This is a genomic window from Kitasatospora sp. NPDC054768 (assembly GCF_053612025.1).
On the sequence record NZ_JBSHBN010000006.1, the window covers coordinates 16,785 to 105,476 of the forward strand.

At 74.2% G+C, this 88,692-nt stretch carries 66 protein-coding genes and 3 pseudogenes; 29 read left to right on the forward strand and 40 right to left on the reverse strand.

The window, feature by feature from the left end; translation table 11 throughout:
• The first annotated feature begins 281 nt into the window (after positions 1–281).
• On the forward strand, positions 282–1,040 hold the full coding sequence (locus ACWGKU_RS02850; protein WP_401046183.1) for a DeoR/GlpR family DNA-binding transcription regulator: 759 nt from the start codon (positions 282–284) through the stop codon (positions 1,038–1,040).
• Positions 1,041–1,731: 691 nt separating this feature from the next.
• On the opposite strand, the gene ACWGKU_RS02855 is transcribed toward ACWGKU_RS02850, so the two are convergent.
• Positions 1,732–2,904 carry a M20 family metallopeptidase gene (locus ACWGKU_RS02855; RefSeq protein WP_452177732.1) on the reverse strand — a complete coding sequence of 391 codons (1,173 nt, stop codon included), beginning with the start codon at positions 2,902–2,904 and terminating at the stop codon, positions 1,732–1,734.
• Between the two features lie 50 nt (positions 2,905–2,954).
• Positions 2,955–4,517, reverse strand: coding sequence for an AbgT family transporter (locus ACWGKU_RS02860; RefSeq protein ID WP_401046188.1), 1,563 nt, complete (start codon positions 4,515–4,517; stop codon positions 2,955–2,957).
• 116 nt (positions 4,518–4,633) lie between these two features.
• Here ACWGKU_RS02860 and ACWGKU_RS02865 point away from each other — a divergent pair, with 116 nt between their 5' ends.
• Positions 4,634–5,662, forward strand: a complete 1,029-nt coding sequence (locus ACWGKU_RS02865; protein WP_401046190.1) for an Lrp/AsnC ligand binding domain-containing protein — start codon at positions 4,634–4,636, stop codon at positions 5,660–5,662.
• A gap of 146 nt (positions 5,663–5,808) precedes the next feature.
• A pseudogene (locus ACWGKU_RS02870) lies at positions 5,809–6,294 on the forward strand (IclR family transcriptional regulator domain-containing protein); the annotation flags it as partial.
• A 518-nt stretch (positions 6,295–6,812) separates the two neighbouring features.
• Here the strand turns inward: ACWGKU_RS02870 and ACWGKU_RS02875 are convergent.
• From ACWGKU_RS02875 to ACWGKU_RS02890, 4 genes are all read right to left on the reverse strand, one after another.
• Entirely contained in the window at positions 6,813–9,122 is a 2,310-nt protein-coding gene (locus ACWGKU_RS02875) for a hypothetical protein (RefSeq protein WP_452177734.1), read from the reverse strand.
• Between the two features lie 212 nt (positions 9,123–9,334).
• Positions 9,335–10,375 carry an ABC transporter permease gene (locus ACWGKU_RS02880; protein ID WP_452177735.1) on the reverse strand — a complete coding sequence of 347 codons (1,041 nt, stop codon included), beginning with the start codon at positions 10,373–10,375 and terminating at the stop codon, positions 9,335–9,337.
• Positions 10,372–11,967 (reverse strand): sugar ABC transporter ATP-binding protein, encoded by a 1,596-nt coding sequence (locus tag ACWGKU_RS02885; protein WP_452177736.1) that lies wholly within the window; start codon positions 11,965–11,967, stop codon positions 10,372–10,374. Before ACWGKU_RS02885 ends, ACWGKU_RS02880 begins: the two co-directional genes overlap by 4 nt.
• A gap of 5 nt (positions 11,968–11,972) precedes the next feature.
• On the reverse strand, positions 11,973–13,022 hold the full coding sequence (locus ACWGKU_RS02890; RefSeq protein ID WP_401048109.1) for a substrate-binding domain-containing protein: 1,050 nt from the start codon (positions 13,020–13,022) through the stop codon (positions 11,973–11,975).
• A 186-nt stretch (positions 13,023–13,208) separates the two neighbouring features.
• Here ACWGKU_RS02890 and ACWGKU_RS02895 point away from each other — a divergent pair, with 186 nt between their 5' ends.
• The 7 genes from ACWGKU_RS02895 to ACWGKU_RS02925 are packed head-to-tail and all read left to right on the forward strand — an operon-like array spanning position 13,209 to position 19,289.
• The gene (locus ACWGKU_RS02895; RefSeq protein ID WP_452177737.1) at positions 13,209–13,976 is read left to right on the forward strand and encodes an SDR family NAD(P)-dependent oxidoreductase; all 768 of its coding nucleotides are present in this window, start codon (positions 13,209–13,211) and stop codon (positions 13,974–13,976) included.
• Positions 13,977–14,036: 60 nt separating this feature from the next.
• On the forward strand, positions 14,037–14,753 hold the full coding sequence (locus ACWGKU_RS02900) for a FadR/GntR family transcriptional regulator (protein ID WP_401048114.1): 717 nt from the start codon (positions 14,037–14,039) through the stop codon (positions 14,751–14,753).
• The gene (gene dgoD / locus ACWGKU_RS02905) at positions 14,750–15,895 is read left to right on the forward strand and encodes a galactonate dehydratase (RefSeq protein ID WP_401048117.1); all 1,146 of its coding nucleotides are present in this window, start codon (positions 14,750–14,752) and stop codon (positions 15,893–15,895) included. Before ACWGKU_RS02900 ends, dgoD begins: the two co-directional genes overlap by 4 nt.
• Positions 15,889–16,782, forward strand: coding sequence for a hypothetical protein (locus tag ACWGKU_RS02910; RefSeq protein ID WP_452177738.1), 894 nt, complete (start codon positions 15,889–15,891; stop codon positions 16,780–16,782). The genes dgoD and ACWGKU_RS02910 overlap by 7 nt, the downstream gene beginning before the upstream one ends.
• Positions 16,783–16,797: 15 nt before the next feature.
• Positions 16,798–17,424, forward strand: coding sequence for a bifunctional 4-hydroxy-2-oxoglutarate aldolase/2-dehydro-3-deoxy-phosphogluconate aldolase (locus ACWGKU_RS02915; RefSeq protein WP_452177739.1), 627 nt, complete (start codon positions 16,798–16,800; stop codon positions 17,422–17,424).
• Positions 17,421–18,386, forward strand: coding sequence for a sugar kinase (locus ACWGKU_RS02920; protein WP_401048123.1), 966 nt, complete (start codon positions 17,421–17,423; stop codon positions 18,384–18,386). The genes ACWGKU_RS02915 and ACWGKU_RS02920 overlap by 4 nt, the downstream gene beginning before the upstream one ends.
• 18 nt (positions 18,387–18,404) lie before the next feature.
• Positions 18,405–19,289, forward strand: coding sequence for an SMP-30/gluconolactonase/LRE family protein (locus ACWGKU_RS02925; protein WP_401048125.1), 885 nt, complete (start codon positions 18,405–18,407; stop codon positions 19,287–19,289).
• 1,066 nt (positions 19,290–20,355) lie between these two features.
• Here the strand turns inward: ACWGKU_RS02925 and ACWGKU_RS02930 are convergent.
• The 26 genes and pseudogenes from ACWGKU_RS02930 to ACWGKU_RS03055 all read right to left on the reverse strand — a co-directional run.
• Positions 20,356–20,501 (reverse strand): annotated as a pseudogene (locus ACWGKU_RS02930) (NAD(P)-dependent oxidoreductase); the annotation flags it as partial.
• Positions 20,502–20,608: 107 nt separating this feature from the next.
• Positions 20,609–22,024 carry a DUF6519 domain-containing protein gene (locus tag ACWGKU_RS02935; protein WP_452177740.1) on the reverse strand — a complete coding sequence of 472 codons (1,416 nt, stop codon included), beginning with the start codon at positions 22,022–22,024 and terminating at the stop codon, positions 20,609–20,611.
• A 29-nt stretch (positions 22,025–22,053) separates the two neighbouring features.
• Entirely contained in the window at positions 22,054–24,273 is a 2,220-nt protein-coding gene (locus tag ACWGKU_RS02940) for a hypothetical protein (RefSeq protein ID WP_452177741.1), read from the reverse strand.
• 64 nt (positions 24,274–24,337) lie between these two features.
• Positions 24,338–28,117 carry a putative baseplate assembly protein gene (locus ACWGKU_RS02945; protein WP_452177742.1) on the reverse strand — a complete coding sequence of 1,260 codons (3,780 nt, stop codon included), beginning with the start codon at positions 28,115–28,117 and terminating at the stop codon, positions 24,338–24,340.
• Positions 28,114–31,323: a putative baseplate assembly protein gene (locus ACWGKU_RS02950; protein WP_452177743.1), complete on the reverse strand. Its 3,210-nt coding sequence runs from the start codon at positions 31,321–31,323 to the stop codon at positions 28,114–28,116. Before ACWGKU_RS02950 ends, ACWGKU_RS02945 begins: the two co-directional genes overlap by 4 nt.
• A complete protein-coding gene (locus ACWGKU_RS02955) occupies positions 31,320–31,760 on the reverse strand; it encodes a GPW/gp25 family protein (protein ID WP_401051361.1) in 441 nt (146 codons plus the stop codon). The genes ACWGKU_RS02950 and ACWGKU_RS02955 overlap by 4 nt, the downstream gene beginning before the upstream one ends.
• Positions 31,757–32,089 carry a hypothetical protein gene (locus ACWGKU_RS02960; protein WP_359900772.1) on the reverse strand — a complete coding sequence of 111 codons (333 nt, stop codon included), beginning with the start codon at positions 32,087–32,089 and terminating at the stop codon, positions 31,757–31,759. The genes ACWGKU_RS02955 and ACWGKU_RS02960 overlap by 4 nt, the downstream gene beginning before the upstream one ends.
• A 14-nt stretch (positions 32,090–32,103) precedes the next feature.
• Complete coding sequence (locus tag ACWGKU_RS02965) at positions 32,104–32,613, reverse strand: phage baseplate assembly protein V (RefSeq protein WP_401051365.1); 510 nt, start codon at positions 32,611–32,613, stop codon at positions 32,104–32,106.
• Between the two features lie 22 nt (positions 32,614–32,635).
• Positions 32,636–33,793, reverse strand: a complete 1,158-nt coding sequence (locus ACWGKU_RS02970; RefSeq protein ID WP_452177744.1) for a hypothetical protein — start codon at positions 33,791–33,793, stop codon at positions 32,636–32,638.
• Positions 33,786–34,145, reverse strand: a complete 360-nt coding sequence (locus tag ACWGKU_RS02975) for a hypothetical protein (RefSeq protein WP_452177745.1) — start codon at positions 34,143–34,145, stop codon at positions 33,786–33,788. Before ACWGKU_RS02975 ends, ACWGKU_RS02970 begins: the two co-directional genes overlap by 8 nt.
• Positions 34,145–34,777: a hypothetical protein gene (locus tag ACWGKU_RS02980; protein ID WP_380541228.1), complete on the reverse strand. Its 633-nt coding sequence runs from the start codon at positions 34,775–34,777 to the stop codon at positions 34,145–34,147. The genes ACWGKU_RS02975 and ACWGKU_RS02980 overlap by 1 nt, the downstream gene beginning before the upstream one ends.
• A 5-nt stretch (positions 34,778–34,782) precedes the next feature.
• The gene (locus tag ACWGKU_RS02985) at positions 34,783–35,367 is read right to left on the reverse strand and encodes a hypothetical protein (protein WP_401051372.1); all 585 of its coding nucleotides are present in this window, start codon (positions 35,365–35,367) and stop codon (positions 34,783–34,785) included.
• A 20-nt stretch (positions 35,368–35,387) separates the two neighbouring features.
• Complete coding sequence (locus tag ACWGKU_RS02990; RefSeq protein ID WP_452191324.1) at positions 35,388–41,609, reverse strand: eCIS core domain-containing protein; 6,222 nt, start codon at positions 41,607–41,609, stop codon at positions 35,388–35,390.
• Positions 41,606–41,986 carry a hypothetical protein gene (locus ACWGKU_RS02995; RefSeq protein ID WP_401046451.1) on the reverse strand — a complete coding sequence of 127 codons (381 nt, stop codon included), beginning with the start codon at positions 41,984–41,986 and terminating at the stop codon, positions 41,606–41,608. Before ACWGKU_RS02995 ends, ACWGKU_RS02990 begins: the two co-directional genes overlap by 4 nt.
• Entirely contained in the window at positions 41,977–43,956 is a 1,980-nt protein-coding gene (locus ACWGKU_RS03000; RefSeq protein WP_452177747.1) for an ATP-binding protein, read from the reverse strand. The genes ACWGKU_RS02995 and ACWGKU_RS03000 overlap by 10 nt, the downstream gene beginning before the upstream one ends.
• A 20-nt stretch (positions 43,957–43,976) precedes the next feature.
• Complete coding sequence (locus ACWGKU_RS03005) at positions 43,977–45,245, reverse strand: DUF4255 domain-containing protein (protein ID WP_401046445.1); 1,269 nt, start codon at positions 45,243–45,245, stop codon at positions 43,977–43,979.
• 37 nt (positions 45,246–45,282) lie between these two features.
• Positions 45,283–45,981 carry a hypothetical protein gene (locus ACWGKU_RS03010; RefSeq protein ID WP_452177748.1) on the reverse strand — a complete coding sequence of 233 codons (699 nt, stop codon included), beginning with the start codon at positions 45,979–45,981 and terminating at the stop codon, positions 45,283–45,285.
• On the reverse strand, positions 45,974–46,705 hold the full coding sequence (locus tag ACWGKU_RS03015; protein WP_401046441.1) for a hypothetical protein: 732 nt from the start codon (positions 46,703–46,705) through the stop codon (positions 45,974–45,976). The genes ACWGKU_RS03010 and ACWGKU_RS03015 overlap by 8 nt, the downstream gene beginning before the upstream one ends.
• Positions 46,706–46,716: 11 nt before the next feature.
• Complete coding sequence (locus ACWGKU_RS03020; RefSeq protein ID WP_049649365.1) at positions 46,717–47,241, reverse strand: phage tail protein; 525 nt, start codon at positions 47,239–47,241, stop codon at positions 46,717–46,719.
• A gap of 7 nt (positions 47,242–47,248) precedes the next feature.
• Complete coding sequence (locus ACWGKU_RS03025) at positions 47,249–49,096, reverse strand: phage tail sheath family protein (protein WP_401046437.1); 1,848 nt, start codon at positions 49,094–49,096, stop codon at positions 47,249–47,251.
• A 186-nt stretch (positions 49,097–49,282) separates the two neighbouring features.
• Positions 49,283–49,723 carry a hypothetical protein gene (locus tag ACWGKU_RS03030; protein ID WP_452177749.1) on the reverse strand — a complete coding sequence of 147 codons (441 nt, stop codon included), beginning with the start codon at positions 49,721–49,723 and terminating at the stop codon, positions 49,283–49,285.
• A 19-nt stretch (positions 49,724–49,742) separates the two neighbouring features.
• Positions 49,743–51,488, reverse strand: a complete 1,746-nt coding sequence (locus ACWGKU_RS03035) for a peptidoglycan-binding protein (protein ID WP_452177750.1) — start codon at positions 51,486–51,488, stop codon at positions 49,743–49,745.
• A 617-nt stretch (positions 51,489–52,105) separates the two neighbouring features.
• On the reverse strand, positions 52,106–52,501 hold the full coding sequence (locus ACWGKU_RS03040) for a hypothetical protein (protein WP_401055986.1): 396 nt from the start codon (positions 52,499–52,501) through the stop codon (positions 52,106–52,108).
• A gap of 177 nt (positions 52,502–52,678) precedes the next feature.
• Positions 52,679–53,584, reverse strand: coding sequence for a ketopantoate reductase family protein (locus ACWGKU_RS03045; RefSeq protein WP_401055988.1), 906 nt, complete (start codon positions 53,582–53,584; stop codon positions 52,679–52,681).
• A 61-nt stretch (positions 53,585–53,645) separates the two neighbouring features.
• Positions 53,646–54,374 (reverse strand): hypothetical protein, encoded by a 729-nt coding sequence (locus tag ACWGKU_RS03050; RefSeq protein ID WP_452177751.1) that lies wholly within the window; start codon positions 54,372–54,374, stop codon positions 53,646–53,648.
• Positions 54,371–54,532 carry a hypothetical protein gene (locus tag ACWGKU_RS03055; RefSeq protein WP_452177752.1) on the reverse strand — a complete coding sequence of 54 codons (162 nt, stop codon included), beginning with the start codon at positions 54,530–54,532 and terminating at the stop codon, positions 54,371–54,373. Before ACWGKU_RS03055 ends, ACWGKU_RS03050 begins: the two co-directional genes overlap by 4 nt.
• A 345-nt stretch (positions 54,533–54,877) precedes the next feature.
• On the opposite strand from ACWGKU_RS03055, the gene ACWGKU_RS03060 reads away from it, so the two are divergent.
• From ACWGKU_RS03060 to ACWGKU_RS03070, 3 genes are all read left to right on the forward strand, one after another.
• Positions 54,878–55,654 carry an ABC transporter ATP-binding protein gene (locus ACWGKU_RS03060; RefSeq protein WP_452177767.1) on the forward strand — a complete coding sequence of 259 codons (777 nt, stop codon included), beginning with the start codon at positions 54,878–54,880 and terminating at the stop codon, positions 55,652–55,654.
• Between the two features lie 5 nt (positions 55,655–55,659).
• Positions 55,660–57,051: an FtsX-like permease family protein gene (locus ACWGKU_RS03065; protein WP_452177753.1), complete on the forward strand. Its 1,392-nt coding sequence runs from the start codon at positions 55,660–55,662 to the stop codon at positions 57,049–57,051.
• 160 nt (positions 57,052–57,211) lie between these two features.
• On the forward strand, positions 57,212–58,465 hold the full coding sequence (locus ACWGKU_RS03070; protein ID WP_401049608.1) for a sensor histidine kinase: 1,254 nt from the start codon (positions 57,212–57,214) through the stop codon (positions 58,463–58,465).
• Positions 58,466–58,577: 112 nt separating this feature from the next.
• On the opposite strand, the gene ACWGKU_RS03075 is transcribed toward ACWGKU_RS03070, so the two are convergent.
• Positions 58,578–59,246: a response regulator gene (locus ACWGKU_RS03075; RefSeq protein WP_452177754.1), complete on the reverse strand. Its 669-nt coding sequence runs from the start codon at positions 59,244–59,246 to the stop codon at positions 58,578–58,580.
• Positions 59,247–59,329: 83 nt separating this feature from the next.
• Between ACWGKU_RS03075 and ACWGKU_RS03080 the strand changes: the two genes are divergently transcribed.
• On the forward strand, positions 59,330–59,818 hold the full coding sequence (locus tag ACWGKU_RS03080) for a MarR family winged helix-turn-helix transcriptional regulator (RefSeq protein WP_380630730.1): 489 nt from the start codon (positions 59,330–59,332) through the stop codon (positions 59,816–59,818).
• Complete coding sequence (locus ACWGKU_RS03085) at positions 59,818–61,299, forward strand: MFS transporter (RefSeq protein ID WP_452177755.1); 1,482 nt, start codon at positions 59,818–59,820, stop codon at positions 61,297–61,299. The genes ACWGKU_RS03080 and ACWGKU_RS03085 overlap by 1 nt, the downstream gene beginning before the upstream one ends.
• 7 nt (positions 61,300–61,306) lie before the next feature.
• Here the strand turns inward: ACWGKU_RS03085 and ACWGKU_RS03090 are convergent, their stop codons facing one another.
• Complete coding sequence (locus ACWGKU_RS03090; protein ID WP_452177756.1) at positions 61,307–61,837, reverse strand: DUF5959 family protein; 531 nt, start codon at positions 61,835–61,837, stop codon at positions 61,307–61,309.
• 480 nt (positions 61,838–62,317) lie between these two features.
• Positions 62,318–63,316, reverse strand: coding sequence for a ScbA/BarX family gamma-butyrolactone biosynthesis protein (locus tag ACWGKU_RS03095; RefSeq protein WP_452177757.1), 999 nt, complete (start codon positions 63,314–63,316; stop codon positions 62,318–62,320).
• Positions 63,317–63,777: 461 nt separating this feature from the next.
• Here ACWGKU_RS03095 and ACWGKU_RS03100 point away from each other — a divergent pair, with 461 nt between their 5' ends.
• Positions 63,778–64,506 carry a ScbR family autoregulator-binding transcription factor gene (locus tag ACWGKU_RS03100; RefSeq protein WP_401051901.1) on the forward strand — a complete coding sequence of 243 codons (729 nt, stop codon included), beginning with the start codon at positions 63,778–63,780 and terminating at the stop codon, positions 64,504–64,506.
• Positions 64,507–64,787: 281 nt separating this feature from the next.
• Positions 64,788–65,642, forward strand: coding sequence for an AfsR/SARP family transcriptional regulator (locus ACWGKU_RS03105; RefSeq protein ID WP_452177768.1), 855 nt, complete (start codon positions 64,788–64,790; stop codon positions 65,640–65,642).
• 121 nt (positions 65,643–65,763) lie between these two features.
• Here ACWGKU_RS03105 and ACWGKU_RS03110 read toward each other — a convergent pair whose 3' ends face one another.
• Both ACWGKU_RS03110 and ACWGKU_RS03115 read right to left on the reverse strand, forming a co-directional pair.
• A complete protein-coding gene (locus ACWGKU_RS03110; protein WP_401051903.1) occupies positions 65,764–66,183 on the reverse strand; it encodes an SgcJ/EcaC family oxidoreductase in 420 nt (139 codons plus the stop codon).
• Between the two features lie 34 nt (positions 66,184–66,217).
• Positions 66,218–66,937: a MerR family transcriptional regulator gene (locus ACWGKU_RS03115; protein ID WP_452177758.1), complete on the reverse strand. Its 720-nt coding sequence runs from the start codon at positions 66,935–66,937 to the stop codon at positions 66,218–66,220.
• Positions 66,938–67,081: 144 nt separating this feature from the next.
• Here ACWGKU_RS03115 and ACWGKU_RS03120 point away from each other — a divergent pair, with 144 nt between their 5' ends.
• Complete coding sequence (locus ACWGKU_RS03120; RefSeq protein WP_452177759.1) at positions 67,082–68,236, forward strand: erythromycin esterase family protein; 1,155 nt, start codon at positions 67,082–67,084, stop codon at positions 68,234–68,236.
• Here the strand turns inward: ACWGKU_RS03120 and ACWGKU_RS03125 are convergent.
• Positions 68,149–69,342 (reverse strand): LysR family transcriptional regulator, encoded by a 1,194-nt coding sequence (locus ACWGKU_RS03125; protein WP_452177760.1) that lies wholly within the window; start codon positions 69,340–69,342, stop codon positions 68,149–68,151. The two genes, ACWGKU_RS03120 and ACWGKU_RS03125, sit on opposite strands and share 88 nt — an antisense overlap.
• A gap of 71 nt (positions 69,343–69,413) precedes the next feature.
• Between ACWGKU_RS03125 and ACWGKU_RS03130 the strand changes: the two genes are divergently transcribed.
• Positions 69,414–70,079 (forward strand): maleylpyruvate isomerase family mycothiol-dependent enzyme, encoded by a 666-nt coding sequence (locus tag ACWGKU_RS03130; protein WP_401055056.1) that lies wholly within the window; start codon positions 69,414–69,416, stop codon positions 70,077–70,079.
• Positions 70,080–70,117: 38 nt separating this feature from the next.
• Here the strand turns inward: ACWGKU_RS03130 and ACWGKU_RS03135 are convergent, their stop codons facing one another.
• A complete protein-coding gene (locus tag ACWGKU_RS03135; RefSeq protein ID WP_452177761.1) occupies positions 70,118–70,507 on the reverse strand; it encodes a hypothetical protein in 390 nt (129 codons plus the stop codon).
• Positions 70,508–70,647: 140 nt separating this feature from the next.
• On the opposite strand from ACWGKU_RS03135, the gene ACWGKU_RS03140 reads away from it, so the two are divergent.
• The 8 genes from ACWGKU_RS03140 (at position 70,648) to ACWGKU_RS03175 (ending at position 86,412) form a co-directional block, all read left to right on the forward strand.
• Positions 70,648–71,772 (forward strand): PP2C family protein-serine/threonine phosphatase, encoded by a 1,125-nt coding sequence (locus ACWGKU_RS03140; protein WP_452177762.1) that lies wholly within the window; start codon positions 70,648–70,650, stop codon positions 71,770–71,772.
• Positions 71,773–72,255: 483 nt separating this feature from the next.
• Entirely contained in the window at positions 72,256–73,581 is a 1,326-nt protein-coding gene (locus ACWGKU_RS03145) for an MFS transporter (RefSeq protein ID WP_401053623.1), read from the forward strand.
• A 192-nt stretch (positions 73,582–73,773) separates the two neighbouring features.
• On the forward strand, positions 73,774–75,096 hold the full coding sequence (locus tag ACWGKU_RS03150; protein WP_452177763.1) for a non-ribosomal peptide synthetase: 1,323 nt from the start codon (positions 73,774–73,776) through the stop codon (positions 75,094–75,096).
• 327 nt (positions 75,097–75,423) lie between these two features.
• Entirely contained in the window at positions 75,424–78,510 is a 3,087-nt protein-coding gene (locus ACWGKU_RS03155) for a non-ribosomal peptide synthetase (protein ID WP_452177764.1), read from the forward strand.
• Positions 78,507–79,682 carry an acyl-CoA dehydrogenase family protein gene (locus ACWGKU_RS03160; RefSeq protein WP_401047103.1) on the forward strand — a complete coding sequence of 392 codons (1,176 nt, stop codon included), beginning with the start codon at positions 78,507–78,509 and terminating at the stop codon, positions 79,680–79,682. The genes ACWGKU_RS03155 and ACWGKU_RS03160 overlap by 4 nt, the downstream gene beginning before the upstream one ends.
• Before the next feature lie 39 nt (positions 79,683–79,721).
• The gene (locus ACWGKU_RS03165) at positions 79,722–81,626 is read left to right on the forward strand and encodes an amino acid adenylation domain-containing protein (protein ID WP_359900875.1); all 1,905 of its coding nucleotides are present in this window, start codon (positions 79,722–79,724) and stop codon (positions 81,624–81,626) included.
• A gap of 68 nt (positions 81,627–81,694) precedes the next feature.
• Complete coding sequence (locus ACWGKU_RS03170) at positions 81,695–83,563, forward strand: non-ribosomal peptide synthetase (protein ID WP_401047109.1); 1,869 nt, start codon at positions 81,695–81,697, stop codon at positions 83,561–83,563.
• Positions 83,560–86,412: a condensation domain-containing protein gene (locus ACWGKU_RS03175; protein WP_452177765.1), complete on the forward strand. Its 2,853-nt coding sequence runs from the start codon at positions 83,560–83,562 to the stop codon at positions 86,410–86,412. The genes ACWGKU_RS03170 and ACWGKU_RS03175 overlap by 4 nt, the downstream gene beginning before the upstream one ends.
• A gap of 50 nt (positions 86,413–86,462) precedes the next feature.
• On the opposite strand, the gene ACWGKU_RS03180 is transcribed toward ACWGKU_RS03175, so the two are convergent.
• Positions 86,463–86,939, reverse strand: coding sequence for a hypothetical protein (locus ACWGKU_RS03180; protein ID WP_452177766.1), 477 nt, complete (start codon positions 86,937–86,939; stop codon positions 86,463–86,465).
• Positions 86,940–87,101: 162 nt separating this feature from the next.
• Between ACWGKU_RS03180 and ACWGKU_RS03185 the strand changes: the two genes are divergently transcribed.
• A complete protein-coding gene (locus ACWGKU_RS03185; protein WP_401055429.1) occupies positions 87,102–87,935 on the forward strand; it encodes an SDR family oxidoreductase in 834 nt (277 codons plus the stop codon).
• Between the two features lie 400 nt (positions 87,936–88,335).
• Positions 88,336–88,692: pseudogene (locus ACWGKU_RS03190) on the forward strand (NmrA family transcriptional regulator); the annotation flags it as partial.

The following is an 88,692-nucleotide window of genomic DNA, read 5'->3' on the forward strand; positions in this document are numbered from 1 at the left end:
ACCCGAGCCCCGCGCCCGACGCCCCCCCAGGCGGCCCGGGGGCCCACCCCCCCCCGGGCCCCCCCCCCCACGGCTGCCGTCCGGCGGTCCGGCGGCCCCTTCGGGCCCGCACGCTTTTCGGCTGCGGCCTCCCTCTCGCGGCTCCGCCCGTGCGCACAATTGATCAGTGCATGGCATGCCGAGCGGTTTCGCGCGCTCCGCCGCCACCTCGGCTGACGAGCGGCGATGCCGGAAACCGCGGAGTCCGGGCGGCAGGTTCAGGCCGGAGCTACACTCCGTTCATGCTCAAAGCTGATCGCGCCGCCCGGATCCTGTCCCATGTCGCCACGGCCGGGAGTGTCGATGTGCACGCACTGGCCGAACTGCTCGGAGTCTCGGGCGCGACCGTACGCCGAGACCTCCAGGAGCTGCACGACCAGGGACTGCTGCACCGCACCCGCGGCGGGGCGGTGACCGGGGCGGTCAACCTCGAACTCCCGCTCCGGCACCGCAGCGGAAAGCAGCAGGAGGAGAAGCGCAGGATCGCCCGCCTCGCGGCCGAACTCGTCCCGGAGGCCGCCGTGGTGGGCCTCACCGGCGGCACCACCACCACCGAACTCGCCCGCATCCTGGCAGAACGCGGTGGAATGACCGTGGTGACCAACGCCGTGAACATCGCGGCGGAGCTGATCGTGCGCCCCGAGGTCCGGCTGGTGGTGATCGGCGGCATCGCCCGCTCGGCCAGCTACGAACTGGTCGGGCCCGCGGCCGACCGGATGCTCTCCCAGTACCACGTCGACATCGCCTTCATCGGTGTCGACGGCCTGACCGCCCAGGAGGGCTGCACCACCCACGACGAGATGGAGGCGCAGACCGACCGCGCTTTCCTGCGTTGCAGCACCCGGTCGATCGTCCTCGCCGACAGCACCAAGATCGGCCGGGTCACCTTCGCCTCGATCTGCCCGCTCTCGGACGTGCACGAGCTGGTGACCGACGACGGCCTCACGGACGCCCAGGAGAAGGCCGTCGCGGACTGTGGCGTGAAGGTGCACCGGGCCTGACCCGGATCTCACGGAGCCCCACCGGACCGGGGCCACAGCGCCCGGGCACGCTGGCTCATGTGCTTCTGCTTCTTGAACGCGGTGACCCTGGCCCGAGGATTGCCGTTGGCCGGGCGTGGCGGCAGAGCGTGCGGGGCGGTGCGCGAGGCACGTCAGAACCAGCCGGCGAGGACACGCTCAAGACGACATACCATCCGCATCCAGTGGGGTAGTCGACCCTGATCCGCCCGAACCACCCCGTCTGGCCAGGGGCGATGCACGACGGGCCGCGACGGCCGGCCGGAAGGACCCTGCTGAAGGGTCGACAGATTACCGTTACTCGCGGTGACGCAGGCAGTGTCGGAGCCTGGGGACCATTAGGGGACCGGTTTGGGACCGCGCCTGGTGAGCGCCCATGAGCGCCCATGGGCGCTGGGGTCAAGGGGTCGCAGGTTCAAATCCTGTCGTCCCGACCAGCGTTTTCGCAGGTCGGAATGAGTCGCTGAGGACCGAAGGCGTCGAGGGCTGTGTCGGCGAAGGGGCGGAGGTCGTTGATGTGCCGGTGGCCGCGACCTGGTCGATCACGCCGGCCAAGCGGGGGTTACGGAACCTCGTGACGGCGGTTCGTGGAGCCGGACAACGCAGTCCACAGGGCTGCCCACCGCGCCGGACAGGGCGTCGGTGGACAGCCGGCGGACCGCAGGGCCGCTGTTCAGCGGTGCAGGGGTTCGGCCAGTCGTCCCAGCAGGCCCGCGATCAGGGCTGTCTGCGCGGGGACCGTGTCGGGGTAGATGAACTCGCCCTGGGCATGGGCGCCGTCGCCGACCGCACCCATGCCGCACAGTACCGGCAGGCCGAGGGCGGCGACGAAGTTGGCGTCGCTGGCGCCGCCGACGGCGGCGGCGGGCAGTCCGTCGCGGCCCTGCTCGCGGGCGACTTCGCGGGCGAGGCCGAGGAGCGGGGCGGAGGCGGCGTTGAGGGTCATCGGGGGCCGGTTCCAGGCGTGGTCGATGTCGATCCGGACGCGCGGGTCGCTGACCTTGATGGCCTCCAGCTCCGTGTCCACGCGCTCCCGTTCGGCCTCGCTGCTGACCCGGATGTCGACGCTCGCCGTGGCCTGCCCGGCGACGACGTTGGCGGCGGAGCCGCCCGTGATGAGCCCGGGGTTGATCGTCGTGCCCCTGTCGGGGGCGGCGACGGCGGCGGCGGCGACCACGAACTCGGACAGCGCGGTGATGGCGCTGGCCCCGTCCTCGGGCGCGAGCCCGGCGTGCGCCTCGACGCCGCTGGCGGTGACGCGGAAGGTCCCGTTGCCCTTGCGGGCGGTCTTGACCGCGCCGTGCGCGCTCGGCTCCAGCACCAGCGTCACGTCGGCGTGGTGCGCGACCTCCTCGATCACCGGGCGCGAGGACCGGGAGCCGACCTCCTCGTCGCCGTTGAAGACGAAGGTGACCGTGGGCACCGGGACGCCGTACTCCCGGGCGAGCTTGAGGGCCCAGATGCCCTGGGCCAGGCCGGTCTTCATGTCGAAGATGCCCGGCCCGCTGAGCCTCTCCCGGCCGTCCGACTCGGACGGCGCCCAGCCGGCGAGGGTGCCGGTGGGCCACACGGTGTCGTAGTGGCCGACCAGTGCGACGTGCCCGGGGCCGGTGCCGGGGTAGGTCAGGGTGAGGGTGTCTCCGCGCTCGCCACCGCGGTGGCGGTGCTCCTCGCCGGGCAGCCCGAGCCGGTGGACGGCCAGATCGTGCAGGAGGTCCCGACCGGCCGCCAGGCCGGCCAGGTCGTAGCTGCTGGTTTCCTGGCCGACGAGGGTCATGATGTCGGTGACGATCTCCGAGGAGACCTCGTGGGCGCGGTCGGTGAGGGCAACTGTGGCGGGGTTCATGATCGACTTTCTCGTGCGGACGGATCGGGTCGAAACGGTGGACGGGCGGCTCAGCCGATGCCGAAGGGGATGCCGAGCAGGTACCAGGCGAGGAAGAAGGCGACCCAGGCGACCCAGGCGACGGCGGCCACCGGGAGGGTGAAGGAGGCGAGGGTGCCGATGCCGGCGTCCTTGCGGTACTGCCGCAGGTAGGCGACGGCCATCATGAAGAACGGGCTCATCGGCGTGATGCACTTGGTGACCGAGTCGGCGACCCGGTACATGGCCTGGGTGGCCTCCGGGTGGACGCCGACGAGCATCAGCATCGGCACCAGGACCGGGGCGACCAGCGCCCACAGTGCGGAGCCGCTGGTGACCAGCAGGTTCATCACCGCGATCAGCACGGCCACACCGAGCAGCACGAGCCAGCCGCTGAGATGCAGGTCGCGCAGGGTCTCGGCGCCTTTGACGGCGAGGATGTCGCCCAGCTTCGTCCACTTGAAGTAGGCGAGGAACTGGGACATCGCGAAGAACAGGACGATGGTCGGTGCCATCGACTTGGTGCCGTCGGCCATCGCGGCCATCACGTCGGGGGTGCCGCGGAAGGTGCCGGCGAGTCGGCCGTAGATCCAGCCGATCACGGCGAAGAACACCCCGAGGACCATCGCCATGCCGCTGAACACCGGCGAGTCGAGGATGCCGCCGTGGTCGCCGCGCAGCGGCGAGTGGGTCGGGATCATCGCCGCGACCAGGAGCGCGGCGAGGCCCAGCGCGACCAGTCCGGCCCCGCGCAGCGCGCTGCGCTGCCGCGCGGTCGCCTCGATCTGCTGTGCCTCCGCCTTCTCGGCGATCGGCGCGGCGGCCACCGGCTCGTCGGGCTCCAGGTCCGAGCGCCGCACGAGGACCGTCTCGACGACGACCGTGATCACGAACGCCATGAGGGCGGACGACGCGAGCCCGAACCAGTAGTTCGACACCGGGGTCACCACCGCGTGCGGGTCGATGACGTGGGTGGCGGCCGTGGACATCGACGACAGCAGCACATCGGTCGTGGTGAGGACCGGGGAGGCGTTGAAGCCCGCGGAGACCGACACGTAGGCGACGACGCAGCCGAGGACCGGACTGCGGCCGGCGGCCCGGTACAGCGCCGCGCCGAGCGGGATCAGGGTCACGTACGCGGCGTCGCCGGCGACGTGGCTGACCATCGCGGTCAGCGCCAGCGCGAAGGTCAGGTAGCGGCCCGACGCCCGCGCGACCAGGCGCCGTAGAAGTGTCTCGAACAGCCCGCTCTTCTCGGCGACGACGATGCCGAACATCACGATGAGGACCGTCGACAGCGGCGGGAAGTTCGCGAAGTTCTCGACGGCGTGTCCGACGACGAGGTTGAACCCGTCCGCGCTGAGCAGGCTCTGCACCTCGATGGTCTTGTGCGTCCCCGGGAGCACGGCGCCGACGTGCTCGGCGGCCAGGACGGCGCTGAGTACGGCGACGACCGCCGCGAGGCCCCAGAACAGCCAGAACGGGTCGGGCAGCCGGTTGCCGGCCTTCTCGATCGCCGCCATCGCGCGGTTCATGGCGCGCATGGATGGCGAGCCGGGCTCGGTCTCCCGCGACTCGGTCGTGGTGGCACTCATGGCTACCCTTTCGGCACTGCTGAGGGACGTTTTCGCAAACAATGGCATCCAAGTGAGAGATTTGCTAGATCTTCTCTGTCACGATGGGATCAACTGGCAGTCTAAGGTACGGAAACATGACTGGGCCTCTCCTCGACGAGCTCGACCGGCGCCTGATCGGGGCGCTGCACGTAGCCCCCCGGGCCACCTGGGACGACATCGGCGCGATCCTGTCCGCCGACGCCGGCACCCTCAAACGCCGCTACGACCGGCTGCACAAGGCCCGCATGGTGCGCGTGGTCGGCCAGGCCGACTGGGGCCTGCACTCCACGGCGATGCCGGTCCACGTCTTCCTGGACACCACCGGCGAAACCCCGCTGGCGGTCCTGGAGCGGCTCCGTGACCTCCCCCACGTCCAGCGGCTGGCGCAGATCTCCGGCGACTACCCCCTCTACGCCGTGATTCACGCCCCGTCCGAGGCGGCCACCAGCGAGGCGATCGACCGGCTTTTCTCGATCCCCGGTGTCCGCCGCGTCAACGCCCTGCCCGCGCTCAGCACCCTGCGCCGGGGCGCCACCTGGGACCCGCAGTTCCTCACCGACGCCGAGCGCGCCGGCCTGCTGGAACTCGCCGGGGTCGGCCCGGAGGGCACCGCGACGGCCAACCCGCCCGCCAAGCCCCTCAGTGATGCCGAGCGCAGCGTCGTCACGCAACTGATCCAGGACGGCCGGGCCTCCGCCGCGAGCATCGCCCGCGCCGCCGCCCTGCCCACCTCCACCGCACACCGGGTGGTGCGCCGGGTCCTGGACGAGCGCTGGGTCAAACCGCGCCTGGAGATCGTGTCGGAATGGCTCGGCTTCCGGACCCCGTTCATGCTCCGCCTGCGGGTCGCCCCCGGCGGGACCCCCGAGGTCATGCGGCGCCTCGACCAGCTGCCCCAGACCCGCCTCGCCGTACACGTCGCCAGCGACCTGTCCGTCCTGTGCACCGGCCTGGTCACCGACCGCTCCGCCCTGGCGGCCTTCATCGACGAGGAGCTCGCCGAGATCCCGGGCATCCTGGCGGTCAGCGTCTACGTGACGCTCGCCGAACCGCGCCGCTACTGGCTGGACCGGGACCTCGCCTCCGGCGCCCTCGGCACCTTCCACGCGCCCACGCTGCTCTGAACGGGCCTTCGGGGGCGGGTCGTCCGGGGATTCCCGTATTTCCTTCCGTCGGCCTGATTCCCGCTGACCGTCGTCCCCTCCCGCCCGGAGCCTCCGCGAGCGCAACCCGCCTGTCGCTCGCGGGGCTTGAGACTGTAGTACCCATCATGAAAAGCACGAGCGGCGTCGGCGTGCTCGACAAGGCCACCTCGATCCTCGGCGCCTTGGAGGCCGGCCCCGCCGGCCTGGCCGGACTGGTCGCCGCCGCCGGCCCGGCCCTGACCCACCTGCGTGATGTCACCGGTGGGAGCGCTCAGCTCTCCCGCCGCCAGGGCGAGAATCGCATCTGCGCGGCCGCCGCCGAGCGGCTCTCCGGCCTTCGCGGCGCTGTCCCCGTCGGCACGACCCTGCCCATGAAAGCCGGCGCTGCCGCGCAGATCCTGCTCGCGTGGGAGGAGGCCGAGCGCCTCCACCGTGGCCTGCAGGGCGCCCGCTTCACCGGCACCGCGCTCAGCGGCGTGCGGCGCCGCGGCTGGGCCCGGTCCATCGGCGAACGCGAGAAGATCAATTGTCGGACAGGCCTTATGAGCCACCGGGCGGGTACGAGAGTCTCCGTACCGGCCCGGCGGGATGGAGGGCGGGTCGCTCAGGCGAGAGGTGCCAGGACTGGGAGTTCGCGCTGCTGGGCGCCTTGGCCGTCGCGGTCGCGCCGGTGGCGATCCCCGTGCTGTCGAGGGCCAGGCCGGTCTGAGGGGAGCTGCTCTGGATGTGCCGCGGTCTCCGGGGCGGCGGGCAGCGGTGGTGCACGACGACGCGCGATCGGTGTCAACCGCCGCTCGTGTCGTCGTCGTTCGCTGTCGATCGGCTCCGGTCGGCCCCATGCCCGATCGACCGGGCCTCCGCCCCCATCGACAGGCGCCGCTGGCGCTCATCCAGATGCGGCATGATCGCCTCGAACTTGGCCTGAAGCAAAGTCTGTTGCCCTCGCGATGTCCTCATGGCACACCAACGAGCCAGAACCCCGGAAGCTACAGGTTACTTCTCTGCAAGCCCTGAGCCAGGGTCCCCGGCCACAGGCCGCCTCCGTTCGAGCGCTGAGCCGGTGGCCCGTCGAGCTCCGAGGAGCGCGACGGGCCACCGAGCCGACCGTGCCAGGAGGTGACGGTCCTGCCTAGAGGTGGCCGGCCGCTGCGGGGCTACCGGTCAGCGCCAGGGTGCTGTCCAGTTGCTGCCAGGTTCCGGACGGTCCGGTGCCGATCCGGTACCACTGCCACAGGGTGTTGTCGGTGGCGCGGGCGTAGAGGTTGACCCGGGTGCCCACCTGTGTCGCGGTCGGGGCACCGACGACGGCGCGGCCGAGGTCGTACCAGGAGGGCGACCAGCCGCCTGCGGCGGTCCAGCTGAGCTGGCCGACACTGTTGTTGGGCGCCAGAGCGGCGAACACCTCGATCTGGCCGGGGCCGCCGCTGACCGCTGTCGGCGACGAGGAGAGCGTGCCGCCGTGGCTGGTCCAGCCCGTCCACTCACCGTTGACGTAGCTCTTCTGCCACAGCGCGTTGTCGGTGCCGCGGGCGAAGACGTCGATCCGGTTGAGCGAGGCCACCGCCGTGGGGGCGCCGACGATGGTGGTCGAGTCGGGTGCGTCCAGGTACGCCCAACTGCTGGTCCAGTTGACGCCGTAGTAGTAGGCCGGAAGGTCGTTCGCGCCGGGCGTCTGCTGGAAGGTCTTCTGGTACACCTTGCCGTCGGCGTCGCGGATGAACACGTCGATGCGGTCACGTCCGAGGCTCGCCGCGGTGGGGCTGGCGGTGAGGGTGCCGCCGAGGCTGGTCCAGCTGCCCCAGGCGCCGTTCTTGTAGGTGTTCTGCCACAGCGCGTTGTCCGCGCCCCGGACGAACACGTCGGTGCCGCCCGGGCTGGAGACGACGGCGGGCTCGCCCTTGATCGATCCGGGGCCGGTGGAGCCGGCGGTGCCCAGCGCCAGGGTCTGCCAGGCCGACCAGGTGCTGCCGTTCCAGGTCTTCTGGCTCACGCCCGACGCGGTCGGAACGAGGACCGTCTCCGGCTTCTGTTCGGTGGCGCCGGTGAGCTTGAGCATCACGGACTGGTGGGGGGCCAGGGTGAAGTTCTGCGAGCCGGTCGAGCTGACGGTGCCCAGGCTCGCGCCGGTGTAGAGGTTCTGCACCGAGGCGGTGCCGTTCAGGCCGAGGTTCTGCGTGGTGAACGAGTAGTGCTGAGAGGTGCTGCTGCGGTTCACCAGCAGGACGGCCCGGGTGCCGGAGGCCGCAAGCTGCTTGGACCAGACCTGGACGCTGCCGTTGTCCAGGACCTTCTGCCCCTGGTGGACGGCGCTGTCCTGGTCGACGGCGATCACGGACTCGTTGCCGACGATGGCCGCGGTCGCCGCGGTCAGGTTGGGGGTGTCGGTGGCCAGCACGAGCGGCGCGCCCTGGATGGCCCACATCCCGAAGTAGGACTGCTGCTCGTCCGGGGTGAGACCCCAGAGGGGGCCGGACGTGCCGTGGGTCTGCTGCTGCCCGGTGCTCGGGTTGTTGCCGAAGCCGGGCCCGATCAGCAGGTAGTCCGGGTCGTTGTACTGGCCGGCGGCTTCGCTGCTGGGGTGGTCGTTCAGGTTGAAACTCTCGGAGACCTGAGCCCAGTTGATCCACGTCGAGCCGCCGTTGGACGTCGTCCCGTAGCCGGCGTTGCCGGTGATGTCGCGCCCGTTGCGCCAGGTGCGGGCCGCCGAACCACCCCACATCCACGGGCCGTCCGGAGCGCCCGAGCCCCACTCGCAGATCTCCAGCGCCAGGGGGTGCGCCACCCCGGTGGAGGTCTTCGCGTTGGCCGTCAGGCCGCCCCAGGCCTTGTAGTCCGCCATGACCGTGCTGTAGCCGGACGGGATGCCGCCGCAGTGGTCGACCTTCACCCAGTCGAAGTCCCAGTCCGCGAACGTGGTCACGTCCTTGGCCTCGTTGCCGCCGCTGCCGTGCTGGCCACCGCAGCCGGCGGCACCGGTGTCGGTGTACATGCCCGCCTGCAGGCCGAGGGCGTGCACGTAGTCGGTGAGGTCCTTCATGGTGTTCAACGCGCGCGTGGGGACGGTGGTGCCGTTGGACAGCGTGACGGCCTTGGTCCGGGCGCCGGTCAGGAAGCCGGGCCTGGGGACCATGACGCCGTTGGCGTCGCGCCCGGTGCCGCTCTGGGTCCACCAGCCGCCGTCGAGGCTGACGCCACGGTAGCCGAGGTCGGCGAGGCTCTTGTGCAGGCCGGAGCCGTTGAGCCCGAGGTTCGCGTTGGGCGTCGCGAGTCCGGCCGCCTGGTCGGCGATGTCCTGTGCGGAGTAGTCGTTGTTGTAGAAGTACCAGGAGTTCCAGCCCATCGGCGGCGCCGTTGTGCCGTTCGCGCCGGGCGGGACCACCGCCTCGGCAGGGGTCGGGGTGCTGACGGCCGTCACCGTCAGTGTTCCGGTGACGATCATCGTGGCACTCAGCGCCGTGGCGAGGCGCCGCCGGCGCGGGCGGGCGGCGCGGACGGCTGCGCGGAACCGACCGCCGTCGGGTCCGGACGGCCCGACGGTGCGGAAGCGAGGGACATCGAGAGCTCCAAGGTGGGGAGATCGCGCGGGGTGGGGGAGGTGGGCGATGGTGCTGTGGGCCCGCCCTTCGGACGAAGGGCGGGCCGGTTCGGGGGCTACGCGGGCAGTCCGACCGCCCGCTCGCGGTTGCGGCGCTGCTGGATGACGACGGCGGCGACCAGCAGGGAGCCCTGGGCGACGTTCTGCCAGAAGGCGTTGATGCCCTGGACGGTGAGGCCGTTCTGCAGTGCGCCGAGCAGCGCGACGGCGAGCAGGGTGCCGCCGATGCCGCCCTTGCCGCCCTTGAGGGCGCAGCCGCCGAGGGCTGCCGCGGTGATCGACTGCAGTTCCAGGCCCTCGCTGCCGGAGACGGGCTGGCCGCTGCCGGTGCGGGCGGTGAGCAGCACGCCGGCGAGGGCCGCGACGGTGCCGGAGAGGGCGTAGGCGGCGATCAGGTACTTGTTGAGGTTGATGCCGGCCAGGCGGGCGGCGGTGTCGTTGCCGCCGATCGCGTAGATGTTGCGGCCGATGTCGGTGTACTTGAGCAGGACGTGAACGGCGGCCGCGACGAGCAGCAGCAGCCAGACCATGACCGGCAGGCCGGCGATCTTGCCCCGGCTCAGGAAGACGAACAGGCTGTCGTTGAGTACGTAGCCCTGCGCCGAGCCGTTGGAGATGAGCTGGGCGACGCCCTTGTAGGCGGCGAGGCCGGCGAGGGTGGCGATGGTCGGGTTGACCCGGCCGTAGATGATGACGACACCGTTGAAGATGCCGACCCCGGCGCCGATGGCGACGGCGGCGCCGATCCCGAGGAGGGAGTTGGAGCCGGTCGAGGTGAAGACCATGGCGCTGGTGACGGAGGCCAGGCCGGCCTGGGAGCCGACGGAGATGTCGAGGCCGCCGCAGATGATCACGACGGTCTGGACGACCGCGAGCAGTCCGGAGATGGTGGCGGCCTCGGCGATGACCTGGATGTTGTCCCAGCCGACGAAGTTGGGGTTGAGCGAGCCGAACAGGGCGACGACGGCGACGAGGGCGCCGATCAGGCCCAGGTTCTGGCCGCCCGCCCGGGCCAGCCAGCTGCGGGCGTCGGTTGCCGGTGTCGGCCCGTCGCCGCTCTGGTCGGGCTCTCGGTCGACGGAGAGGGCAGTCGTCATCGGGTCCCTCCGGGGGCCGGGTCGGTTCCGGTGCGAGGCGCCGTGGCGCTCTCGTGCGGAAGGTCGGGGGTGAGGTCGTCGGCCATGGCGAGGGCGAGGATGGCCTCTTCGGTGGCCTCGGTGTGGTCGAGCCGGCCGGTGATGCGGCCGTTCTGCATGACGAGGATGCGGTCGGCCAGGCCGAGGACTTCGGGGAGTTCGGAGGAGATGACCAGGATCGCGGTGCCCTTGCGGGCGAGGTCGGCGATGATCTGGTAGATCTCGGCCTTGGCGCCGATGTCGACGCCGCGGGTGGGTTCGTCGAGGATCAGCAGGGCGGGGTTGCGGGCGAGCCAGCGGGCGAGGACGACCTTCTGCTGGTTGCCGCCGGACAGGGTCCGGACCTCGGCCTCGATGGAGGGGGTACGCACCCGTAGGCGGTCCGCGTACTCCTGGGCGAGGGCCTTCTCCCGGGTCCGGTTGACGAACCGCCAGCGGCGCAGCCTGCCGAGGCTGACCAGCGAGGTGTTGTCGCGGATGGTGCGCTGCAGGAACAGCGCCTGGGCCTTGCGCTCCTCCGGAGCGAGGCCGATCCCGGCGCGGATCGCGTCGGCCGGGCCGCGCAGCTGGATGCGGTTGCCATCGACCCGGACGGTTCCGGATCGCAAGGGGGTGTCGCCGGCCAGGGCGAGGGCGAGTTCGGAGCGGCCGGCGCCGATGAGTCCGGCCAGGGCGACCACCTCGCCGGCTCGGACCTGGAGGCTGACGTCGTGCACATCGTCGGTGCTGAGTCCGTCGACCTCCAGCACCACGCGGTCACCGGCCACGTGCTGGCGCGCGAAGAGGCTGGACAGGTCACGGCCGACCATGAGGCGCACGAGTTCACCCTCGCTGGTGGTCGTGGCCTCGACGGTGCCTGCGACGGTGCCGTCGCGCAGCACGGCGATCCGGTCGGCGAGCCGGAAGATCTCCTTCATCCGGTGGGAGACGTAGATGACGGCGATGCCCTCGTCGCGCAGCCGGCCGATGAGGGCGAACAGGGCGTCGACCTCGTGGTCGGAGAGCGAGGAGGTGGGCTCGTCGAAGGCGATGGCCCGTGGCGCGGTGTCGCCGGTCAGGGCCCGCATGATCTCGACCAACTGCCGCTGGGCCGCGGTGAGTTCGGAGCCGAGCAGGTCGGGGTCGAGGACGTTGTCGAAGCCGAGGCGTTCGAGGTCGGCGGTGATCCGGCGGCGCAGTTCGGCCCGGTCGAGCCGTCGGCCCGCGCGTCGCGGCAGGGCGCCGGCGTAGACGTTCTCGGCGACGGAGACGTGCGGGATGATCTCCGGCTCCTGCGGGATGATCCGGATGCCGGCGCGCCGCGCGTCGGTCGGCGAGTTGAGGTCGAGGACCTGACCGTCCAGCCTGATCCGGCCCCCGGTGGGCTGGTGGTCACCGGTCAGGATGCGCAGGAGGGTGGACTTCCCGGCGCCGTTCTCGCCCATGAGGGCGGTCACCTGACCGGGTGGGAAGTGCAGGGTGACGTCTCGCAGAGCCTGGACGGGGCCGAACCGCTTGGTGATCGATTCGGCCGCCAGCCCGGGCCCGGCCGTTGCGGTGCTGGGGATGTTCATTCGGCTCAGCTGCACTTCACGCCGGCGGACTGCCAGGTGGAGGCGTCGACCATCGCGGTCGGGGCGAACGCCTCGGCGGGCATCGGCTTGCCGTTCTTGAGGTTGTCGTACATGGTCTGCACGGCGAGGGCGCCGATGTCGCTGCCGTTGATGAACAGCGAGGCCTTCATGCCCGACGGTGCGCCCGGGCCCCAGTCCTTGCAGGCGAGGTAGGCGCCGAGGCCGACGCCGATGATGTTGTCGGGGCCGACGCCCGCGTTCTGCAGGGCCGTCACGCCGCCCTGCACGTTCTCGTCGTTGCAGCCCCAGACCACCCAGTGCTTGACGCCCGGGTTGGCGGTGATGGTCGCCGCGACCTTGTCCTGCGCACCGGTCGGGGTGTTGTCGGTGGCCACGTCGATGGTCTGCACGCTCGCGCCGGCGCCGCTGTTGAAGGCCTCCTTGGCGGCCTTCACACGGTCGCCGCAGACGGTGACGTCCTGCTTCGAGGCGGAGATGACGCGGGTGTCGGCGGCGTTCCAGCCGGCCTTCTTGAAGTCCTCGGCGGCGCGCTTGCCGACCTCGGCGCCCATCTGCTGGCCGGAGAAGCCGATCCGCGGGACCAGGTTGGCCTTGTCGCAGTTGGCCGGGGTGGGGCTGTTGGTGCAGACCTGGTCGTCGGAGGTGAGCAGGGCCACCTTGGCGTCCCGCGCGGTCTGCACCACCTGCGGACCCACCGCGGGGTCGGGAACCACGACGATCAGGCCGTTGGTCTTCTGCGCGATCGCGGACTGGACCTCGCTGACCGTCTTGTTCGCGTCGCTGCCCAGGTTGACCACCTTCAGGTCGATGCCGAGTTCGGCGGCCTTGGCCTTGGCACCGTTGGCCTCGTCGATGAAGTACTGCTGGTCGCCCTGCTTCTGCAGGTAGGTGAGGGAGACCTTCCCGGTGACCGGAGCGACCGAGGCCGGGCCGGCGCCGCTCGACGAGGTCTGACCGGTCGAACAGGCCGTCAGACCAAGGACGACAGCCGCGCCCAGGACGGCGGCCGCACCACGGGTGCGCGCAGTGATCATTTCGAGCTCCTACCAGGGTGGGGGTGTTCAGGAAGCCGACTGGCCTTACGGGTGTGGTCCGGGAGCTGCGGCGGCTTCCGCCTCGCGCTGCCTGCTTGCCTGTCGTCCTGGGCTCGAATCCTGGGACCGGGCGACCAGGACTGTCAAGATATTTGCATAATTAATCAGAAGCGCTACGGTGGCGCCGTGACTGAGCAGACCTGTCGAAGATTCCAGGGCCGTGTCGCCCTGATCACCGGTGCCGCCAGCGGCATCGGTGCCGCGACCGCGCGGCGGCTGGCCGCCGAGGGTGCGGCCGTCATCGCCGTCGACATCGCCGATTCGGCCGGCCAGGCTGTGGTCGAGGCCATCACCGCCGAGGGCGGCCAGGCCGAGTACCGGCACGGCGACGTGACCCGCGCCGCGGTGTGGGACGAGCTGGCCGCGCACGTGCGCAGCCGCTACGGACGGCTGGACGTGCTGCACAGCAACGCCTACGCCGTGGTGGTCAAGCCCGCCCACGAGCTGACCGAAGTCGAGTGGGACACCCAGCTCTCGGTCACCCTCAAGGCGTCCTGGCTGGCGGTCCGCGCGTTCGCCGGGATCCTGCGGGACAGTGAGGGCTCGGTGGTGCTCACCTCCTCGGTGCACGCGCTGGTCGGCCTGCCGGGGCACCCCGCGTACGCCGCCGCCAAGGGGGCCCTGTGCGCGATGGGCCGTCAACTCGCCGTCGAGTACGGCCCGCAGGTGCGGGTCAACACCATCGTGCCCGGACCGATCATGACCGCGGCCTGGGACCGGGTGGACGAGGCCGGGCGGACCGACAGCGTTGCCGAGACGGTCGCCAAGCGCTTCGGCCGGCCCGAGGAGGTGGCGGCGGCCGTGGCCTTCCTCGCCTCCTCGGACGCCTCCTACGTCACCGGTGCGAACCTGGTGGTGGACGGCGGCTGGTCCGTCGTCAAAGCATCGTCGTGAACACTCGTCTTATCGGCGCGGGGGCCACCGGCCCGCGCGGAACAACGGAAGGGGGCCGCCGTGAACACCCCGGTACGAGGCCTGCACAGGCAAGCCGTCGAGGTCATCGGCGAGCAGATCGTCCGCGGCACGTACGCCCCGGGCGACTCGCTCCACCCCGACCGGATCGAGCAGGAACTCGGCGTCAGCAAGACCGTCGTGCGTGAGGCGCTACGGGTCCTGGCGTCCAAGGGACTGATCGACTCCCGACAGAAGCGCGGCACCTTCGTGCGACCGCGCTCCGACTGGAACCTGCTGGACAGCGACCTGCTGCGCTGGCAGGGCCGGGGCATCCCCGACGCGGCCTTCCTCGACAACCTCGGCGAGGTCCGCGGCATCGTCGAACCGGCCGGGGCACGGCTGGCCGCCGAACGCCGCGACGACGCCGACCTCGCCGCACTGGAGGACGCCCTCGACCGGATGGCCGCCGCGGGCAGCGACGCCCACGCCGCGGTCGAGGCCGACCTCGCCTTCCACCGCGCACTGCTGGCCGCCGCCCACAACGAACTCCTCACCCGCATGGAGGTCGTGATCGAGGCCGGTCTGCGGGTGCGCGACCACCTCGTGCACGGCGCCGACCACAGTGCCGACGCCGTCCCCGCCCACCGGGCCGTCCTGGACGCCGTCCGCGCCCGGGAGCCCGAGGCCGCCGCCCGCGCCGTCGAGGAACTGCTCGCCCAGGCAGCCGCCGACCTCCACCAGCTGACCGTCGACGCCGACCGGGGAGAGACCGGATGAAGATCACATCACTGGAGACATTCCTCGTCGCTCCGCGCTGGCTGTTCCTGCGCATCGCCACCGACGAGGGGATCACCGGCTGGGGCGAACCCGTCGTCGAAGGCCGCGCCGAGACCGTCCGGGCCGCCGTCCACGAACTCGCCGACTACCTGGTCGGCCAGGACCCGCTGCGCATCGAGCACCATTGGCAGACCCTCACCAAGGGCGGCTTCTACCGCGGCGGCCCGGTGCTCTCCAGCGCGGTCGCCGGCATCGACCAGGCCCTGTGGGACATCGCCGGCAAGACCCACGGCGTCCCCGTCCACCAACTGCTCGGCGGCCACGTCCGCGACCGGGTGCGGGTGTACGCCTGGATCGGCGGCGACAGCCCGGCCCATGTCGCCGAACTCGCCCAGGCCCAGGTCGACGCCGGCTTCACCGCCGTCAAGATGAACGGCTCCGCGCAGCTGCGCCCCATCGACACCCCCGCCCAGACCCGGGCCGTCATCGACCGGGTGGCCGCCGTGCGCGAGGTCCTCGGCGACGAGCGCGACGTGGCGATCGACTTCCACGGCCGGATGTCCACCGCCATGTCCCGGCGGGTGCTGCCCCTGCTGGAGCCCCTGCACCCACTGTTCGTCGAGGAGCCCGTCCTCCCCGAACACTCCCGCGACCTGCGCCGCCTGGTGGACTCGACGTCCGTTCCCCTGGCCGTGGGCGAACGGCTCTACTCCCGCTCGGACTTCCGCGACGTGCTCGCCACCGGCATCGCCGTCGCCCAGCCCGACCCGTCGCACGCCGGCGGCATCTCCGAGGTCCGGCGCATCGCGGCCCTGGCCGAGGTCCACGACGTCACGATGGCCCCGCACTGCCCGCTCGGCCCGATCGCCCTCGCCGCCAGTCTCCAACTCGCTTTCTCCATACCGAACTTCCTGATCCAGGAACAGAGCCTCGGGATCCACTACAACCAAGGCAACGACCTGCTGGACTACCTGCTGGACCCCGAGCCGTTCCGCTTCACCGACGGCCACGCCGCCCGGCCCACCGGCCCCGGTCTGGGCATCGAGATCGACGAGGCCGCCGTGCGCCGCGCCGCCGAGACCGGACACCGCTGGCGCAACCCCGTCTGGCACCACACGGACGGGTCCTTCGCGGAATGGTGACCGACCTGCCCGTCACCGTCCGCACCGACCTGCCCGTCACCGTCCGCACCGACCTGCCCGTCACCGTCCGCACCGACCTGGCCCACGGCGGCCGGTGGACCTCGCTGCGAGCCGGCGAACGCGAGTGGCTCTGGCACCGCCCCGACCCGGCCCGCGCCACCGTCCGCCCCGGGGACGCCTTCGTCGACGCCGGCGGCCTGGAGGAGTGCGTCCCGACCGTGCGCGGCACCCCCGACCACGGCGACGCCTGGTCCCGGCCCTGGCAACGCGACGGCGACGCGGACACCCTGCACTGCCCCGACTTCGTCCTGAGTCGACGCATCGACAGCGGACCGGTGGCGCTGCGCATCGACTACGAGCTGCACGCCGACCCGGGCTACCGGTTCCTGTGGGCAGCCCACGCCCTGCTCGACGTCACCCCGGACGCCCGGCTGGCCGCACCCGACGCCACGCCGACCCGGCTCTTCCCCGAGGCGGCCGAACTGCTGGCCCGGCCCTGGCCGGACGGCGCCCACCACCTCACCGGACCGTGGCCGGCGCCGCACGGCCTGCGCCTGGACCGGCTCGGCCCCGACGACGGCACCGCGGTCGGCGCGATCCTCACCGACTGCGCGAGCGTGACGGTCACCGACGGCCCCGACACGCTCACCTTCTCCCTGCACGCCGACGCCGACGCCGACGCCGAGGTCCCGGTCTCCGTCGCCCTCTGGCGCAACCTGCGCGGCTTCCCCGCGTCGGCCCCCTACCGCAGCATCGGGGTCGAGCCGATGCTCGGCTCCGTCTTCGACCTCGCCGAGGCCGGGCCGGGAGACGCCGCACAGGTACCGCCCAGCGGGGTACTGCGCTGGCACCTCGACATCACCGCGACCAGCACCCGCACCGACTGACCGACAAGGGTTGCCATGCACCTGACCGAACTGCCGTACCGGACCCTGGCCATCGTGCGCGGCACCGACCGCGACGCGGCACTGCGCACCGTGCTCGTCCTCGCCGAAGAAGGCATCACCGCCGCCGAGGTGTCGCTGACCACCCCCGACGCACTCTGGGTGATCGAGCAGGCCCGCCGCGAACTCGGCCCGCACGCCACACTCGGCGCCGGCACCGTGTTGACCGCTGCGGACGCCGCCCGCGCCGCCGACGCCGGCGCGAGCTTCCTCGTCACTCCCGGCCTCGGCGACGACCTGCGCCGCCACCCCGTCCCCGAACTCCCGCTACTGATAGGCGCACTGACACCCAGCGAGGTGATCGCCGCGAACGAGTACGGGGCCCTCGCCGTCAAGCTGTTCCCCGCCACCCTGGGCGGCCCCGGCTACCTGAAGGCCCTGCGCGCCCCCTTCCCCGGCGTGCCGTTCGTCCCCGTCGGCGGCATCGACGCCGCCTCGGCGCTCGCCTACCTCGCCGTCGGCGCGGTCGCCGTGGGCGTCGGATCACCGCTGATCGGCGACGCCGCCGGCGGCGGGGACCTGAACGCCCTCCGTGCGCGCGCCGCCGACTGGCGCACCGCCCTGACCGAGGAGATCGCGGCATGACCGGCTCGCCCCCGCTCGAAGTCGTCACCGTCGGCGAGACCATGGCCGCCCTACGGGCCACCGGCCCGGTCAGGCTCGGCGCGCCGATGCAGCTCTCCATCGCGGGCGCGGAGGCCAACGTCGCCATCGGCCTGGCCAGACTCGGACACCGCACCGGCTGGGTCGGCCGCGTCGGCGACGACGAGTTCGGCGCACTCGTCCTGCGCACGCTGCGCGCGGAACAGGTCGACCTCAGCCACGCCCGGCTTGACACCGACGGCCGCCCCACCGGCCTGCTGGCCCGCGAGGACCGCATCGCCGACCTGGTCAGCGTCACCTACTACCGTGCCGGCTCGGCCGGCTCTGCCCTCCGGACCGAGGACGTCCTGCCCGCCCTCAACCCGCAGGTCCGCATCCTCCACCTGACCGGGATCACCCCCGCCCTGAGCCCCGGGGCCGCCGAAGCCGTCCACGCGGCGGCCATCAGGGCCGGTGAACTCGGCATCACCGTCTGCCTCGACGTCAACTACCGGGCCCGCCTGTGGTCACCGACCGAGGCCCGCGGCGCCCTGCTGCCACTGGCCCGGCTCGCCGACGTGCTGGTCGCCTCCGCCGACGAACTGCACCTGGTCGGCGAAGACCCGTCCCTGCCCGAGGACGACGCGATCGCCGCACTGCTCGCCCAGGGCCGCGGCGAGGTGGTGGTCACCCGCGGCGGCGACGGCGCGAGCGCCACCACCGCCCAGGGCACCGTCAGCACGCCCGCGCGCCGGGTGCCCGTCGTCGACGTGGTCGGCGCCGGCGACGCCTTCGTCGCGGGCTACCTCTCCGGCCTGCTCGACGGACTCGACGTCGAAGGCCGTCTCCACCGGGCCACCACCACCGGCGCCTTCGCCGTCACCTCACGCGGCGACTGGGAGGGCCTGCCCACCCGACGCGACCTCCCGCTCCTCGACCAGCCCGCCGGCACCACCCTGCGCTAGCCCTCCCGGAGAGTTCCGATGTCCTTCTCAAGCCACCTGCCCGGCCAGGTCGACGTCTGGGCCGCCGGCGACCACGAACTCGCCGAAGGCGCCCGCTGGATCGACGGACGGCTCGTCTACGTCGACATCCTCGCCGGCCGCCTCCTCGAAGTCCCCGGCCTCACAGGGCCGCGAACCCCGCGCGAGATCGCCCGCCTCGACGTCCCGCTCGGCGCCGTCGCGCCGGTCGGCGGCCGCCCCGGACACTGGATCGCCGCCGCCGGCACGGGCATCGCCCTGCTCGGCCCCGACGGCAGTCCGGACTGGCTCGCCCGCCCCGAGGACGGCTCCCCCGTCCCCACCAGGATGAACGACGGCGTCTGCGACCCGCACGGCCGCTTCTGGGCCGGCAGCATGCCCTACGACGGCACCCCCGGCGCCGGATCGCTCTACCGCACCGACCACGACGGCTCCGTGCACCGCGTCCTCGACGGCATGACGATCGTCAACGGCCCCGCCTTCAACAGCACGGGCAACCTCCTCTACGTCGCCGACAGCGCGGCGGGCGTCATCCACCGCTACGCCCTCGACCCCGACGGCAACCCGACCGACCACGCGGAGTTCACCCGCACGGCGGACGGCGGCTCCCCCGACGGGATGACCGTGGACACCGACGGCTGCCTCTGGGTGGCGATCTGGGGACACGGCGCCGTCCACCGCTACCACCCCGACGGCACCCACCTGACGACCCTGCGCCTCCCCGCCCGCCAGCCCACCTCCGTCTGCCTCACCCCGACCGGCGGCCACCTGCTGATCACCACCGCCCGCCACGGCCTCGACCACCCGGCCGGCCCGGACGGATCCGTGCTCCGCGCACCGGTCGCCGCAGCCGCCCCGCCCGCCCGCGCCTACCGGCAGGAGTAGCCGCACCCGACCGGCAGGACGGGGCCCCTCGGCATCGGCGTCGCACCGCTCGACCTCGGACAGCGTCCGCACTGGCCCGACCTCGGTCGTTCATCGCCACGTTGAAGCGCGAACCGTTCTACGGCTCACGCCGGCTGATCAGGTTGCAAGCCCGCATGGCGGCCTTCGCCTGCATGGCCTGGTGCAACCGAGGGCGGCGTCACTCCGCCCTCGGCTACCGCAGCCCGGTCGACTATGAACGGCAACACGCCACGAGCGTCATTAACCTGGACTTGGTCGCATAACAAGCGAGTGTCTACAACATGGGGCAAAGCCCGTACCACGTCACGAAGGCCTGCGTCGCCCAGTGGGCCGCAGCCACGGCCCAGGGCGACCACGAAGCCGCAACCTGACGCCGGCGAATCAGCAGTGCTCGCGTACGCCCCTGGTACGCGCCCCGAACGTGCGGCTTAGTCGGGTAGCCGGGTCACGGCAACGTGGCCCGGCTACCCGACTAAGTATTCGGCGGCGAGGGCGGGGAACTGGAAGGCGAGTGAGTCGAGGGATCGTACGCCACTCGGGGCAGCGCAGGGGATCCGCGCACAGTTGGACCGTCTGTCAACGATCTCTGAATTTTCAGCGATCGGCGACACCATCACAGCGAGTTCGGTGAGTACGACCTGTGGATGGGTATTCCGAGTTCCACTGCTCTGTATGCGGTTGCCCACCAAGCGTGGCTGAGGGGCGCAGCGGAAGGGGTATCGGTGGGGACTTGTCGGGGACCACGCGTCGGTCACCACCTCCTCTGAGGAGCCCTTCGGTGAACGAACAGCGCGGGCTGTCTACCGTCTGACGTGCAGCGATGAGTCTCACCGAGCGACTGGGGGTCAAGTGGTTCTCGGAGAGAGGCAGGTTTCCGATCCGTTTCGGTGTTTCGGTCTTCGAGACCGGGGCCCTGTGGCCGGGGCCGGCCGGTCAGTCGTCCGAGTCCACGCTCCGAGGTCCGGGCCCTCGCGGGGTCAGGCCCTGGGGATGAGGGTGTTTTCGTTGGTGCGGCCGGTGGCGTCGATGATCCGGCTGACGGCGGTGCGGGTTCTTTGTAGACGTCGAGGCCGACGCCGGAAAGGCGTCCGGCGCGCAGGGTCTCGACCAGGGCGGTGCTGTCGACGAGGCCGCGCCGCGACTGGAGTTGATGAGGATGGTGCCGTCCTTCATTCGGGCCGGTGCGGCGGCGACAGGCCGGGGGCGGCGCCCCTACCCCTCCCGGCCGGTCCGTGTGCCGGGCCGGGAGCCGGGGAGCGGGCGACCGCCCCGCACCCGCTCCCACCGGGTTGCACGCCCTACTGCGGGGTGGGGGCGGTCAGCGGGGCGAAGGTCTGTCGGAGGTCGACGACCGTGGTCGGGCCCTTCACCCAGGCGAGAGGGGCATGGTGCACCCGGACCCCGGCCGGTTCCCGGAGCAGCGCCTCGCCGGCCGCGTTCTGCGGCCACTCCACCGAGCCGGTGGCGGTTCGCGCGGGGATGAGCCAGTAGTCCCCCCGGGTGTACTCGCCGCCCGGTCGGAAGTACACCTGGACGCCGTCCTCCAGGTCGAGCCAGGCGCCCTCCTGGAGCTGCCGGGCGCCGCCGGCCAGCGGCAGGGCGTCCCGGCCGCGGGGCGCCCGGTGGTCCCAGCGGCGCAGGAACGGGTGACGCCCGGCCGCCCGCCCGACCTCCGGCACCGGTTCGGCGGACAGTCGCACCCGGCGCCCCGGCAGGTCGGTCTCCTCCACCTGGAGCAGGTTCGCCGCCTCGCCCCGGCTGACGTACGCGCTGTCCGCGACCTCGACCCAGTCGCCGACCGAGAGGCTGAGTTTGTCGTCGTCGCCCAGCGTGGTGAGGTCGACCCAGACGCCCTCGATCGAGGCGATCGGCAGGACGACCGAGCCGTTCTCCCGGGACCACTTGAACGTGGCGCAGCCCTCCGCCGAGCCGCCGTGGTGGACCTCCACCCGGTACAGCTGGTTCTCCGGACCCCGGTAGCCGGCCTCGGGGTGGGCCAGGCACGGGTCCTCGCTCACCCGCTCCGGCCGCCGGGCGCGCGCGGCCAGCAGCCCGCCCGGCCGCTCGTGCGCGTCGGCCCACGTGTCGAAGGCCTCCCGCACCCGGGACGCCCCGCCGTCCGGAACGCTCAACTCCGAGGCGGGAAGGGCGAGTACCTGCCAGACGAGCTTGGCCCGGGCCGCCGTGTCGGGCATCGCCGCACCGAGCGCCACCTCGCGGATCTCCGGGTCCTCGACGGCGGTGACGCTGCGCTCCCAGACCTTCAGGTAGACCAGGAACGGGAACTCGCCGGGCAGCCGGTCGCCGTCGCGCTCCTGGTCCCGGTAGGCGTCCGGCTGGTCCCAGTACGTCCAGCCGGCGGGCGCCTCCCGGGCGTCGCCGCCGTTGCCCTGGCCGCCGTCGTCGGGCACCGCGATGCCGGGCTCGGGCCGGTCGGCCTCGCACAGGATGCCGTCCACGTAGTAGCGGCCGCCGCCGATGGTGAGGTCGTCCACGTCGTGGTTGCCCGGCACGTAGCCGATCGCGAATCCGGCCGCCCCGGCCGGTCCGCCGCGGCGGCCGATCAGGTCGGCGGCGAGCGTGCGCAGCTGGTACCGCTCGATCGCTGCCTGCTCGTTGGCGTCGGCGTCGAGCTGGACCCGGCCCTGCTGGGTCAGCACCGCGGAGTAGTGCTTGCCGGGCCGGAAGGTCAGGCGCGAGAAGTCTGCGTGCACGGTTTCCCTTTCGGAGTCATCAGGGCGGGTCAGGAGACGAAGAAGATCCCGGCGTCGGTGCCGGCCGGGGTGTACTCGGTCAGCCGCGCCCGCAGGTTGTCCTCGCGCTGGGGCTGGAACAGGTCGTGGAAGGCGCCGAGTTCGGAGCGGTCCTCGGCGCCGCGGGTGATCTCCGGGGCGCACCCGGCGGCCAACTGCCCGTAGCCGGGCGTGCCGTAGCGGAGGCTGGTGAACAGCGGGCGGACCCGCTCGGCCTCCAGCTCGCGCAGCCGGGCGGCCGGCGCCGGGTCCAGCTCGCCGCGCTCGACCAGCTCGGTCACCGCCGAGCGCACCAGGTCGGGTTGGCACTCGTACCGGCGCGGGGTGCGCGAGCCCGGTGGGACGTAGCAGAACCGCAGGCAGCCGAGCGAGCGGCGGGCCATCCGCAGCCGCCCGGTGAACACGCAGTCCTCGGCGATCGGCACCGCGTGGGTGTGCACCTCGCCGACCACCGTGGAGCGGTGGGCGTGCAGCAGCGCGTGGGCGTGCTCGCAGTCGGGCCCGGAGAGTGCCGGGTGCTCGGGTCCGGTGGCGTCCAGGATGCTGTCGGCGAGGTGGATCTCCAGCGGGTCGGTGTCCACCTCGTCGCCGACGACCTGGATCGTGCCCAGGATGCTGCGCTCGATCGTCACGCAGGCGGTGGTGTGGTCCAGCACGAGGCTGGGCTCCTGCGGCGAGTGCGGCTCGCAGTGCGGCTCCAGCGACCAGCCCGGCACCAGGGTGCAGTGCCGCAGGGTGACGGAGGCCAGCGGTCCGGTGACGTTGACCCCGCGACCGGTGATCAGCAGCCCGTCCAGGACCAGCCGCCCGCCCGGGCAAACGCCCCGCACGTTGAGCGCGTCCGGCCGGTTGCTGTACCAGTCGAGCAGCCGGATCACCGGCCGGGTGCCCTCGGCGGCGCGCAGTTCGAGGCGGTCGTCCTCCGCCAGGTCGAAGTCCAGCTGTTCCTGGTAGGCGCCGCTGTCGGTGATCTCGATGACGGCGGCACCGCCCGCGCTGCCGTCCTCCTGGTCGGCGCGCCACTGCTGGTAGGCGTCGTTGATCCGCTCGTACGGCCCGCCGGGGCCGACCCGGTAGAGCGCCCGGTGCCGGGCCTCCGGGCGGTCGCGCGGGTACTCCCCGCCGCCGGTGTCGTCGCCGAACGCGTGGTGGTAGTCGACCCAGACGCCGCGGCGCGGGGCGGAGCGGGCGCCGAAGGCGATCCGGCCGAGCAACGGGTCGACGGCGACCTGGCCGCGCTTGGGGCGGTACGTCCAGTCGCTCAGGTCGGCCACCGTGATCTCGGCGGGCGGGACCGGCTCCTGGGCGCCGTCGCGCCAGATGGCGAAGCTCTTGCCGGGTCCGTAGTAGTCGGCCAGGCGCTCGGCGAGCTGCCTGCGCCGGATCGGGGCCGGCACGTTGTCGAGCGCCGCGAGGTGGGTGGTCGACGGCTCCGGTTCGGGTTTGGTGACCAGCTGGGCGTCGTTGCCGAGGACCGAGAAGGTGAAGAGGTTCCTGGCCCGGTCGATGCAGTAGGCCGGCGCCCGGGTGACCGGGTACGGCTTCAGCCGCCAGACGTACAGGGCGACCCCGGCCGGCGTGCAGCCGCCCTGGCGGCGGGCGGAGGCGGCCCGGCGGACGTCGGCGGTGTGCGCCTGCCCGTCGAAGGGCCCGCCGAGCAGGTCGAGTTCGGCGCCGCGCCGCACGTCGACCAGCCGGCCCCGGCTCAGCCGCCGACGGTCGGCCGCCTCCTCGTCGGGGCGCAGCAGTCGCACCGGCTGGGTGCCGCCGAGCAGCCGGGAGAGCTCCACCGCCCGGGCCGGCCAGTCGGCGACAGAGGCGGACAGCTCCTCCAGCAGGGCGAGCGTGCCCTTGCGCCGGCGGTAGGCGACGGTGTTCGCGACGTCGTGCCGCGGCGCCAGCCGGGCGGCGAGCCGGTCGCGGGCCGCGACCCGTTCCGGGGAGGCCCCGCCGTGCAGGCCGGTGGCGAGCACCTCCTCGTAACCGGGCAGGATCCGGTAGCCGACCAGGTCGCCGAGGTAGGCGACGGCCCAGTCGGCGGCGGTCTCGACGAACCAGTCCTGGTAGCCCTGTTCGATGCCGCTGCGCACGACGTCGACCTGCTCGGCGACGACGGCCAGCAGGGCGCGCAGCGGCTCGCCCGCCTCGGCGTCGCGCAGCCGGTGCCACTGCGGCAGCAGCTCCAGCAGTCCGTCCGGGTCGCGGCTCATCGGACGCACCTCTCGACGATTCGCTCTCCCCCGGCCTCCGGCCGGGGGGACCCCCGTCGCTCACTCATGCGCGGATCTCCTTGAGGATCAACGTGTCGGGAAGATTCGGTGACAGCAGGGCGAGTTGGGCCGGACGGATGCCGCGGAACACCGTCACCACGCGGCCGGCCGGCAGCGGGCGGGTGTCGGTGACCGCCGGGTTGAGGCGCAGCAGCTCCGCGACGGAGATGCCGTTGCGGGCGGCGATGTCGGTGAGGGTCTCCCCGTCGGGGTCCCGCACCCGGTAGCGCTGCTCGTCGAAGCGGGCGAGCCGGGCCGGGACGGTCGGCTGCGGCTGCGCGAGTTGCTCGGACAGGTGCTCCAGGCCCTCCGGGGTGAGGCTGCCGGGCACACCGGTGAAGGCGTCGACGTCGACCCGGTCCACGCCGGGGACGGCCTGGGCGACGGCGAGCACCTCGGACAGGTGGGCGCTCTGGCCGAGTTGGCGCCCGGCGTAGCCGAGGCGGTCGAGCAGGGCGCGGCGCAGCGCCGGCTCGACCAGGTCCCAGGAGTGGTCCGGGTCGACCTTCACGTTCACGGCGACGACCAGCAGGACGAGTTCGCGCAGCGCGACCTCGACCGGCAGCTTCGGGTCCCCGTACGCGGTGAGCGAGGAGTGCAGGGCGCGGATCAGGTCGGAGTCGGCGGTGAGCGGGATGTCGTCCACCCCGGCCACCGTGACGTGGACGAGCTCCCGCCGGCCGTCCGAGAGCCGGGTGGCGCCGGCGCGCCCGATGCCGGCCCGGGAGCGGGTGAAGTCCTCGTAGTCGGGAACCGAGACCAGCCGGTCGAGTGCCGTGACGGCGAGCGGGATGTTGCGCCTGGCCGGACCCGGGCCGTCCGGGCCGGCGCCGCCGGTGGCGGGCAGCGGGTTGACGACGGCGGAGACGCCGAGCGGGCGGGTGGTGAGCTGGGTGATCCGTCCGGCGCCGACGTTGCCCGACTCGCCGATGCCGATCCGGTAGCGGGCGCGGACGTTCTCCCGGCCGGTGGGCAGGCGCGAACCGTGCACGCCGTCGCCGAAGGTGACGGTGGTGCGGCCGTCGGCCGCCGTCGAGGTGACGTAGACCCGTTCGTCGGCGCCGCGCCCGGCGAGGCTGTCGACCTCGTGCCAGCGCACCCCGTCGACCCGGATCTCCAGGGTGCTGCGCGCGCCCCTGGGGGTGTCGGCGGCCAGCCAGGTGAGCGGCGACTGCCAGAGCGTGAAGCGCTGGCCGGGGACCCCGGCGTCGCCGCTGCCGACGGCCTCGTCGCGGGTGGCCCCCTGGGTGGCGCGGACCACGTTGCCGAGGACCTGGACGGTGTCGCGCCGGTAGCGGTGGGCCAGCGGGGCACTGAGCGTGATCGCGGTGCGGACGGTGTCCCCGGGCAGGCGCGGGTCGACGCTCTGCCCGACACCGGCGATCATGGCGAGTTCGGTGCCCCGGACCCCGGTGGTGTTCGGGATGTCGGTCCGCTCGCCGCCGACCGCGATCCATCGGCCGGGGGTCAGCCCGTCGTAGAGCCGGGCGAGTTCGATCCGGTCGCCGTGGACCTCCTCGGTGACGGGCTCGTCGGCGAGCCGCAGCGACTCGCCGCGGGCGTAGACGGTGGTGTCCCGGATGTCCGAGAGCTGGGTGTCCTTCTCGTCCAACCACGGCTGCTGCAGCGACAGTTCGGTCACCTTTCCGGTGATGCCGAAGTCGGCGCGGGAGATCACGCGCACGTCGGTCACCCGGGTGATGACCTCGGCGAGGTCGCGGCTGCCCGGGATGCCGCCGTCGATCCCCTTGCGCGGGCGCTGGATGACCACCCAACTGCCGGGCGCGATCTGGTCGTAGACGGCGTCGAGGGTGAGGACCGTGCCGGAGACCGGCTGCAGCTTGGTGGTGAACACCACCTCGACCGCGGGCGGGGACTCGTCGGTGGCGGTGTAGCGGTGGACCCGGACGTTCAGCTCGCCGGACTCGCCGGTCTTCTCCTGGCCCGGTTCGAGCTGGTAGTCGAGCGCGGGGCCGGGCCCGCCGTCCACCGTCACGTGGATGCGCCCGTCGGCCTGCGGGCGGGACACGAAGACGGTGCGTTCGGGCAGTTTGGCCAGGAACCTGGCGCTGACCCCGGCCTCCTGGTCGGGAGCGGGCACCGCGGCGCGCACGGCGGCGGCGTGCGGGTTCGGCGTCGGTGCCGGCGGCTCGGTGGTGACCACCTTGACCTGTCCGGGGCCGAGGGTGAAGGTGTGGTCCCACGGCAGCGAGAAGCCATCGTGCGTCAGGCTGCCGGCCTCGACGTACGTGAAGTCGGCGGTCCTCGGGACGGTGCCGGCGGTGTCGAAGCCGATCCGGACTCCGATCAGCGTGCTGCCGGCGAGCGGCCAGTCCACGTAGCGGTCGATCCGGCCGTCGTTGCCGTAGACGGGCTTGAGCGGCGCGGTGGCGCCGAACGGGGTGGCGACCACCCGCATCGCCTGGATCTCGTGCACGGCGAGCGGCACCGTCAGGTCGACCCGCCGCCAGGCGGGGTAGAGGCCGTCGCGCAGCCGGGGGTCGAGCGCGGACAGCAGCTGCACGCCGAGGTCCGAGCCGGGCGCGAACAGGCGCTGCGGGTCGCGGGTGAGGTCCCGGGCGCTCAGCGGGGGCCGGGTGGGGGCGGTGCGCAGCGCCGCCAGCACCGAGCCGAGCCCGCGGACGGCCGGGTCGGCGGCTCCGGTGCCGGGAGGGTTCGGCCCGGGCTTGTCGGGGGCCTGCGGCGGCTCCAGCTGGTGGGCGCGGTCGCGCAGGCCGGACAGCTCCTCGCCGAGGCGTCCGAACCAGTCGGCCACCGGCTGCTGGGAGTGCGCCAGTTCGGCGGCCTCGGCCGCCCGGGCCATCACCGGGGTGAGCCGCTCGGCGAAGTCGGCCGGGGTGCTCAGCGGGCCGGACGGTCGGTCGAGGTCGGCGCGCAGCGGGGCCAGCACCTGGTCGTCGAAGTCCCGGATGATCCGGCTGTGCCCGGGCCTGGGATTCGGGGCGCCCTCGGAGACGGTGATCCGGTCCGCCAGTTCGGCGCGCAGGTCCTTGAGGGTGCGCAGGTCCCGGGGCAGCCCGATCACCGTGACGTCGTTCTCGCGGTCGAGCCGCACCTCGGGCACCAGCCGCATCACCCGGTGGACCGGGTCGGCGGCCTTGTCGGCGCTGAAGACGAACAGCAGCCGGTCGCCGGGCTTGATGTTGTTGGCGGTCCCGGCGGCGAACAGCTCGGCCCGCCCGCCGGGGTTCAGCTGTCCGGGTGTCAGCTGGTACGGGCGGCGGCGCAGCACGGCCAACTCGTTCCAGGCCGAGCGGGCGGCGAGGTCCTCGGCGGTCTCGAAGGACTGCGGGTCCTCGCCGGGGCCGGGGACGCTCTGGCTGCGGGCGCCGCGCGGGACGACCACGGTCGGGTCCTCGGCGGCCCGCGGGTCGTGGTCGAGGGTGTAGGCGAGGTAGGTGTCGGCGGCCACGCCGGGCCGGGGCCGGTGCCCGACGAGGCGGCCGAGCAGGGTGAGCGACTCCTCCTCGACGGCGGTGCGCAGGTAGCCCTCGTTGGCGATCCGCTCCGAGTAGAAGGTGAGCACGTCGGCGAGCACGGCCCAGGAGTCCAGCAGCGCGATCGCCGGGTCGTCCGGGGTGCGGACGGTCAGGTCGCGCAGCGCCGGGTAGGCGGGGCCGGACAGCCGAGCGAGCAGGCTGTCGAGGAACTCCCCGTAGCGGCCGACCCGGTAGCCGATGGCGTCCAGCCCGGGCGGGTTGAACAGCGGGGCCGGGGTCGCGGTGGCGGTGCCCGAGCAGCCGCAGGTGCACTGGCCGTTCATCGGCCGCCTCCGATCACGATCGAGAGCCGGCCGTTCTCCGGCCGGTCGGGGTCGTTGTCGCAGCCGGCGATCTCCAGCGCGCCGGGCCGCAGCAGCCCGTCGGCCAGCTCGCCGTCGTCCCGCCCGAACTGCCGCCGCAGCCGGGTGACCCGGGCGCTGACCACGCCCGGCACGGCGGCGGCGACGGCCACCAGCCGGGAGACCCGGACCGGCTCGCCGAAGCCCAGCGCGTCCGGGTGGAAGAAGCCGAGCCGGCCGTCCGGCAGGGCGCGGCTGCCCAGCACCCGGCGCAACTCGGCCAGCACGTGGCCGCGTTGGTAACCGGGGGCGGCGCAGACCTGCAGTTCGAGGTCGAGCGGCACCACCAGGGCGGGGCGGACGACCAGGTCGTGGCCGATCCGGCGGTACGCCTCCAGGCCGTCGCCGACCGCCGCCAGCAGGGCGGTGTCGGCGGTGGCCTGCCCGTACGGCTCGACGGCGACGTGGACCTCCTGGACGCTGCCGGTCCAGCGGAGTTCGGCGGCGGCCCGCCGGACGCCCGGCAGGGCTGCGGCCAGCTCCGCGTAGTCGGCGGCGGTGACGGCGCGCAGCCGGGTGCGGCTCAGCGCGAGCGGGGCCGACTGCCGTACCTGGTCGAGGGGTTCGGGATCGGTGCCGCCGCTCGCGGGCATCGGGTTGCGGACCCGGAGCAGCGCGTCCTGCGGCGGTACGACGGTACTGCGCCCCCTCGCGTGGGGCGGCTGGTCCCGGCAGACCACCAGGTGGTTGATGGCCTCCGCGCCGACGTTGCCGGCCGTGCCGTTGCCGATCCGGTAGGCGACCCGCAACTCCGCGCCGGGCCGGGGCGGCTGACCGTGCCGCCCGTCGCCGAAGCGCAGCGCGAGGCGGCCGTCGTCCTCCGGCTCGCCGACGAAGTGCCGGTCGCGCGGGCCGTCCGAGAGCAGGTCCCGGCGGGGCGTCCACTCCTGGCCCCCGGCGGTGGCCCGGACGGCCGGCACTGCGGCACGAGGGTCCTGGACGGCGATCCCGGACGCCGGGCCGGCCGACGCGGGGGAGTCGGGGTCGAGCCCGGAGGCGTAGCGGCCGCCCCAGCTCTGGATCACCTCCCAGACGCCGGGCCGCCGGAGCACCCCGCCGGCGCGGGCCCGGGCGGTGAGCACCTCGAGGCGGCGCAGCTTGGCGGCGAGCAGGCGGGTGCGGCGGGCCAGCAGTTCGCGCAGTCCGGCGGCGGGCCGCTCCGCGAGGCGCAGCTCCTGCACCAGCTGGGCCCCGAACAGCAGGGTCAGTTCGGCGAGTTCGGCACGGGAGAGGGGGTGGCCGCAGTCCGCCCGGTGCCACATCTCCTCCAGCCGCTGCCGGACCCGTTCGGGGATGCCGGCGAGCAGGACGGCCTGCCGGGCGCAGACGTGTGCCCGGTCCGGGTAGGCGGCCGCCTGGGTGACCGGCGCGTAGCGCAGCACCGGGCGGAAGGGCTGCGGCAGGACGGGGTAGCGGGTCTGGTCGAGCAGCGTCTCCAGCGTCGCCGCCTGGGCGTCGGCGGTGGGCGGCTCGACCGCGGCGCCCTGGCCGTCCTCGCCCTCCGCGCTCGCGCCCGGCGCGAGCTGGATGCTCAGCCCGGCCCGCCGGACCGCCGCCTCGCCGAGCAGCGCGTACAGCTCGCGGACCTGTCGCGGGCCGAGCTGGCGGCCGGTCCTGGTCCGGTCGACCAGTTCGTGGATCGCCTCCGCCGCGGGGCTGCCCCCGACGCGGTCCGCGCAGCCGGACCCACCCGGACCGCAGGACGCCACCCGGACCGGCTCCGGCGGCACCGTGAAGGTCTCCGGGGCTCCGCCGCAGAAGGTGAGCGAGCGGCCGTGGTCGACCAGCACGACGTTGCCGCGGGCGACGCTCACGTCGGGGATCGGGCCGCAGTCGCTCCCGCCGCGCGCGGACAGGCAGACCGGGAAGGTGAGCGCGTCCTCCGGCGCCCACTCGACCTCGACCACGGGCTGCTCGTACAGCTCGTCGACCAGGTGGGTGACCGAGGTGAGCCGGACGGCCTGGCGGTGCGCGGGGTCGGCGTCGGCGGCGGCGCCGGTGCGCGGGCCGAGCACCTCCTCGACGATCAGCAGGTCGCCGGGGCGCAGCGCCAGGTGCCGGGTGCGGTCCTCCGGCCGGTCGGCCTCGTGCCAGTCGTCGCGCAGGGTGGCGGAGGTCGCGCCCGTCGGCAGGACGCAGTCCTGGTCGCCCCAGGTCCAGAACCGGATGGTGTTGTGCGCGGGGTGCAGCACCAGGTCCGTTCCGCCGAGCGGCTCGAACACCTCGACCGCCGCGGTCCGGGTGAGCGCGTCCACCTGCTCGTCGGGGATCACCGTGGACAGTTCCGGGCGTTCCTGCGGGCCGAGCCGGCTGACGTCGACGGCGGCGAAGCGGAAGGTGCCGGGGTGGAGGGCGAGCGGGCGGTCCGTCGCCAGGGTGACGAACGCCCGGGCGTTGCAGCCGTCGTGCACGGCGTAGTCGATCAGCCGGACGTGCCGGCGCACCGACACCCGGCGCCGGGCCGTGTCGAGGTACGCCTCGGTGGCCACCGCGTCCTGCTGGTAGGAGAGCTGGTCGGCGGTGTAGGCGAGCAGCTCGACCAGGGTGACGCCGAGGTCGGGCAGGTGCCGCTCGGTCCAGCCGGGGGTGGTCAGGCTCATCCGGTCCAGCACGAGCCGCCGCAGGCTCTCGTAGTCGCGGGCGGTGTAGTCGATGACCGGGGCCGGTCGGACGGCGGGCGGGCAGTCCTCCTCGGTGCGGCAGTCGTAGGGGGAGGGGCACTCGGCGCCGAAGGAGAACCCGGTGCTCGCGTACCTCGGGTCGAAGCCCGGGTACGGGCGGGGGCCCGGCCGGCCGTAGGCGTCCGCCTCGACCACGGTCAGTCGGTAGCGGGAGGTGTCGCCGGTGCGGTCGAGGGTGACGTGCATCCGGTCGTCCAGCTCCGGGTCGTCCGCGCGCTCGATGTCGACCGCGACGACGCGCAGGCCGGTGATCCGCCGGCCGCCGTCGACGCGGATGTTCTCCGGGCCCAGCTCCTGCGGCGCCCGGCCGAGGAAGGTCACGCTCAGCGTGCGCCCGTCGTCCTCCAGCTCGGCGCCGTCCACGCCCAGCAGGTGCGCCGCGCGCACGTCGGCGCGCCGCAGTTCCGTCCCGCACCGTGCCGTCGGACGTTCGGATCGCCCGGTCATGCCGCCACCCCGCCCTCGAAGACGTCCTGCCGCTGGGTACCGGTCCGGCGCACGACGTACGCCAGCTCGACCCGCACCACGTTGTCCTCGCTCTCCACGTCGAGCGCGGCGACCTCGATGACGTCGCCGAGCCACCGCTGCAGCGCCGCCTGGACGGACAGTTGCAGGGTGGCCGCCAGCTCCGGGCTGTTCGGCGCGAAGACCAGGTCGAGCAGCCCGCAGCCGAAGTCCGGGTGCATGACCCGCTCGCCCGGGCTGGTGAACAGCAACTGCTCGATCAGGTCGCGCACGTGGTCGTCGTACGCCGCCTCGGCGGTGCGCCCGCGGCTGTCGATCCGGAACGGGAACGCGATGTCCGTCCGGGCCGGGCCGGGCAGCGGAGCCGTCGGCTGGGCGCCGGGCCCGTCGAACTGTGCGGTGCTCGTCGGGGTGCTCATACCCCCACCGCCCGCTGCTGGACGACGGTCACGACCGGCGGCCCCTGAGGGACCTGCTCGGCGCTCTGGCACAGCCCGACGGCGGACTGCGGCAGCGCGGGGGAGCCGTTCACCCGGATCCGGGCGGACGGCACCACCCAGCGGATCGTGACGCAGGGCTGGGGCTTGCCGGCCACGGTGAACGGGCAGCCGGTCACGGTGTACAGGTCGGCCGTGCTGGTGACGGCCTGGCCGGCGACCAGCACCCGGGCCTGGGCGGGCAGGGCCGTCGCCTGGGCGCCGTGCGGGCAGGTCACCGTCGCATTGACGTGCAGCAGATTTCCGGGCACGAGTCTCTCCCCCGTCAGGTCACGCTCAGGGCGTCCTGGTTGATGGAAACGGTGGCGCCGACGAGCGAGATCGAGGCGCCCTGGCCGTTGCTGATCCGGATGCCCGAGTCGTTGATCACGATCGAGGCCCCGCTCGGTGTGTGGAGGGTGATCCCCGTGGTCGGGTCGTCGGACAGCACGATCGCCCGCCGCCCGGTGGTCTCCAGCACCTGGTTCGGCACGCCCGGCGGGCCGGTCGTCGCCTCCACCGGCACCTCGGAGGCGGAGCCGTACCAGCAGCCCGTCCAGATCGGATAGCTCTGGTCGCCCTGCTCGAACTCCATCCACACGCCCGCCCCCACCGGCGGGACGGCGTAGTGCCCCATTCCCGGGCCGGCCACCGGGAAGCAGGGCATCGCCCAGGTCGACGCGACCTCGCCCAGCACGTCGGGCACCTGGGCCTGGATGCGGCCGATCCCGAGCGGGTCGACGTTGTTCACCACCGTCCCCCGGAACTTGCCGAGGTAGCGGGTCGGTTCGGCCATGTGGGCAACTCCTGCTGCAGCGTCAGGGGACGACGGTCGGCTGGAGGGCGATCAGGCCCTCGCGGGTCAGTGTGAAGTTCTGGGTGTACGAGCCGCGCTTGAGGTTGTGGGTGACGCTCTTGACGAAGTACAGGCCGTCGTAGGTGAGTCCGGCGCCGCGGACGCCGACCAGCTCGCGCGGCCGCAGCACGTGGCCGTACCGGACGACGTCGAGCTGGCCGGAGCCCGAGACGGCGTCCGCCGACTGCATCGCCTTGGCGATGGTCTCGGCGACGGCCTGGGAGCTGTCCTTCTTGGCGGTGTCGGCGATGACCTTCTTCTTCAGCGCCGGCGCGGGCCTGAGCGCGAGCGGCGGACGCAGGATGCTGACCTCCGGCACCGGCAGGACGGCGGACACCTTGGTCGCCGGGAACTGGACGCGGGCCTCCGGCTCCTCGCGGGCGGTCCCGTCGAAGGCGAAGGTGAGCTGGTCGACGTTCGACAGCGCGTCCATGTTCACGTTCAGCGCGTGCTGCGGCACACCGAGCCGGATCTCCGGGCCCCAGTAGCCGCGGCTCATCCCGGGGGCCGGGCCGGGGTCGAGGTAGAACACGTAACCGTTGGCCTTCGCCAGCTCGTTGACGTACCCGAGGTCGGTGCCCTTCTGGAAGTCGATCCGCCGGGTCGGCATCGGCGTCTGCGGCACCAGCTCGGGGATGACCAGCGGCACGATGCCGTACTGCCCGTACTTGGCGATGATCGCGGCCACCCGGGCCGCCGGGGACATCGCGGGGAACGGCACGCCGGCCTGCTCCTCCAGGTCCATCAGCACCGTCAGGTCCTCGCCGGTGACGGTGAGCGTGGACTGGCCGGGCTGGTTGCTGATGCCGACCTCCTGGCGGATGATCACACCGTCCATCAGCACGGTCGGGGTGCCCGTGACGGTCACCATCAGCACGACCCTGACCTTCGGGTCGAAGAAGCCGCCCGGCAGCAGCGCGGTGTTGATCAGACCGTGCTTCGACAGGTCGAAGGCCAGCTGGAACCCGCTGCGCTGCCCGGAGGCCACCGTGACCTGCGCCGACAGCAGCGCGTCGGTCACCGGCTGCGGCACCGGCACCGGGAGCTGCGGGCCCATCAGCAGGCTCAGGTGGATCGACCCGATCGGCCCGCCCCCCGTGACGGCCGAGGCGTCAGCCATTCCCCACCCCCGGCCCGGGCACCGCGCCGGGTAGCGCGATGGTGATCCGCCGGCCCGGGGTCGCGGTCAGCTCCCGCGGATCGAGGACCGGATTGGCGTCGGCGATCCGCCACCACCGGTCGGCGCTGCCGAGGTAGCGGTAGGCCAGCAGGTCGGGGCGGTCGCCGGCGCTGACGGTGTGCTCGGCGAGCGGGGTCAGGCCGTCCGCACTGGGCAACAACCGCCGCTTGAGGAAAGGGACGTGCCGCCCGTTCGGCTCGGTGTGCAAGACGACCGGGATGCCGTGGTACCGGCTGGTCAGCGGGTACGGCGAGGGCGCGGGCAGCGCGTTCGGCGGGTCGTTGACGGTCATCAGAACCCCCCTCCGAGGCCGAGCGCGCCCAGCCGGCCACCGGCCGCCGTGCCGACCAGCCGCTCCTTCTGCGCCAGGTGTGCGAGGTACAGCTCCGCCCCGCGGTGCCCGGTCGGCAGATCACTGACGGTCAGGACGCGCAGGCCGATCGCGACGGCGGCCCTGATCGGATTCAGCTCGATGTCGAACGCCTCCTCGGTGATGGTCAGTTCGGTCAGCCGCACCGGCAGGATCCGCTTCCCACCCCAGGTGAAGAGGGTCAGCGGGGCCTCGATCGGGGTGATCTCCAGCGTCCCGAGCGCGGCCAGCGCCTGATTGCTCCGCAGCTGCGCACTGGCCGGCTGCACCAGCAACTCCAAGGTGGCCAACTGCGGATGGATCCCGTTCGGCGCCGGCACCTCCAGCTGGTCGGTGGCGTCCAGCTCCGCCGTGAACTTCCACGTCTCCACGGCTGGACCCTTCAGCCGCAACGCCTCCGTCCGGTCCCCGCTCCCGTCGGCTCCTGCCACCTGCGGGGCGAGCGACCGCTCCAGGCTGTCGGGGTTGAACTGCAGCACGACGATCCGCTGCGGCGTCCCCCGCTGCGGATCGACGATGACCAGCCCGGCCCTGATGGGCTTGGGGGCGTCCATGTACGTCACGTCGCTGCCATCTCCTCAAGCACGGACCGGGCGATGTCGGCCACCTCCTCGTCCTGCTCTTCGTCCAGCAGTTCCTCCAACAGCGGCGCGTAGGCGGGCCACGGCTCGTACGTGATCGCCCACACCGCGTTCTTCCGGACCTCCGGCTGATCGCTCCGCAGAGCGCGGCGGACGCTCCGGAAGAATTCCTCGTCGAATTCCACCGGTGCTCCCAGCCCCAGACGCAGGACCTCCGCCGCGTAGGTGTCCGGATCCGCCTCGGGGTCGGCACTCCGGACGAGTTCGGGGAGCCGCCAGGTGTTCAGCGTGGACTCCGCGAGTTCCACCGTGCTCCGGATGACCTTCTCGTCCGAACCGGTGATCATCACATAGAAGAAACCGGAGAGGAGATCCTCGCAGTAGGTGAGGACGATGGCCGGGCCGACGTACCAGGAGATCTGGCGGGGCGTCCATTCCTCGGGGTCCGCGGGAATGTCGATGCGCCGCGGCCAGCCGATCAGCGCGGCCAGTTCCTCCACGGCAGATTCGTCGGCGTCGTCCCGCAGGACCAGCCGTCGGCTTCGGTCGAAAATCTCGGTCATCGGTCGATCACCTCGGGGAGCTACTTCAGTCCGTACAAGTGGAAAAGCTTTTCGCGGATCCGGCCCTTGAGTTGTTCAAGAGTGGTGATCTCGCTTCCTTTCTCGGTCTTGATGTCAAGGGACTTGATCCACATCTGGATCACCAGGATTTCACGGTTGGCCAGCCCCTGGATGTTCTTTCCGTTGAAGGCCTTCTCGCTCGTGTCCGCACCCGATTCACGCTCCTTCGCGCGCTGCCGGTCGAGCGTCCTGGCCTGCTCCATGGCACCTCCCCCCTCCATCGGGAGGTACTTCAGCGCCTCGGCGACGGGCATCGCCTCGCCCCGGTGGACCCGGAGGCCGGGGAGGCTGGTCTTCGGGTCGGCGGTCGGGGCGACCCCGGAGACCCGGCTGCCCTCGGCGGCCATCTGCAGCAGCATCCCCGAGTGGATGATCGACCGATCGTTCCGGTGGACCTCCTTGCCCATGATCAGGCTGCCGAGGAACGCGGCGTCGCGCCCCACCTGCCCGTCGACCCGGCCGCCGGCGGCCATCGTCCGGACCCCCTCGACCACCTCGCGGTTGTGGTCGGGGTCGTTGAGGATCCGTTCGGCGATGCCCTCCTTGAACGTGCCGGCACGGTTCTTGCGGCCCCGGTATCGCAGATGCTCCTCGGCCTGGCCGTTCTCGTGCTGCCGCTTGATCACGGCCCGCTGGAGGCGCTGGGCGCTCTCGACCGCCCGGAGGCTCTCCTGCTCCTCCTTGTCGGCACCGGCCGCTATCCGCTTCTGCTGGGCGTTCCGCATCTTGTTGGTCTCGCGCAGCACGGTGTGCGTGACGGCGGCCGGGGTCCGGTCGGGCCCGTCCTCGAACTCGAACACGTCGTGTGCGCTCTCGTTCGCGTGGTCGAAGCCCGCCATGCTCGGGCCCTGATGGTTCATGAACCGGGCCATCGAGGCGAAGCCGACTCCCTGGGGGACTCCGAACCGCCGTTGGTCCGCCGCGGAATCGTCGTCCTTCCGGTGGATCCGGTTCGCACCGCTGACGGTCCGGGAGTGGTTCAGGATCTCGGCGGACAGCTCGTCGAGCATCGCCAGCAGGTCCCGCTCGTCCAGGGTGAGCGCGTCGGTGAGCTTCACCTGCGGATTGAGGGTGGCCGTGACGGCGAAGTTCCTGTCGCCCTCGATGCCCAGGCTCGACAGCCGGTACCACATGCGCATCGCGGCGAGCAGCGCCCGCAGCACCGGGCCCCGGACGCCTCGGTGGAGCAGGCGCTGGATCCGTGGCCGGATGCGGGCGGCGATCAGGTCAAGGCGGTTCTGCTTCGCCTCCGGCGAGTTCTCGTGGGCGCGGCGCTGGGCGCGTTGCTGCTGGCGCTTCCGGTGCCAGGCACGCAGGCGGTCGCGCTGCTTGCGGTAGGCGTCGCGGAGCCTGTGCGCGCCGTTGGTGAGGGCGCGGCCCAACGTGCTGTCGAGGAGCTTGCGGCCGAGGGTGCGCGCGGCCGTCCGCACCCGGTTGAGGGCGGCCTTGACGGTCTGGCGGGAGGCGTTGAGGGCGCGTCCGACGGGGGAGGTGGGGTGGCGGCGGGAGGCGGGCTTCGGGCGGGTGACCTCGCGGCGGGGGAGTCCGGAGGTGGTCGACGGGTGGCGCTCCGCGTGGCGGACGGTCTGCCGGGCGGGGCCCGTTCGCGCGGAGCGGGTGCGGCCGGGGGAGGGCCGCTTGCGCAGGGACCGGGTGGCCCGGCGCAGGCCCGCCCGGGCCTTGTTGACGGCCCGGCCGGCCGCCTTGCGGGCGCCCCGGCCGGCCCTCGCCAGGCCCTTGAGGATCTTCTGCGCGATCCCCTTGAGTTTGGTCCCGACCGCCTTGCCGGCTCCCTTGAGCTTGCTGAGCAGGAAGTTGGAGATGAAGTCCAGCAGCGCGACCACGCCCGCCGCGACCGCGTCGGCGAACAGGCAGGCGGCCGAACCGGACTTGACCGCTTTGAGAAAGGTGACGAACTTCCCGATCGCGGCGACGATCTTGCTGATGGTGTTCCACGCCGCCACCAGCCCCTGGATGATCGCCATGATCGCGCCCGCCGCCGGCACGATCAGTGACACCAGCTTCTCGATCACGATCGAGACGATCATCCCGGGCAGCGAGGCGACGATCGCCTGCCAGGCCATCCGCCCGATCTGGGCCATCGAGATGCAGCCCTTGACCAGCACGTTGACGATGGTGGAGGTCAGGCCGACCACCGACTCGACCTTCTCGTTGAACCACTGCTTGACCGCGCTCTTGATCGCACCCCACAGGTAGTGCTGGATGCCGTCGATCGCGGCGCTGCCGAGCTTCTTCAGCCAGCCGCCCGGGTCGGAGGCGATGTCGCCGATCAGGACCGCGAACTCGCCGAAGACCGCGATCGCCTTCTGCACGAAGTCGATGGCGTCCATGACGGTCTTGCGGACCGCCTCGATCGCGGCCTTGAGTCCCGCCTCCAGCGCGTTGAGCAGCGCGTTCAGCCCGGCCGCCAGCAGGTCGAGCAGCTTGTTGACGGCGTTCTTGAGCCTGTCCGCCCACTCGTTGACCTTGGCGACGGCCTTGTCGCGCCACTCCTCGATCTTCTTGCGGAACCTGTCCCGCAGTTCGGGGAAGGCCGCCAGCAGCACGTCGCAGATCTTGATCAGCGCGTCCGCGAGCTTGTTGATCAGGTCGACGGCGAACTTCCGCGCCTGGTCGATCGCCCAGTTCGCGAACTTCCGGAAGCCGTCGATGATGTCGTTGATCAGGCCGCGGAAGAAGTCGAAGACCTTGGTGACCGCCTCGACCAGCGCGTCGAAGGCCGCCTTGACCTTGGACTTGACCCAGCCCCACCAGCCCTCGGACTCCTCCTTCTTGCGGTCCTTCTCCTTCTGGGCCTTCTCCTCGGCCTCCTTCCGCTTGTCCTGGATCTTCTGGTTGTCCTGCTGCTGACGGTCCTGGACGTCCTTGTCGGCCTCGGTGCGCTTCCTGCCGATCTGTTCGGTCTTGTCCTGGTGCTCCGCGGCGGAGTCCTGGTCCGCGGTGGAGACCTTCCGGTCCTGCTCGGTGCGCCACTGCTCGCGCTCGGCCCGGACCCTCTCCGCGGCCTCGCCCCGCTCGCCGGCCTGGGCCTCGGCGTTGTCGGCCACCGCCTGGTCGGTCTCGGCCTGGTTCTGCCGCCGTGCCTCGGCCTCGCCCTGCTTCTGCTCGGCCCGGGCGGAGCCCAGTTGACCCTGCCCCTGGCCGACCGCGGCCTGGATCTGCGGGCCGCGTTCCTGCTGGGTGACGATGCCGATGCCCGGCTTGGTGTCGGTCGCGCCGCGCGCACCGGCGCCCCCGCGCCTGTGGCCGCCCCCGGGGACGGAGGCGGTGAGGGTCTCCTTCGGCACGTCCGGGTAGATCCGGTCCTCGCCCATCGGCTTGGCGGCGTCCTCCCGGCCGACGCCGAGGATCCTGGTCGAGCTCTCCTTGAGCTTCGTGGTCTGCCGGTCGGTGCGCGCCGGGTCGCTCTCCCCGGTCAGCTCGACCTTGGGCGCCGGGCCGACGGTGGTGTTCAGCGCCGGGTCGGACGAGGGCACGCCGTCGACCGCGACCTGGGCCTGCTGGACCTCCTGCGGCGAGACCTGGTTGCCCGGGTCGTCGGCGACGTGCGGCGGGGCGACCCGGTCGCCGGGGTTGCGGCCCTCGACCTTCTTCTCCTCGGCCCGCTGCTGCTCGCCGTCCGCGCCCGGCGGGCCGACCCGCTCCAGCCGCTCCGTCACCGCCTCGGCGGGCGGCGCGGCCTCGGGCGTGCCGGACTGGGTCCGCGGGGCTCCGGACGGGCGCTGGACGGTCGGCGGGGCGGCCTGCAGCCGGGCCTGCTGCTCGCCGACCGTACGGTCCACCGAACCGTCCACGCCGTCCAGGGTGGTGGCCATCCGATCGGGCGGCAGGCTCGCGGCGGTGGCGAGCGCGCTCTGCGGGTCCTGGCCGGAGACGTCGGGCGGGGCGGGCTTCTGCTCCTGCTGGGCCGGGGCGCCCGCCGCGCCGCCCCCCGCTGCGCAGCCACCGGCTCCGGCACCGTCCGGTTCCGCCTCGGTGGTGGGCTGCTGCGGGCCCGCGCAGGCGCCGCCGCCGGACTCCAGGGAGGCGTCCGGGGCGGGCTGGCCGGCGAGTCCGGCGGGCGCCTCGGCCTGCTCGGCCGCCGGACCGGGGGCGGTCTCGGCGGCGGTCCCGGGGGAGTCCGCGCCGGGTGCCGCTTCGGGCCCGCCGGTGTCCGGACCGGCGCCGTCACCGCCCGGGCCGTCCCCGCCGACCGGCCCTGCCGCGGTGGGCGCGGCCGTGCGCTCCGCGCCGCCCGGCTCGGGCGAGCCGGCCGGTTCGGGGGCCGGTTCGGCCTCGCGCGCCTCCTCGGCGGGGGTGTCGGGCTGGCGCGGTTCCACCGGGGCGGGCTCGGCGGCGGCCGGCGCCGGGGCGGCCGGGTTCGCGGTGGGTTCGGGGCCGATCTCCTGCTCGACCGGCTGTTCCGGCTGGAGGTCGCGGGCGCTGCGGTCCTCGGCCTCGGGGGCGGGGGCCGGTTCGGGGGCGGCCGGCGGTGCCGCCCCGGGCTGCGCCTGTTCCGGGGGTGCCGCCGCCGGCTCCGCGTCCTCCTCCGGCCGGCCGTCCCGCTCGGCCTGCACCTGGTCGGCCTTGGTCGCGGGCGGCTCCGGGAACTCCGGGGCCTCGGCGTTCCCGGCCGGAGTGCCGTCCGGTGACAGGCTGATCCGATCGGCTGTCGGGACGGCCGACACGTCGAGGTCGGACGAGGGAAGGAAGTCCCCGGGCGAGATCTCCGGCCCGGCGTCGGCTGACGCCGGCTGCCGGTCCTGCTCCTTGCCCGGTCCGTCCTGGACCTCGGACTCCGCGTCGGGCTCCATGCCCAACGGCCGTTCCTGGTCCGGTGTTTCGGCTTTCTCGCGGTCTCCCGCCAGCAGCCCGTGCCGGGCCGGCGGACCGTCCTCGGCCCGGGCGACCGTGTCCACACGCTCGGGCTTGACCGGCGCGGGCTGCGGCAGCGGACGGGCGGCGGGGTCCTGCGGCTTCGTGCCGGCCGAGGGCTGGGCGGCGGGGTCCGGCTGCCCGGCTTCGGGAGAGTCCGGTACGACGGTGGCCACGGGCTGGGCGGCGGCCTCCTCGACCGGTGCGGGCGACTGCTCCGAGTCCGCGTCCGGGGCCGCCTCGACGGTCGACGGCTTCGCCTGCCCAGGAGGCTGGGCCTGATCGGCCCGCGGCTGCGCGGCCTCGGCCTCCGTGGGTGGCGCCTGCTGTTCGTCCTGCTGCTCGCCCCGCTCCTCTGGGCGTTCCGCGTCACCGTGACCCTTGCGGCGCCTGCGTCGCCCCTTCGGGTCGTCCGGCTGCCGTGCCTCCTCGTCGAGTTGCCGCTGCCGGTCCCGCTCGCCGCGGTCCCTCCGGTCGGTCCGCTCGCGGTCGTCGGTGGTCCGGTCAGCGGCATCGGTGACCGGTTCGGGCGTCTGCGCGCCGTCCGGGTCGGCCGGGCGGTGCTCGGCGGCCTCGACCAGCTCCAGCACCCGGGTGTAGTCCGAGGAGGGCAGCCGGATCTCCAGGCGCTCCAGCACGGAGGCCTGCAACTCGGGGGCGAAGCGCGCGAGTTGCCAGCGGACCCGGCCGGCGGAGTCGGTCGGGTCGCCACGCAGTGAGCGCAGGATGCCGGCCGCCAGCCGGTCGACCAGGGTGGCCGGGTCGAGCCGCTCGGCGCGGAACCGGTCGGCGTCGACGGTCGCGTAGCGCAGCCACCCCGGCGTGGCACCCGGCGTCGCCGCCGTCGGCCGGTCGTCGCGCGCGCCCTGCTCCGCCTCCCGCTCGATCGCGTCCTGCGGCAGGCTGACCGCGCCCAGGTCGCGGCCGACCCGTAGCGCGCCGAGCGGGTTCGGGACCTGGACGGTGTGCAGCAGCTCGTGGGTGAGCAGCCGCCGGCCGTCCTCGGCGGCGGGCCGGTACTTGCCCTCGCCGAAGAAGAGGTCCGGGCCGACGGCGACGGCGTCCGCGCCGATCAGCTCGGTCAGCGCGGCGGAGTCCCGGTCGGTGTGCACCCGGACCCGGCTGAGGTCGTGCCCGAGCCGCGCCTCCAGCTCCCGGCGCACGCCCGGGTCGAGCGGCTGGCCGGCGCCGGAGACGATCTCCTTGGGCTCGGGTGTACGGGCCTTCGGCGCCCGGGTCCTGCGCCGGGCCGAGCCCTGCTCGGTGTCCGGTGCGGAGTCCTTGGTCGCGAGGGCGGGTCGAGTCATGTCCGCCCCCGTCCCGGCGGCCGGCCACCGCCGGACAGCCCGGCGTGCACGGCGCGGGCGAGCGCCTCGCCGAGCCGCTGCGGTGAGGCGCCGGCCGGGAGCGGCGGCAGCCCGGAGAGCAGGTCCAGCGTGCGGTCGCCGCCGACCGCGAGCGGCACGCCGCGCGCCTCGACCAGGCGGGTCAGTTCGCTCCGGAACGCCGCCGTCAGCCGGTCGTGGTCGACGGGTGCGAAGCCGTCGAGGACCAGCTCGCCGATCTCGACCTCGATCCGCCCGGCGCCCCCGTGCCCGGGCTCGACCCGTTCGGCGCCACCGGGCTCGGCCTCGCTCCGCCCGGCGCCGTCCCTCCCCGTCGCAGCCCCGTCGGTCAGATCCATCCGCCGACCTCCGAGGGTGTCAGCGAGCGCTCCAGCTTCAGGTACTCGGTGCGCGCGGCGGCCAGCAGGTGCCGCATCTGCATCGGGCAGTCCTCGTCGGCGGCCAGGAAGGCGGCGGACAGCGCGATGTTGCGGATGGAGCCGCCGGCCACGGTGAGCTGGGCGAGCCGCTCCGGGGCGAGGCCCTGGCTGGGGGTCTCCTTGGGGATGACCCGGCGCCAGATCTCGGCGCGCTCCGGCACCCCGGGGAACGGGAAGTCGACCACGAACCTGATCCGCCGCATGAACGCCGGGTCCAGCGCCTTCTTCATGTTGGTGGTGAGCACGGCCAGGCCCCGGTAGGCCTCCATCCGCATCAGCAGGTAGCTGACCTCCAGGTTGGCGTAGCGGTCGTGGCTGTCCTTGATCTCGCTGCGCTTGCCGAACAGCGCGTCGGCCTCGTCGAACAGCAGCAGTGCGCCGCCGCGTTCGGCCGCGTCGAAGACCCGTCGGAGGTTCTTCTCGGTCTCGCCGATGTACTTGCTGACGACCTGGGAGAGGTCGACGACGAACAGGTCCACGCCGAGCTGCCCGGCGACGACCTCGGCCGCCAGCGTCTTCCCGGTGCCCGACCCGCCGGCGAACAGCGCGGTGACGCCGAGGCCGCGGCGCAGCACCGACTCGAAGCCCCACTCCTGGTAGACCGTGCCGCGCCGGCGGACGTGGGCGACGATCTCGCGCAGGATCGAGCGCTGGCGCTCCTCCAGCACCAGGTCCTCCCAGCCGGCCCGCGGCTCGACCCGCCGGCCCAGCTCCTCCAGGGACATCCGGGCCTCCGTCAGACCGGCGTGCCAGGCCAGCGGGCTGATGTCCCGGCCGTCCTCGGCCGCCCGCCGCGCCGTCGCCGCGGCCGCGCGGATCACATGGCCGGGCAGTGAGAACTGCGCGGCCAGCGCGCGGAGTTCGCCCTCGGTGACCCCCGGCGCACCGTCCAGTTCCGCGGCCCAGATCGCCAGCTGCTCCTCGGGGCCGAGCGCGGGTACGGTCAGCCTGGCCCGGTCCGAGGCCCCCTCCGCCGGGAGCTCGTCGCCGGAGACGACCAGCGGCACCGCCAGGCTCGTGAGGAAGGCCTCCGTGCCGTTCGGGGACCGCGGGTGCTCCCGGCCAGGCTCGCCGCCCTCCACCAGCAGCGCGGCCGGGATCAGGATCGCCTCCCGCTGCCACAGCCGGGCGAGCTGCTCGCGCTCGGTGGGCTCGGTGGGCAGGTCCTCGCGGTGCGCGGCGTAGAGGCCGAGCCCGGCGCGGTGGGCCGCCGCCGCCGCGATCTCCCAGCGGGTACGGCGGTCGGCGCCGGTCAGTTCGGTGTGCGGCGGGCCGGTCAGCCCGGCCGCGGTCCACCCCAGGGCCAGCTCGGCCGCGCACCGCTCGTGGGGCTCGGGCAGCTCGCCGGGCGGCCCGACCCGGGTGAGCAGGCCGTGCAGCCGCACGTCCAGGTACGGCACGCCGACCAGGAAGTGCAGCACCCGCTCGTCGATCCGCAGCCGGGAGGCGGTGAGTGCGGTCTCGTCGTCCAGCTCGACCAGCCGGAAGCGGCGCAGCGGGCCGACCGGGGTGAGGGCGCTCCAGTGCGGCTGGTCCAGGGCGGCGAGGGCGAGCGAGAAGGTCGGGTGAGCGCGCCCGGGGTCGCCGCCGGCCGCGGCGCACCGGGCGGCGGCGGTGGGGTCGATCACGGGAGCGGCGGCCAGCACGAGGACGTCGCGCTCGAACGGGGTGAGCCCGAAGGAGGCGCTGAGCGCGTCCAGGGCGGTGGTGGGCTGCCGCCGTCCGCCCCGGCGGCCGGCGGGCTTGTCGGACGACGTGGGGTCACCCGCGTCGCGGCCGGCCGCGTGCGCGTCGACGCGGTCGAGCACGGCGGCGACCGCGGCCGACAGCGCCTGCCGGTGCGGCTCGTCCGCCGGGCCGTCGCGGCCCTGCCTTCGACGCGTGCTCATCCGGATCCCCCGTCCTGCGGTCAGTGCGTCAGGTCCACGACGGGACCGTTGAACGTTCCGTCGCTCGACACCGTCAACTCGCTGGGCACCCCGTCCACCTGGACCCGGGCCAGGTACGCGGTCGGGCGTACGCCGACGACCGGCACCCGGACCTCGTACGGGTCGGTGCGCGGCTGCGGCGGCGCGGGCGCGCGGAACTGGTGGCTCGCCCCGCGCCGCCCGGCGGGCGGGTGCAACTCGTCCAGCAGCAGCAGGACCTGCTGGTCGTCCCGGAGCGGCAGGTCCAGCCGGACGTCCAGCCGGGCCGAGACCCCGGAGGGTCCGTCGCCGCGGTCCGCCGTGCCGATCGGCCCGACGATCCGCGGCTGCCGGGCGAAGGTCTGCGCGTTGGACTCCAGCGCGAGGTGGTCGGCGGCGGGCCTGCCGTCCAGCGCCAGTCCGTGCAGGACCTGCACCTGGTACACGCCGGGCGGCAGGTCCTCCGGGACGGCGACCACCAGCCGGTCGTCCCGGACGCCGCCCGGGTCGACCGGCACCCGCCGCTCGCCCAGCCGGGCCACGACCAGGTCGGCGCGCAGGCCGGTGCCCTCCAGCACCAGTTCCCGGTCCTTGGTCACCGGCCCTTCCCCGGGAGCACCGGGGGACCCGGCGGGCCGGGACAGCACTCGCTCCACGACCGGCCCACGGGACGGCACGGCCCGCACGGTACGGCGCAGCACCGGCTTGCCGGCCACCGGATCGACCCTGCCCTCCACGAGGACGGCGGCGGCCTGGTAGGTCACGGACAGCGCGTACGGCGTCTGGAGCAGCGTGCTCCACAGCTTGGACAGCTCCTCGACGTCCATCGTCGTGGGCGTGAAGCGCACCCGCTGCGGCGAGGCGGCCAGGTCCGTCCCCACCAGGTACGGCTGGGCGGCTGCCTCCTCGATCAACTGCCGGGACAGCACCGGCTGTTCGGTCAGTGCCCGGACCACGCAGCCGAGCAGCCGCTGGCCGACCAGCTGGGACTCCTCGCCGTAACAGCTGATCAGGTAGTGCAGGTCCAGGGCGGAGGCCGGCCGGGCCAGCACCGTGCCGTCCGTCGCGCGGGTGGGCGCGTCGCGGTTGCGCAGCGAGGCGTTGGCCGTGACCTGATAGAGGAAGACGGTGATGGTCGGGTCGGTGGGCGGCTCGGTCGGCGGCTTGCGGGCGCCGACCTCGACCGCGAACGGGATGTCGGGCGAGAGCGCTCGGGTGATGAGCAGCCGCAGCGCCTCGCTCACGGTGGCGATCGCGAGGTGGTTGCTCACGGGTTCGTCCCCTCGGTCATGTGCCCCACCCGCCCGCTCATGAGGTCTCCCGGTCGAGGTACTTGTCCAGGTCGAGGGCCGGGCCCGGGCGGGCGGCCGCCGGCTTGGGCGGTCCGGCCGGGGTGCGCTGGGCGGCCTTGACCTCGACCCGCCCGATCTGGACCCGCACCACCCGCTCGATCGGCCGCTGCCGGCGTCGGGCCCCGGTCCCGTGCGCCCGGCCCGGAGCAGCTGCCCCGGCGGCCCGCCGTACGGACGCCGGTGCGGCGGCCGGCCGGGCCGGTACGGGCGGTGCCGCGGTCGGCGGCTCGGGGGCGGCCGCCAGGTGTCGTGCGGTGACGGGCGTCGGTACGGCTGCCGGGCGGGCGGCCTCCCTCCGCACCGCCGGCTCGACGGCCGGTGCGGCACCGGGGGTGACCGGCGGCGCGATCAGCAGCGGCGTGCGCGGCAGCGGAAGGACGGGTGCGACAGCCGGCCTGTCCTCACCGACCACCGCCCGCAGCGCCCTTTCGACCGGCGCCGCGGGCGGCGTCGCCGGCGGCCGGGGGAGTGGCACGGGAACGGGTCGTCCGCCCGAGCGGCCCGGCCCGAACGACTCCTCGTCCACGACCGGCGGCGCCGGAGCGAGCGCGTCGAGCCGTTCGAACGGCCCCGGCAGGCGCGGGCGCACCCGTACCCCGGTCCGGTCCCTGCCCGGGCCGCCCTTCGCCACCAGGCGGTCGAAGTGGTCAGGCATCTGCACACAGCTCCAGGTAGTAGCGGCGCCGCAGTGGGCTGAGCGCCAGGATCTCCGCCTCGCTCCAGCCGTAGGCGGTGGCCAGGAGGTGGACATGGAGCAGGGTCGCCCGGGCCCAGTCGTCCAGCTCCTCCCAGAGGTAGGAGGCGATGTCCAGCTCGGCGAGGGCCTGCTCGCCGCACTCGGGGCAGCCGAGGTGCAGCCGGACGTCGGCGCAGGGGTCGGCTGCGGCGGCGGCCTCGGCCACGCGCCGCTGGACCGGTTCGGGGAGCTGCCGGGCGGCGACCGGCTCCCCGCCGTGCTCGGCGATCAGCACGCACCGCTCCAGCACCACGGCCCTGGCCTGGTCCGCGGGGGTCTGTTCGGCGGCGGCCAGATCGCCGGGGGTGGGCAGCCGGAAGCCGACCTGCCAGCCGTCCAGCTCCACCCGCAGCGGGCCGTCCGCCGGCCGCGCGGCACCGACCACCTCCCCGGAGTCGAAGGCGAACTCCATCTCCTCCGCGCAACTCGGGCAGCTGACCCGCACATTGAGCCGTTCGCCGAACAACTCGGCGCGCAGGCCGTACAGTTCGGCGTCCCGATGGCCGAGTGGAACGGCCAGCAGCTCCTCCGTCCCGGCGCCCGGACGGGCGACGGCGTGCAGCAGCAGGGCCCGCCCGGTGCGGCCGGCCGCCAGCCCGGCCTCCCAGGCGGCCAACAGGGCGGCCTCGCCGGCGAGTTCCATCGGTCGGCCGCTCAGGCCGGCTGCTGGAACGAGGGCTCTTCCGGTTCGGGCGTCTCCTCGTCCCGCTCCCAGCCCTCCACTTCCAGCTTGAGGCTCTGGATCGCCACCGCGTTGGCGTTGGCGTCCAGTTCGCCGAGCACCTGGTACTCACTCGGCCAGGCGCGGTACAGCTTGTGGGCGACCGCCACCTGACCGGCCTCGTTGAGCACCTGGATCACCAGGTCCTTGCGGAAGTCCCGCAATGAGACCTCCGCCCCGCGGCCCGCGCCGACCATCCAGACCTTGTTGGCCCAGCGGTCGAACTCCGGGTCGTGAGTGACCCCGCGCTCCAGGGTGACCGCCTCGAAGTCGGTGCGCCCCGGCGACTTGCGTGGCGCGCTCGGATCGCCCCCGCTGCGGTGCTTCACCACCTCGGTGGTGCGCTTGAGCGGGCTGATCTTGCTGATTCCGGCGACGACCCGACCGTCCCAGACGACCAGGAACTTGAAATTCTTGTACGGATCGAACCGGTGCGGATTGACGGTGAACTCGACCATGGAGATCCTAAACCTCGAACTGTCCGGCGAGCTGCTCGATCTTGACGATCACGAATTCCGCGGGCTTGAGTGGCGCGAATCCGACCACGACGTTCACCACACCGCGATTGATGTCGTCCTGGGTGGTGGTGTCCTTGTCGCACTTGACGAAATAGGCCGAGCGCGCCGACGTGCCCTGGAACGCGCCCTGCTGGAACAGCGAGTGCAGGAACGCGCCCACGTTCAGCCGGATCTGCGCCCACAGCCGCTCGTCGTTGGGCTCGAACACGACCCATTTGGTGCCGCGGTAGAGGCTCTCCTCCAGCATCAGCGCCAGGCGCCGCACCGGGACGTACTTCCACTGCGAGCTGAGCACGTCGGCGCCCGCCATGGTCCGCGCGCCCCAGGCCACCGGGCCCACCACCGGGAACGTCCGAAGGCAGTTCACCGCGAGCGGGTTCAGCAGGCCGTTCTCCCGGTCCGTCAGCGGGACGGTCAGCGCGCGCACCCCGGGCAGTCCGGCCTCGGTGCCCGCGGGTGCCTTCCACACGCCCCGCTGGCCGTCGGTGCGCGCCATCACGCCGGCGATGGTGCCCGACGGCGGGAAGCTGCGCAGCCGGCCGGTGAGCGGGTCGACCAGCTCCAGGTGCGGGAAGTACAGCGCGGCGTGGTCGCTGCGCACCGAGTCGAAGGCGGACAGGCCCGCCCGGGCGGCGTCCAGTGTCGTCCACGCCTGCGGCGAGTCGACGATCAGGAACATCCGCTGCTCCACGCAGAGTGCCTGGGCGGCCGAGACGACCGTGACGGCGTCGTCCAGGCTGGCGTAGCCGGCCAGTTCCGGCAGCACCAGCAGGTTGACGTCCGGCACGTCGCGCAGGGCCTGGATGCCGGTCTTGCCGGCCTCGCTGCCGATCAGGTCGGTCATGCCGGGGGCTGCGCCGTCCTGGCCGCCGGCGAGGGCGAGGACCGGCGGGTTGACCGAGCCCTCCAGCCCGAGGTTGTTGGCGGCCTCACCGAGGAAGCGCACCACGTCGGCCGGGTCGGTGGAGCCGGCGACGACCTGGAGCTGCCGCCCGAACACGCTCACCCGGGTGCCCGCGAAGGCCCGCTTGCCCGGGGAGTCGGGCAGGGCCCGCAGCTTGCGCTCCAGCAGCAGGGCGAGTTCGGGGACGGTGGTCGGCGCGGTGCCGTCTGCGGCCGGGTCGTAGATCTTGACGGTCCGCGAGATGTCGGCGATCTTCACCTGGATCTCGTGGGTGAGGTCCGGCAGCGTGGCCGCGAAGGGCTTGGAGACGGTGCCCACCGGGTCCGGTCGGCTCTCCGCCAGGACCTTCGCCCGGACGACGCCCGAGCCGCTGTTCACCACCGTCTCGGCGAACCGGGGGCTGGCGGCCCGGACCGACAGGTCCGCGAAGGACTCCCGGACGGCGCCGGAGGTGTCGAAGACCTGGAGGTTGAAGGTCTCGGCCGGGGTCGGCGTCCGGTAGTCCACGGCGACCCGCAGCCCCCCGCCCCAGAGTCCCGGCTCGACGGCCGTGACCTCCAGGGCCGGGGTGGCGGTGGAGGACTGCGTCGAGTTGAGCGTGACGCCCGCGGCGGCGCCGGTGCCGGCCGCCGCGACCCGGACCACGACCCCGACCGAGCCCCCGTTGAGGAAGAACTGCTGGACGGCGTAGCTGACCGGGCTCTGACCCGCGAGTCCGCCGAAACGGCGTTCGAAGTCCGCGAAGCTGGTGATGGTGACCGGCTGGTCGAGCGGGCCGCGCCGGGTGGCCCCGACGAAGGCGGTCACCGAGGTGCTCACCGCGGTGATGGTACGGACGCCGCTGGGAAGCTCTTCGATGTAGACGCCCGGGTAGGTCGGTGTCGTCGGCAATTCCCCCTCCGTTCACTTCGTGCATCAAGAGGCCGTTGAATGGGATCCGGATGCATTGGTGGCAGGCTCAGTCTCAGATTCAGGTGACAATTCGTCAAGGCCTGAACGTGAAAGGCTAATTGTATTACTGGGCCTGATTTCGGGGTTGCGGAATATGGTGGTCCGCAACCCTTGTGCGGGTGCCCGTCAGCCGCCTTCGGGCAGGTTCCGGTAGTCGGGTCGGGCCGGCGTGGGGTCCGGCGGCGTCGTTGCGGGCGCGGGCGCGGGCGCGGGCTCCGGCTCCGGCGCCGGTGCCGGCGTGGGTGCGGGTGCGGACGGCGCAGGCGTAGGTGCGGCGGGCGCAGGTGCGGGTGCGGCAGGTGCGGGTGCGGGTGCGGGTGTGGGCGCGGGGACCGGCGGCTGGTAGGACGGCGGCCGGGCGGCCCCCAGGAACCAGCCCCAGCTCGCGCCGAACCGGTGCTCCAGGAACCGGAACGCGGCGTAGTAGACCGTACCGAAGCCGGTGACCAGGGCGGAGGTGACGGAGGCGTTGTCCAGGTGGATGCCGAGCCGCGCGGCCTGCACCACGAGGAACGCGACGATGTAGGGCACGCACGTGCGCCACAGCGACAGGGCGAGTTGGTACATCTGTCCTCCTCGGCCGGTGTCAGCCGACGACGGTGAAGCCGTGCGCCTGGCCGAGCCGGGTCAGCGAGTTGATGCCGGGTATGCCGTCCGCCTGCTGCCCGCCGTACCCGTACCGGCGCTGCAACTCGGCGTAGGCGTCGACGGTCTTCGTGCCGAACGAGCCGTCGGCCCACTGCCGGTCGAGCAGCCCCTCGGCGACGAGCGCCCGCTCCACCGTGTACACGTCGTCCGGGTACGTGGTGGCGCCCTGGGCCGCGTCCGGGTCCTGGCGAGCCGCCGCGACCACCCTCGACTTCGACACCTCGGCGAGCGGGACGGCCCCGCCGAGCAGCCGGCGCAGCGAGGCCTCGCCGGGCACGCCGTCCGCGTCCCCGCCGGAGTAGCCCAGACCGCGCTGGAAGTCGGCGTAGTTGAGGGTGTCGGCGTCGGTCCAGGCCGGGCCGGGGCCCTGGCTGTAGTGCGAGCCGAAGTCCGCCGCCACCAGCGCCTCGCCGACGAGGGTGACCTGCGGACCGTGCGCGCCGTAGCCGTACGGCAGGCCGCCGACGCTGTTCTGGTACCGGGCCGGGGTCGGCTCCGGGGTCGGGTCCGGCTGGGGCGCGGGCTGTTGGGGCGGGGTGACCACCGTGCCGGAGGGGCGCGGCGCACCCGACGTCACCCAGGCGTACAGCGCCGGGCCGGGACAGTCGGTCGAGTAGCCGTCCTGGTGCCCCTTGATCTCCGGGCCCGCCGGGCCCTGCTGCTCGCAGTACTCGATCGCGTCCCGCAGCCCGTTGAGCTGGTCCGGGGTGGGCACGGTCGAGCCGGAGGCGCCGACCAGCCCGCACACCGCGTAGTGCGCCTCGTTGAGCGGGACATCGCCGTTGGCGCTGTTGCGCCGGTTCAGCCCGCGGCCCTCGAACACGTGGCCGTGCTCGCAGACCACGAAGCTGTAGCCGATGTCCGACCAGCCGTCGTCGTCCATGTGCGAGGCCTGGAGGCGCCGTACGTAGGCCGGGCAGGTGTCGTGGCTGTCGAAGGTGTACGCCGTGCCGAGATAGTGCACCTTCACTCCGGCGCGCGGACCGGCGTACGGGATCGAACCGTTGGGCTCGCGCCAGGGCCGCGCGCCCCACTGGTCCCGGGGCACCAGCTGGAGCCCCGGCCAGTCGGGCGGCTGCGGCCCCGGGGTCGGGGTCGGCGCGGGAGGCTCGGGGTCCGGGGTCCGGCCGGCGCCGGCCCACGCCCGCAACTCGTCCAGCGAGCCGTTGAACACGTCCGCGTCGAGCGGGTCGTCGCTGTACTGGTGGAAGCGCCAGGACGCCTGGATCCGCGGCGAACCCGCGGGCACGTAGTCCGCTATCCACAGGAAGTCACCGGCGTTGTCGTCCGTCCGGAACCAGTAGTCCCGGTTGGTGTAGAGCCCGACCAGGCGGTCCGGGTAACGCTGCTTGACCGCCGCCAGCCACCGGTTCTTCGCCTCGGTCGCGTCGCCGTCGCCGACCGACTGTCCGTACGGCTCGAAGTCCAGCACCAGCAGCTCGCCCGCGGGCACTTGCCCCACGACCCGGCAGAAGTGCTCCACCTCACCGTCGACCGGGTTCTCCGCGTGCAGGAAGTGGTAGTGCCCGACCACCAGCCCGCGCCCCCGGGCGTCCGCGAGCTTGTCGGTGTACCCCGACTGGCCGGTGTGGCCGCCTTCGGTGGCCTTGATGAAGACGAATTCCGCGTCCCCCGGGATGCCCGACTGGAAGTCGGAGACGTCATAACCCTTCGCGTATGCCATCAGGATGCTCCCCCTTTGCGCCGATGGCAGCCACGGCCGACCGGCCCCATCCCCCGGGGCGCCGACGCCGGCCAGAGCGTCATGTTCACTCCACATGACAACTGACTGAGCGTCAACTCCCTTGATTTGAAGGTGTTCTGTTGATTCTGCGGGCCTCCTGCGAGTGGCCCGTTCAGCAGACCTGTGCCACGGGCACATTTGCCGGACGACACGCCGACGCGAGGGTGTTCGGAGGGGCCCGTCCGGTGGTCGGGGGGGCGTGGTCGGGCCGGCCGAGGCGGCGCCCCGAACGGGTACCGCCGAGCGGATGTGCTCCGGCGCCGGGGCGTCGGTCGGCGCGGCCGGGGTCGCGGCGGGCGGCCTGCCGCGGGTCGAGGACGTGGTCGGGCGGGCCGGGGTGGGAGCGGGTGCAGGGCGGCCCTGGCTGCCCTGTCCCGTCAACGGGTGAGCCCTGCGCGTGCCGTGGCAGCGGCGCGGGTGACCGGCGCTCGTGAACGATGCGGCAGGGTCCGCGACGGCCTGCAGGCCCATCGCGCTCCCGGCCGGGCTGTGTGCCGGGCCGGGAGCCGGTGGAGCGGGCGGCGGGCGGTGCGGGAACCGGGAAGCGCGCCGGCGCGTCAGGAGTCGGCGCAGGCCTTCCCGATGTCGCCGGCGGCGTCGGTGATCGGCTTGAAGTCGGGCTGTTTGCCCTTGGAGACCCGGTCGATCGCGTCGTTGACGGCCTTGGCCAGCCGGTCGGCCGCGGGGTCGATCTTGTCCCCGCCGTCCTGGCGGATCCTCTTGGCGTCGTCGGCGACCTTCCGCAAGGCCTCGACGGTGTGGTTGCGGCGGTTCTCGTCGGTGATCTGCCCCACGTTGATCGCCGAATCGGCGAGGTCCTGGACGTCGCCGGTGAGGCTGATCGCCCGCTTTCCGCAGTCCAGGGCCTTGTCGGCGTCGCAGGCGGTGAACAGTGGGGCCGCGAGGAGCAGCGCGAGCGTGGTGGCGGCCAATCGGTACGGCTTCCTTGTCATGTCTCTATCCCTCCCGCCGTATCAACGCCGTTCCGCCGTGCGGAGGTTCCGGAAGACCGGGTGAACCGTTGGGAAAGTCTTTGCCCGCCCCGGAAGATGATGTTCCATCATGTGAGCGAAGACGTGCGGGCGTTCACCCCACGGGCGCCGTGCGTGGAGTGAACGCCTGTCCCGGCCCTAGCGGTTGGCGGACCCGGACAGTTCGCGCACCAGGCGGGCGATGGTCGGGGCGGCCACGGCGTGGGCGTCGGCCGCCCGCAGCACGGCGCCGCCGATGGCGTCCAGCTCGGTCGCCCGGCCGGCCTCCACGTCGCGCTGCATCGAGGACTTCATCGCCGCGGGGAGGCGGTCGAAGGAGGTGAGCAGCGCCTGCGCGTCCGCCGGCGCGCCGACCGCCCGGGTGACGGCGGTGATCTCGTCCAGCACCGCGAGGAGTTCGGCCCGGTGCTCGGTGCGCACGGCGCCGATCCCGCTCGCGTGGCGGGTGGTGAGCAGGGCGAACGGGGCGAGGAAGGAGAGCTTGCCCCACAGCATCGCCGTCTCGTCCTCGCGCAGCGTGACGTCCAGCCCGGTGTGGCGCAGCCGTTCGGCGAACCCGGCCACGGGGGAGGCCGGTTCGGCGGTCGCGCCGAGCTCGACGGCGGCGAACGGACTGGTGTGCTCGATCCTCCCGGGCGCCGTCCGGGTGGCCTCGACCCGGATCGTGCCGGCCACCACGCGCCCGGCCGGGTAGCGTTCGCGCAGCAGCGCCATGTGGTCCAGGCCGTTCAGCAGCGGCACCACGATCCCGGTGCCGAGCACCTCCGGGGGCATCCGGTCGAGGGCGGCGGCCAGCGCCGTCTCCTTGACCGTCACGAAGACCGCGTCGACCGGCTCGCGCAGCTCGGTCGCGGCCTCGACCCGGGCGGTGAACTCGCCGAACCGGCCGCTGCGGACGTGCAGTCCGTCCCGCCGGACGGCGGCCGCGGTCTCCTCGCCGGCCAGGCAGACGACCCGGTGGCCGTCGCGGGCGAGCAGCCCGGCGATCAGTCCGCCGACGCCGCCCGGCCCGAGGACGGCGACGGTCAGAGGGGTGGTGGTCATGGTGACTCCCGTGGGTGGGGGTGGGTGGGTGAGGGAGGGCGACGCGGAGGGGCGGGCCCGGCTACGACCCCTCCCAGCAGAACCGGCCCTCCAGGCCGTCCGGGCTGAGGAAGCCGAAGCCGTTGCCGTAACCGAAGTCGAGGAAGTACGGATCGCCCTCGTCCGGGGCGTCCGCGAGGGCGAAGAGGTACTGCCAGGGCGCCGGGACCCGGGCCCGGCCGTTCGCGTAGGACGGGTCTCCGCCGAGATGGTCGTACACGTGGTCGCCGTCCGGGAAGGGCACCTCGGGGCCTTCGTCGCGCAGGTGCCGCTGGAAGGCGGCCCGCTGGTCCATCGCCCGGTCGACGTCGTCCGACAGCGGCACCACGTCCAGGTGGTACTCGACCGGGGTCCGCTCGCCGTCGGCTTCGCAGCGCCAGAGCGTACGGCCCCGGGTGCCGGGCGGGCCGATCACGGCGAACGGCGGGATGCGCCCGCCCGGCTGGACGAGCAGCAGGCCGTCGCCCCGCTCCGGGTCGAGGCCGCCCATGATCTCGTCCTCCTCCTCCAGGAAGAGGTACGCCAGCCGGCCCGGCTCGCCCGGGACGGGGAACTGCCCGATGAACACCAGCGGTTCGCCGGTGGTGGGGGCGAGCGGCCAGGTGGGCTCGGCCAGCCAGCACGGCTCGCCGCCGAGCTTGGGGACCGGTGCGGTGATCGGTCGCTCGGTCGGGCGCGGGGACAGCCGGCGGCGGGGCAGGTAGGCGGCGTCGTGCGGACCGGTGGCGGTGCCGGTCGGGAGGGGGATCATGCGGCGGCCTCGGTGGGTGCGTCGTGCTCGGTCGGTGCGTCGTGCTCTGCGGGGGCGGAGCGGGGGAGGGAGCCGGAGGAGAACGGCTCCTTCCGGTGCGGCTCGCGGCCCGGGGCGGGCAGCCGGACGCCGCGGCCGGTCAGCAGGTCGATGGTCACCGGATCATGATTCCCCGTCGGGCGGAGTCGACGGGAGGCGGGGTGGGGACAGGTGGGCGGGGGAGGGTGCGCCAGGCCGTGGCGGGGCCCGCCGGGGCCTCCGTCCCCGCCCCGCGGGACCGCCCGCGGGCGGCGGTCGCGGGCGAACCGTTCGGGCCGCCGACCGCGCCGCAGCACGGGGACGGCCACCGGGCGGGAGCGCTCCGGAGCCGGCCACGGCAGTGCCGCGACCGGCCCGAGGGGCGTAGCACCACCTGCGGGGTTCGGTTTTCCGAACCCCGGATTCGGGTGCCAGCACAATCGATCTCCCGGCCCCGGACGCCCACGATGGAGGGCATGAACGGGATGACGACAGCCGCCACCACGGCGGCGAACGACGGGATGACGGGCGCGGCCCTGAGCGCGGTCGGGCTGCACCGGGAGTACGGGCGCGGCGCGGCGGCCGTGCGGGCGCTGCGCGGGGTGTCGGTGGGCTTCGCGCCGGGGACGTTCACGGCGGTGATGGGGCCGTCGGGATCCGGCAAGACCACCCTGCTGCACTGCCTGGCCGGGATGGACCGCCCGACCAGGGGCACCGTGCGGTGGGGCGACACCGAGGTGTCCGGGCTGCCCGAACGGCGGCTCGCGGAGCTGCGCCGCACCCGGGTGGGGTTCGTGTTCCAGGCCTTCAACCTGATGCCCGCGATGACGGTCGCGCAGAACGTCGAGCTGCCCGGGCGGCTGGCCGGGCGGCTGGCCGGGCGGCCGCCGGAGCGGGGCGCGGTGCGGGAGGCGCTGGCCCGGGTCGGGCTGGCCGGGCGCGAGCGGCACCGGCCAGGGCAGCTGTCGGGCGGTCAGCAGCAGCGGGTGGCGATAGCCCGGGCCCTGGTCTCCCGGCCGGAGGTGCTGTTCGCCGACGAGCCGACCGGCGCACTGGACCGCGCCACCGGGCAGGAGGTCCTCGGCCTGCTGCGCGCGGGCGTCGACGTCGACGGACAGACCTGTGTGATGGTCACCCACGACCCGGTCGCCGCCGGGTACGCGGACCGGGTGCTGCTGCTCGCCGACGGCCTGCTGGTGGACGAGCTGATCAGGCCGACGGCCGCGCAGGTCGGCGAGCGGCTGAGCCGGTTGGGCGGGTGAGCGCCGTGAGCAGTCCCGTGCTGAGCCTCTCGGCGGGGCAGATCCGCCGCCGCCCGGCCTCCTTCGCCGGGCTGGGAACGGCGCTGTTCCTGGCGGTGGCGGCGGTGACGTTGTTCGGGTCGCTGGTCGCCGCGCAGGTCACGGCACCGGCCGCGGTGTCCCGGACGACGGTGTCCGGGCCGGGCCTGGTGCTGATCGCCGGCGCGTTCGGCGAGATCGCCGTCCTGGTCGCGCTGTTCGTCGTGGTCAACGCGCTCGGCTTCACGCTGCGCCAGCAGCACCGGGAGCTGGCGCTGCTGCGCACCGTCGCGGCGACGCCCCGTCAGGTCCGCCGGGTGGTGCGCGCGCAGGTGGTGGCGACGGCCCTGCTGGTGGCCGTGCCGGGCGGCCTGGCGGGCTTCCTCGCGGCCCGGGCCTTCCTCGCCGCGCTCCAGCGGCGCGACATGGCGGCACCCGGGCTCCGCATACCCGGGGCGCCGGTACCGGCGCTGGTCGGGCTCGGGGTGGCCCTGCTGGTCGGCCTGGCGGCCACCGCGGTCACGGCCCGCCGGATCACCCGGCCCGCCCCGGCCGTCGCGCTGACCGAGGGCGCGGGCGGGCCACGGCGGACGGGCGCGCTGCGGGTGCTCGCCGGGGTGGCCGTGCTCGCCGGCGGCGGGTTGCTGCTGCGACTGGCCGCGAGCCGGCCGGCCGGAGAGCTGGACAAGGCGGGGCAGGCCGCGCTGCTCGGCTCGCTGGTGTTGCTGATCGCGGTCGGACTGCTGGGGCCGGTGGCGGCGAAGGGCCTGGCGGTCGTGCTCGGCGCCCCGGCGCGGGCGCTCGTGCCCAGGGCCGGCTGGCTGGCGGACGCCAACCTCCGCGGCTACGCGGCCCGGCTCTCCTCGGCCGTGGTGCCGGTCGCGCTGCTGGTCGGGCTCTGTGGCACCATGCTGACCCTGACCAGCACCGCGGAGCACGTGGCCCGGGCGACGGGTGCCGCGACCAGCGTCACCAAGGAGAGCGACATCTGGCTGCGCGAGATGGAGCTCGGACTGCTGGTCTGCTTCGCGGCGGTCTCCACGGTCAACACCCTGGTGGCGCTGACCGCCGAGCGGCGCCGGGAGTTCGCGCTGCTGCGCCTGGTCGGGGCGACGCGGCGGCAGCTGTTGCGGATGCTCTCCGTGGAGGCGGCCCTGACCACGGCGATCGGGGTGCTGCTCGGTGCGGCGGTGGCGGCCGCGGCCTCGGGGGCGTTCAGCCTGGCGGTGACGGGCTCGGTGGTCCCGGTGGTGCCGGGCGCGGCCTGCGCCCGGGTGGTGCTGGGAGCAGCGGTGCTCACGGTACCCGGGATCGTGGGCACGGGGCTGTGGGTGGTCGGCGGCCCGGCGGTGGCGTCGACGGGCGGGGAACGGCGGTGAGACGAGGGAGGCCCAGGCGGGCGTCGACGGTGGGCGGGCCGCCGGGTCGGTGCCGTGGTGGTTCGCGGGGCCGCCCGGACGGAGGGGCAGGTGGGTGCGGTGGCTCCGGATACCTGGTGGATGCTGGAGGCCGGTCGGAGGGTGAACGGTGAGGTGGACGGTGGCTGAGCGGCGGCGGTACCGGTCGGTGAGCGGCGGCGAACTGGCCTTCGCGGTGCTCGGGTTGCCGCTCGGGGTGCTCGGCGGGGTGTACGCCGTCGCGATCCTCTATGCCGGGGCGCTGCTCTCGCTCACCGTGCTGGGCCTGCCGTTCGTGGCCGCGGCGCTGCTCGGGGCGAGACGGCTCGGCGGGCTGCACCGGTGGCTGGTCGGGCGGCTGCTCCGGGAGGAGGTGCCCGCGCCGCCGCCGTTGCCGCGCCCGTCCGGGGTGTTCGCCCGGGGCCGGGCGATGCTGACCGACCCGGTGGCCTGGCGGACGCTGCTCTACCTCCTGCTGCGGCTGCCGCTGGGCGTGCTCGGGTTCCTCGCCGTGGTCGTGCTGCCGCTCGGCGGCGTCTGGCTGGTGGGCTTCCCGCTCTGGGTGCGGATGATGGAGCCGGGCCCGCGGTCGATCGGCCTGCTGGACCTGGGAGCGGTCCCGATCGGCCTCGCGGTGCTGGCCGTCGTCCCCGCCGCGGTGCGCGCCCTCGGCGGAGCGGACCGCACGCTCGCCCGCGCCCTGCTCGGGCCGGTGCGCTCGCAGCAGCGGGTGCGTCAGCTGGAGAACGCCCGGGCCACCCTGCTGGCCGAGAACACCGACCGGCTGCGGCGCCTGGAACGCGACCTGCACGACGGCACCCAGGCACAACTGGTCGCGCTCGCCATCACCCTGTCACTCGCCGACGACGTCATGACGGAGGGCGTTCCCTCCGGGGGCGGACCGGCCGGTTCGGGCGGGCCCGACCTCGGGCGGCTGCGCACCCTGGTCGACCGGGCCCGTGGGCAGACCGACGACACCATCGCCGGCCTGCGCCGGCTGACCCGGGGCATCCACCCGGTGGCACTGGACGGCGGGTTGGCCCAGGCGCTGCCGGGGCTGACCGCCACCTCTCCGGTGCCGGTCGACGTCCGGCTGGACCTGCGGGAGCGTCCGGAGGAGGTGATCGAGCGGGCCGTCTACTTCTGCGCGGCCGAGCTGTTGACCAACGTGGCCAAGCACAGCGACGCGCGGTCGGCGGAGCTGACCGTGACCGCGGCCGACGGGAGGGTCCGGCTGACCGTCCGCGACGACGGGCGCGGCGGCGCCGCGATCGGCGCGGGCACCGGCCTGGCCGGCCTGGCCGAACGGCTCGCGGCGGTGGACGGGACGCTGCGGGTGGACAGCCCGCCCGGTGGGCCGACGGTGGTCGGTGCCGAGTTGCCCGGCCGGCTCTGACGGGGGCACGGTCATTGCCTTCGGGGCCGTCGCCCTCCGGGTCCGTCGTTCTCCGGGGCCGCCGGTCTCGGGGTCGCCGGCCTTGGGGTGTCGCCGTTCCGGGTCCGTCGACTCAGGAGGCGCCGCTCTCCGCGAGGTAGGCGAGCACGGCCTTGACCCGCCGGTTGTCGGCGTCGGTCGCGGGCAGGTCGAACTTGCCGAACACCGCGGCCACGTGCTTCTCCACCGCCCGCTCCGAGACCGTCAGCACCGTGGCGATCGAGCGGTTGGAGTGCCCCTGCGCCATCAGCTCCAGCACCTCCCGCTCGCGCGGGGTGAGCGCGTCCACCCGGCTGCGCCGCCCGCCGTGCATCAGGCCGTTGACGATCTCCGGGTCGAGGGCCGTGCCGCCCGCGGCGACCCGGTGCAGGGCGTCCACGAACTCGGAGGTCCGGGCCACCCGCTCCTTGAGCAGGTAGCCGATGCCCGCTGCGCCGGCCGCCAGCAGCCGGGCCGCCCAGACGGTCTCGACGTGCTGGGAGAAGACCAGGATGCCGACCTGGGGCAGGGTGGCCCGGATCTCCACCGCGGCCCGGATGCCCTCGTCGGTGTGGGTGGGCGGCATCCGGATGTCCACCACGGCCACGTCGGGCCGGTGCTCGGTGACGGCGGCCACCAGCTCGGGCGCCGTACCGGCGGTGGCGACCACCGCGCACCCACGGGCGGTGAGGAGTTCGACCATGCCGTCCCGGAGGATCACCGAATCCTCGGCGAGGACGACGCGGAGCTGATTGTCGATCATGCCGTCATTATCCGGCCCGCCGTTCCCGGGAAATCCTTCAGTCCAGACTGGACAGTCCAGGCTGATGAAATTACCGTGGAGCCATGACCGAGAAGCGAACCGGCCCCCAAGCCGCCGCGGCCCGTAAAGCCCCCGCCGAGGCCGTGGCGCCCGACACCGCGGCACTGGCCGCCCGCGAGCTGCGGGCCGTCTTCAGCCGACTGCGCCGCACGCTGCGGGAGGCGAGCGGGACCAGCGACCTGACCCCCTCCCAGACCGCCGTGCTCAGTCGGCTGATCAACGACGGTCCGGCCTCCGCGAGCGCGCTGGCCGCCGCCGAGCGGGTCCGTCCCCAGTCGATGGCCGCCACTCTCGCCGTGCTCGAACAGCACGGACTGGTCGGTCGCCGTCCCGACCCCGAGGACGGTCGCCGCCAGGTGGTCAGCCTCACCGAGGCGGGCCTGGCCCACGTCGCGGACAGCCGCCAGGCCCGTCAGGAGTGGCTGACCCGGGCCATGGCGGAGCACTACACCGAGGCCGAGCGCGCCACCGTACTGGAGGCACTGGCCCTGATGGACCGGCTGAACCGGTGATGGCCGGTCCGTCCGCCCTGCTGGCCCGGCTCCGGTCCCGCCGCCGGCTGCCCGCTCCGGAGGACGGGTTCAACCGTCGGCTGATCGCACCGATGGTGCTCGGCTCGGCACTCAACCCGATCAACTCGTCGATGATCGCGGTGGCCCTGGTGCCCGTGGGCGCCGCCTTCGGCGCGCCGCCCGCCGAGACGGCCTGGCTGGTCACCGCGCTCTACCTGGCCACCGCCGTCGGCCAGCCGGTGATCGGGAGGCTCGTGGACGCCCACGGGCCGCGCCGGCTCTACCTCGCCGGGACGGCCCTGGTCGGCCTCGCCGGACTGCTCGGCGCGCTCGCCCCGACGCTCGGACTGCTGATCGCCGCCCGGGTGCTGCTCGGCCTGGGCACCTCCGCGGCCTATCCGGCCGCGATGCACCTGACCCGTGCCGAGGCCGAGCGGACCGGGCAGTCCAGTCCCACCGGGGTGCTGACGCTGCTGGCCGTCGCCAACCAGACCGTCGCGGTGGTCGGCCCCACCCTGGGCGGTCTGCTGATCGGCGCGGGCGGCTGGCGGACGGTCTTCGCCGTCAACGTCCCGCTGTCACTGGCCTGTCTGGCGCTCGGCGCGGCCCGGCTGCCCGTCACCGACCGCCGCTCCGGCCGTCCGGACGGCAGAGACGGGACCGACGGCAGACGCGGGTCCGGCCGCGGCGACCACCTCGACCGTCCGGAGCGCCTCGACCACGCCGGGATCGCGCTGTTCGCGGTCCTGCTGCTCGCCCTGATGCTGTTCCTGATGCGGCCCGACCCGGCGCGCTGGTACCTGCCGGTGCTCGCCGTCCTGGCGGCCGTCGCCTTCGCCGTCCGCGAGCGGCGGGCCCGCGCCCCCTTCATCGACCTGCGGTCGCTCGCCGGCAACCGCCCGCTGATCGCCACCTACCTGCGCCAGGTCCTCGGTTACACCTCCGTCTACGCCTTCCTCTACGGCTACACCCAGTGGCTGGAGGAGGGGCGCGGCCTGTCGGCGGCCTCCGCCGGACTGGTGCTGCTGCCGCTGTCGCTGACCGCGCTCACGGCCGCCGGGATCACCGGCCGCAGTCCGGGTGTGCGCGGCAAGCTGCTGGTCGGCTCCGCCTGCCAGATCGCGGCCTGTGCCGCCCTGCTGTCGGTGCGCGCGAGCAGTCCGGGTGCTCTGCTGATCGCGGTGGGTGTGCTGGCGGGCGTCTCGCAGGGGCTGATCGGGCTCGGCACCCAGACCGCCCTCTACCACCAGGCGGACCCGGCCGCCATCGCCTCGGCGGCCGGGCTGCTGCGCACCTTCATGTACCTCGGCGCGATGGCGGCCTCGGCCGCGAACGCCGCCTTCTTCCCGCACGGTGCCACCACGGGCGGGCTGCACCGCCTCGCGCTGTTCATGCTCGGCGGCGCGGCCCTGCTCTTCCTCCTCACCGTGCCCGACCGTTCGCTCGGCCGGTTGGGACGTCCTGTGCGGACTCGGGGATGACGGATGATCAGCTCTCCTCCATCGGGGTTCCGCGCCAGGCGTGGAGGCCCGGGGCGAGCTCGACCGCCTCGGCCGGATAGGCCTCCCGGACGAGCTTGAGCAGCGCGCGCTGCTCGTCCAGCCAGTCCGGTGCGGGGGAGAGGACGACCCGGAGCGTGACGCCCGATTCCTCCGAGTCCGAGACGGTCACCCAGAGCCCGCCCGGCCGCGCGGGCTCGATCCGCAGTTCCGGGCCGTGCTCCTCGTCCAGCCAACGGACCGCGGCGCCGCGCCCGAGCCGCTCCAAAGCCGTTTCCCACTGGGTGAGATGGCGGTCGGTCACCAGTGTGACGAACTGCCCGCGCACCGAGTCGGCGGTGACGGTGATCTCGCAGTCCAGCCAGTCGTGTCCGAGCAGGGAGCCCGGTGCGTGTCGTCCGAGCACCCGTACCCGGACGTTCCGGCCGCCGGTCCGCCCGTCGCGGCCGGGGGCGTCGTCGGTTCCGGGGCGGTCGGTCAGTCTTATCAACTCGTTCTGCTGCGAAGCGACTTCGCTCACGGCGTGCTCCTGTTGGCAGCGGATCAGGGGCTGACATCCTTGCGCAGGTGTTCGCCCCGGTGCCAGCCCGGAATCGGGATGTTCCGGTCGTCGCCGACCGGCGGGAAACGCCCGGTGTCAGGGGGCGCCGCCCCGGCAAGCGTCGTCGGCACGCGGACGGCCTCCTGGACGCGTACTGCCTGCCGCCGGCGAACGGTCCGCGTGCGGACGAACGGCCCACCCGGACGCGGACTGCCCACCCGGACGCGGGGGGGCCCCCCGGCTCGGAGTCGGGGGGGGGGGGTTCCGCGGTGGCGGGGGGGGGGGGGGAGGGGGGGTGGGGGGGGCGCGCCCGGCGGGGGGTGGTGGGCCGCGTGGGGGCGGGGCGGTCGGGCGGGCCGTCCGCGGGGCGGGGCGGGGGGTGCGTCCGGTGGTGCGGCGGGTGTGGACCGCTGCTCGGGCCGTACCGGCTGCCCGGTCGGCGCGGCGGCGGCCGTCGGGTCAGCGGTGGTCCGGGTGGCCGGTGAGCACGGTGGTGAAGATCGGTTCGCCGTGCTGGTGGCCGGTCACGGTGGTGGTGAGGCTGTCCGGCTCCTCGCCGGGGGTGTGCCGGGCGGTGATCGTGGTGGGCGCGTCGTGCTCGGCGTACCGGTGGAAGGTGGTGGCCGCGGCGGCCGGGGTGACGGTGACCGGGCTGCTCAGGGCGTTGGCCGCCTGCCGGGCCGCCTCCAGCAGCACCATGCCGGGGATGTGGTCGTTGGCGTGGTCGAAGAGGATCGGGTGCCGGAAGTCGGGAGTGAGGTGCCAGCTGCCGGGGGCGTCGGCCGGGGTCAGGACGACGTCGCTCGGGCGGAGTCGGCCGACCCGGGCCGGCGGGAGCGGCTCGGCGGTCACGGTCGGCGCCGAGGGGTGCTCGGCGCCCTGGCGCCCCCGGCGCAGCCGCTGGTAGGTGGAGTCCGGGACGGTGGTGAACCGGGCGTACCCGGTGGCGGCGAGCTGGGCGCCCCGTCGGACGACGGTTTCCAGCGTGAAGTCGACCGTGGTGCCGGAGCGGCGCGGCTGGGCGAGGAGCTGGACCTCCAGGGTGAGGTCGGTCGGTGCCGCTCCGATCGGCAACTGCCGCGGCCGAGTGGTGTAGTCGAGGTTCCACATCATGAACTTGTGGTCGAGCGGTACACCGAACCGGGTGTGGGCAAGGTAGAGGCCGGCCTGGCGGATCGTTTCAGCTGCTTGCATCGGGTCGTGCCGGGTGCCGTCCGGCGTGCAGAAGAAGGTGTGCGCCCGCGGCCACTGCGCGGTGACGGCGAAGGCGGTGTCGGTCAGCTGTTCGCTGCCGGTGATGAAGACCTCGGCGTGGCAGGCCCGGTGCACGTACTCCTTGGCGACGGTGCTGGTCAGGCGAGGCGCCGGGGCCGCTGCTGCGGCGGGGCCGGGGATCGTCCGGGAGTCCGGGCCGGCGGCGAGGGCGGAGGCGGGCGTGCGGAAGGCAAGCAGAGTCATGGGGAGCGCTCCGAAAGGCCGTGATGGGCGGGGTGGGCTGCTCAGGGCTCGTAAGATACGTACCTACCGGTTTGGTTTTCAAGGAGCCAGAACAAAGGTTCGTCGGCGGCCGAGCGTGTTCGGCCGGGCACGGTGGGTGTGTGCCGGTCGCTGCCCCGAGATCAGGTTCACCGAATGGGCCTGCTTGACCTGTGGGAATGTCGATGGCCAAAGTTGTCAGGTCCATTGCTATGACTGGATCGTTCGTCGTCCCCCCGGGCACAAGTGGGAGCTGTTGCTCCGGATAGGGGGGCTGGCGGCGAGATGTCGGCCATCTGTTCGTCCCATACCGTCCACGCGGTTTTAGTCCACTTGAGGACGGCCCTATGTGACCTGGGATGCAGGGACCCCCGTCGACTGCGGCGGGTAAGATACGGGGTGTTTGGTTTTGTTTGCCGAGCGTTTCGGGTGGGGTGGTTGCGGTGGTGCGACAGGAGCGGGCGGTCCGGACGCGTCGGCTGATCCTGGAGGCGGCGGCGTCGGTCTTCGACGAGTACGGGTACGAGGGGGCGACGATCGGCGAGGTCGTGGCCCGCGCCGGGGTGACCCGCGGCGCGGTGTACTTCCACTTCGCCTCCAAGCGGGAGCTCGCCCAGGGGGTCGTGGAGGAGCAGTTCGGCCGGGACGAGATTCCCGAACGGCAATGCAAGCTCCAGGAGTTCGTGGACCTCGGGATGGTGGTCGCCCATCTCATGCCGCGCGACCCGGTCCTGAGCGCGGGTGCGCGGCTCTCCCTCGGCCAGGACGTGTTCGGAGACTTCAGCGGCGGTGCGGCGCCCGGCTGGATCCAGCGGGCCGAGAGCGTGCTGGAGACGGCGGGCCGGCGCGGTGAGCTGCTGCCCCAGGTGGTGCCCGCCGAGACGGCGTGGCTGGTCACCGGGGCCTGGACGGGGGTGCAGATCCAGTCCCAGAAGATGTCCGGCCGGGCGGATCTGGAGCGCCGGATCTCCGCGCTGTACCAGCATGTGATGCCCAGTATCGCGGTGCCCGGGGTGCTGGCCACGCTCGACCTCGCGGTGGACCGGGGCGCCCGGGTGGTCGCGGAGCTCGCGGCGGCCCGGGTGGCGGAGACCGGCTCGGACGGGGCGGGCGGGGCGGGCGGGGCGGATGGTCCGGACGGGGCGGGTGCGGCCGGCGTCGGACCGGCCTGAGTCGGGGCGCTCGGGGCGGCCCGGGTGGTCCGTGCGGGCCCCGTCCGAAGCGGTTCGAGGTCGGACGGGCGGTCCGGCGTCCGGTTCCAGTGGGGATTGCTCCGCCCAAAAACAAACAGCGCGTTCGGTTTTGTATTGACAAACCGTCTGTCCTGTTTTTGGATGGGCGTCGGGTGCTCGACCGACCTTCCAGCGGACCTGCGTGGACGGTGAGCAGCGGAGCACCCGCCCGGCCGGCGGCCGTCGGGGCCGCCGATCCGTCTGGATATGGGGTGGTCGTCGTGGAGATCCGGGTGCTGGGGTCTTTGGGGGTCCGACTGTGCGGGGCGTCGGTGGTGCCGTCGGCGCCGAAGCCGCGGCAGGTGCTCGCCCTGCTGGCGTTACGGGCCGATCAGGTCGTGCCGGCGGGAGTCCTCGCCGAGGAGCTGTGGTCCGGCCGCCCGCCGCGCAGTGCCCGCACCACCGTGCAGACCTATGTGCTCCAACTGCGCGACCTCATCGACCGGGCGCTCGCCCAGGGCGACGGCGGCCCGGGGGCCTCCTGCGCGAAGGACGTCCTGGTCACCTCGGCCGGCGGCTACATGCTGAACAGTGGCGGCGGACTGGTCGACCTCCAGGAGTTCGACCGCCTCGCCGGGCACGGCTACCGCGCCATGGACGGGGGCGACTTTCCGCTCGCCGCCCGCCAGTTGGCCGACGCGCTCGCGCTGTGGCGCGGACCGGCCTTCGCCGACGTCCCGGTCGGCGGCCAACTCGCCGTCGAGACCAGACGGTTGGAGGAGATCAAGCTCTGCGCACTGGACCAGCGGATCGAGGCCGACCTGCGACTCGGCCGGCACCGGGTGCTGCTCGCCGAACTCACCGTCCTGATCGACCGCTACCGCACCCATGAGAGCCTGTACGGCCAGTACATGATCGCGTTGCACCGCTCCGGCCGGCGGGGCGAGGCGCTGGAGGCCTACCAGCGTCTGCGGAACACTCTGGTAAGGGAGTTGGGCATGGAGCCGTCCGCGGCGCTGCGGCGGCTCCAGCGCTCCATCCTGCTCGCCGGCCCCGAACGCGCGGACCAGGAGCAGCCGGGCGCGCTCGCGGACGGCGCCGGCGCCCGCACCGCCCGGCTCACCCGGGTCGGCTGAGCCGGGCCGGTCGGGCCGGGTCGGCCGACCCGGGGCGCGGCGCCGGTGTCCGGCGGGGACGGGCAGGGGCGGGCAGGGGCGGGCAGGAGCGGGCAGGAGCGGACGGCGACGGACCCGGTGGCTATTCGGCGAGCACGCCGGTGTTCTGGCAGGCGTGCAGCAGCCACCGACCGTCATCCTGCCTGGTCATGACGTACAGTGGTGCGCCCTCCGAGTCCCCCTCCGGCGACCGGTAGACCTGGCGGACCTTGACGGCGGCCACGTCGGGGCGAAGGAACTGGATGTGCGCCGGCTCGTACGTGACGTCGCCGTCCCAGGTCGCGGCGGGCAGCACGGCACGGGTGAACTCGGCGATCGCGTCCAGGCCGAGGAGGACCTTGCCGTGCGCGGTGGTCCAGATCGCTTCGGGGTGGAACAGGGCGAGGAACGCGTCCGGGTCCTTGGTGCGCTGGGCGCGTTCGACGGCGGCCACGACCCGTTCGATGACCTGGATGTCCGCCTCGGGGGCGGCCTGCGCGTTGGCTGCTGCTTCGGTGTTCATGTGGATCACTCTGGTACCTCAAGTGGCCTTGAGGTCAAGCCGGTCGGGGCGTTCCGGTGCGCAGCCCCAGGTAGTCGTCGAGGCGGGCGGAGGCGGTGAGCATCGCCAGGCCCCGGGTGGTGAGGCGCTGCTGCCAGCCGTCCAGGGCGGCGGCGAGCTCGCCGGTGCCGCCCGCGGTACGGATCTGCCGCAGCACGGTGGCGATGTGGTCCAGCAGGTAGCCGCCCCGGCGGAGCAGGTGGGCGAGTTCGGCGTCCCGGACGTCGGCGGGGAGGTAGCGGCGGTGGCCGGTGGCGCGGTCCCGGGCCGGGGTGAGAATGCCGGCGGCCTCCCAGGCCCGCAGCGTCGCGGGGGTGACGCCGAGCCGGTGTGCGACCTCGCCGACGGAGCGGGGGCCGGGCGCTGCGGGGAGCCCGGTTCCGGCGGCGGCGCCGCCGGTCAGGTGGCCGACGGCCTCGCGGACGGCGGCGAGGGTCTCCCGGTCGCGCAGCAACTGGGCGTGGCCCCGGTCGAGTTCGGTGAGGGCTTCGCCGATCCGGTCGGCGTGGACGGCGGTCATGACCGAGCCCGCGGTCGGGTACCCGTACGCCGGGACGAGGGCGAGGTAGGTGCGCAGGGCGGCGGCGTGCAGCTCGGTGTAGATCCGGTATCCGGTGGGCGTGCGTTCGGCGGGCGGGAGGCAGCCGTCGCGCTCGTAGTTGCGGATCGCCTGGGTCGAGATGCCGTGCTCGCGCGCGAGGTCGGAGGGTCGCATGGTCGTCCGGTCGTCTCCCGTTCCGGGTCGGGTGGGGCGTGCGAAGCCGATCGATCGTTCGGGCTGTTTGAGGCTTTCGTCGGCGGCTGGGGGACAGAAGCGGGAAAAGTCTCAACCGTTCCTTCAAGGATACGCTTGAGGTCCATGAACCAGGACGTGTATGACTTCATCACCCCCGCGTGCGAGCTTCTGGGGCTGGGCGAGCCGACGCATCAGGAGCCGGCGTTCGGGCTGGTCCGCAACGAGCTGTTCGCCAGGCTGGTCGACCGGGGCTTCCGGTCGATCGCCCTGGAGACCGACCGGGTGGCCGCCCTCGCCGTGGACGCCTACGTCCGGGAGGGTGTCGGCACTCTCGAATCGGCGATGCGGAAGGGCTTCACGCACGGCTTCGGGGAACTCGCCCCCAACCGCCGACTCGTCGCCTGGATGCGGGAGTTCAACCGGCAGCGGCCGTCCGGGGAGCGGCTGGCCCTCCACGGCTTCGACATCCCGACCGAGAACACCAGCGCCCCCAGCCCGCGCCGCTACCTCGAACACGCCCGCGACTACCTGGGGCTCGACCTCGATGTCGCCGGTGTGGCGGGCGAGGACGAGCGCTGGAGCCGTACGGAGGCGGTGATGGACCCGGCCCAGTCGCCGGGCGACACCGCCGACGCCGCCCGGCTGCGCTGCCTCGCCGACGACCTTCTCCTCCAACTCCACATGCGGGCACCGGAATTGATCGGATCGACCTCGCCGGCCGAGTGGTACGAGGCCCGCGCCCGGCTGGCCGCCGGTATCGGACTGCTGCGCTACCACGCCCAGTCGGCGGTCCGGGGCCGCACCCCGAGCGCCCGGATCAGCGCCCTGCTCGGCGTGCGGGACGCGCTGATGGCGCAGAACCTCCTCGACATCCGCGAGATCGAGGCCCGGCGCGGACCGACCCTGCTCTTCGCCCACAACCGGCACGTGCAGCGGAACCCGAGCGCCTGGGCGCTGGGCGAGCTGGACTGCCGGTGGACCGGCGCGGGCCACACCGTCGGCGCGCTGCTGGGCGAGCGCTACGCCTTCGTCGCCGGGAGCCTGGGGCGCAGCGAGGCGCTCGGACTGGCCGAGCCGGCGCCGGGGACGTACGAGGCCCACCTGCGGGGACGCGGTGCGGCCTGGGAGTTGACGGACACCGCACTGCCGGCCGACGCCCGTACCCGCACCGACACCGTCCCGCGGCAGGGCTACTTCCCGCTCGACCGGGAGGTGCTCGACGGCGCGGTCGCGCTGCTGCACATCGCCGACGGCGCGGCGGTGACGGCCGGAGCCTGAGCGGCCGCCGGTCCGGGGTAGGCCTGACGCAGGTGAGCCACCAGGGCGGCGGTCGGCGGCGAGGAGGGCTGTCCGGTCGGCCAGGCGAGCGCGATCCGGACCCGGGGGACGGGGTCGGTCAGCGGACGTACGCGCAGACCGGGCAGCGGGCCCGGGTCCGGCAGCACGGCCACGCCCAGGCCGTGCGCGGCGAGTTCGGCCAACTGCGGTGGCGCGGCCGCCTCGACGCCGACCGTCGCCTCGACGCCGGCCTCGGCCAGGGCACGCTCCAGCGCCGTGCGCAGGCCGGTGCCGCGCGGGGTGCTCACCAGGGCGTGTCCGGCGAGGGCCGCGACCGGCAGCGCGTCCCGGTCGGGGGCGGCAACACCGGCCCCGCTTCCCGAGCCCCCGGCGGAGCCCGCGCCCGCGCCCGTGCCCGCGCCCGTGCCCGGGACCGTGCCCGGGACCGCGCCCGAGCCGTGGACGGAGCCCGTGCCCGATCCCGCGCCCGAGGCGGGTCCCGCGCCCGAGGCGTCCGCGAGCGGATGGTCCACCGGGCAGGCCGCGACCAGCGGGACCTCCAGCACCGTGTGCAGCGCCAGCCCGCTCAGCGACGACCCGCCGTCGTCGCCCTCCGGCCCGTTCCCCGGGGTGGGCAGGCCGACGACGGCGAGGTCCAGCCGGCCGTCGCGCAGCGCGGAGAGCATCCGCGTGGTGGTGTCCTCGGTGAGTGAGAAGTCGATGCCGGGGTGTTCCTGGCGGAACGCCGCGAGCGTGGTGGCGAGCCCGGGGAAGGTCCCCAGCTCGGACGGCGGGGTCAGGGCCGCCCCGGCGACCATGCCCAGGCGCACGTGTCCGCGCCGCAGCCCGCCGAATTCCTGGGCCGCGCGGCGGGCCGCGGCCGCGGAGGCGAGCGCGGCCCGGGCGTGCGGCAGCACCGCCTCGCCGACCGGGGTGAGCCGTACGGTGCGGCCCGAGCGGTCCAGCAGCGGGTGGCCCAGCTCCCGTTCCAGCTGCCGGATCTGGGAGCTCACCCCGGGCTGGGTGAGGTGCAGCAGCCGCGCGGCCCGGGTGAAGCTGCCGTGCTGGGCGACGGTGACGAAGTACTGGAGCTGCCGCAGTTCCATAACTCCCGATCATAAGTGCCAGAACTTCCCGGTCTTGGACGGGTGTACGGTTCCGGCCGCAGGCTGGGCGCATGGAAACCGTGCCGCAGAACCAGGACACCGGGCAGATCCACTGGATCCGCGAGCAGATCGCGGCCGAGCGCCGCGAGCTCGCCCGGGTGTTCGCCGACCTCGCCCCGGAGCAGTGGAACTCGCCCTCGCTGTGCGGTGGGTGGCGGATCCGCGAGGTGGCCGCGCACATGAGCACCGGCTTCCGGCACTCGACGGCGCGCACGCTCCTCGAACTCGCCCGCTCCGGCGGCAACGTCCACCGGATGGCCGACCGGATCGCCCGCCGCGACGCGGCCGCCATGACCGAGCGCGAACTCGCCGCCGCCATGGCCGACCACGCCGACCACCCCTGGCGCCCACCGGTCGGCGGCCCGATCGCGGCCCTCGCCCACGACGTCGTCCACGGCCTCGACATCACGGTGGCGCTCGGCCTGCCCGCCCGGCTGCCGGTGGCGCGGACGAAGGCCCTGCTGGCCGGTGTCTCACCCCGCACCCTGCGGTTCTTCGGGGCCCGGCTGGACGGCGTCCGGCTGGTGGCGACGGACACCGCCTGGGCGTACGGCGACGGGTCGCTCACCGTGACGGGGCGGGCGGAGCACCTGCTGCTGCTCGCGTACGGGCGCCGGGTGCCGGAAGGCCTGCTGGCGGGGCCCGGCGCGGGACGCTTCACGGCGGACGCCACGTAGCGGCGGATCGGTGTACGGGCGTACGGGCGAACGGCGCGCTACCGGCGGTCGGTGTTCAGCCACTCGGTGAGGGTGGCGTGCAACAGCTCGACCTGGGCGCGGTCCAGGATCACCGTTGCCCGGGAGCCGGTGCCGTCCGCGCCGTCCGCGCCGCCGGTGCCGTCCGCGTCCTCCGGGTCGTCCGGGGCGGGCCCGCCGAGGCCCAGCCGGAGGTACTCCACCGGGAGAGGCCAGCCGCCCTCAGGTTCGGGAGCGTCGCCGAACCGGACGTCCGGGTGGCAGTGGTTGGGGATCACGCCGAGTTCCAGCCGGCCCCCGCGGCGGTCGTCCTCGGCGGGGCTGACGTGCGAGCCCTGGGAGATCCTCGGGGCGGGCGCGTTGCCGTGACCGTCGTCGGCGAAGTACAGCCAGGAAGCGAAGATGGACATCCGGTTCTCCTCGGGTCTCGGACCTTGCGGGGCCGGAGCCCAGCGAGCGCCCGGGCGGCCGTCGTGCGGGTTCCGGGGGCCCGTGACTACGATCGGAAGAAGTCCTTCCGGATGGTGGTGAGACGGAAGCCAGGTCGCCGATGGCCCCGAGGTCCGTGCAGTGGCCCCCGTACGTGCGGGTCGCGCCGTGGTTGCTGACCGCCGGCGGGCTGGTGTGGAACGCGCTGGACCCGACCGACTACTGGGGCGATCCGCTGCTGGCGGCGGCCGCCGTGCTGGCGGGCGCGCTGCTGGCGCTGCGGGATACCGTCGCGGTGGGGGCGGCCAATGTCCTCGGCATCCTGCTGCTGTCCACCCAGGACGGGTCGATCGGGACCGGGGCCGGCTTCCTGGAGCTGGCGAACACGGCGTTCGCGGCGCTGCTCGGGATCGGGGTGAACCGGGTGGTGGCCCGGCACGGGCGGCGGCTGGCACGGGTGCGGTCGGTGGCCGAGGCGGCGCAGCGGGCGGTGCTGCCGGAGCCCCCCGCGGCGGTGGGGCGGCTGTCGGTCGCGGCCTGCTACCGGGCCGCCCAGGACGAGGCGCTGATCGGGGGCGACGCGTACGCGCTGCAGGTCACCCCGTACGGCGTGCGCGGGCTGATCGCCGACGTGCGGGGCAAGGGGTTGCACGCGGTCGGGGCGGTCTCGGTGCTGCTGGGCGCCTTCCGCGAGGACTCCCACCGGCTGCCGGACCTGGCCGCGCTCGCGGACGCGCTGGAGGACTCGCTGCTGCGGGAGAGCGAGCGGATGAGCGAGGAACTGCGGCTGGAGGGGTTCATCACCGCGCTGCTGGTGGAGTTCCCGCCGGGGGAGGAGAGCGTGCGCACGCTCGACTGCGGGCACCCCGGCCCGTACCTGCTGAACCCGTACCCGCGGGGCGGGGGCGAGCCCCCGGTGCGCCGGTTGGACGCGGCGGATCCGGGGCTGCCGCTGGGGATGGGCGGACTGGGCGTGGCGCGCCCGGCGCCGGAGAGCCGGCCGTTCCCGGCCGGGTGGACGCTGCTGCTGGTGACCGACGGGGTCACCGAGGCCCGGGACACGGCGGGGGAGTTCTACGACCCGGTGCTCGGGCTGGCCCCGCTGGGGCCGTTCGCCGGGCCCGGCGAGGTGCTGGACGCGCTGGTGGCGGACGTCGAGCGGTGGACCGGTGGGCCCAGGGACGACGACATGGCGGTGCTGGCGATCACCCGCCGGGCGGAGGCGGAGGCGGAGTCGGGCGGCTGAGGGCGGCTGGCGGGCGGCGGAGCAGTCGGTGGAACGGGCGGCGGAACAGGGGCGGCGAACCGGTCGGCGGAACAGGGGCGGCGAACCGGTCGGCGGAACAGGGGCGGGCTCGGGTGGTCCGTGACCGTCCGGTCACCTTGTCTACGGCTCGCTACGGTCACGCCGATATCACGATGAGGTGACGGCCTGGCCCTACTCCATGGAATCCGGCCAAGTTGAGCCTCTCCGTCCGGTGGCTGGAAAGGTGGCGTCCGAATACCGGACAAGGAAATGGACGGACGGGCCCGGAGCCGGTCGGAGTGCCCGTCGGCCGGTGCCGCCTAGGCCGACGGACGCCGCGGGCGGCGTGACGGCAGGAGAAGCGGTCATAAGGAGCGCGCAAAGGCGGGCCGGGGGAGTGGCGGGATTCGGCCGACCTGCGTTCCGTCCGGAAACGGACCTGGTGCTTGCCCCGTATCGAAGGGGTGACCGAGAGTCGCACCGATGAACGAGAAGCCCAGCCCCCGCCAGGCCCGTCTGCTCGGCCACCGCGACTTCCGGCTCCTGCTGACCGGAGCCGCGGCGGCCCAGACGGGCAGTCAGGTCACCCTGGTCGCCCTTCCCTTGGTGGCCGTGATGGTGCTCGACGCCACGCCGTTCGAGGTCGGTCTGCTGACCGCCGCCGAGACCGCCGCCTTCCTGCTCGTCGGCCTGCCCGCGGGCGCCTGGCTGGACCGGATGCGCAAGCTTCCGGTGCTGATCCGGGCCGACGTGGTGCGCTGCCTGGCCGTCGGGTCGATCCCGCCGGCTGCCGCCTTCGGGGTGCTGACCATGCCGCAGCTCTACCTGGTGGCGCTGGTCACCGGGGTGGCGACGGTCTTCTTCGACGTCGCCCATCAGTCCTTCCTGCCCGCCGTCCTGCCGCGCGAGCAACTGGTCGGCGGCAACGGCGCCCTGGAGACGGTCCGTTCCTCGGCGCAGATCGCCGGGCCGGGCCTCGGCGGCGGGCTGGTCCAGCTGCTCGGGGCGCCGCTCGCCATCGTGGCCGACGCCTGCGGCTACCTCGCCTCCGCCCTGCTGCTCGTCCGGATCAAGGTCGAGGAGCCGCGGCCGGAGCCCGAGCCGGGGCGCTCGCTGCGCGCCGAGGTCGGGGAGGGCGTGCGGTTCGTGCTCGGCCACCCGCTTTTGCGGGCGATCGCAACCGCCACCGCCACGTCCAACCTGTTCTCCGCCGTGCTGACCGCCGTACAGACGGTGTTCTGGGTACGGGTGCTCGACCTGTCGCCGGGAGCCATCGGCGTGCTGCTGTCGGTCTCCGCCGTCGGCGGACTGGCCGGCGCGCTGTGCGCCGGGCAGCTCGCCCGGTGGATCGGACAGGCCCGGCTGATCTGGCTGTCCACGGTGGTGACGGCGCCGTTCGCGCTGCTGTGGCCGCTGTCCGGAGGCGGTGCGGGCGTGGTGCTGTTCGGACTGGCCTCCGGGGTGGTGCTGTTCGGCGCGGTGGCCTACAACGTCGCCCAGGTGAGCTTCCGGCAGAGCATCTGCCCGCCGGAGCTGCTCGGCCGGATGAACGCCACCATGCGGTTCCTGGTGTGGGGCACCCTGCCGATCGGCGCCCTGATCGGCGGCGTGGTCGCCGAGGCGGCCGGGCCGCGCACCGCGCTCTGGCTCTGCGCCGCCGGCTTCCTGCTGGTGCCGCTGCCGCTGCTGCTCTCCCCGCTGCGGCGGATGCGCGAGCTGCCGGGCCCCGACCGTACGGCCGGGCAGGACGCGGACGCAGAGGCGGACGCCACCGACCAGGAGAGCGCGGTGAGCCCCGGCACGTCCTGACCGGCCGCCCCACCCGCGCCTTCCGCACCTGAACCCTTCCTGCCGACCGCACCTGAACCCTTCTGCCGACCGAACCCGATCCCGCACGTCCCGGACCCGAGCAGGGCACCGGCCGATCCCCCTGACCGATCCCTGACCGATCCCCGACCGATCCCCGACCCGAGCCGCGACCGGAAACCGGAGACCGTTCCCGTGCACGCCAGCATCACCGCCGCCTACCTCGCCCGGTACCGCTCCGCCGCCGCCGAATCCCCGGTGGAGCTGCTCCCGCTGACCGGCGCCCAGCGGCGCTTCCTGATCACCCGCCGACTCGCTCCGCAGAGCCGCACCGACGTCGTCCCGCTGTTCTTCGCCTACCCGCGCGGCACCCTCGACCTGGGCCGACTGGCCCGCGCCGCGGCCGCCGTGGCCGCCCACCACCCGGCGCTGTGCGGCGGATTCGCGACCGTGCGCGGCACACCCGTGCTGCGCACCGGCGGCCCCTCGGCCGAGGCCGCCCGGATCGCCGTCGCCCCCGGCGGCACCGCCCGTGCGGCGCTGCGCGAGGCCCTGTCGAACTGGCCCGGCGACGGACCCGCGCTGCGCCTGCTGGTGGCCGCGGACCCGGACGGGGACGAGGAACTGCTCGCCCTCGCACTGGACCACGCCGCCTGCGACGAGCAGTCGCTCGGCCTGCTCACCGCCGAACTCGGTACCGCGTACGAGCGGGACGAGCCACCGGCGGACCGGCCCGACCCCCGGGCGCTGGCCGACTACCGGCAGGCCGTCGAACTGCAGCTCGCCGCCGAGGACGCCGCAGGCGGCCCCGCCGCCCAGGCCCACTGGGGCCGCCGGCTGGGCGGCCTGACCGGGGCGGGCGGCGGCGCGGCGACGTCCACCGGCATGCTCACCGAGCGGCTGCCCACCGCCGGGGGCGCCACCCGCGGCGCCGTCTTCCCGGCCCTGCTGGACGCGGTCGGCTCGGCCCTGCACCGGCTGCACGGGGCGGACGGGGTGGACGGGGCGGCCCGGCCGGAGACCGGGGGAGGGCCGCTCGCGCTCGGCTACCCGTGGGGCGGACGACCGGCGGGCGCACCCGCCGCGCTCGGCTGCTTCCTCAACACCCTGGTGCACCCGGCGACTTCGGGTCCGGTCGCGGACCTGGACGCCCTCGCGGACGCCTGGTGGGACGACCTCGACCAGGCCGGAACCCCCTTCGACGAGGTGGTCCGCGCCGCCCGCACCGCCGGGGCCCCGTGGTCGGGCGCCCTGGACGGCCTGCTCACCATGGAGGACCTGCACCGCCGTCCACCGCTGGTGCTCGGCGGCACCCCCGGCCGGGAGACCCACCTGGACGGGCGCCCGCTCGCCGCACCGCTGGCCGTCTCCGCCTCGCACGGCGACGACCTGCTGATCCGGCTGGCCTGGGACCGCGACCGCTTCCCCGAGGCCGACGCCCGGGCCGCCTTCGGCGAACTGCTCGCCGTGCTGCGGCACCACCTGCACACCCGGCCGGTCCCGGTCCCGCAGGCCTGACGCGCCCGGCCGGCCACGTCGGCCGCCCGACCGCGTCGTCCACCCGCCCGCACGGGCCTGACCGCAGGCGTCCGACCGCACGCCCCACCCCGCGGGCCCCGAACTCCCGCGACGGACCCACGACGGATCCACCACGGAGCCACGACGGATCCGCCACGACCCACCACGCCCGTTCGCGCGCGTCCGACACGCCGCCGGACGGGACCCCGGGCCCAGGGCCGCACCTCACCCCGGTACGCCCCTGGGCCGCCGGCCGGCACGGGAACACCCCACGTCCGCGTCCGGCCACCGCAGTGCCGACAAGCCCACCACACAAGGGAATCGACCATGTTCGCACTCTCTCCCTCGCAGGAGATCGTCTGGCTGCACGAGCAGATGCTGCCGGGCAGTCGCGCCTACAACTTCACCGCCGTCCTCGACCTGTGGGGCACCCTCGACCGGGACGCGCTGCGCACCGGCCTGGCCGCCGTGCTGGCCCACCACCCCGGTCTGCGGCTGGAGTTGGTGCCCAGGCCGGAGGGGCTGCCCGGCCAGCGGGTCGCCGACGTCTGCGAACCGGAGCTGCGCCACAGCGACTTCGCAGCCGAGCAGGACCCGGAGGCCACCTTCCGCCGGCTGCTCGCCGCCGAGGCCGAGGAGCCGCTGGACACCGAGCGGGCGCCGGTGCTGCGCTGGCACCTGGTCCGGCTCGGCGACGACCACCACCGGCTGATCCACGTCGAACACCACCTCGTCCACGACGGCCACTCCTTCGCGATCCTGCTGCGCGACCTGTTCACCGTCTACCGCGCCACCGTCCTCGGCGAGCCGTACGAGCTGCCCACCGCGCCCTCCTACGAGGACCACGCCCGCGCCGCCGCCGACCTCCCCCGGGACCGCGGACTCGACTTCTGGACCAAGGAGCTGACCGACGCCCCGCGCGAGGTCACCCTCCCCGGGCTGGCCCGGCCGGGTGCCGAACGGCGCCACCGCGGCGGCCAGCTGCGCCAGTCGATCGGGGCCGACCTGGCCGAGCGGCTGCGTGAGCGCAGCAAGGCCGACGGCCACACCCCGTTCAGCACCCTGCTCGCCCTGTTCGCCGAGCTGCTGCGCCGGCACAGCGGCCACCGCGAGGTGGTGATCGGCACCGCCGTCGGCAACCGCCCGGAGGGCTTCGAGGGCACCGTCGGCATGTTCGTCAACACCGTCCCGCTGCGCCTGCGGCTCGACCCGGCGGTCCCCGGCACCGACGCCGTGGACGAGGTGACCGACGTCCTGCTGCGTGCCCTGCCGTACCAGGACCTGCCGGTCCAGGAGCTGACCCGCCGGCTCGGGCTGCACACCACCGGCGCCGACAACCCGCTGTTCAACGTGATGTTCAGCGCGCACGACGCGGCACTGCCCGACGTCCAGGCGCCCGGGCTGGAGGTCTCGCTGTACGAGGGCTTCAACACCGGCACCACCCGCTTCGACCTCGACCTGGTGCTGCTGCCCGACGACCGCCGGGTGGTCGGAGAGAAGCACGGCGCCGCCGGGATGACCCTGGTCTGGGACTACGACGCCGACCTGTTCCGCGAGTCCGAGGCGGTGCTGCTGTCGGAGCGGCTGCTGGAGCTGCTGCGCTGCTACCTGGACCGCCCGCAGGCGCCGATCGCCGGGCTGGCCCCCGCGCCCGAGGCCGAACCGGCCGCCCCGGTCACCCCGGCCGCACTCGACCCGGCCGCCGCCCACGACCCGACCTCGCTCGCCCTGCTGGCCGGCACCGAGCGGATCAGCTACGGCGAACTCGACCGCAGGGTCACCGAGTTGGTCGAGCGGCTGCGCGCCGCCGGAGTCACCCCCGGCCAGCCGGTGGCCACCGTGCTGCCGCGCGGCTCCGACAGCGTGGTCGCCCTGCTCGCCTGCCTGCGGTACGGCGCCGTGTACGCGCCGCTGTCCACCGAGGACCCGGCCGCCCGGCTCGGGCTGCTGCTGGAGCGGCTCGGCCCGGCGCTCGTCCTCGCCACCCGGCAGAGCGCGCTGGCACTGCCCGCCGAGGGCGTCACCCCGGCCCTGCTGGACGGCCCCGCCTTCCCGAAGGCCGAGCCCGCCGCCGCGCTGGACGGCGCCGCCTATGTGATCCACACCTCCGGCTCCACCGGCGTGCCCAAGCCCGTCCTGGTCGGCCGCGAGGCCCTCGCCGGGTACGTCGCCGCGATCGCCGACCGCTACCGGCTCACCTCCGCCGACCGGGTGCTGCTGTTCGCCCGGCCGTCCTTCGACGTGGCCCTGGAGGAGGTGCTGCCCGCCCTCACGGCCGGCGCCGCCCTCGTCGTGCCGCAGCGCGAGGTGCCCACCGGGCCCGAGCTGGTGGCCGTGCTGGCCGCCCGCGGCGTCACGGTCGCCAACCTGCCCACCAGCTACCTGCTCGCCGTCCGCGAGGACCTGCGCGAGGCGCTGCGCGACGGCCGCTGGGCGCCCCGCCTGCTGGTGCTCGGCGGCGAGCGGCTGCCCGCCCGGGCGCTGGCCGGCCTGACCGGGGCCACCACCGTGCTGAACGCCTACGGCGTCACCGAGGCCACCGTCACCTCCACCGTGTACGAGGTCACCGACGCCGACGTCGCCGAGGACGGCGAGATCCCGCTCGGCGCCGAACTCGACGGTGTGCGCATCCACGTCCTGGACGACACGCTGCGCCCGCTCGCCCCCGGCTGCGTCGGCGAACTCGTCGTCGGCGGACCCCTGTTGGCCGAGGGCTACCTGGGGCTGCCGGAGCCCACCGCGGCCCGCTTCACGACCGTCCCCGCGCTCGACGACGCCCGCGTCTACCGCACCGGTGACCGCGGCTACCGCGACCTGGACGGGCGGCTGCGCTTCCTCGGCCGCGCCGACAACCAGGTCAAGCTGCGCGGCCACCGGATCGAGCTGGAGGAGATCGAGGCCGCGGCCTCCGCCGAACTCGGCGGCCGCTCCTGCGCGGTGCTGCTGCACACCGACCCGCAGACCGGCCCCCGCCTGGTCGGCTTCCTGGAGGGCGCCGACCGCCCCGACCAGGCCGCCCTGCACGAGGCGCTCGCCCGCCGGCTGCCCGGCGGACTCGTCCCGGCGAGCTGGACGGCCGTCGCCGCGATGCCGACCCTGCCCGGCGGCAAGCCCGACCGCGCCGCCCTCGCCCGCCTGGCGGACGAGGCCCCGGAGGCGGAGGAGGTCGAGCCGAGCGAGTTCACCGACCCCGGCCAGCAGCTGATCGCCGCCGCCTGGCGCGAGGTGCTCGGCCACGACCGCTTCGCCGCGGACTCGCACTTCTTCGAGGTCGGCGGCCACTCGCTGCTCGCCGCCCAGCTCGCCGCGTACCTGGAGCCGCACCTCGGCAGCCGGCCGCCGCTGCGCACCCTCTTCCGACACGCCGTACTGGCCGACCAGGCCAAGGCCCTCACCACCGGTGGTGCCAAGTGACTTCGCCCTCCGCCGTCCTGGAAGCCGGCCACCGCGAGCTCGTCGAGGCCTTCGAGAGCTTCGTGCGCCGCGAACTCGTGCCGCTGGCAGCCGAGCTGCCCGAGACCGCCGACCAGGTCCCGGCCGACCTGCGGACCTACGTCCGCAAGCGCTCCGCCGCCCTCGGCTTCTACGCGGGCGACTACCCCGAGGAGCTCGGCGGCGCCGACATGCCGTTCACCGCCGTCGTCCTGCTGCACCACGCCGCCGGGCGCAGCGGCTGCGTGCTCGCCCCGTACGCGCTGGCCGGCTCCGACGGGCCCAGCCCGCTGCTGCGGCACGGCACCCCCGAGCAGGTCGAGCGCCACCTGGTCCCGCTGGTGCGCGGCGAGCAGACCCGCTGCCTCGCCCTCACCGAGCCGCACGCCGGCTCCGACGCGTTCCACCTCACCACCACCGCCGTGCGCGCCGGCGAGGGCTGGGTGCTGAACGGCCGCAAGACCTTCGTCAGCAACGCCGAGCACGCCGGGATCGCGCTGGTCGTCGCCGCCACCGACCTCGGCGACGGGGCCGGCCCCACGGCCGGCGCCACCGCCTTCGTGCTGCCGATGGACCAGCCCGGGCTGCGGATCGGCCAGCGCTACGAGGGGATGTCCGGCGAGCCGCTGTTCGAGCTGCTGCTGGACGGGGTCACCGCCGGCCCGGAGGCCGTGATCGGCGGCGAGGAGGGCGTCGGCGCGGCCACCGCCCTCGCCATCGACAGCCTCTCGCGCGGCCGCCTGGTGGTCGCCGCGATGTGCAACGGCATCGCCGAGCACGCGCTGCGGATCGGCGTCGAGTACGCCAAGGACCGGCGGGCCTTCGGCCGGGTGATCGGCGAGTACCAGCACATCCAGGAGCACCTGGTCGCCACCCGGGCCGAGGTCGAGGCGTCCAAGCTGCTCACCCTCGCCTGCGCCCGGCTGGTCGACGAGGGCACCGAGTCCCCCGAGAACGCGGCGCTCGCCAAGCTCACCGCCTCCGAGACCGCCGTGCGCGCGGTGGACCGCTCGCTCCAGGTGCACGGGGCCACCGGCTGGGTGCGCGGGCACCCGCTGGAGTTCCTGTACCGCTACGTCCGGATGACCACGATCATCGAGGGGACCTCGGAGGTCCAGAAGGTGATCATCGCCCGTTCCATGGGCCTGAACTGACGAAGCGTCACCTTCGTACGCGACTTCCTGGAGATGATGATGGAACACCTTGACACGAAGGTCCCGAACGCGGACGCCCCGAGCGTCGACGCCGCGAACACCGGGACTCCGAACACCGGGACTCCGAACACCGGGACTCCGAACACCGGGACTCCGAACACCGACGCCCCGAGCATCGGTTACGGCCGTCCGCACCAGGACGGTGCGGTGCTCGACCTCTTCACCACCTGGGCGCACCGCACCCCCGACGCCCCCGCCCTGATCGACGGCGAGCAGGTCTACAGCTACGCCGAACTCGACCGCCTCGCCGACACCGTGGCCGAGGCCCTGCGCGGCAAGGTCGGCCCGGGCGACCTGCTCGGCGTCTGCCTCGCCCACTCGGTCTCGCTGGTCGCCGTCACCCTGGCCGCCGCCAAGCTCGGCGCCGTCCACCTGCCGCTCGGCCCGCGCCCCGGCGAGCACCGGCTGCGCGCCGTCGCCGAGCAACTGCGCCCGGCCTGCCTGGTCGGCGAGCCGGACCTGCTGCCGCCCGGCGGCGAGCGGCTGCCGCTGGACCTGCCCACCGCCGGCGTGGTGGCCGCCCTGAACCCGGGCGAGCAGGTGCGCGTCCCGGCCGGTACCCACTACGCGGTGCTCACCTCCGGCTCCACCGGCACCCCGAAGGCCGTCGCCGTCACCGAGCCCGCGCTCGGCGCGCTGTTGCAGTGGTACCGCGGACTGACCGGCCTCGGCCCCGGGGAGCGGCACAGCTTGCTGATCGGCGTCGCCTTCGACCCGCACATGCAGGAGCTGTGGGCCGGCCTCACCTCCGGCGCGGCCCTGGTGGTCGCCCCCGAGGCGGTCCGCTGGGACACCGGTGCGCTCACCGACTGGTGGCGCGAGGCCGGCGTCACCGTGTCCATCCTGCCCACCCCGCTGGCCGAGCCCCTCCTCGGCCGGCCCTGGCCCGCCGAGTCGCCGCTGCGCCACCTGGTGATCGGCGGCGACCGGCTGCGCCGCGCCCCCGGGCCCGACGTCACCGCGACCGTCCACAACGCGTACGGCCCCGCCGAGGCCACCGTCACCACCACCGTGCACACCATGGCCCCCGGCGGCGACCACGGTGCCGGCGCCCCGCCGATCGGCCTGCCGATCGACGGCGCCGTCCTCCTGGTCACCGACGAGGACGGCCGCCCGGTGCCGCGCGGCACGGCCGGCGAGCTGCGGATCGGCGGCCGAGGCCTGGCCGCCGGGTACCTCGACCCCGAGCTGACCGCCCGCCGTTTCGTCGGCGCGCCCGCCGGCGTGGTCGGCACGGACCGGGTCTACCGCACCGGCGACCGGGTGGTCATGCGCCCGGACGGCGTGCTGGAGTTCCACGGCCGCCTCGACGACCAGGTCAAGGTCAGCGGCGTGCGGATCGAACCCGCCGAGGTCGAGGCCGCCTTCGAACGCGACCCGAAGGTGCGCCGGGCGGTGGTCGCCGCCGAGCAGGCGCCGACCGGCGGGGTCCGGCTGCTCGCCTTCGTCCAGGCCGAGGACGGCGCCGACCCCGCGGCGCTGCTCGACGCCGTCCGCCCGTGGCTGCCCGAGCAGGCCGTGCCCTCCGCCGTCCGGCTGGTGGAGCGCTTCCCGCTGGACGCCAACGGCAAGGTGGACCGCCCGGCCCTGCTGGCCGACGCGCCGGCCCCGGACGAGGAGGCCCCGGCGGACGAGGCCGGTACCCCGGTCGAGCGCACCGTACTGAAGCTCTGCCGCGGGCTGATCGGCCGTGCCGACCTCGGGCCCGAGGACAACTTCCTCGCGTCGGGCGGCAATTCGCTCGCCGCGGCAAGACTGCTGGAGGCCCTGGAGAACGAGTACGGCGTACGGCTGCGCGCCCCCCTGGTGCTGCGCCAGCCCGACCTGCGGGCCGTCGCCCGGCTGGTCGAGGAGCGGGTGGCCGATCTGGCCGCGACCGCCTGACCCCGCCCGAACCTCCTCAGCGGGGCGCCCCGGCCCACCCGGCCGGGGCGCCCGGAAGGGAACCACCCATGACCACCAGGACCACCGCGCACCGCGCGCACCCCGCGACCTCCGCGCATCCCGCGACCCCCGCGGCTCCGCTCGACCGGACCACCGAAGCCCCGCCAGCCCTGCCCACCCCGCTGCCCGCCCTGGTCGCCCGGCAGGCCGAGCAGCGGCCCGACGCGCTCGCCGTGACCGACGGCTCCACCGTCCTGACCTACCGCGAACTCGTCGACGCCGCCGGTCGGTTGGCCGCCGTCCTGGCCGATCGGGGGATCGGCCCCGGCAGCGCCGTCGCCCTGCTGTGCGCCCGCTCGACCCGATTCGTCGTCGCCCAGCTCGCCGTCTGGCGGGCCGGCGCACTGGTCGTCCCGCTCGACCCGGCCTACCCGCGCCCGCGGATCGCCGAAATGATCGCCGACGCGGACGTCCGGCTCGTCCTCGGCGACAAGGGACTGCTCGCCGAGGCCGGGCTCCCCGAGGACCGCACCCTGGCGCTGACCGAGCGCGGCACCGAGGCCGCCGACGGCACGGCGCCCGACGCCGCCGACCCGGCCGCGCCCGCCCTGCTCTACTACACCTCCGGCTCCACCGGCCGCCCCAAGGGCGTCCTCGTCCCGCACAGCGCCGTCGCCGACCTGGCCACCGCCGAGGACTCGATCGGCCTCGGCCCACGCGACCGGGTGCTCTTCCACTCCACCGTCTCCTTCGACGCCACCACCTTCGAACTGTGGGCCCCGCTCGCCCGGGGCGCCGCCGTGGCCGTCTCCCCGAGCGAGCGCCCCAGCGCCGAGGACCTGGTCCGCGACGTCGAGAGCTTCGGCGTCACCACCGTCTTCCTCACCACCGCGCTCTTCCACCACCTGGCCGCCCGGCGGTCCCGGGTCTTCGGCGTGCTGCGCACCCTGGTCGTCGGCGGCGAGGCACTCTCCTCCGAGTACGCGGGCGCCGTGCTGCAGGCCTTCCCGTGGCTCGAACTGATCAACGCGTACGGGCCGACCGAGGCCACCACCTTCACCACCCTGCACCGGGTCACCCGGGCCGACTGCGCCGGATCCGTCCCGATCGGCCGGGCCTTCGGCGGCACCCGGGCGTACGTCCTGGACGAGCGGCTCGCGCCGGTGGCGCCGGGCAGCGTCGGCGAACTGTGGATCGCCGGCGACCGGCTGGCCCTCGGCTACCTCGACCGGCCGGAGCTGACCGCCGAGCGCTTCCGCGAACTGCCCGGCATCGGACGCGCCTACCGCAGCGGCGACCGGGTCGCCGAACGGCCGGACGGCGCCCTGGAGTACCACGGGCGCACCGACGACCAGGTCAAGGTGCGCGGCTTCCGGATCGAACCCGGCGAGGTCGAGCACGCGCTGCTCCAACTGCCCGAGGTCGCCGAGGCGGCGGTCGTGGTCCGCCGCGCCGGACAGGTCGACGCCGCGCTCACCGCCTGCCTGGTCCTCGCCGAGGGCTCCCGCCCGGCCGTCGAGGCGCTGCGGGCCGCTCTGGCCGAGCGGCTGCCCGCCCACCTGGTGCCCACCGCCTGGACGGTGCTCGCCGCGCTGCCGCTGACCGGCAGCGGAAAGGTGGACCGGCGGGCGCTGGCCGCCGACGAACCGGACGGGGCACAGCCGTCCGCCGCCGCCGAACTCGGCCCGATCGAACAGGTCGTCGCCGAGGCGTGGAGCCGCGCCCTGGAACGCCCGATCACCGACCCGTCCGCCGACTTCCTCGCCGAGGGCGGGCACTCGCTGCTCGCCATGTGGGTGGTGGACGACCTGCGCGAGGACCTCGGGGTCGAGCTGTCGCTCGCCGACTTCCTCGGCCACCCGACCGTCGCCGCCCAGGCCGAGCTGCTGGAGCGCGCCCTGCGGGCCGCCGACGACACCCCCGGAGCCGACCGATGACCACCGTCGACCAGAGCGACCTGCTGCGCCGCGCCCGCAACCGCCGCGCCGCCACCCCCGTCACCTTCGCACCGCAGACCGGCCCCGCCGAATCGACCGGCCCCGCCCCGCTCTCGCACGCCCAGCAGCGGATGTGGCTGATGGACCACCTCGGCCAGGGCGGCGCCCTCTACAACGTGCCGGTCGCCACCCGGCTGCGCGGCCCGCTCGACTTGGCGGCCCTCGCCACCGCGATCACCGGCCTGACCGAGCGGCACGCCGTCCTGCGCACCCGCTACCCGCGCCGGGGCGACGAGCCGTACCAGCAGATCGACCCGGTCGTCCCGGTGCCGCTGCCGGTCCTGGACGCCACCGGCCCGGAGCAGCTCGCCGCCGAGGCCGCCCGGCCGTTCGACCTCGCCACCGGCCCGGTGCTGCGCGCCCTGCTCCTGCGGCACGGCCCCGACGACCACACGCTGCTGCTGACCATCCATCACATCGCGGTGGACGGCGGAACGTTGGGCCTCCTCACCTCGGACCTCGCCGAGCTGTACCGCGCCGCGCGCGACGGCGAGCCGAACCGGCTCCCGCCGCCGGCCCCCTCGTACGCCGACTACGCCCGCCAGGAACGCGCCCGCGAGGCCGAGCTGACGGCCAGCGCCGGCGTCCTCGCGGCCAGGCTGTCCGGCGCCCGGCCGCTGCCCCTGCTGCGGCCCGTCCCGCCCGGCGCCCGGGAGCGCCGCGCCGCGCTGCACGCCGCCCCGCTGGATCCCGCCGTGGTGGAACAGCTGCGCGTCCTCGGCGCGCGGCACGGCGCCACGCTGTACACCGTCGTGCTGGCCGCCGCCTTCGCCGCGCTGGGCATCGCCTCCGGGCAGGACGACCTCGTCCTCGGCTGCGCCAGCGGCCACCGGGCGCGGCCCGAGTTCCGCCGGACCGTCGGGCTCGCGGTCAACACCCTCGCCGTGCGGGCGAATCCGTCCGGGGACCCGTCGTTCACCGAGCTGCTCGCCCTGGTCCGCACCGCCCTGCTCGACGCCCAGCAGCACCACGAGGTGCCCCTCGACCTGGTGGTCGAGCGGCTCGGCGCGGCCGCGCGCGGCGCGGACGGCACGCCGTTGCTCTCGGTCAGCTGCGACCTGGTCCAGACCGTCGACCCGCTGGCGCTGCCGGGCCTCGACACCGAGAACGTGGAACTCGACCTGGGGCTGGCCAAGTTCGGCATCACCCTGCTGCTGGAGGACGGCCCGGGGCCGCGCTGCCTGCTGCAGCACGACCGGGACGCGCTGGATCCGGACACCGCCGCCCGGCTGCTCGGCGCCTTCGCCGAACTGCTCACCGCCGTGGCCGCCGACCCGGAACGGCGGCTGTCCGAACTGCCCGGAGAGCGGTTGACGGCCGCTGAACACCCGGTCGTGGAAGCCCTGTCGGCCGATCCGGCGGTGGTCGAGGCGGCCGTGGTCGAGAAGCCGGACGGCCCGCCGCTCGCCTACGCGGTGGTCCGCGGGCCGGTCGCGCCGAGCGGCAGCGCCCTGCGGGCCGCCCTGCGCGGGCGCCTGCCGGCCGCCGAACTGCCGCTCGCGGTCACCCTCGTGGACCGGCTGCCCCGCCACCCCGACGGCACCCCCGACCGCGACCGGCTGCCCGGCGCCACCGTGCTGCCCGGCGCCACCGTTTTGCCCGGCGCCACCGCGGCGGCGGAGGGCCCGCTGGAGGCAGGCCCGCTGGACGTCGTACGGCAGGCCTTCGGCGAACTCCTCGGCACGACCCCGACCGCCGACGGCGACTTCTTCGCCCTCGGCGGCCACTCCCTGGTCGCCGTCCAGCTCGCCGAACGCCTGCGCACCCGTACCGGGCTGCCGCTCACCGGCCTCGACATCCTGGAGCAGCGCACCCCGCGCGCCCTCGCCGCCCTGCTCGCCACCCGCACGGACGAGCGCCGCGCGGCCCTCGCCCAGGCCGGTGCCCGTTCGCGGACCACCGGCGCCCGCACCGGCACCGTCCTGCTCACCGGCGCCACCGGCGGGGTCGGCGCGGCCGTGCTCCAGGAGCTGATGGCCCAGGGCCGGCCGGTCCGGGTCCTGGTCCGGCCGGAGTCCGCGCACCTGCCCGCGCTGAACGGCGCCGAGGTGGCGGAAGGCGACCTCGGCGACCTCGACAGCCTGCGCCGGGCCGTCGACGGCGTCGACGCCGTCATCCACTCCGCCTGCACCTTCACCGACCACGCCACCGACCTCGCCGCCATGCGCGCCCTGGTCGACGGCTGGCGGGGCGGCCCGTTCGTCTTCGTCAGCAGCATCGACGCGTACGGCCGCCCGGCCGGCACCGAGGTCCCCGAGGGCGGCCCCAGCAGCGCACCCGTCACCCCGTACGGGCAGGCCAAGCTGGACTGCGAGCGGATCCTCTTCGAGGCCGCCGCGACCGGCCGGGGCCAGGCCGTGGCCGTCCGCTCCCCGATCGTCTGGGGCCCGCACCACCGCCTGCGCGACCAGCTCCGCTGGGGCGCCACCGGCCCCCTCTACCAGGCCGCCCTGGCCGGCCGGCCGATCGGCCTGCCGGACGCCGAGGAGTGGCACGGAGCCTCCTGGGTGCACTCCGCCGCCCTGGCCCGCGCCCTCGGCGCCTGCCTCACCCCGGACCACCCCGCCGCCGGCCGGGTCGTCAACGCGGTGAGCGGGCACCTCTCCTGGGCCGACTTCACCGCCGAACTGGTCCGCCTGCTCGGCTCCGACAGCCCGATCGCCGCCACCCCCGACGCCGACGGGGAACTCCGCCGCCCCTGGCACTACCGGGCGGACACCCTGGCCGGCCCGCTCGCCCCCGAGCCCGGCGAGGACTGGCGCAGCGTCCTGGCGGCCATGGTCCGCTGACCCCCCGGTCGCGGGCGGCGGAGGCCGATGGTTCCGGCCCCCTCCGCCCGCTACCGCAGCCGCCGCAGGCGGGAGTTGGCGATGTTACGGGTGCGCCGGGTGCGGCCGTTCTCGGCGAGCAGGCCCAGCGCGGCCCGGTCGGGCGACTCCTCGGCGAGGCGTCCCTGGAGCCAGTTCTCCGCCGCGAGCAGCTGCTCCTCCTCCCACGGCTCGCCCAGGGCCATCGCCCGCAGCAGCGCCCAGTCCCGCAGGCGCCGGGCGGCGAACGCGTCGGCCGCCACTGCGCCCGCCAGCTCCCGCCGCCAGGCCGGGAAGCCCGGGTCCGTCAGCAGTTCCGCCGCGCGCCGGTCCAGGTACTCGCAGACCGCGCAGCTCGCCATCGGGCGCTCGGGGTCGGTGAGCACCCGGGCCGCGAGGGCGGCCGCATCCTCGGGAGCCACGTCCGCGAAGGCCCGGCGGTAGCGTGCGAATCGCACGTGCTCGTCCGGCTCGAAGCCTTCCGAGCCGGCCGCTGCTGTCTCGGTCACCGGGGTTCTCTCTTCCGTCCTGTCGTGGCCGCTTGCCCGCCCGATGGTCGCACGGCCGGTGGAGGGCGGGTCCGGCGCCTCCGCCGGTGGCCTCCTTGACCTCAAGTCGGCTTGAGCTCCTAGCCTTCACCCGATCGATCGTCGGGCGACAGGAGAGACCGCATGATTCTCGTGACCGGAGCCACCGGCAACATCGGACGTTCCCTGCTGGAGGAGCTGCGGGCCTGCGGGGCCGGCCCCCTGCGGGGCCTCACCCGGGACGGCGCCCGGGCCCGGTTCCCCGAGGGCGTGGAGGTGCGCGAGGGCGACCTCGCCGACCCGGCCTCCCTGGCGCCCGCCCTCGACGGGGTGCGCTCGCTGTTCCTGGTGTCGCGGATCGGCTCCGATGCCGGGATCCTCGACGCCGCCCGGCGCGCCGGCGTCGAGCACGTGGTGCTGGTGTCGTCCGTCACCGTCGAGACGCATCCGCACCTGGGCCCCGCCCGGGAGAACGCGGACGTCGAGCGGCTGGTCATGGACAGCGGCATGGCGTGGACGGTCCTGCGGCCGACCCAGTTCGCCTCCAACGCCCTGTGGTGGGCGTCGGCGATCCGCGAGCGCGGGACGGTCCGCGTGCCGTACGCGGACACCGGGCTGCCCACGATCCACCCCGCGGACGTCGCGGCGGTGGCGCGGGTTGCGCTGACCGGGCCCGGCCACCGGGGACGGGTGTACGCGCTGACCGGGCCGGAGCGGGTGACGGCCCGGCAGCAGGTGGCGGCCATCGCGGCGGCCCTCGGGCGGGCGGTGCCCCTCGCGGTGATCGGCCGGGAGGAGGCCCGGCGGGAGCTGGCCGAGGCCCTGGGAGCCGAGGCGGCGGACGCGGTGCTCGACGTGACGGGCGGGGACGTCAACGACGGCCTGGTGGAGGTGCGCGACACCGTCGAGCGGGTCACCGGATCCCCCGCGAGGCCGTTCCACCACTGGGCCGCCGAGAACGTCGCCGCCTTCCGCTGACGAGCCCCCCGCACGGGCCGGGCACGCCCCGCCGGACCCCCATTCCGTGAACAGCGTGAATGGCTATCGCCGGGAGCACAGCCCCGCACCGCCGCCCGCCACACGTTCCGCCGCCCGGCCGTTCCGCTGCTCGGCCTTCCGCCGCCCGCCCGGGCGCTCAAGGGCCGCTGGAGGCCAGGTCGAGGCGGGTGGTCCGGGGCGGCCCGGGTGTGTTCTGGTGGAGGGCGGAGGGCGCGCGCGGGGGCGTAGACGCTGGCGCATGGAGCTGAGTGCGGAGGCTATGGTTCGCCGGCCCGGAGTGGCCTTGACTGGTGGACACGAGGACGGACGCGCAGGGTTCACGGAACCCGGCCGGTCCGACGATCCGAACAGGCTCCTACTCCGAGTGAGGGTGATTGTGATGGCTGGTGTGGTGGATCTCGCGGTCGGGTCCGGTGTGGTGCTGGTGGTCGGTGGGACGGGGAAGACGGGTCGTCGGGTGGCGGACCGGCTGGCGGCGCGGGGTTTCGGGGTGCGGGTGGGGTCGCGTTCGGGTGCGGTGCCGTTCGACTGGCACGACGAGGGGACGTGGGAGGGGGCGTTGGAGGGGGTGAGTGCGGCGTATCTGACGTACTACCCGGATCTGGCGTTCCCGGGTGCGGTGGAGGCGGTGGGGGCGTTCTCGCGGTTGGCGGCGGAGCGCGGGGTGGGGCGGTTGGTGCTGTTGTCGGGGCGTGGTGAGGAGGCCGCGGAGGCGGGGGAGAAGGCGGTGATGGAG

What these genes read in the sequence shown, in the direction of transcription:
- ACWGKU_RS02850 (WP_401046183.1), top strand. Translation starts at nt 282, where the DNA reads ATGCTCAAAGCTGATCGCGCCGCCCGGATCCTGTCCCATGTCGCCACG.
- ACWGKU_RS02855 (WP_452177732.1), bottom strand. Translation starts at nt 2,904, where the DNA reads ATGAACCCCGCCACAGTTGCCCTCACCGACCGCGCCCACGAGGTCTCC.
- ACWGKU_RS02860 (WP_401046188.1), bottom strand. Translation starts at nt 4,517, where the DNA reads ATGAGTGCCACCACGACCGAGTCGCGGGAGACCGAGCCCGGCTCGCCA.
- ACWGKU_RS02865 (WP_401046190.1), top strand. Translation starts at nt 4,634, where the DNA reads ATGACTGGGCCTCTCCTCGACGAGCTCGACCGGCGCCTGATCGGGGCG.
- ACWGKU_RS02875 (WP_452177734.1), bottom strand. Translation starts at nt 9,122, where the DNA reads ATGATCGTCACCGGAACACTGACGGTGACGGCCGTCAGCACCCCGACC.
- ACWGKU_RS02880 (WP_452177735.1), bottom strand. Translation starts at nt 10,375, where the DNA reads ATGACGACTGCCCTCTCCGTCGACCGAGAGCCCGACCAGAGCGGCGAC.
- ACWGKU_RS02885 (WP_452177736.1), bottom strand. Translation starts at nt 11,967, where the DNA reads ATGAACATCCCCAGCACCGCAACGGCCGGGCCCGGGCTGGCGGCCGAA.
- ACWGKU_RS02890 (WP_401048109.1), bottom strand. Translation starts at nt 13,022, where the DNA reads ATGATCACTGCGCGCACCCGTGGTGCGGCCGCCGTCCTGGGCGCGGCT.
- dgoD (WP_401048117.1), top strand. Translation starts at nt 14,750, where the DNA reads ATGAAGATCACATCACTGGAGACATTCCTCGTCGCTCCGCGCTGGCTG.
- ACWGKU_RS02910 (WP_452177738.1), top strand. Translation starts at nt 15,889, where the DNA reads ATGGTGACCGACCTGCCCGTCACCGTCCGCACCGACCTGCCCGTCACC.
- ACWGKU_RS02915 (WP_452177739.1), top strand. Translation starts at nt 16,798, where the DNA reads ATGCACCTGACCGAACTGCCGTACCGGACCCTGGCCATCGTGCGCGGC.
- ACWGKU_RS02920 (WP_401048123.1), top strand. Translation starts at nt 17,421, where the DNA reads ATGACCGGCTCGCCCCCGCTCGAAGTCGTCACCGTCGGCGAGACCATG.
- ACWGKU_RS02925 (WP_401048125.1), top strand. Translation starts at nt 18,405, where the DNA reads ATGTCCTTCTCAAGCCACCTGCCCGGCCAGGTCGACGTCTGGGCCGCC.
- ACWGKU_RS02940 (WP_452177741.1), bottom strand. Translation starts at nt 24,273, where the DNA reads ATGAGCCGCGACCCGGACGGACTGCTGGAGCTGCTGCCGCAGTGGCAC.
- ACWGKU_RS02945 (WP_452177742.1), bottom strand. Translation starts at nt 28,117, where the DNA reads ATGAACGGCCAGTGCACCTGCGGCTGCTCGGGCACCGCCACCGCGACC.
- ACWGKU_RS02950 (WP_452177743.1), bottom strand. Translation starts at nt 31,323, where the DNA reads ATGACCGGGCGATCCGAACGTCCGACGGCACGGTGCGGGACGGAACTG.
- ACWGKU_RS02955 (WP_401051361.1), bottom strand. Translation starts at nt 31,760, where the DNA reads ATGAGCACCCCGACGAGCACCGCACAGTTCGACGGGCCCGGCGCCCAG.
- ACWGKU_RS02965 (WP_401051365.1), bottom strand. Translation starts at nt 32,613, where the DNA reads ATGGCCGAACCGACCCGCTACCTCGGCAAGTTCCGGGGGACGGTGGTG.
- ACWGKU_RS02970 (WP_452177744.1), bottom strand. Translation starts at nt 33,793, where the DNA reads ATGGCTGACGCCTCGGCCGTCACGGGGGGCGGGCCGATCGGGTCGATC.
- ACWGKU_RS02975 (WP_452177745.1), bottom strand. Translation starts at nt 34,145, where the DNA reads ATGACCGTCAACGACCCGCCGAACGCGCTGCCCGCGCCCTCGCCGTAC.
- ACWGKU_RS02980 (WP_380541228.1), bottom strand. Translation starts at nt 34,777, where the DNA reads ATGGACGCCCCCAAGCCCATCAGGGCCGGGCTGGTCATCGTCGATCCG.
- ACWGKU_RS02985 (WP_401051372.1), bottom strand. Translation starts at nt 35,367, where the DNA reads ATGACCGAGATTTTCGACCGAAGCCGACGGCTGGTCCTGCGGGACGAC.
- ACWGKU_RS02990 (WP_452191324.1), bottom strand. Translation starts at nt 41,609, where the DNA reads ATGACTCGACCCGCCCTCGCGACCAAGGACTCCGCACCGGACACCGAG.
- ACWGKU_RS02995 (WP_401046451.1), bottom strand. Translation starts at nt 41,986, where the DNA reads ATGGATCTGACCGACGGGGCTGCGACGGGGAGGGACGGCGCCGGGCGG.
- ACWGKU_RS03000 (WP_452177747.1), bottom strand. Translation starts at nt 43,956, where the DNA reads ATGAGCACGCGTCGAAGGCAGGGCCGCGACGGCCCGGCGGACGAGCCG.
- ACWGKU_RS03010 (WP_452177748.1), bottom strand. Translation starts at nt 45,981, where the DNA reads ATGCCTGACCACTTCGACCGCCTGGTGGCGAAGGGCGGCCCGGGCAGG.
- ACWGKU_RS03015 (WP_401046441.1), bottom strand. Translation starts at nt 46,705, where the DNA reads ATGGAACTCGCCGGCGAGGCCGCCCTGTTGGCCGCCTGGGAGGCCGGG.
- ACWGKU_RS03020 (WP_049649365.1), bottom strand. Translation starts at nt 47,241, where the DNA reads ATGGTCGAGTTCACCGTCAATCCGCACCGGTTCGATCCGTACAAGAAT.
- ACWGKU_RS03030 (WP_452177749.1), bottom strand. Translation starts at nt 49,723, where the DNA reads ATGTACCAACTCGCCCTGTCGCTGTGGCGCACGTGCGTGCCCTACATC.
- ACWGKU_RS03035 (WP_452177750.1), bottom strand. Translation starts at nt 51,488, where the DNA reads ATGGCATACGCGAAGGGTTATGACGTCTCCGACTTCCAGTCGGGCATC.
- ACWGKU_RS03040 (WP_401055986.1), bottom strand. Translation starts at nt 52,501, where the DNA reads ATGACAAGGAAGCCGTACCGATTGGCCGCCACCACGCTCGCGCTGCTC.
- ACWGKU_RS03045 (WP_401055988.1), bottom strand. Translation starts at nt 53,584, where the DNA reads ATGACCACCACCCCTCTGACCGTCGCCGTCCTCGGGCCGGGCGGCGTC.
- ACWGKU_RS03050 (WP_452177751.1), bottom strand. Translation starts at nt 54,374, where the DNA reads ATGATCCCCCTCCCGACCGGCACCGCCACCGGTCCGCACGACGCCGCC.
- ACWGKU_RS03060 (WP_452177767.1), top strand. Translation starts at nt 54,878, where the DNA reads ATGACGACAGCCGCCACCACGGCGGCGAACGACGGGATGACGGGCGCG.
- ACWGKU_RS03075 (WP_452177754.1), bottom strand. Translation starts at nt 59,246, where the DNA reads ATGATCGACAATCAGCTCCGCGTCGTCCTCGCCGAGGATTCGGTGATC.
- ACWGKU_RS03080 (WP_380630730.1), top strand. Translation starts at nt 59,330, where the DNA reads ATGACCGAGAAGCGAACCGGCCCCCAAGCCGCCGCGGCCCGTAAAGCC.
- ACWGKU_RS03085 (WP_452177755.1), top strand. Translation starts at nt 59,818, where the DNA reads ATGGCCGGTCCGTCCGCCCTGCTGGCCCGGCTCCGGTCCCGCCGCCGG.
- ACWGKU_RS03095 (WP_452177757.1), bottom strand. Translation starts at nt 63,316, where the DNA reads ATGACTCTGCTTGCCTTCCGCACGCCCGCCTCCGCCCTCGCCGCCGGC.
- ACWGKU_RS03110 (WP_401051903.1), bottom strand. Translation starts at nt 66,183, where the DNA reads ATGAACACCGAAGCAGCAGCCAACGCGCAGGCCGCCCCCGAGGCGGAC.
- ACWGKU_RS03115 (WP_452177758.1), bottom strand. Translation starts at nt 66,937, where the DNA reads ATGCGACCCTCCGACCTCGCGCGCGAGCACGGCATCTCGACCCAGGCG.
- ACWGKU_RS03120 (WP_452177759.1), top strand. Translation starts at nt 67,082, where the DNA reads ATGAACCAGGACGTGTATGACTTCATCACCCCCGCGTGCGAGCTTCTG.
- ACWGKU_RS03125 (WP_452177760.1), bottom strand. Translation starts at nt 69,342, where the DNA reads ATGGAACTGCGGCAGCTCCAGTACTTCGTCACCGTCGCCCAGCACGGC.
- ACWGKU_RS03130 (WP_401055056.1), top strand. Translation starts at nt 69,414, where the DNA reads ATGGAAACCGTGCCGCAGAACCAGGACACCGGGCAGATCCACTGGATC.
- ACWGKU_RS03135 (WP_452177761.1), bottom strand. Translation starts at nt 70,507, where the DNA reads ATGTCCATCTTCGCTTCCTGGCTGTACTTCGCCGACGACGGTCACGGC.
- ACWGKU_RS03140 (WP_452177762.1), top strand. Translation starts at nt 70,648, where the DNA reads ATGGCCCCGAGGTCCGTGCAGTGGCCCCCGTACGTGCGGGTCGCGCCG.
- ACWGKU_RS03145 (WP_401053623.1), top strand. Translation starts at nt 72,256, where the DNA reads ATGAACGAGAAGCCCAGCCCCCGCCAGGCCCGTCTGCTCGGCCACCGC.
- ACWGKU_RS03155 (WP_452177764.1), top strand. Translation starts at nt 75,424, where the DNA reads ATGTTCGCACTCTCTCCCTCGCAGGAGATCGTCTGGCTGCACGAGCAG.
- ACWGKU_RS03165 (WP_359900875.1), top strand. Translation starts at nt 79,722, where the DNA reads ATGGAACACCTTGACACGAAGGTCCCGAACGCGGACGCCCCGAGCGTC.
- ACWGKU_RS03170 (WP_401047109.1), top strand. Translation starts at nt 81,695, where the DNA reads ATGACCACCAGGACCACCGCGCACCGCGCGCACCCCGCGACCTCCGCG.
- ACWGKU_RS03175 (WP_452177765.1), top strand. Translation starts at nt 83,560, where the DNA reads ATGACCACCGTCGACCAGAGCGACCTGCTGCGCCGCGCCCGCAACCGC.
- ACWGKU_RS03185 (WP_401055429.1), top strand. Translation starts at nt 87,102, where the DNA reads ATGATTCTCGTGACCGGAGCCACCGGCAACATCGGACGTTCCCTGCTG.